This is a genomic window from Limosilactobacillus sp., from assembly GCF_022482365.1.
Lineage (GTDB): Bacteria > Bacillota > Bacilli > Lactobacillales > Lactobacillaceae > Limosilactobacillus.
The window spans coordinates 1,552,939-1,668,281 of the sequence record NZ_JAKVPE010000001.1; the positions used below are offsets into that span (position 1 = coordinate 1,552,939).

At 54.4% G+C, this 115,343-nt stretch carries 96 protein-coding genes, 3 tRNA genes, 2 rRNA genes and 1 pseudogene (2 of these 102 only partly in view); 83 read left to right on the forward strand and 19 right to left on the reverse strand.

Features of this window, described 5'->3' with window-relative positions; genetic code table 11:
- The 5 genes from LKE23_RS07305 to LKE23_RS07325 form a co-directional block, all read left to right on the forward strand.
- A protein-coding gene (locus tag LKE23_RS07305) for a S1C family serine protease (protein WP_291976705.1) crosses the window boundary here: on the forward strand, positions 1 to 440 show its 3' portion. Its footprint begins 847 nt before the window's first position; the window shows 440 of its 1,287 coding nt (coding positions 848–1,287); the start codon falls outside the window, past its left edge; its stop codon occupies positions 438 to 440.
- Between the two features lie 94 nt (positions 441 to 534).
- Positions 535 to 1,032 carry a phosphatidylglycerophosphatase A family protein gene (locus LKE23_RS07310; RefSeq protein ID WP_267201166.1) on the forward strand — a complete coding sequence of 166 codons (498 nt, stop codon included), beginning with the start codon at positions 535 to 537 and terminating at the stop codon, positions 1,030 to 1,032.
- 481 nt (positions 1,033 to 1,513) lie between these two features.
- Entirely contained in the window at positions 1,514 to 1,993 is a 480-nt protein-coding gene (rlmH, locus tag LKE23_RS07315; protein WP_291976706.1) for a 23S rRNA (pseudouridine(1915)-N(3))-methyltransferase RlmH, read from the forward strand.
- Positions 1,994 to 2,221: 228 nt separating this feature from the next.
- On the forward strand, positions 2,222 to 3,394 hold the full coding sequence (locus tag LKE23_RS07320; RefSeq protein WP_291976707.1) for an iron-containing alcohol dehydrogenase: 1,173 nt from the start codon (positions 2,222 to 2,224) through the stop codon (positions 3,392 to 3,394).
- Positions 3,395 to 3,523: 129 nt separating this feature from the next.
- Positions 3,524 to 4,498, forward strand: a complete 975-nt coding sequence (locus LKE23_RS07325) for a DNA-methyltransferase (protein WP_291976708.1) — start codon at positions 3,524 to 3,526, stop codon at positions 4,496 to 4,498.
- A 53-nt stretch (positions 4,499 to 4,551) separates the two neighbouring features.
- Here the strand turns inward: LKE23_RS07325 and LKE23_RS07330 are convergent, their stop codons facing one another.
- From LKE23_RS07330 to LKE23_RS07340, 3 genes are all read right to left on the reverse strand, one after another.
- Positions 4,552 to 4,977 (reverse strand): OsmC family protein, encoded by a 426-nt coding sequence (locus LKE23_RS07330; RefSeq protein WP_291976709.1) that lies wholly within the window; start codon positions 4,975 to 4,977, stop codon positions 4,552 to 4,554.
- Between the two features lie 73 nt (positions 4,978 to 5,050).
- Positions 5,051 to 5,476 (reverse strand): OsmC family protein, encoded by a 426-nt coding sequence (locus tag LKE23_RS07335; RefSeq protein WP_291976710.1) that lies wholly within the window; start codon positions 5,474 to 5,476, stop codon positions 5,051 to 5,053.
- 20 nt (positions 5,477 to 5,496) lie between these two features.
- Positions 5,497 to 5,934, reverse strand: a complete 438-nt coding sequence (locus LKE23_RS07340; RefSeq protein WP_291976711.1) for an OsmC family protein — start codon at positions 5,932 to 5,934, stop codon at positions 5,497 to 5,499.
- 148 nt (positions 5,935 to 6,082) lie between these two features.
- Here LKE23_RS07340 and LKE23_RS07345 point away from each other — a divergent pair, with 148 nt between their 5' ends.
- Positions 6,083 to 6,529, forward strand: a complete 447-nt coding sequence (locus tag LKE23_RS07345; protein WP_291976712.1) for a MarR family winged helix-turn-helix transcriptional regulator — start codon at positions 6,083 to 6,085, stop codon at positions 6,527 to 6,529.
- Between the two features lie 60 nt (positions 6,530 to 6,589).
- Here the strand turns inward: LKE23_RS07345 and LKE23_RS07350 are convergent, their stop codons facing one another.
- On the reverse strand, positions 6,590 to 7,582 hold the full coding sequence (locus LKE23_RS07350; protein WP_291976713.1) for a D-2-hydroxyacid dehydrogenase: 993 nt from the start codon (positions 7,580 to 7,582) through the stop codon (positions 6,590 to 6,592).
- Positions 7,583 to 7,588: 6 nt separating this feature from the next.
- Complete coding sequence (locus tag LKE23_RS07355; protein ID WP_291976714.1) at positions 7,589 to 8,770, reverse strand: aminotransferase class I/II-fold pyridoxal phosphate-dependent enzyme; 1,182 nt, start codon at positions 8,768 to 8,770, stop codon at positions 7,589 to 7,591.
- Between the two features lie 417 nt (positions 8,771 to 9,187).
- Between LKE23_RS07355 and LKE23_RS07360 the strand changes: the two genes are divergently transcribed.
- Both LKE23_RS07360 and LKE23_RS07365 read left to right on the forward strand, forming a co-directional pair.
- Positions 9,188 to 9,430, forward strand: a complete 243-nt coding sequence (locus tag LKE23_RS07360) for a transcriptional regulator (protein ID WP_267201176.1) — start codon at positions 9,188 to 9,190, stop codon at positions 9,428 to 9,430.
- Positions 9,431 to 9,480: 50 nt separating this feature from the next.
- Positions 9,481 to 11,652, forward strand: coding sequence for an ATP-dependent Clp protease ATP-binding subunit (locus tag LKE23_RS07365; RefSeq protein WP_291976715.1), 2,172 nt, complete (start codon positions 9,481 to 9,483; stop codon positions 11,650 to 11,652).
- A 179-nt stretch (positions 11,653 to 11,831) separates the two neighbouring features.
- Here the strand turns inward: LKE23_RS07365 and LKE23_RS07370 are convergent, their stop codons facing one another.
- Positions 11,832 to 12,425: a GNAT family N-acetyltransferase gene (locus tag LKE23_RS07370; protein WP_291976717.1), complete on the reverse strand. Its 594-nt coding sequence runs from the start codon at positions 12,423 to 12,425 to the stop codon at positions 11,832 to 11,834.
- Between the two features lie 122 nt (positions 12,426 to 12,547).
- Between LKE23_RS07370 and cls the strand changes: the two genes are divergently transcribed.
- The 10 genes from cls (at position 12,548) to LKE23_RS07420 (ending at position 31,718) form a co-directional block, all read left to right on the forward strand.
- Positions 12,548 to 14,014 carry a cardiolipin synthase gene (gene cls, locus LKE23_RS07375; RefSeq protein WP_291976718.1) on the forward strand — a complete coding sequence of 489 codons (1,467 nt, stop codon included), beginning with the start codon at positions 12,548 to 12,550 and terminating at the stop codon, positions 14,012 to 14,014.
- Between the two features lie 99 nt (positions 14,015 to 14,113).
- A complete protein-coding gene (locus LKE23_RS07380; RefSeq protein ID WP_291976719.1) occupies positions 14,114 to 17,878 on the forward strand; it encodes a PD-(D/E)XK nuclease family protein in 3,765 nt (1,254 codons plus the stop codon).
- Positions 17,878 to 22,128: a helicase-exonuclease AddAB subunit AddA gene (addA, locus tag LKE23_RS07385; RefSeq protein WP_291976720.1), complete on the forward strand. Its 4,251-nt coding sequence runs from the start codon at positions 17,878 to 17,880 to the stop codon at positions 22,126 to 22,128. Before LKE23_RS07380 ends, addA begins: the two co-directional genes overlap by 1 nt.
- On the forward strand, positions 22,115 to 23,050 hold the full coding sequence (locus tag LKE23_RS07390) for a LacI family DNA-binding transcriptional regulator (protein ID WP_291976721.1): 936 nt from the start codon (positions 22,115 to 22,117) through the stop codon (positions 23,048 to 23,050). Before addA ends, LKE23_RS07390 begins: the two co-directional genes overlap by 14 nt.
- Before the next feature lie 103 nt (positions 23,051 to 23,153).
- Positions 23,154 to 24,332 carry a thiolase family protein gene (locus tag LKE23_RS07395; protein WP_291976722.1) on the forward strand — a complete coding sequence of 393 codons (1,179 nt, stop codon included), beginning with the start codon at positions 23,154 to 23,156 and terminating at the stop codon, positions 24,330 to 24,332.
- A gap of 197 nt (positions 24,333 to 24,529) precedes the next feature.
- Positions 24,530 to 25,873, forward strand: coding sequence for an SLC45 family MFS transporter (locus tag LKE23_RS07400; RefSeq protein WP_291976723.1), 1,344 nt, complete (start codon positions 24,530 to 24,532; stop codon positions 25,871 to 25,873).
- Positions 25,874 to 25,949: 76 nt separating this feature from the next.
- Complete coding sequence (locus tag LKE23_RS07405; RefSeq protein WP_291976724.1) at positions 25,950 to 28,202, forward strand: glycoside hydrolase family 65 protein; 2,253 nt, start codon at positions 25,950 to 25,952, stop codon at positions 28,200 to 28,202.
- 19 nt (positions 28,203 to 28,221) lie between these two features.
- Complete coding sequence (gene pgmB / locus LKE23_RS07410) at positions 28,222 to 28,887, forward strand: beta-phosphoglucomutase (RefSeq protein ID WP_291976725.1); 666 nt, start codon at positions 28,222 to 28,224, stop codon at positions 28,885 to 28,887.
- Positions 28,888 to 29,128: 241 nt separating this feature from the next.
- Positions 29,129 to 30,259: an IS30 family transposase gene (locus LKE23_RS07415; RefSeq protein ID WP_291976173.1), complete on the forward strand. Its 1,131-nt coding sequence runs from the start codon at positions 29,129 to 29,131 to the stop codon at positions 30,257 to 30,259.
- A 100-nt stretch (positions 30,260 to 30,359) separates the two neighbouring features.
- Positions 30,360 to 31,718: a glutamate--cysteine ligase gene (locus tag LKE23_RS07420; RefSeq protein ID WP_291976726.1), complete on the forward strand. Its 1,359-nt coding sequence runs from the start codon at positions 30,360 to 30,362 to the stop codon at positions 31,716 to 31,718.
- 58 nt (positions 31,719 to 31,776) lie between these two features.
- Here LKE23_RS07420 and LKE23_RS07425 read toward each other — a convergent pair whose 3' ends face one another.
- On the reverse strand, positions 31,777 to 32,502 hold the full coding sequence (locus tag LKE23_RS07425; protein ID WP_291976727.1) for a gamma-glutamyl-gamma-aminobutyrate hydrolase family protein: 726 nt from the start codon (positions 32,500 to 32,502) through the stop codon (positions 31,777 to 31,779).
- A gap of 152 nt (positions 32,503 to 32,654) precedes the next feature.
- Between LKE23_RS07425 and LKE23_RS07430 the strand changes: the two genes are divergently transcribed.
- From LKE23_RS07430 to LKE23_RS07450, 5 genes are all read left to right on the forward strand, one after another.
- Positions 32,655 to 33,122, forward strand: coding sequence for an Lreu_0056 family protein (locus LKE23_RS07430; RefSeq protein ID WP_291976728.1), 468 nt, complete (start codon positions 32,655 to 32,657; stop codon positions 33,120 to 33,122).
- Between the two features lie 55 nt (positions 33,123 to 33,177).
- The gene (locus tag LKE23_RS07435; RefSeq protein ID WP_291976729.1) at positions 33,178 to 34,044 is read left to right on the forward strand and encodes an aldo/keto reductase; all 867 of its coding nucleotides are present in this window, start codon (positions 33,178 to 33,180) and stop codon (positions 34,042 to 34,044) included.
- Positions 34,045 to 34,163: 119 nt separating this feature from the next.
- Complete coding sequence (locus LKE23_RS07440) at positions 34,164 to 34,493, forward strand: carboxymuconolactone decarboxylase family protein (RefSeq protein ID WP_291976730.1); 330 nt, start codon at positions 34,164 to 34,166, stop codon at positions 34,491 to 34,493.
- 2 nt (positions 34,494 to 34,495) lie between these two features.
- Positions 34,496 to 34,879 carry a carboxymuconolactone decarboxylase family protein gene (locus LKE23_RS07445; RefSeq protein ID WP_291976731.1) on the forward strand — a complete coding sequence of 128 codons (384 nt, stop codon included), beginning with the start codon at positions 34,496 to 34,498 and terminating at the stop codon, positions 34,877 to 34,879.
- Between the two features lie 137 nt (positions 34,880 to 35,016).
- The gene (locus LKE23_RS07450) at positions 35,017 to 36,798 is read left to right on the forward strand and encodes a glycerophosphodiester phosphodiesterase (RefSeq protein WP_291976732.1); all 1,782 of its coding nucleotides are present in this window, start codon (positions 35,017 to 35,019) and stop codon (positions 36,796 to 36,798) included.
- Positions 36,799 to 36,897: 99 nt separating this feature from the next.
- Here the strand turns inward: LKE23_RS07450 and LKE23_RS07455 are convergent, their stop codons facing one another.
- A complete protein-coding gene (locus LKE23_RS07455) occupies positions 36,898 to 37,872 on the reverse strand; it encodes a GMP reductase (protein ID WP_291976733.1) in 975 nt (324 codons plus the stop codon).
- Between the two features lie 198 nt (positions 37,873 to 38,070).
- On the opposite strand from LKE23_RS07455, the gene LKE23_RS07460 reads away from it, so the two are divergent.
- The 3 genes from LKE23_RS07460 to pyrR all read left to right on the forward strand — a co-directional run bounded on the left by LKE23_RS07460 (position 38,071) and on the right by pyrR (position 40,943).
- The gene (locus LKE23_RS07460; RefSeq protein WP_291976734.1) at positions 38,071 to 39,360 is read left to right on the forward strand and encodes an adenylosuccinate synthase; all 1,290 of its coding nucleotides are present in this window, start codon (positions 38,071 to 38,073) and stop codon (positions 39,358 to 39,360) included.
- Between the two features lie 94 nt (positions 39,361 to 39,454).
- The gene (locus LKE23_RS07465; RefSeq protein WP_291976735.1) at positions 39,455 to 40,249 is read left to right on the forward strand and encodes a hypothetical protein; all 795 of its coding nucleotides are present in this window, start codon (positions 39,455 to 39,457) and stop codon (positions 40,247 to 40,249) included.
- Between the two features lie 157 nt (positions 40,250 to 40,406).
- Positions 40,407 to 40,943 (forward strand): bifunctional pyr operon transcriptional regulator/uracil phosphoribosyltransferase PyrR, encoded by a 537-nt coding sequence (gene pyrR / locus LKE23_RS07470; protein ID WP_291976737.1) that lies wholly within the window; start codon positions 40,407 to 40,409, stop codon positions 40,941 to 40,943.
- Between the two features lie 159 nt (positions 40,944 to 41,102).
- Here pyrR and LKE23_RS07475 read toward each other — a convergent pair whose 3' ends face one another.
- Positions 41,103 to 41,507, reverse strand: coding sequence for a hypothetical protein (locus LKE23_RS07475; protein WP_291976738.1), 405 nt, complete (start codon positions 41,505 to 41,507; stop codon positions 41,103 to 41,105).
- 133 nt (positions 41,508 to 41,640) lie between these two features.
- On the opposite strand from LKE23_RS07475, the gene LKE23_RS07480 reads away from it, so the two are divergent.
- Genes LKE23_RS07480 through LKE23_RS07490 form a run of 3 tightly spaced genes read left to right on the forward strand, consistent with a single transcriptional unit; the run spans position 41,641 to position 46,430 of the window.
- Positions 41,641 to 43,185 (forward strand): glycosyltransferase, encoded by a 1,545-nt coding sequence (locus LKE23_RS07480; RefSeq protein WP_291976739.1) that lies wholly within the window; start codon positions 41,641 to 41,643, stop codon positions 43,183 to 43,185.
- Positions 43,185 to 44,687: an accessory Sec system glycosyltransferase Asp1 gene (gene asp1, locus LKE23_RS07485; RefSeq protein WP_291976740.1), complete on the forward strand. Its 1,503-nt coding sequence runs from the start codon at positions 43,185 to 43,187 to the stop codon at positions 44,685 to 44,687. Before LKE23_RS07480 ends, asp1 begins: the two co-directional genes overlap by 1 nt.
- A 60-nt stretch (positions 44,688 to 44,747) precedes the next feature.
- Positions 44,748 to 46,430 carry an alpha-glucosidase gene (locus LKE23_RS07490; RefSeq protein WP_291976741.1) on the forward strand — a complete coding sequence of 561 codons (1,683 nt, stop codon included), beginning with the start codon at positions 44,748 to 44,750 and terminating at the stop codon, positions 46,428 to 46,430.
- A gap of 47 nt (positions 46,431 to 46,477) precedes the next feature.
- Here the strand turns inward: LKE23_RS07490 and LKE23_RS07495 are convergent, their stop codons facing one another.
- Positions 46,478 to 46,849, reverse strand: a complete 372-nt coding sequence (locus tag LKE23_RS07495) for a HesB/YadR/YfhF family protein (RefSeq protein ID WP_291976743.1) — start codon at positions 46,847 to 46,849, stop codon at positions 46,478 to 46,480.
- A gap of 34 nt (positions 46,850 to 46,883) precedes the next feature.
- Entirely contained in the window at positions 46,884 to 48,287 is a 1,404-nt protein-coding gene (rlmD, locus tag LKE23_RS07500) for a 23S rRNA (uracil(1939)-C(5))-methyltransferase RlmD (protein WP_291976744.1), read from the reverse strand.
- A gap of 206 nt (positions 48,288 to 48,493) precedes the next feature.
- Here rlmD and LKE23_RS07505 point away from each other — a divergent pair, with 206 nt between their 5' ends.
- Genes LKE23_RS07505 through LKE23_RS07515 form a run of 3 tightly spaced genes read left to right on the forward strand, consistent with a single transcriptional unit; the run spans position 48,494 to position 51,275 of the window.
- The gene (locus tag LKE23_RS07505; protein ID WP_291976745.1) at positions 48,494 to 49,096 is read left to right on the forward strand and encodes an NADPH-dependent FMN reductase; all 603 of its coding nucleotides are present in this window, start codon (positions 48,494 to 48,496) and stop codon (positions 49,094 to 49,096) included.
- Complete coding sequence (locus tag LKE23_RS07510) at positions 49,096 to 50,340, forward strand: NAD(P)H-dependent oxidoreductase (RefSeq protein WP_366512173.1); 1,245 nt, start codon at positions 49,096 to 49,098, stop codon at positions 50,338 to 50,340. Before LKE23_RS07505 ends, LKE23_RS07510 begins: the two co-directional genes overlap by 1 nt.
- Positions 50,341 to 50,345: 5 nt before the next feature.
- Positions 50,346 to 51,275, forward strand: a complete 930-nt coding sequence (locus LKE23_RS07515) for an FAD:protein FMN transferase (RefSeq protein WP_434737593.1) — start codon at positions 50,346 to 50,348, stop codon at positions 51,273 to 51,275.
- A 60-nt stretch (positions 51,276 to 51,335) separates the two neighbouring features.
- On the opposite strand, the gene LKE23_RS07520 is transcribed toward LKE23_RS07515, so the two are convergent.
- Entirely contained in the window at positions 51,336 to 52,103 is a 768-nt protein-coding gene (locus LKE23_RS07520) for an NADPH-dependent oxidoreductase (RefSeq protein WP_291976747.1), read from the reverse strand.
- Positions 52,104 to 52,450: 347 nt separating this feature from the next.
- Between LKE23_RS07520 and serS the strand changes: the two genes are divergently transcribed.
- The 4 genes from serS to LKE23_RS07540 all read left to right on the forward strand — a co-directional run bounded on the left by serS (position 52,451) and on the right by LKE23_RS07540 (position 58,003).
- Positions 52,451 to 53,767 carry a serine--tRNA ligase gene (gene serS / locus LKE23_RS07525; protein ID WP_291976748.1) on the forward strand — a complete coding sequence of 439 codons (1,317 nt, stop codon included), beginning with the start codon at positions 52,451 to 52,453 and terminating at the stop codon, positions 53,765 to 53,767.
- Positions 53,768 to 54,152: 385 nt separating this feature from the next.
- Entirely contained in the window at positions 54,153 to 55,613 is a 1,461-nt protein-coding gene (locus LKE23_RS07530; RefSeq protein WP_291976749.1) for an ABC transporter substrate-binding protein/permease, read from the forward strand.
- A gap of 1 nt (position 55,614) precedes the next feature.
- Positions 55,615 to 56,358, forward strand: coding sequence for an amino acid ABC transporter ATP-binding protein (locus LKE23_RS07535; RefSeq protein ID WP_291976750.1), 744 nt, complete (start codon positions 55,615 to 55,617; stop codon positions 56,356 to 56,358).
- A gap of 292 nt (positions 56,359 to 56,650) precedes the next feature.
- Positions 56,651 to 58,003, forward strand: coding sequence for an amino acid permease (locus LKE23_RS07540; protein WP_291976751.1), 1,353 nt, complete (start codon positions 56,651 to 56,653; stop codon positions 58,001 to 58,003).
- A 550-nt stretch (positions 58,004 to 58,553) separates the two neighbouring features.
- Here LKE23_RS07540 and LKE23_RS07545 read toward each other — a convergent pair.
- A complete protein-coding gene (locus tag LKE23_RS07545) occupies positions 58,554 to 59,543 on the reverse strand; it encodes an aldo/keto reductase (RefSeq protein ID WP_291976752.1) in 990 nt (329 codons plus the stop codon).
- A gap of 475 nt (positions 59,544 to 60,018) precedes the next feature.
- On the opposite strand from LKE23_RS07545, the gene LKE23_RS07550 reads away from it, so the two are divergent.
- Both LKE23_RS07550 and rihC read left to right on the forward strand, forming a co-directional pair.
- Positions 60,019 to 61,221: a NupC/NupG family nucleoside CNT transporter gene (locus LKE23_RS07550; RefSeq protein WP_291976753.1), complete on the forward strand. Its 1,203-nt coding sequence runs from the start codon at positions 60,019 to 60,021 to the stop codon at positions 61,219 to 61,221.
- Between the two features lie 80 nt (positions 61,222 to 61,301).
- Positions 61,302 to 62,210 carry a ribonucleoside hydrolase RihC gene (gene rihC / locus LKE23_RS07555; RefSeq protein WP_291976754.1) on the forward strand — a complete coding sequence of 303 codons (909 nt, stop codon included), beginning with the start codon at positions 61,302 to 61,304 and terminating at the stop codon, positions 62,208 to 62,210.
- Positions 62,211 to 62,316: 106 nt separating this feature from the next.
- On the opposite strand, the gene LKE23_RS07560 is transcribed toward rihC, so the two are convergent.
- Positions 62,317 to 62,404: transfer RNA gene (locus LKE23_RS07560), tRNA-Ser, on the reverse strand.
- A 235-nt stretch (positions 62,405 to 62,639) separates the two neighbouring features.
- Here LKE23_RS07560 and rsmG point away from each other — a divergent pair.
- From rsmG to pyrE, 24 genes are all read left to right on the forward strand, one after another.
- On the forward strand, positions 62,640 to 63,365 hold the full coding sequence (rsmG, locus tag LKE23_RS07565; protein WP_291976755.1) for a 16S rRNA (guanine(527)-N(7))-methyltransferase RsmG: 726 nt from the start codon (positions 62,640 to 62,642) through the stop codon (positions 63,363 to 63,365).
- Positions 63,366 to 63,381: 16 nt separating this feature from the next.
- Positions 63,382 to 64,338: a nucleoid occlusion protein gene (locus LKE23_RS07570; protein ID WP_291976757.1), complete on the forward strand. Its 957-nt coding sequence runs from the start codon at positions 63,382 to 63,384 to the stop codon at positions 64,336 to 64,338.
- Positions 64,339 to 64,349: 11 nt separating this feature from the next.
- Complete coding sequence (locus tag LKE23_RS07575) at positions 64,350 to 65,120, forward strand: ParA family protein (protein ID WP_291976758.1); 771 nt, start codon at positions 64,350 to 64,352, stop codon at positions 65,118 to 65,120.
- Positions 65,107 to 65,994 carry a ParB/RepB/Spo0J family partition protein gene (locus LKE23_RS07580; RefSeq protein ID WP_291976759.1) on the forward strand — a complete coding sequence of 296 codons (888 nt, stop codon included), beginning with the start codon at positions 65,107 to 65,109 and terminating at the stop codon, positions 65,992 to 65,994. Before LKE23_RS07575 ends, LKE23_RS07580 begins: the two co-directional genes overlap by 14 nt.
- 11 nt (positions 65,995 to 66,005) lie before the next feature.
- A complete protein-coding gene (locus LKE23_RS07585; protein WP_291976760.1) occupies positions 66,006 to 66,206 on the forward strand; it encodes a DUF951 domain-containing protein in 201 nt (66 codons plus the stop codon).
- A gap of 82 nt (positions 66,207 to 66,288) precedes the next feature.
- Positions 66,289 to 67,386, forward strand: coding sequence for a redox-regulated ATPase YchF (ychF, locus tag LKE23_RS07590; RefSeq protein ID WP_267202364.1), 1,098 nt, complete (start codon positions 66,289 to 66,291; stop codon positions 67,384 to 67,386).
- A 37-nt stretch (positions 67,387 to 67,423) separates the two neighbouring features.
- Entirely contained in the window at positions 67,424 to 68,188 is a 765-nt protein-coding gene (locus tag LKE23_RS07595; RefSeq protein ID WP_291976761.1) for a DUF1129 domain-containing protein, read from the forward strand.
- Positions 68,189 to 68,427: 239 nt separating this feature from the next.
- Positions 68,428 to 69,105, forward strand: coding sequence for a deoxyribose-phosphate aldolase (gene deoC / locus LKE23_RS07600; protein ID WP_267202366.1), 678 nt, complete (start codon positions 68,428 to 68,430; stop codon positions 69,103 to 69,105).
- Between the two features lie 49 nt (positions 69,106 to 69,154).
- Positions 69,155 to 70,348, forward strand: a complete 1,194-nt coding sequence (locus tag LKE23_RS07605) for a phosphopentomutase (protein WP_291976762.1) — start codon at positions 69,155 to 69,157, stop codon at positions 70,346 to 70,348.
- Between the two features lie 19 nt (positions 70,349 to 70,367).
- Positions 70,368 to 71,666, forward strand: coding sequence for a pyrimidine-nucleoside phosphorylase (locus LKE23_RS07610; protein ID WP_291976763.1), 1,299 nt, complete (start codon positions 70,368 to 70,370; stop codon positions 71,664 to 71,666).
- Between the two features lie 18 nt (positions 71,667 to 71,684).
- Positions 71,685 to 72,395: a purine-nucleoside phosphorylase gene (gene deoD, locus LKE23_RS07615; protein ID WP_267202369.1), complete on the forward strand. Its 711-nt coding sequence runs from the start codon at positions 71,685 to 71,687 to the stop codon at positions 72,393 to 72,395.
- A 105-nt stretch (positions 72,396 to 72,500) separates the two neighbouring features.
- Positions 72,501 to 73,442: a sugar-binding transcriptional regulator gene (locus LKE23_RS07620; protein ID WP_291976764.1), complete on the forward strand. Its 942-nt coding sequence runs from the start codon at positions 72,501 to 72,503 to the stop codon at positions 73,440 to 73,442.
- A gap of 80 nt (positions 73,443 to 73,522) precedes the next feature.
- Positions 73,523 to 74,665, forward strand: coding sequence for an IMP dehydrogenase (gene guaB / locus LKE23_RS07625; RefSeq protein ID WP_291976765.1), 1,143 nt, complete (start codon positions 73,523 to 73,525; stop codon positions 74,663 to 74,665).
- 149 nt (positions 74,666 to 74,814) lie between these two features.
- Positions 74,815 to 75,405 carry a hypothetical protein gene (locus LKE23_RS07630; RefSeq protein ID WP_291976766.1) on the forward strand — a complete coding sequence of 197 codons (591 nt, stop codon included), beginning with the start codon at positions 74,815 to 74,817 and terminating at the stop codon, positions 75,403 to 75,405.
- Positions 75,406 to 75,501: 96 nt separating this feature from the next.
- Positions 75,502 to 76,191: a response regulator transcription factor gene (locus LKE23_RS07635; RefSeq protein WP_267202373.1), complete on the forward strand. Its 690-nt coding sequence runs from the start codon at positions 75,502 to 75,504 to the stop codon at positions 76,189 to 76,191.
- A gap of 18 nt (positions 76,192 to 76,209) precedes the next feature.
- Complete coding sequence (locus tag LKE23_RS07640) at positions 76,210 to 77,349, forward strand: sensor histidine kinase (protein WP_291976767.1); 1,140 nt, start codon at positions 76,210 to 76,212, stop codon at positions 77,347 to 77,349.
- Between the two features lie 137 nt (positions 77,350 to 77,486).
- Positions 77,487 to 78,350, forward strand: a complete 864-nt coding sequence (locus LKE23_RS07645) for an AzlC family ABC transporter permease (RefSeq protein ID WP_291976769.1) — start codon at positions 77,487 to 77,489, stop codon at positions 78,348 to 78,350.
- 13 nt (positions 78,351 to 78,363) lie between these two features.
- Positions 78,364 to 78,744, forward strand: a complete 381-nt coding sequence (locus LKE23_RS07650; RefSeq protein WP_267202376.1) for an AzlD domain-containing protein — start codon at positions 78,364 to 78,366, stop codon at positions 78,742 to 78,744.
- Between the two features lie 244 nt (positions 78,745 to 78,988).
- A complete protein-coding gene (gene ribB / locus LKE23_RS07655; protein WP_291976770.1) occupies positions 78,989 to 79,654 on the forward strand; it encodes a 3,4-dihydroxy-2-butanone-4-phosphate synthase in 666 nt (221 codons plus the stop codon).
- 390 nt (positions 79,655 to 80,044) lie between these two features.
- On the forward strand, positions 80,045 to 80,974 hold the full coding sequence (locus LKE23_RS07660; RefSeq protein WP_291976771.1) for an aspartate carbamoyltransferase catalytic subunit: 930 nt from the start codon (positions 80,045 to 80,047) through the stop codon (positions 80,972 to 80,974).
- Between the two features lie 15 nt (positions 80,975 to 80,989).
- Positions 80,990 to 82,279 (forward strand): dihydroorotase, encoded by a 1,290-nt coding sequence (locus LKE23_RS07665; RefSeq protein WP_291976772.1) that lies wholly within the window; start codon positions 80,990 to 80,992, stop codon positions 82,277 to 82,279.
- Positions 82,276 to 83,202, forward strand: a complete 927-nt coding sequence (locus tag LKE23_RS07670; RefSeq protein WP_267202444.1) for a dihydroorotate dehydrogenase — start codon at positions 82,276 to 82,278, stop codon at positions 83,200 to 83,202. Before LKE23_RS07665 ends, LKE23_RS07670 begins: the two co-directional genes overlap by 4 nt.
- Positions 83,199 to 83,921: an orotidine-5'-phosphate decarboxylase gene (pyrF, locus tag LKE23_RS07675; RefSeq protein WP_291976773.1), complete on the forward strand. Its 723-nt coding sequence runs from the start codon at positions 83,199 to 83,201 to the stop codon at positions 83,919 to 83,921. Before LKE23_RS07670 ends, pyrF begins: the two co-directional genes overlap by 4 nt.
- Positions 83,922 to 83,934: 13 nt before the next feature.
- Positions 83,935 to 84,576 carry an orotate phosphoribosyltransferase gene (gene pyrE, locus LKE23_RS07680; RefSeq protein WP_267202442.1) on the forward strand — a complete coding sequence of 214 codons (642 nt, stop codon included), beginning with the start codon at positions 83,935 to 83,937 and terminating at the stop codon, positions 84,574 to 84,576.
- 727 nt (positions 84,577 to 85,303) lie between these two features.
- Here pyrE and LKE23_RS07685 read toward each other — a convergent pair.
- Entirely contained in the window at positions 85,304 to 86,479 is a 1,176-nt protein-coding gene (locus tag LKE23_RS07685) for an SAM-dependent methyltransferase (protein WP_291976774.1), read from the reverse strand.
- Positions 86,480 to 86,651: 172 nt separating this feature from the next.
- Here LKE23_RS07685 and LKE23_RS07690 point away from each other — a divergent pair, with 172 nt between their 5' ends.
- The 5 genes from LKE23_RS07690 to purB all read left to right on the forward strand — a co-directional run bounded on the left by LKE23_RS07690 (position 86,652) and on the right by purB (position 92,623).
- Positions 86,652 to 87,701: an AI-2E family transporter gene (locus tag LKE23_RS07690; RefSeq protein WP_291976775.1), complete on the forward strand. Its 1,050-nt coding sequence runs from the start codon at positions 86,652 to 86,654 to the stop codon at positions 87,699 to 87,701.
- Between the two features lie 122 nt (positions 87,702 to 87,823).
- On the forward strand, positions 87,824 to 89,485 hold the full coding sequence (locus LKE23_RS07695; RefSeq protein WP_291976776.1) for a formate--tetrahydrofolate ligase: 1,662 nt from the start codon (positions 87,824 to 87,826) through the stop codon (positions 89,483 to 89,485).
- A 165-nt stretch (positions 89,486 to 89,650) separates the two neighbouring features.
- The gene (gene purE, locus LKE23_RS07700) at positions 89,651 to 90,136 is read left to right on the forward strand and encodes a 5-(carboxyamino)imidazole ribonucleotide mutase (RefSeq protein ID WP_291976777.1); all 486 of its coding nucleotides are present in this window, start codon (positions 89,651 to 89,653) and stop codon (positions 90,134 to 90,136) included.
- Between the two features lies 1 nt (position 90,137).
- Positions 90,138 to 91,253, forward strand: a complete 1,116-nt coding sequence (gene purK / locus LKE23_RS07705; RefSeq protein WP_291978280.1) for a 5-(carboxyamino)imidazole ribonucleotide synthase — start codon at positions 90,138 to 90,140, stop codon at positions 91,251 to 91,253.
- 74 nt (positions 91,254 to 91,327) lie between these two features.
- Entirely contained in the window at positions 91,328 to 92,623 is a 1,296-nt protein-coding gene (gene purB / locus LKE23_RS07710) for an adenylosuccinate lyase (RefSeq protein WP_291976778.1), read from the forward strand.
- A gap of 63 nt (positions 92,624 to 92,686) precedes the next feature.
- Here the strand turns inward: purB and LKE23_RS07715 are convergent, their stop codons facing one another.
- The 4 genes and pseudogenes from LKE23_RS07715 to LKE23_RS07730 form a co-directional block, all read right to left on the reverse strand.
- Complete coding sequence (locus LKE23_RS07715) at positions 92,687 to 93,205, reverse strand: GNAT family N-acetyltransferase (RefSeq protein WP_291976779.1); 519 nt, start codon at positions 93,203 to 93,205, stop codon at positions 92,687 to 92,689.
- 82 nt (positions 93,206 to 93,287) lie between these two features.
- Entirely contained in the window at positions 93,288 to 94,568 is a 1,281-nt protein-coding gene (locus tag LKE23_RS07720; RefSeq protein WP_291976780.1) for a homoserine dehydrogenase, read from the reverse strand.
- 15 nt (positions 94,569 to 94,583) lie between these two features.
- Positions 94,584 to 95,862: pseudogene (locus tag LKE23_RS07725) on the reverse strand (O-acetylhomoserine aminocarboxypropyltransferase/cysteine synthase family protein).
- Positions 95,859 to 96,731, reverse strand: a complete 873-nt coding sequence (locus LKE23_RS07730) for a homoserine O-acetyltransferase/O-succinyltransferase family protein (protein WP_291976781.1) — start codon at positions 96,729 to 96,731, stop codon at positions 95,859 to 95,861. The pseudogene LKE23_RS07725 and the gene LKE23_RS07730 overlap by 4 nt, the downstream one beginning before the upstream one ends.
- A 610-nt stretch (positions 96,732 to 97,341) precedes the next feature.
- Here LKE23_RS07730 and purC point away from each other — a divergent pair.
- The 16 genes from purC to LKE23_RS07810 all read left to right on the forward strand — a co-directional run.
- A complete protein-coding gene (purC, locus tag LKE23_RS07735) occupies positions 97,342 to 98,061 on the forward strand; it encodes a phosphoribosylaminoimidazolesuccinocarboxamide synthase (protein WP_291976782.1) in 720 nt (239 codons plus the stop codon).
- A gap of 2 nt (positions 98,062 to 98,063) precedes the next feature.
- Positions 98,064 to 98,312: a phosphoribosylformylglycinamidine synthase subunit PurS gene (gene purS / locus LKE23_RS07740; RefSeq protein WP_267202355.1), complete on the forward strand. Its 249-nt coding sequence runs from the start codon at positions 98,064 to 98,066 to the stop codon at positions 98,310 to 98,312.
- The gene (gene purQ, locus LKE23_RS07745; RefSeq protein WP_291976783.1) at positions 98,312 to 98,992 is read left to right on the forward strand and encodes a phosphoribosylformylglycinamidine synthase subunit PurQ; all 681 of its coding nucleotides are present in this window, start codon (positions 98,312 to 98,314) and stop codon (positions 98,990 to 98,992) included. The genes purS and purQ overlap by 1 nt, the downstream gene beginning before the upstream one ends.
- Position 98,993: 1 nt before the next feature.
- Positions 98,994 to 101,222: a phosphoribosylformylglycinamidine synthase subunit PurL gene (gene purL, locus LKE23_RS07750; RefSeq protein WP_291976784.1), complete on the forward strand. Its 2,229-nt coding sequence runs from the start codon at positions 98,994 to 98,996 to the stop codon at positions 101,220 to 101,222.
- The gene (gene purF, locus LKE23_RS07755) at positions 101,198 to 102,661 is read left to right on the forward strand and encodes an amidophosphoribosyltransferase (protein ID WP_291976785.1); all 1,464 of its coding nucleotides are present in this window, start codon (positions 101,198 to 101,200) and stop codon (positions 102,659 to 102,661) included. The genes purL and purF overlap by 25 nt, the downstream gene beginning before the upstream one ends.
- Entirely contained in the window at positions 102,658 to 103,695 is a 1,038-nt protein-coding gene (purM, locus tag LKE23_RS07760; protein WP_291976786.1) for a phosphoribosylformylglycinamidine cyclo-ligase, read from the forward strand. Before purF ends, purM begins: the two co-directional genes overlap by 4 nt.
- Before the next feature lie 11 nt (positions 103,696 to 103,706).
- Positions 103,707 to 104,288 (forward strand): phosphoribosylglycinamide formyltransferase, encoded by a 582-nt coding sequence (purN, locus tag LKE23_RS07765; RefSeq protein ID WP_291976787.1) that lies wholly within the window; start codon positions 103,707 to 103,709, stop codon positions 104,286 to 104,288.
- A gap of 3 nt (positions 104,289 to 104,291) precedes the next feature.
- Positions 104,292 to 105,830: a bifunctional phosphoribosylaminoimidazolecarboxamide formyltransferase/IMP cyclohydrolase gene (gene purH / locus LKE23_RS07770; protein ID WP_291976788.1), complete on the forward strand. Its 1,539-nt coding sequence runs from the start codon at positions 104,292 to 104,294 to the stop codon at positions 105,828 to 105,830.
- Positions 105,831 to 105,889: 59 nt separating this feature from the next.
- Entirely contained in the window at positions 105,890 to 107,146 is a 1,257-nt protein-coding gene (gene purD / locus LKE23_RS07775) for a phosphoribosylamine--glycine ligase (protein WP_291976789.1), read from the forward strand.
- A 199-nt stretch (positions 107,147 to 107,345) separates the two neighbouring features.
- Positions 107,346 to 108,032 (forward strand): 2,3-diphosphoglycerate-dependent phosphoglycerate mutase, encoded by a 687-nt coding sequence (locus LKE23_RS07780; RefSeq protein WP_267202347.1) that lies wholly within the window; start codon positions 107,346 to 107,348, stop codon positions 108,030 to 108,032.
- 189 nt (positions 108,033 to 108,221) lie between these two features.
- A complete protein-coding gene (locus tag LKE23_RS07785; RefSeq protein ID WP_291976790.1) occupies positions 108,222 to 109,265 on the forward strand; it encodes a hypothetical protein in 1,044 nt (347 codons plus the stop codon).
- 358 nt (positions 109,266 to 109,623) lie between these two features.
- A complete protein-coding gene (gene tyrS / locus LKE23_RS07790) occupies positions 109,624 to 110,874 on the forward strand; it encodes a tyrosine--tRNA ligase (RefSeq protein ID WP_291976791.1) in 1,251 nt (416 codons plus the stop codon).
- Between the two features lie 512 nt (positions 110,875 to 111,386).
- Positions 111,387 to 112,962, forward strand: a 16S ribosomal RNA gene (locus LKE23_RS07795).
- Positions 112,963 to 113,049: 87 nt separating this feature from the next.
- Positions 113,050 to 113,124 (forward strand) — tRNA-Ile (locus tag LKE23_RS07800).
- Positions 113,125 to 113,128: 4 nt separating this feature from the next.
- Positions 113,129 to 113,201 (forward strand) — tRNA-Ala (locus LKE23_RS07805).
- Between the two features lie 167 nt (positions 113,202 to 113,368).
- Positions 113,369 to 115,343: ribosomal RNA gene (locus tag LKE23_RS07810) — 23S ribosomal RNA — on the forward strand (it continues 948 nt past the right edge of the window).
- Together the 16S and 23S rRNA genes with 2 tRNA genes alongside form the textbook arrangement of a ribosomal RNA operon.

Here is a 115,343-nt window from a genome sequence, read left to right on the forward strand (position 1 = left end):
CCTCGGTCGAGGGGATGGGCTTTGCCATTCCAAGCAACGAGGTCGTTTCGATCATCAACCAGCTGATCAAGAACGGGAAGATTGAACGGCCCGCCCTGGGGATCGGCATGGTCGATCTGAGCAACGTCACCACCGACCAGCAGCAGTCCGTTCTGAAACTGCCGTCAAGCGTCACCAAAGGGGTGGTGGTGATGCAGGTCAGCAGCGGGTCGGCAGCCGACAGCGCCGGTCTCAAGCAGTATGACGTGATCACCCAGCTGGGCGACAAGAAGGTTACCAACGCCAGCACGCTGAAGGCGGCCCTGTACAAGTACAAGGTCGGCGACAGCACCAAGATCACTTACTACCGCGATGGTAAGCAGCAAACCACTACCATCCACCTGACTAAGGCGGCGACGGACAGCGATAGCCAGTCCAGCCAGCAGGATGATGGCCAATAAAACAAAACTAGTCTGGGATTTTCGTCCCGGGCTTTTTTATTGGCCGGGTGGTAGAATGAATGCAATTACTGTGAAAATGAAGGGGCGATAGGAAATGAATAATCCGCAATTTAAGTATCCAGATACCAAGGCCTATGAGTTCGTGGTAAACCGTCTTCAGGAGCGCGGCGTTCAGCTATCCGACCTGGTCGACATCATCTATCAGAGTCAGAAGGCCTTTGAACCGACGCTGACGGTAGAGCGCTGTCAGGAATACCTGACGGATGCCCTCCACAAGCGGGAGCTGCTCAATAACGCCATGGTGATGCTGGAGCTGGACCGACTGACGGAGGCCGGTCAGGTTGCCGAGCCGTTGTCGAGCATCATCAAAAACGACGTGGGTGTCTTTGGGGTCGACGAAACCTTGGCCTTGCAGATCGCCAACATCTACGGCACGATCGGCACTACTAACTTTGGCTACTTTGATCGAGTCAAAAAGGGGATCATAGCACGTTACGACACCGCCGATAATCACGTCAACACCTTCATCGACGACCTCTTGGCGGCGATTGTTGCGGCAGTTTGTGGGAAGATTGCCCACCAGTATGCCTGAGTAAAAGGTCTTATCGGGAGAATAATCCGAACAATTTTAGGAGAGAATATCGAGAAAGTTTATCAAGCCACGGGACGTTGCCTAATTAGCACGTTTCGTGGTATTTTTGGTTGGAATTTGATGAAAAATTGCCTAAAATGGTGGTTGTGGATAAGTCCGTGGATAAATAGCGGATTGAATGAGCCTTTTCAGAGAATGCCGATATAAAGGCAAAAAGTTAGGTTGAAAAGTTATCCACAGGAGCGCTGAGATTGTGTTGATAAGTGGAATTTTGACAATTTTAGTCAATTGAATCCCTTGGGCGAGAAGCGATTGGCCGTGAACGCCCCGAACGGTTGTTTTTGTGGAAAACTGTGGATAACCCCTTTTTCAGAAAGGGCTTTCGCCCGAATTTTTTGACCGAACATTCCGGTGTTGTGAATCAAAAGTTATACACCTGTGGATAAGTATGTGGATAAAGTGTGGAAAGTGGTGGATTAGTGTGAATATCAAGATTATTGGTGTTGGAAAACTCAAGGAAAAGTATTTTAAGGCCGGAATTGCCGAGTATGGCAAACGCCTCGGCCGTTTCTGCAAATTTCAGGTTGTGGAGGTTCCGGATGAGAAGGCGCCCGAGTCGCTGAGCCAGGCCGAAATGGATGAGGTGATGGCCAAGGAGGGAGAGCGAATTCTGGCCAAGATCAAGGACCGGGAGTACGTTTTTGCCCTGGCAATCAAGGGGAAGGAACGGACCTCCGAGGAATTCGCTAAGGAGATCAACCGCCTGGCAACCTATGGCCACAGCGACATTACCTTTGTCATTGGCGGCTCGCTAGGCCTCAGCCCGGCCGTCCTGAAACGGGCCGACACCCAAATTTCGTTCGGTCGCTTCACCCTGCCCCACCAATTGATGCGGCTGGTCTTGTCCGAGCAGATTTACCGGGCCTTCACGATCATCAACGGGCTGCCTTATCACAAGTAAAGCGTTTGAATAAAATGAGAAAATGTTTGTGAAATTTGTGACGAGCATCCCCATTTGCCTAGTCGTTCTTTCATTGATGGGAGCGGTTACGCGATGATTGTGAAGATCTAGTGACACAAATGATAAAAATTGTTCAATTATGTACAGAATTATGCAATTTGACTTGCAAACCTGGGCAAATTATGCAAATATGGAAACGTATTCAAATGCCAAGAGGAGGCTATTTTTATGAATAGACAATTTGATTTCTTAATGCCAAGCGTGAACTTCTTTGGACCTGGTGTTATCGCAAAGATCGGTGACCGTGCTAAGATGCTTAACATGCACAAGCCACTGATCGTTACCCAGGAAAGCTTGGAGAAGATTGAGAACGGTCCAGTTGCTCAAACCCGCCAATCACTGGAAAAGGCTGGCGTTGACTACGCCATCTTTACCGGGGTTGAACCAAACCCAAAGATTCGTAACATCAAGGCCGGTAAGAAGATGTACGAAGAAGAAAAGTGTGACTCCATCATCACTGTCGGTGGGGGTTCCGCTCACGACTGTGGTAAGGGTATCGGGATTATTCTGACCAACGGTGACGACATCACTAAACTGGCCGGAATCGAAACGCTGGACAATCCGCTGCCACCTCTGATGGCCGTTAACACGACTGCCGGGACCGGTTCCGAACTGACCCGTCACGCCGTTATCACGAACGAGGAAGACCACCTCAAGTTCGTTGTTGTTTCTTGGCGGAACATTCCATTGGTATCATTCAACGACCCAATGCTGATGCTCGGTGTTCCACAATCAGTTACTGCTGCTACTGGTTGCGATGCCTTCGTTCAGGCCATCGAACCATACGTTTCCGTTGACCACAACCCAATCACGGACAGTCAATGTAAGGAAGCTATCCAACTGATTCAGGAAGCTCTGCCAGAAGTCGTTGCCAATGGTCAAAACGTTGAAGCCCGGACCAAGATGGTTGAAGCTGAAATGCTTGCCGGCATGGCCTTTAACAACGCTAACCTGGGTTACGTTCATGCCATGGCTCACCAGCTGGGTGGTCAATACGACGCTCCTCACGGTGTCTGCTGTGCACTCCTGCTGACCACGGTTGAAGAGTACAACCTGATCGCTTGCCCAGACCGGTTCGCTGAACTGGCTGAAATCATGGGCTACGACACGACTGGCCTGACGACGATGCAGGCTGCTCGCAAGTCCATCGAAGGCATGCGTGAAATGTGCAAGGCCGTTGGTATTCCAGCTTCCATCAAGGAAATTGGTGCTAAGCCAGAAGACTTCCCATTGATGGCTGAAAATGCCCTCAAGGACGGGAACGCCTTCTCCAACCCACGGAAGGGTACGAAGCAAGAAATCATCGACCTTTACCAAAAGGCATACGACGGTATCTACTAAAATTAAATTAAGTGTGGGCGAGGCTAAGGCAGCTTAGCCAAAAGAACGGCCGATCAAAATGAGCGATTCATTTTGACCGGCCGTTTGCTATAATGGGGATATTAAACTTTGTGAAAGAGGGAAATGCCAGTGGCCAAGTCCGCCCGGAATAAAACAATTGATTTTTCACTAACCGAAGCACCGGCCGGGGTCTTAGAACAGCTTCGAACGGCCGCTGACGATCTCGGAACGCTTGCCTTGGCCGGTGACCAGACGATTGTCGGGGACTCCTTTAAGGTCCTGCCCAAGCTGCCGGAGCACTGCGCTGACTTGGCCCTAGTCGACCCGCCCTACAACCTTAATAAGCGCTATGATGGCCTGACCTTTAAAAAGATGAATTCGGCCAGCTACCAGGAGTTCACCCAGCACTGGATTGACTGCCTCCTGCCTAAACTGGCACCAGACGCCACCGTCTACGTCTTCGCCGATTGGGTGACCAGCATGGCCCTGGCCCCAATCCTGGCGCAAAACTTTACGATTAAGAACCGAATTACCTGGCAGCGCGAGAAGGGCCGGGGGTCGAAGCACAACTGGAAGAACGGAATGGAAGACATCTGGTACCTGGTCGTCGATCCCAAGCACTACACCTTCAACGTCGATGCCGTCAAACAGCGGCGCCAGGTGATTGCCCCCTACCGGGAAAACGGCCGGGCCAAGGACTGGCAGGAGACCGCCCAGGGACGCTTTCGGGACACGATGCCGTCGAATTTTTGGGACGATATCTCGATTCCCTACTGGTCGATGCCGGAGAATACCGGCCACCCGACCCAGAAGCCAGAAAAACTGCTGGCCAAGCTAATCCTGGCGAGCTCTAACCCCGGCGACCTGGTCCTCGATCCCTTCGCCGGTTCCGGTTCCAGCCTGGTGACCGCTAAGAAACTGGGCCGTCACTACCTCGGGGTTGAGCAGAGCAAGCTCTATGCGGCCTGGGGGGCGTACCGGCTCCTGCAGGCGGATGGTGACAAGCGCATTCAGGGCTATACCGACGGCGTTTTCTGGGAACGCAATACCTGGCAAAGACAGCAAAAGAAGAAAAAATCTCGTGAGACGAAAAAAGAGCCTTAGCGTGCTTGGCTAGCCAATTCTGGCCTGACCAATAGTGCGCGGGCTCTTTTTAACTATTCCTTGACGAAGCCATCCGCCACGAATTTGGTGCCGAATGCCAGGGTATTTTCAACCGGGCACTTGCGGGCGACGTCGGCGAGGAATTGCTTGATGTCTTCATCGGATTCGGAACTACGCAGGTGTGGCTGGTAGCGAATCTCGGTGAACTTGTAACGGTTGTCGCCATCTGCCACGTCCTCGCGTCCAAGGTCGCCTTCGATGTCAACCCAGAAGGACTGGAGGTCGAAGTGCCGTTTGCGAGCCAGTTCCGTTGCCGTGATGGCCTGGCAGGCGCCGAACGAGGTCAGCAGGATCTCGACCGGGTTCATCCCCGTGTTGGTGCTGCCGGGCTCGTCGAAGGTGACTTCAAAGCCGCGGGCGGTTCCGGAAACCTGCATCCCCGTAGTGGTCTTGGTGGCCTTTACTTTATAGGTACTCATAGAAAACGCTCCCTTGTTTTTTCTTCAGTGTAGCCGAAGGGGCAGGGGAGCGTCAATTTTAATGCCTAGGTGGCTATTCGGTTTTGATCTCTTTGAAGACCACCGGAACCTTATTAGCCAGGTTATCGCGAACCGGGCAAGTGTTTTCCATGAACTCAACGAACTTCTTGGCTTCGGCCTTGGAGTTCGGCGTCCGAAAATGAACCGTCATGTGAATGGCGTCCAGCCCCGGCCGCGAAGAATCTGTTTCCTTTTGTCCTTCGAGGGTGATGTAGAAGGAGCTGTAGTCGAAGTGCTGCTTGCGCTTGAAGGTCCCGGCGACGATTGATTCACAGGCGCCAAGGGAAGCCAGAATTGCCTCCTCTGGCTTCATCCCCAGCTCGTAGCCGTTGTCACGATCCGTCAGATCAAAATTGATCGTAAAGTCACGCACCTGGGCCTGGTAGATGTTTGGTGTGTCCGTGCTGGTGACCGTTGCTTGATACGTTGTTATTGCCATAATTGATTAACCCCCGTTCGTTAATCCAAAACCACGCCGTCAACGACGATGCTAATGCCGTTGGTTAGGTTGTCGAGAATTGGTGATTCCTGCTTGACCGCTTCAACGAATTGCTGGCAAGCGTCCTGTGACGCAGCGGTCTTAAAAGTCATTGCCACACGGATTTCCTGGAAGCCGTTCCGAATGTCGGGATCGCCCATGAAGCCACGGGGATCCATGTCGCCTTCAAGCTTAATCGTCAACTGATCGTAGTGAAAGTTCTTTTCCGGAGCCAGCTTGGCTGCGGTGGCCTCTAGGGATGCTCCCAGCGTGCTCAGTTCAAGCTCGACTGGATTCATTCCGGTGTTAGCGCCACCGGCATTTTTGGGTTCATCAATTGTGTAGTGGTTGCCGCGGGAGTGGGCATCGACCTGGAGCTTTGTCGCGGTCTTGCGGGTAGTCGTCTGATATCTCTTCATCGTATTATTTCCCCTTTATTTAGAACCTATAAGCGCTTACACCATCATTATATGAAATCAGTCTTTAAAGTCAATAGTTAACTAACTAATTATTATATCGGGTGGTATAATTCTAATTAAGAACAATCGCAGAAGGGAGGAGAAAACGATGCAAAAGGTATTTGACCTGGAGGCCTGCATCATGTGCATTACAAGCCAGAGCAGTCGAATGTTTGGCGATGCTCTGGACAAGGAGCTGCAGAAGACCAATATTAATCGTAACATTTGGTTGGCACTGTACTACATTGACCACCATGGATCAATTAACCAAAAGGCGCTGGCGGATCAAATCGGGATTACCGGGGCCAGCATGACCAAAATCATCCAGAAAATGACGGCAGACAATTTTGTGACGGTTCAACAGAGTAAGGAGGACAAACGTCAAAAGGACGTCAGTCTGACCGCGACGGGGCAAAAGCAGCTGATGGCGATCATTCCCCTGGTACAAAAATTTCAGGCGGAGATGACCGCGGGAATTAGCCAGCAGGAGCTCGACACGGTCGCCACGGTCATGGCAAAAATGCGGCAGAATGCCCAAAAAATTCAGGAAAATTAAAATAATCCGCAGAAGACTTGTTATTTCTGCGGATTATTTTTATTGATTGCTAGTTAGTAATTATTTCACCTCGTGCGGCGACTGCTTGCCGGCCAGGACCAGCAGGACGTCGTTGAGGGAGATGTCGACCATGTTCTTAACGGCCAGGTTGGTGAAGAAGGCGATGTGCGGGGTCAAAATGACATTGTCCATGTCGTGGAGCGCCTGAATTTGGGGCACGTCGGCCAGGCCGGTTTTGCTGCGGTCGGTTTGGATAACCGCCGTTTCACCCTCAAAGGTGTCCAGCGCGGCGGCCGCGATAGTGCCGGACTTCAGCGCCGCAATCAGGTCAGCCGTCTTGACGACCGGACCCCGGCTGGCGTTGACCAGGCCCGCCGTTGGTTTCATCAATTGAAAGTCGGCGGCCGTCATCAGCCCGATGGAGGTCGGGTTGAGGTCGACGTGGAGGCTAACCGCGTCGGCGCGCTTAAGGAGGTCTTCCTTGGTGGTGTATTCCACAACCTCCTTCATCTCGTCCCGGGGCTTGGTGTCATAGCCGAGGACGGTCGCCCCGAGGGACTTGAGCAGCCGCGCCAGGGTGCCACCGATCCGGCCAACCCCGATGATGCCGATCGTGGCGGTGTGAATCTCGAGTGCCTGCTCGTCACTGAACCAGCGGAAGTCGCCCCGGGCAACCTGGGCGTCGAAGCGGTAGGACTTGCGCAGGAGCCGGAAGATCTGCATCAGGGCGTGCTCGGCAACACTGCGGGGCGAGTAGGCCGGGACGTTGGTGACGGTCAGCCCATGCTCGTGGGCAGCTTCGATATCGACCATGTCAAAGCCGGCGGTCCGGGTAGCAATCTGCTTGAGGCCGTTGGCAGCCAGCTTAGCGTAGACGCTCGGGTCAACCTTGCTGCGCTGCTGGATTACCAACCCGTCGACGCCCGCGGTCAGGTCAACCGCGTCGTCAATCAGCTTGGGGGTGGTTTCAATCTCGATCCCGTGTTCCTTGGCAAATTCCTTAATCGCCGGTTGCTCATCGTCCCGGACGCTGGTCATTAAAATCTTGGTCATGCTTGCTTACGCCTCCACAAAGTTCTTGATTCGTTCAACCGCCGTCTTGATATTATCCAGGCTGGTGGCGTAACTGATCCGCAGGTGTCCCTGACCGCCGGCACCGAAGTAGGAACCGGGGATGACGGCTACCTTACCTTCGTTGGCGAGGTCGGTTGCAAACTTGATGTCGTCTGCTCCGAACTTCTCCGGCAGCTTGGCGAAGACGTAGAAGGCCCCGTTTGGCGTGGTGATGGTGAAGCCGAGCTTGCGCAGGGCGTCCACCAGGAAGTCCCGCCGCTTTTTGTAGGCAGCCTTCATCTTGAGGGTTGCCTCCTTACCAGCCTCCGTGGCAAAGGCAGCCGTGGCGGCGGCCATGGCCGGGTCGGAAGCGGCGGTCACCATCATCGCGTGGGTAGCGCTGACCGGACCCATCAATTCCTTCGGGCCGGCGATGAAGCCGATCCGGTAGCCGGTCATGGCGTGGGACTTGGAAGCCCCGTTGAGGACCAGCGTCTGGTCGGGGATGAATTCGGCAATCGAGGTGTGGGTGCCGTCGTAGACCAGTTCGGAGTAGATTTCGTCGGCGATCACGACCAGGTTGGTATCCTTGACGGTGTCGGCAAGTGCCTTAACCTGGTCGCGGGTGTAGGTAACGCCGGTCGGGTTGGACGGGTAGTTGAGAACTAGGGCCTTGGCAGCTGGATGGTCAGCGAGTGCCTGCTTGAGTCGGTCCGGGGTCAGGACGAAATCGTCCGCGCTGGTGTCGATCTCGATGGCGTTGCTGCCGAGTAGGGTGGTGATGGCGCTGTAGAGCGGGAAGGTCGGGGTGGCGATCAGAACATCGTCGCCGGGATTGGTGACCGTTGCTAGGCTGGCGTAGATCCCCTCGGTGGCCCCGATTGTGACGGCAATTTCACTGTCGGGGTCGTAGTCCAGGCCGTAGCGGTCCTTCATGAAGTGGGCGATCGCCTTCCGCAGTTCGACCGTCCCGTTGCCAGGCGCGTAATGGGAGTCGTTATCCTCAATGCTCTTGATGGCGGCTTCCTTCATGGGCTCGGGGACGTTGAAGTCGGGTTCGCCGAGGGTCAGCTTGACGATCCCCGGGATAGTGCTGGCTTTGTAGTCAAATGCCCGGATGCCGACCGGCTTGAGGCGGGCGAAGTTCTTGTTGATGTTTTTCATAATTGCGGGTTTGGTAGTTGGCATAATTTAATTCCTCCTTAAAGATAAAAGGGCCCGAACGCTGAATCGCTTCAGTATCCGGACCCTTCATCAGATTGGAATGAGTATATAAAGAAGGCTTCCGGATACTTGGGGCTTATCCGGAAGGCACAATGATAGATCACTGCTGGCTAGCGGATAAGGACTTGCTAAACCAGTAGTCATACGCATGCTTCAGTTGGTGCAGTGCGTTCTCCATCATTGGCGACCTCCTTTGATTAACTGATTGGCTCTTATTTTAATCGTTTTCTAATAAAAGTCAACCACTAAATTAAAAAACACTGAGCAATTGTCAAAGAAGGCCGCCGAAAAAGTCAAAAAATATTTCACTTTTTTCGTATATTACACTTGTGTTATACCACCGATGTGTTATAATAATAACTGTAAAGGAAGTGAATAGCGATGCGGATCGATATCAAGCGTTACTTGGAGGTGCACAATCTGACAATCTACCAGGTATCGAAACGTTCCGGCTATGGCTACACGACTTTACACAAATCCTTTAACAAACCGCAATCGAGTTCCACATCGCTTAATTTGCGCGATCTGGATGCACTGGCCCGTGCCCAACACATGGCCATGTGGGAGGTGTTGCGTGAACTTGAGACGCACTATCTGGAACAAGATCGTGATGAGTCGTTGTAGCCACGGCTTTTAATTCTGACTACAAAAAAATTATGGGGAGGTACTGCATAATGGCTCAAAATCCAATGGATCCATTTAACAGCGATATGAATGACATCTTTAACCAATTAATGGGTGGCATGAACGGTTACAATTCCGAGAACCGCCGCTACATGATTAACGGACGCGAAGTTACACCAGAAGAGTTCGCCCAGTATCGGCGGACCGGTCAGCTGCCTGGTGGTGCAGCACCACAGGCGCACCAACCAGGTCAACAGGCGGGTAATGGCAAGGACAGCGTTTTACAAAAGCTCGGCCGGAACCTGACTGAAGAGGCTCGGCAAGGCAAGCTTGACCCAGTAATTGGTCGGAACAAGGAAATTCAAGAAACCGCCGAAATTTTAAGTCGGCGGACGAAGAACAACCCCGTTCTAGTTGGGGACGCCGGTGTTGGTAAGACGGCCGTTGTCGAAGGCCTGGCTCAGGCAATCGTTAACGGTGACGTCCCGGCACCAATTAAGGACAAGGAAATCATCAGTATTGATATTTCCGGTCTGGAAGCCGGCACCCAATATCGGGGCAGCTTCGAAGAAAACATGCAAAAACTGATCGATGAAGTCAAGAAGGCCGGGAACGTCATCCTGTTCTTCGACGAAATTCACCAGATCATCGGTGCCGGGTCAACCGGCTCCGACAGTGGCTCCAAGGGGATGGCCGACATCATCAAGCCAGCCCTGTCACGGGGTGAAATTACCGTGATCGGTGCCACGACTCAGGACGAGTACAGAAACACCATCATGAAGGATGCTGCTTTGGCACGGCGGTTCAACCCGGTAACGGTTAACGCTCCAAGCAAGGCTGACACGCTGGAAATTCTGAAGGGCATTCGGAGCCTGTACGAACGTCACCACAACGTCAAGTTGCCGGATGACGTTTTGAAGGCGGCTGTGGACTACTCCGTTCAGTACATGCCGCAGCGGTCCCTGCCGGACAAGGCGATTGACCTGGTCGACATGACGGCTGCGCACCTGGCAGCTAAGCACCCGGCTCACGATGCAAAGCAGATTGAAGCCGAAATCGAATCCGAGTCGAAGAAGCAAAAGGAAGCAGCTAAGAAGGAAGACTACAAGGCTGCCCAGGCTGCCAAGGACAAGATTGCTGACTTAAAGAAGCAGCTGAGCCAGAACTCCGAGGACGAGAAGGTCACTGCAACGCCAGCCGATGTTGCCAATGCCGTTGAACAGATGACGGGCATTCCGGTTTCCAAGATCGGGGCCTCCGACGTTGAATGGCTGAAGGACATGGACAAGCGGCTGGAAGGCAAGGTTATCGGTCAAGACGAAGCCGTTGAGGCCGTTGCCCGGGCCATCCGGCGGAACCGGGCCGGCTTTGACGAGGGCGACCAGCCAATTGGCTCCTTCCTCTTCGTTGGCCCAACCGGTGTCGGGAAGACCGAATTGGCTAAGCAACTGGCCCTCGATATGTTTGGCTCCAAGAACGACCTGATCCGGCTCGACATGTCCGAATACTCAGACCGGACCGCCGTTTCCAAGTTGATCGGTGCTACTGCTGGTTACGTTGGCTACGATGATAACTCCAACACTCTGACGGAAAAGGTACGTCGGCACCCATACTCCATCATCTTGCTGGATGAAATCGAAAAGGCCAACCCGCAGGTCATCACGCTCCTGCTGCAAGTACTCGACGATGGTCGGCTGACTGACGGTCAGGGGAACACCATTGACTTCAAGAACACGATCATCATTGCTACTTCCAACGCGGGCTACTCCAATGACGCACCAATCAAGCTCGGGAACGAAAAGGACGAGGAAGACTTGATCAAGAAGTTGACCAATTACTTCCGTCCAGAATTCCTCAACCGGTTCAACGCCATCGTTGAGTTCCACAGCCTGACTAAGGAAGACCTGCAGAAGATCGTTGACCTGATGCTGGCTGACGTTAACAAGACCCTGGCCAAGAAGGACATGGACGTTAAGGTAACGCCAACGGCCAAGAAGTTCCTGATCGATTCGGGTTACGACAAGGCCATGGGTGCCCGTCCGCTTCGTCGGGTGATCGAGCGGGAAATTCGTGACAAGGTCACTGACTACTACCTGGATCACCTCGAAGCTAAGCACCTGGTTGCCCAGATGCAGGACGGCAAGCTGGTCGTGGTCGATGCTAAGGACGCCGTTGACGATGACAGCAAGGAATACACGCCAAAGGATGACAAGGAAGACTAATCATCTTTAAGTGGAGAAAAAGCTTTAAAGAGCTCCGTACAGCTAGCCTAGGACGGGAGTTGGCGCTGAAGGCGTCAGCTTTCGTTCGTAGCTAGATGCTAGGAGCTCGCTTTTTCTCCACGTTATCATCCGAAAAAAACAGCAAGAAGCTGGTCGATTGCGACCGGCTTTTTGCTGTTTTAAAGGCGATTATTATCGATGAGCGGCTTCATGAAGTCATTGGTGACGTGGGTGAGCCGCGGGGCTTTCTTTTCGAGGTTGAGTTCAAAGGCGATCCGGTGGGTGTCGATCTGATCGGGCACTTCAACACTTCCCCGGGCGACAAAGCCGAAACTCTTGGCCAGTCCCTGCATGGCCTGATTTTGCTCGTGGGTGTCGAGCCGGAAGTTGGTGATGCCCATGCTCAGCCCGATCGTCAGCAGGTTGGAAAACAGCAGCTTACCCAGGTGCTGCCCCCGGAAGCGATCGCTGAGGGCGACCCGGTGAAAGGTGGCGTAGGGTTGACTTGGCTGGGCCCAACTACCGTTTTTGATAACCCGGTAGCTCGGTTCCGGAGTGGTTAACATGGCGGTGTAGCCGGCCAGTTTCTGGTTGATGACTAGAACCCAGCCAATTTCCCGGGAAATATCCTCGGTGATCATCGTCAGATTGGGGTGACCGTCCTGCCATTGGTGACCACCGGCCCGCTTAATAGCGGCCTTGGCCTCGGTGATGATTTGCATGATGGCGGGGCGATCGGCCAGAGTGGCGCGGCGGAGATAGACTTGCTGCATAATTCAGGGCTCCTTTGCATTTTTATGTCTAAAATAACACAATTTGCCGGTCTTGCTGCTACTAGATTGTAGGCTCGTGCGTTAAAATAGAATCATGACTACTGGAAAAGGAGGGGACTGCGATGGCGTTAACCTGGGCGATTGTGCGCTGGATCTTGCTATTAATCATCGTCCTAAACGAGGTTTTGGCAATCTATACCGTCTTTCGTGAAAAACGAGACATTGCCGCCACTTGGGCCTGGCTGTTGGTGCTGACCCTGATCCCGGTGCTGGGCTTTATCCTTTACGCCTTCCTCGGTCGAAAGCTGCCCCACCGGCGGCTGAATTTGATGAAGACGCAGACCCAGCTGAAGCTGCAGGAGGCGATTGACCGCCAAAAGCAGCAATTTATCAATATGCCCAAGCCGCGTCACCAGGTCACCCAGATCTACCGGCGAACGATCATGCTCTTTCAAAACATTGATGATTCGTTCCTGAGTCGTCATAACCACGTCGAGATTTTCACGACGGGGAACGATCTTTTTCACCGGATGTTTGACGAAATCGCCGCCGCCACGAAGAGTATCCACATCGAGTTCTACTCCATTTACAACGACCGGATCGGCAACCAATTGCGGACCCTTTTGGAGCGAAAGGCCAGCGAAGGCGTCGAGGTTCGGGTGCTGTACGATTCCTGGGGGTCAATGGGGGTCCACCCGAGCTTCTATGACGGCCTGCGGGAACAGGGCGGCTTTGCGGAGCCGTTCCTATTATCGCGCAGCAACCTCTTTGACTTTCGGCTGAACTACCGGGATCACCGGAAAATCGTGGTGCTGGATGGCAAAATTGGCTACGTCGGTGGATTCAACGTTGGTGACCAGTACCTGGGGCGTTTTGAGAAGTTTGGCAACTGGCGTGATACCCACCTGCGCATCGTTGGTGGCGGGGTTTATGGCCTGCAGCGGCGGTTCATCAGCGACTGGAACGCCTCGGCTGCCAAACCGGAAGAAAAGCTGGAACACTACCGCAGCTACTTTCCGGAGATCAAGGTGCGCCACGGCAGCACAGCCCTGCAGGTAGTTACCAACGGACCTGAGTCGGAAATGGAAAAGATCAAGTTGGGCTACCTGCGGCTAATCAATGCCGCCCAGGACCACATCTGGATTCAGACACCCTACCTGATCCCGGACGACAGCGTCCTTGATGCCTTGCGGGTCGCCGCCCATTCCGGCGTTGATGTTCGGATCATGATTCCCTGCAAGCCGGACCACCCCTTTGTTTACCGGGCCACGCAGTACTACGCGCATGCCCTGGCGGGGGAAGGGGTGACCATCTATACCTACCAGAACGGCTTCCTGCATGCGAAGACGATGACGGTAGACGGCCGGATGGCTTCCGTCGGTTCGGCCAACATGGACATTCGCAGCTTCAAGCTTAACTTCGAAATCAACACCTTCATCTATGACGCCGTGACTACCGACCAGCTCGAACAGATCTTTGTCAACGACATCCGAGACTGCCGAGTGATGACGAGCGAACGCTTTGACCAGCAGTCGCGCTGGCTGCACTTTAAGCAGCGCTTTTCGCGACTGTTGTCACCGATTTTATAAGGCTGGAGAGAATGCTCCAGCTTTTTTTGTTCGATTGCTAGAACATGTGTTCGTATGGTAGAATTAGACTATCAATCACCAGTGAAAGGACGCGACGAAATGGGGAGCCTAGGATTTGTTTTGGGAACGGCAGCCGTTGATCACCAGCAGGTCTTGATCGATCAGCTGGTTGATCAATTGCGGATCGCACCGGCAGAGGATACTTTTTTCTATATTGTGCCGAACCACATTAAATTTGAAACCGAAATCCACGTCTTGGAGGGGTTGCGCGCACGCCAGGGGAAAACGGACCAGGAACGGTTTGCGGCCAATCGGGTCCAGGTTCTGTCCTTCAGTCGGCTGGCCTGGTACCTCCTCCGCGACACGCCGCTTTTTCGCCGCACCCGCCTGTCCAAGGTCGGTATGGCGATGTTGACGACCAAGATTCTGCAGGAGCACCGGGACGAACTGAGCCTTTACGCCAGCGAAATTCGTCAGGCCGGCTTTGTCCAAAAGCTGACGGACCAGTTGGAAGAACTGCAGGCCGCCAACATTACGGCGGATGATTTTGCCACGATTGTCCAGCGGGCCGGGGCAGATCCGGCAATCAAGGCCAACCCCGCCTGGCTGGCCAAGATGCATGACGTGGCCCTGATCTACCGCACCTATGAGGAGCGCCTGCAGAAACATTTCCTGGGAAATAATGAACTCTACCAGCAGCTGGCCCAGTACTTCTATCAGGAGCCGGCCAGCCATCACATGCACTTTTTCATCGATCGCTTTGCCCAGTTCACGGCCGGGGAGCAGCAGATCGTTGATGCCATTGTGCTCAACGCCGCGACGACCACCGTTTCACTGACTCTGGACCGGGGCTATCCCGACCAGCGCCACCCGTCTCCTTCCGAACTGCCGGGGAAAAACGATCTTTTCTATAATTCGGCGATGCAGTACCACCGCTTATGGAAGTTTGCCCAGTCCCACCCGCAGGAGGTTTGCCTGCTGGATAACGTGGTTTATGCGCAGCGCCCGCGGGTGAGTGCGGACCTGCAGGAGTTTGACCACTTTTTCCGTCGGTACGCCGCCGAGCCGATCGACCTCAGTGCTGGCCACCCGCTCGCCGTGGCCGACAGCATCCAAGTCCAATCGGTTCCCAATCGGCTGGCCGAATTGGAGAACGTGGCGACCCAGATCCACCAGCTCGTTGCCACCGGCCGCTATCGCTACCGGGACTTCCTGGTGCTCAGTCGGCACTTGGATGGCTACCAGACGATGATTGCCCCCGTCTTTCATGCTCATCAGATTCCGTTTTTTAACGATCACGAGCGGCGGATGGATAATCACCCGCTGGTCGTGTTGCTAGCGACCCTGCTCAAGATCCCACTTCACGGCTACAAGACGGCCGACATTATCCAGCTGCTCAAGACCTGGCTGCTCTTGCCGCCGGCTGTCGACCAGTCCCAGCTGACCGAAGCGGTGTTTACGACCGAGAATTGGTGCCTGAAGCAGGCAATTGAGGGTAAGCACGCCTGGACGACACGGGACCCGCAGGAGATTGCTGAATTGTGGCAGGTCAAGGGGACCGACACGACGGCGCCAAACTACCAAAATTCCCGCCAAAAACGGGTCAATGACCAACTGAAACTGATTCGCAATTTTGTGGGCCAGACACTGGTCCCGTTCTTCGATGACTTGAAGCAGGTCCAGACCGGTCGGGAATTGGCGACCAAGCTCTACCAATTCTTGGCGGACAACGGCGTGACCGACCGCCTTCACGATTGGCAGCAATACCAGGTCGACCAGACCGGCGACCTCGACCTTGCCCGCCAGCCGCAGCAGGTCTGGGCAACCTTCTGTCAGATCCTGCAGGAATACGTGACTATCCTCGGTGATGCCCAGGTGGGGGACTACAGTCGCGAGGAATTGCTGACGAACTTCAACGACCTTCTCCAGGCCGGGTTTGCCGCAGCTCAATACTCCCAGATTCCCGCCACCCTGGACCAGGTTGTGGTTTCGGAAACCGGGATCGTCCAAAGTCAGGGCCACCGCCTGGCCTTCGTGATCGGGGCTACGGACGACGTTATGCCGGAGGTTCACGATGACGAGGGCCTGCTGACGGATAGCGACAAGGACATTCTAAGCCAGTACCTCGACCAGGACTACCAGTACCTGCCCGCCACCAGCAGTGATCAGTTGGCCGACGAGCCGTTTCTTCACTACCAGGGCTTCATGTCGGCACAGGAGCGGTTGGTCCTTTCCGCACCGCAATTTGGTAACGAGGATAAGGAACTGCAGATGTCACCGTATCTCCGGGATCTTGCAACCTACTTCCAAATGCAGATTGATACAGTTCCGCTGGTCACCAGTCCGGCCGGTCAGCAGTCCGCCACGCGCTTTGTCAGCACGCCACTGGCTACTACCAGCCAGTTGATTCAGGTGATGCGTCAGCTCGATGATGACCAGGGGATCCAAGGCGGGCACCGGCCGACCTTGCCGCGTGGCTGGCGCCAAGTTGCGGCAGTCTTAAATCAGCTTGCTAAGCAGGATCAAGGCCTGGCGGAGCGTTTCGCGGTGATCCACCGCGGCTTTGCCTACCGTAACCAGACAAAGAACATTAGCACCGAGATGGCGCAGGTGCTCTACTTGCACACGGCTGAAGACAGCGATGAACAGGTCCTCTACGCCTCAATTTCGCAGCTCCAGGATTTCTACATCAACCAGTACGAGTACTTCCTGAAGTACGGTCTGCGGTTGAAGAAGCGGGACGAATTGGCGATGTCCACCGACCGGATCGGGACCTACTTCCACCGGGCGATGGAGGTCTTCGTTAACCTGGTTCGGCAATCTGACCTTAGTTTTGCGGATCTCAGCCGGGCTGACCACCAGGACGCCCTGAATCGCTTTATCGGGCAGGCGCTGGACGCTGCCGACCAGCTTCAGCCAGAATTGCTGCGGCTGGTGGGGGCCTCGGCCCAGGCGCGCTTCCAGTACCAGCAGCTTACCACGATTGTCAAAACGATGCTGAAGACGCTCTGTCAGCAGGCGGCCAGCGCTCACTTTGTTCCCCGGGCGACCGAGGTTCAGTTCGGTCGGATTGGCGGTCAGGACAAGGCGGAATTTGCGGCGCTTGACTACCCGCTCGACTCCCGGAACCACATCCATCTGCGGGGCCGGATCGACCGGGTGGACCAGATTGACATCGGGGATGCTAAATACCTGACAGTGGTGGATTACAAGTCCGGAGACCGCACCTTTGACCTCACGGCGGCCTATTACGGGATCTCCCTCCAGCTTTTGACCTACCTGAGCGGGCTTTCGGCCAACCTCCAGAAACTCGGCTTGGAGTCGGCCGACCTTGCCGGCGCGCTTTACCTGCACCTGAATAATCCAACGATTAAGGCGAGCGAGCTGGCGAACGTAGCGCCGTTACACGTGAAACAACGGTTGACGGAGCTGCGGATGAAAGCTCACAAGTACAAGGGAATTCTGCTAAACGATCCCGACCTGCTGGCCAACCTGGCCGAAAAGGGCAAGGCGGATCTGGTCTACCCACTCAGCCGGGACCTGAAACCGGGCAAGGGCGCCCTATTGGCAACACCGGAACAGCTTCACTGGCTGCAGGACAATAACCGCCGCCTGATTGTTGAAGCCGGCCAGGCCATCCTCAGCGGTCAGCTGAAGCTCAATCCGTATCGCTTGATCGACGGCAGTACCCGCCAGACCGGTCTGGATTATTCCGACTATCTCGACATTTACCAATTTGACAACATGCTGGACCAGGGCCTTTACCACGCCCTGGATGCCCGGATTGCCAAGGAAAAGTTTGATGCCGTTTCTCACCCGGCTGAAGACCACAAAGACGAAAATGAAAAGGGGGACCAGCACTAATGGCAACATTTAAACCCACCGCTGCCCAGGCCCGGGCGATTGATGACCGGGGCAAGAACATCCTGGTTTCGGCCTCGGCCGGATCCGGCAAGACCGCCGTCCTGGTTAACCGGGTGATTAAATTGCTGAAGGAAGGGCAGAGCATTGACCGGATGCTGCTGGTAACCTTTACCGATGCGGCGGCTAAAAACATGCGGGACAAGATTCGCCAGGCCCTGCAGAAAATCGCCCAGGATCCTAGTCAGCCCAAGGCACTGCGGGACCGAATGGTTAAGCAGCTAAATCTCTTGGCCGCTGCTGACATCAGCACGATCCACGCCTTTTGCCTGCGCCTCATCAAGCGCTACTATTACCTAATCGATCTTGACCCGCAGTTTCGCCTGTTGACCGACGATACCGAACGGCTGCTGTTGGAAGAGGAGGTTTGGCAAGAAGTCAGCGAGCGTTTCTACGCCGATGCGGACGCGGTCAGTGACGATACGGCCTCGTTTCGTCAGTTGGTGTTGAACTTTTCCAGTGACCGGGACGACCAGGGACTCGACGACCTGGTTCTGCGCCTATATGACGTTGCCAATGCCCAGGCCCAGCCGGAAGAATGGTTGGCAAAGTTGCCGGAGAGCTATGACCTCGGTGATTCTGCCCTGCTGGAATCCAAGTTTTACCAGCAGCAGTTGAAACCGGTGCTGGTGGAACACTTGCAGCAGTTTCAACGTGATGACGATGAGGCGATTCGCCGCGCCCGGGACACCGGCCTGGACAAGGATGCGACAACACTGGGCCTTGATCGGGCCGCCTTTCAGCAGCTGATTGATTCCCTGAATGGCGAGCGGGCCGGCAATGTCGCCGTGGCCCTTCAGCAGGTGCAGTTTGGCGCCTTCCGCGGCAAGCCCAAGGACGATGCCGACCAGCTGGCGGTTTACAACGAGCTGAAGGATCAACGAACTGCACTGAAGAAGGAGTGGACGAGTCTGGTAAAGGACTACCTCGGTGAACCGCTGGCGGCTGACCAGCTGGTTGACCGGGTTAGTGAGATTCAAACCCGGTTTGGTGAATTGACGGCCCGGGCTGAAGAGGCAGGCTTGTCCACGACCCAGCAGACCCTGACCACCGATCAACGACAGCTGCAGCTGGTTCTTAACCTCTTTGAACCGATAACCTGGAACTCGCTGCGGCTAGCCTTTCAGAACCTGCGCTTTGAGACGATGCCCCGCCTGCCCAAGGCGGCGGCCGATTCCAAACAGGACCACGCTGCGATCAAAGCCAGCCGGGACACGGTCAAGAAGCAGTTTGCCAAACTCACCGAGCAGTTCTTTGCCTATGACGAACAGCAGCTGCGGGACATTTCCGGCCATGCTCAGGCACTGCTAAAGAAGCTCAGCCTGGTTACCCGGGATTTTCTTCACCAGTACCAGCAGATCAAGCTTAATCGCCACGTCCTCGAGTTCAGTGACCTGGAGCACTACGCCTACCAGATTCTGACCCCGGCCAAGGATGACGCGGACTGGCAGGCCCTGGTACAGAGTCTCCAGCAGCACTACCAGGCGATCATGATCGACGAGTACCAGGATACCAATCAGCTGCAGGAAAGCATCCTGATGCACCTGGCCCGGCCCGGGGCTCACAATCTTTTCATGGTGGGGGATGTTAAACAGTCCATCTACCGCTTCCGGGAGGCCGATCCCTCGCTCTTCCTCGGCAAGTATCGCCGCTACCGGCAGTCGGCGGGGGACGAGGCGATTGTTCTGGGCGAAAATTTCCGCTCGATGAAAAACGTCACCGACTTTACTAACCTGCTCTTTGGCCAATTGATGGATCCGGAGGTTGGGGAGATCGCCTATGATCAGGACGCGGAGCTCAAGTACGCGGCCCACTACTATGATGATCCGCAAAACGCGGCCCAGCCGGTCGAGGTCCTGCTCTACGATGCCAACGCTACCAGTCAAAAGAAACAGGCCAAAAGCCAACCGGAAGACCAATCGGCCGTCCACGAAGACGACAAGCTGGTTGGTGAATTTCGAATGGTGGGGGCCAAGATTCAGCAGCTGGTCGAAGGACACCAGCAGATTTACGATCCGGATCACCAGCGGATGCGTGACATCCAATATGGTGATATCGTCCTGCTGGAGCGGACCAAGAACAATAACAACACCCTGATGGAGGAATTTAGCAAGCTCGGTATCCCGCTGACCGTTCACGATGTCGAGAGCTATTTCCAGGCCACCGAGGTCCGGGTGATGCTGTCCCTGCTGAAGATCATCGACAATCCCCACCAGGATATTCCACTGGTGGCGGTCCTGCGCTCGCCAATTGTCGGCCTGAACAATCAGGAGCTGGCCTTCATCCGCCTGCAGAACCGGGCGGCGGATTACTATACTGCTCTTCGGACCTTTATGGCGACCTATGCCGCCCATCACAAAATGCGCCCGTATAAAAAGGCCGACCAGTTGCTGGCCCCGGCGGATCAAAAGAAGCTTTATCAGAAAATGACGCGTTTCCTGCACCAGCTTGAGGAGTTTCGTCAAACGTCCCGGCAGCAGACCCTGGTGGATTTGATCTGGCAGGTCTATGAGGAGACCGGCTACCTGGACTACGTGGGTGCCATGCGCGGAGGCCAGCAGCGCCAGGCCAACCTGCACGCCCTCTACCAGCGGGCCCACGACTACGAGCAGACCAGTTTCAAGGGCCTTTACCAGTTCATCCGCTTCATCGAAAAGATGCAGGAGCACGACAAAGATCTGGGGGTGGCCCCAACGCAGTTAACCGCCAACACGGTCAACGTGATGACGATCCACGGTAGCAAGGGGCTCCAGTTCCCGATCGTCTTTCTGATTGACGCCACCCACGGCTTTAACAACGGAATCAAGCGGGTCAATGCGGTCGTCGACGCCAAGGCGGGGATGGGTATTCGCTGGATGGACGCCGACCGGGTCGTCTACGATACTCCCCAGCGTCAGGTCGCCCTGGACACGATCGAACGCAGCGAACGGGCCGAGGATCTGCGGGTGCTCTACGTGGCCCTGACCCGGGCGGAACAGCGCCTTTACATCACCGGTTCCTTCAATGAGGAGCTCAAAAATAAGAGCCTGACTAGCTCCTGGCAGCGGTGGCAAAAGGCCTTCCAGAGCAATGGCCAGGTTTTGAGCCCGCAGCCCCGGATCGGCGCTCAGTCGTTTATGGACTGGATTGGCTTGGCCCTGACCCGTTACGCCAACCCAACCAACGGTTTTACCGCTAAGCAAATTTCCACGGGTGCGACCGAGCTGGATGACAGCAGTCTCGCTGGCTCCGGCCGGGTTGCGCCAACGACCGCCCAGTTTCGGGTGCACAGCTTTGCCGCAACCGACCTGGAAAAGTTGCGCCACGCCACTCAGCCAGCGAACGAGTCCGCGCCAACCCCGGCGCCGTCCGCTAGCGACCAGCCCCAGAGTAGTGAGCACCCCCTGGATATCACGGCGACACTGACCTACCAGTATCCACACCAGGCCGCCACGGTCACCACGGCCTACCAGTCGGTGACCGACGTCAAGCGGGTCTTCGAGGACGACGATCCGCGCCTGGGCCAGCCGGATTACTCAACGCCGGCAGTCGATGAGCAAGGTACGAATAAGGCGCGGCGCCGGCAAACGGGGATCTACATTAATCCCGATTTTGCCGTGCCCGACTTTATCCAACAGGACACCACTAAGCCTCGAGCAACTCAGGTGGGGACGGCGACCCACCTGGTCTTTCAGAAGCTGCCACTGACGGGCGGGGTGGTGACGGCCGCGGACGTTCAAGCAGAGATTGATCGCCTGACTAAGGCAGGATTGATTACCCCCGCAGTGGCGGACCAAATTGACCGCGAGGGAATCGTTGGCTTCTTTGGGACCGCTGTCGGTAAGCAAATTCTGGATCATCCGGAAAACTACCACCGGGAGGAGCCCTTTGCGATGATCATGAACGGTCACGAACCCTTCAGTGAGATTGCGGCCGAAGACGATGACACCGTCCTGATTCACGGGATCATCGACGGCTACCTGGTCACGGATCAGGGCATCATCCTGGTGGACTACAAGACCGACCACGTGGCGGCGCCCGAAGAGAAAAATAAAAAGAAAATTATCCAGAAGTATAGCGGCCAGTTAAAGCTTTATGCCGAGGCGTTGAATATTATGCAGCCACGACCAGTTGTCCAAATGGGGCTCTACCTGTTAGAATTGAATGAGTTTATTTCAATTCAAGGTAGAGGTGAAAATCGTGGCGACCATTAAGGACATTGCACGAGAAGCGGAGGTTTCAGTCTCCACTGCTTCCCGCGCCCTAAATGATAATCCACGGATTAGTCAGGCCACGCGGCGCAAGGTGAAACGGGTTGCGGCAAAGCTGGGCTACCAGCCGAATTACAACGCCCAGAACCTCACGCGTGGTGAATCAAACATGGTGGGACTCGTTTTCCCGGTGACCGGTGACACGGCCCCGGCCAACCCTTTCCACATCGATCTGATGCGGGGGATCAGCAGCGCACTCAAGCCCCTCCACTACGAGATGGTGGTGGCGATTGCGCCCAACACGACGGAACTATTGGAGAGCGTTAAGTCGATGGTCACCCAATCCAAGGTGCATAACTTCCTGGTCTTCTACACGATGATCAACGACCCGGTGACCGCCTACCTGCGGGACCACAACTTAAATTTCGTAGTGATTGGTCGGCCGACGGACAGTCATCCGGACCGCTACGTCGATAACGACAACGTGGCCGCGGGGATTGCGGCGACCGCCCATCTGATCGATCACTACGGAGTCAAGCAGCCGCTTTTCTTGGATTCCGGAACGAATTGGCCCTACGAGGTTGACCGGCGGGCCGGTTACCGGCAGTGCATGCAGGCACGTCACCTGCCGGCGATCACCTGGTCGGAGAACCAGCAGGTGGGGATTGATACCTTTCTTGAAAAACATCCAGAAATCGACGGGATTATCTGTTATGACGATCTTCTCTTTGGCCGGTTGAACCGCCAGCTCCAGGCCTTTGATCTGCCGGTTGCCTGCTTTAATAACAGCCGACTGATGGGGATGCTGCTCAGACGCAGTGAGCGAATCGACCTACAGCCACGTCAGCTGGGCAAGGCGGCGGTGGAACTCCTGTTCAACTCTCGCAAGCACCACCAGCTCGTGGACTTTAAAATTTATGACTAACCAAAGGTGGGTGCTCGATCGGGGCCCCGCCTTCTTTATTTGCGAAATTAAACGCAAACCGCTACACTTATCTGGTCAAGTCTCATTTTTGGGGGAATAATTCATGGAAAAAGTTTATCTTGTCGCTGCCCAGCGGACACCGATTGGTAAATTCAGTGGGGAATTGGCACCCCTCAGCGCGGTTCAGCTTGGCGCCGCGGTGATTAAGGACGTGGTCGCCAAGGCCGGACTTATTGCCGACCAAGTGGATCAGGTCCTGATGGGCAACGTGATTCAGGCGGGAAGCGGCCAAAACCCGGCCCGCCAAGCGTCAATGGAGGCCGGGCTCGGTAAGGAGGTGCCGGCGATCACCATCAACGACGTTTGTGCTTCCGGACTTTCCAGCGTTAACCTAGCGGCTAGCCTGATCCAGTCCGGCCAGGCCCGGGTAGTCATTGCCGGGGGGATGGAAAGTATGACCAACGCCCCGTACATTCTCAAGCGTGCTCGCCACGGTTACGGTTTCGGCGATGATACCCTGGTTGACGCCATGCAGGAGGACGCCCTCAAGGATGTGTGGGGCGGCTATCCGATGGGCATCACGGCTGAAAACATCAATGAGCGTTACCAGATCAGCCGGGAGCAGCAGGACGAATTTGCGCTGGCTAGCCATCAAAAGGCCGTCGCGGCCCAGGAGCGGGGCGACTTCAATGCGGAGATCACCCCGATCGCAGTCGAGGATCGGCACGGCAGCCGGGTGGTGACCAGTGATGAGGCCCCACGACCAGACACGTCACTGGCGGCCCTGAGCAAGCTGCGCCCTGCCTTTAAGCAGGACGGATCGGTGACGGCCGGCAACGCTTCGGGAATCAATGACGGTGCCGCGGCGGTAGCCCTGGCTTCGGCGAGTGCGGTAGAACAGTACCACCTGACCCCGCTGGCGGAGTGGAAGGCGGCCTCCCTGGTGGGGGTTGACCCCGCGGTGATGGGACTCGGTCCTTACTACGCCATCAAGAAGCTTTTCAAGGCGACCGGAATGACGGCCGAAGATATCGACCTCTTTGAGATCAACGAGGCCTTCGCCACCCAGGCCCTGGTCTGTCAGGACTGGCTGGGATTAGACCCGCAGCGGGTTAACCCGCGGGGCGGGGCGATTGCCCTGGGCCACCCGGTTGGCTGTTCCGGCGCCCGGATCCTGGTGACCCTGGTGCATGAATTAATTGATACGAAGAAAACGTGGGGCCTGGCCTCCCTCTGTGTTGGGGGCGGCATGGGGATTGCTACCACAATTAAGCGTGTTTAAAATTTTTTTAAGTCGTCCTGGCGCCCGCCACGGCGGCTTTTTTCTTAAAAATCGTTGCAACCGTTTGCACAAATTTTGCGCAAACGGTTGCGCAATCAAATAAACTTTGGTATATTATTATGCGTAAAGTTTATGAAGCGCTTACAAGTCGTTTTCATAAGAGAGCAATTATTGTTGTATTAAGGAGTTGTTTGTCAATGAGTCAAGAAAAGACTGCTGGTGCTGGACTGCCAACACTTCCGAAGTCAACAATCTGGATGATGAACTTCGGATTCCTTGGTGTTCAGACCGCATTCACCTTGCAAAGTTCACAAATGAGTCGGATCTTCCAAACCATTGGTGCTGACCCGAACAATCTGGGATGGTTCTTCATCCTGCCACCACTGGCTGGGTTAATCGTTCAGCCAATCGTTGGTTACTACTCTGACCGGACTTGGATTCCAAAGCTCGGTCGGCGGTTGCCTTACCTCCTGTTGGGGGCTGCCGTTGCTGTTATCGTGATGTGCCTGCTGCCAAACTCCGGGAGCTTCGGCTTTGGTTATGCTTCCTTAGCTGCCCTCTGGTTTGGTGCCATCACGGTTGCCCTCTTGGACCTGTCATCAAACGTTGCCATGCAGCCATTCAAGATGATGGTTGGGGACATGGTCAACGATGACCAGAAGAGTTATGCTTACGGGATTCAGAGTCTGCTGAACAACATCGGTTCTGTTCTGGCTGCCATCTTCCCATTCATCTTAACTTGGTTCGGTCTTCACAACACGGCTGCCAAGGGTGTCGTTCCACAATCTGTTCGCTGGGCCTTCTACCTCGGTGCCATCATCCTGGTTCTGACCACCATCCTGACGGTTACCCGGGTTCACGAATACGATCCAGCAACCTACGCTAAGTACCACGGTATTTCCGAAGAGGATAACACGACCGGTGGTAACTGGATCGAACTGCTGAAGCACGCACCAAAGGCCTTCTGGACTGTTGGTCTGGTTCAGCTCTTCTGCTGGTTCGCCTTCCAGTACCTGTGGACTTACTCTGCCGGTGCTATTGCCCAGAACGTTTGGCACACGACCAACGCTTCCTCCGCTGGTTACCAGGCTGCCGGTAACTGGTACGGTGTTTTAGCCGCCGTTCAGTCCATTGCCGCCGTTGTTTGGTCCTATGTTCTGGCCAAGGTTCCTAACAAGTACCACAAGGTCGGCTACGCTGGTAGTTTGTTCTTAGGTGCTTGCGGATTTATTTCAATCGCCTTCATTCACTCACAATACGCTTTGATCTTCTCCTACATCCTTGTCGGGATTGCTTGGGCTGGTATCAACACCTACCCACTGACGATCGTTACCAACGCCCTCTCCGGGAAGCACATGGGTACTTACCTGGGTCTGTTCAACGGGACGATTTGTCTGCCACAGATCATCGCTTCCCTGTTGAGTTTCGCCCTCTACCCAATGATGGGTGGTTCCCAGGTCAACATGTTCTTTGTTGCAGCCATTGTGCTTGCCTGCGGTGCCTTAGCAGTTGGCGGAATCAAGGAAACCTTTGCTGAATAGTTAATAGTTGAATATTAGATTTATAATAAGGGCGTAGTTGATACACCCTTATTTTACGAAAGGAATTGAGAATCCAATGAAACGGACATTTGATATCGCTCCATGGCACGTTGCTACGAAAACCTGGGATCCAGAAGACAAGCGCCTCCAAGAATCAATGACCAGCCTGGCCAACGAAAACCTGGGGATGCGGGGCTTCTTTGAAGAAGGTTACTCTGGTGATCACATGCAGGGTCTCTACCTCGGTGGTGTTTGGTTCCCTGACAAGACCCGTGTTGGTTGGTGGAAGAACGGTTACCCGAAGTACTTCGGGAAGATGATCAACGCCGTTAACTTCATGAAGTTGGTCATCAAGGTCAACGAAGAACAGTTGGACCTGGCAAAGCAGACACCAAAGGACTTCAACCTCGACCTTGATATGAAGCGCGGTGTCCTCACCCGTGAATTCACCGTTGAAATTGGTGGGACGACGATGTTCTTCCACTTCGAGCGGTTCGTTTCCGCCGTTCAAAAGGAACTGGTTGGCCAGCGCCTGCACATCGAAAACCGCGGCAACAGTGACGCCAAGGTTGAAATCACCAGCATGATCGATGCCGACGTCTACAACGAAGATTCCAACTACGACGAACAGTTCTGGAACGTTCTGGCCAAGAGCGCCCAGGGCGACCACGCCGAACTGACTTCTATGACCAAGAAGAACGACTTCGGCACGCCACAATTCATTGTTGGCATGCAGACGACTTCCAAGACCGACCTGGACCACACCGGTGACGGCACCGACGAAAAGGACGCCTACAACACCTTTGCGGGCACGGTTGCTGCCGGTGCCAGCGCCGACTTTGAAAAGCGGAGCCTGACGGTTACTTCCCGGGACTTTGACACCGAAGAAGCAATCGAAAAGCACCTGAACGAATTAAGTGCCAAGCTCGATGGCGTAAGCTTTGACGAGCTGCTCAGCGCCCACGTGGACGAATGGGCCGACCGTTGGAACAAGTCCGACGTTGAAATTGCCGGTGACGAAGGGGCCCAACAGGGGATTCGGTTCAACCTGTTCCAGCTCTTCTCCACCTACTACGGCAAGGACTACCGTCTGAACATTTCACCAAAGGGCTTCACTGGTGAAAAGTACGGTGGTGCTACTTACTGGGACACCGAAGCTTACTGTATCCCAGTTTACCTGGGGGTTGCCAACCCAGAGATTTCCCGGAACCTGCTGATGTACCGTTACAAGCAGCTTGATGGCGCCTTCGTCAACGCCAAGGAACAGGGCTTAAAGGGTGCCCTCTTCCCGATGGTGACCTTCAACGGGATTGAATGCCACAACGAATGGGAAATCACCTTTGAAGAAATCCACCGGAACGGTGACATTGCCTATGCCATCTACCTCTACACGAAGTACACCGGCGACAAGTCCTACGTTCTGCACGAAGGGGCCGAAGTACTGACCGAGATTTCTCGCTTCTGGGCCGACCGGGTTCACTACTCACAACGCAAGAACAAGTACATGCTGCACGGCGTTACCGGTCCTGACGAATACGACAACAACGTTAACAACGACTGGTACACCAACCTGCTGTGCCAGTGGACGTTGAAGTACACCCTGCAGATTCTGCAAGAAGTCGACAGTGACGTTGCCAAGAAGCTGAACGTTTCCGAAGACGAAAAGCGGCAATGGCAAGCAATCGTCGACAACATGTACCTGCCATACGACAAGGAACGCGACATCTTCCCAGAAAACGATGGCTTCATGGACAAGGATCTGAAGCCGGTTGCCGACATTCCAAGCGACCAATTGCCAATCAACCAGCACTGGTCATGGGATAAGATCCTGCGGTCACCATACGTTAAGCAGGGTGACGTTATCCAGGGTCTCTGGGACTTCATCGACGACTTTAGTCAGGAACAAAAGAAGCACAACTTCGACTTCTATGAACAATACACGGTTCACGAATCTAGTCTGTCCGCTTCCGTTTACTCCATCATCGCTGCCGACCTCGGCTACGAAGACAAGGCCGTTGAAATGTACGAACGTTCCGCACGGCTGGACCTGGACAACTACAACAACGATACCGTTGACGGTCTGCACATCACTTCCATGACTGGTTCATGGCTCGACATCGTGCAAGGGTTTGCCGGCATGCGGGTTCGTGACGGCCAGCTCCACTACGCACCATTCCTGCCAAAGAAGTGGGACTCCTACCAATTCCGTCAAATGTTCCGTGGCCGCATCCTGAAGGTCAAGGTTGACAAGAACGGAACCCAGATTGAACTGGTTTCCGGTGACCCAATCACCATCGACCTGGACGGCAAGAAGCTCGAATTAAAGTAATTACGGAGGCAGAGTGAGAATGAAGTTTGAAGATCTGAAGGGTTTTGCTTTCGACCTTGACGGGGTCATCGCCGACACCGCGCGGTTCCACGGTCAGGCCTGGCACCAACTCGCCGACAAGGTGGGCACCGAATGGACACCTGAACTGGCCGATTCCTTGAAGGGGGTCAGCCGGATGGACTCCCTCGAGCTGATCTTGAAGGCCGGTGGTCACGAAAACGACTACAGCCAGGATGAAAAGGTCGCTCTGGCAACCGAGAAGAACGACAACTACATCAAGCTGGTCGAAACTCTGACGCCAGCAGACATCCTGCCGGGGATGAAGAACCTGCTGGATGAGCTGAAGCAGGGTGGCTACCACATCGTGCTGGCCTCCGCTTCCAAGAACGCCCCGAAGGTTTTGAAGTACCTGCAAATCACCGACTACTTCGAAGCCATCGTGGACCCTGCCAAGCTGACGCACGGGAAGCCAGATCCTGAAATTTACAGCGAGGCTGCTAAGCTGATGAACCTGCCGGCCAACCAGGTCGCAGGGTTGGAAGACGCCCAGGCCGGGATCGAATCGATCAACCGTGCCGGCGAAACCTCAATCGGCTTTGGGGCGACGCTGACGGATGCCGATGTAAAGTTCGCTCACACTGGTGATGTTTCATTGGCAGCCATTAAGGAACAAATGGACAACTAATTAATCACAAATGACTCTCATACTACAACCTATCAATCTTTAGCCATTTGTTTCTTAGTAAAAACGCGTTACCGTAACTGGTAGCGCGTTTTTTATTTTGCTTTCTTTCTTGTATATTTTGGATCGGTAGATTATAGAATGAAGTTAGCCACCCAGTTGGTGGTAAATAAAAAACGCCATTCGGCGTGACATCAGGTATCATATTAAGTGAACCAAACCTATATGAAAGGATGTCCGTCAAATGACGCACTTAAATGATACCATGTCTACTATTTTATTGACTACTCATAAAAAGAATGCTCATCTTACTAAAGAAGAACGTGTGATGATTGCGACTTTAAAGTCGCAAGGACTTTCCAATCGCGCAATTGGTCGCCAATTAGGAGTTAATCATCAAACAATTAATAACGAGCTCAACCGTGGTACGGTCCGCCAACTTCGTCGTCAAAAATCTAATGGTAAGATTTACGAATATTCTTACTACATCTATAGTTATGAAGCTGGTCAGGCCACATATCTTGAACATCACCGCCATTCTGGTCGTCGTCGCTTATATTATTCTTCAAAGCAATTTTTACGATTAGCTGATCAGCTAATGCTTGGTGAGTTTGACGACCACCATTACTCCCCACAAGCGGTTATTTATAAGGCTCGAGATTTAATGAATGATGGCACCCTGATCCCAAAGTCGGTTGTAACTTTATATCAATGGATTAATGAGGGTGTGCTTCGTACGTCCAATTTAGACCTCTTTGAAAAACCTAAACGTAAGCATCATCAAACTCATCCGCAAGCTAAAAGGTGCTTAGGGCCTAATATTGCTCAACGACCTCAAACTGCGGACCAACGGTCCGAAATTGGCCATTGGGAACTGGATACAGTTCAGGGACAGAAAAACGGTAATGACAGTGTTGTACTAGTAATGACTGATCGCCTTTCACGAGTTAATATCACGAGTAAAATTGCTGGTAAAACTGCGCATGCAGTAAATCAGTTCTTTATAAATTTGCGCCAGAAAATGGGCACAGATGCTTACTATCGCATTTTTAAGACAATAACCTCTGACAACGGTTCAGAATTTAGTGAGTTAACACAAGTTCACGATCATGTTTTCTATGCTGATCCGTATTCCCCTTGGGAACGTGGATCCAATGAGATCAATAACCGGTTTCTCCGCAAGGAGATTACCAAAGGTGAAGCTATAAATAACTATAGTAGTGCTCAGATCATAGCGACTAATGATTGGATGAATCACTATCCACGAGCTATGTTTAATGGACATTCGTCAATGGATATCTATCGTAAGGCCTTCTACCAAGAGATATCACAGCTCCATCAACCAATAATCAATTGGTCAGTATTATTTATTTGAGTCCAGTGGCTAACTTATTCTTGAAATTTAGGGTATATTTTGGATCATCGCGGTATATTACTAGAAATATTAGAAAATTCTAATTAAAGGAGGAAGCAGAATGTTTAGCAGGATTGGTCAATTAATTTTTGATAGTGAAGCAGTTGCCAAGACATCCGATTTTACGATGGGCTTGGAGATTGAAATGCAACGGGTGGATGAAACAGGCCACATTAGCAAGGAACCATATCCTGCTGGTATTGGTGACGAGAAAACGAATCCGTGGCTGACGAATGATTATTTAGAAACAATGTCTGAGATGGTCACCCCATCCGCCGAGCACGCGCTGGATGCAATGCACTACCTCTACGTCATTAACAATACCTTGCGCTCGGCACTGGCGCCGGGTGAGCTGCTGTGGCCACTATCGATGCCGCCAGCGCTGCCAAAAGATAAGACCCAGCTGCAGCTTGCCAAGATGGGACCAAAGAAGGAGGCCTACCTAAAGGAGTGGACCAAACGGCATGGTTACTCGAAAGGTACGCCGTGTGGAGCCCATATTAACCTCAGCATTGACCAGCATGTCATCCAGCTGGTCCTGGAAAACTGTCACGATCAGTATCCAGATGAAACGGCGGTACGCAACCACCTTTATACTGTGCTCGCCCAGGGCTTTGTCCGCTATCGCTGGTTTATTACCTATCTCTTTGGTGCAAGTCCAATCGCCGAGGAAAATTATTTTGAACCTGGACAGGAATTACCGCATCCCATTCGGAGCATTCGCCAAAGCAGCCATGGCTTCGGCACCAAATTTTCTGGGGACTATACTAATGTTCAGCGCTATGTTGACAGAATTGAGGATGGGGTTAAGCAGGGCATCCTGACCTCAGACTATGAATTTCACGACTCGGTGCGCTTTAAGGGAACCCGTAATCTGCCCGAATTGCCCCAAAAGGGAGTTGAGTATTTAGAGCTACGGATGTTGGACCTGGACCCGAGCAGCTCGGTTGGTGTCCGCACGGGAACGCTGCGCTTTATTCGCTTGTTAGCGAGCTATTTCATCATGCATCCGGCGTTAAAGGACGATGATGTGGAAAATGTCTTGGAGACGGCCAATCGAATGAATGAGGAGGTTGCTGAAGAGCTGCCGACTGACACGTGCCGCTACCAGGCCAAGGCACTGGCCGTAATCAAGAGCTTGGAGCGCTACGCTAACCAGATCCAGCTAGGGCCGGAATATTCGGAAATTTTAGAGGATTTGGAAGATCGGATCATCACGCCGTCCACCACGCCAAGTGCCAAGCTGCTTAATTACGTCAAGGATGGATCACTGACCGCTTATGCATTGCGGCGAGCAAAACGCTACCAGGAAGCGGCGCTCGAAACGATCCAGCCCTTCAAAGGCTTTGAAGATGGCAAGACCTATACGGCCGATGAGCTGCGCCAGGAATTGGATGAGATCGGTGGGCGCTTACGGTAAGCTTGATTAAAAGACAGGCCCCTTGCAACTAGCTTAAGAGCTGCAAGGGGCTTGTTAGTTATTTATTTTCTTTTGCTCGCTGGATTAGGTCCGCGAAGATTGCTTGCGAATACTGATAATGCTTAAACATGTTTTCTGGATGCCACTGAACCGCGAGGACCCAGTCATTGGCAATCGATTCGACCGCTTCAGGAATTTGGTCGTCGGCCGTGGCGGTAACTTGAAGACTCGGTGCAATCTTGTGCAGCGCCTGGTGATGGCGAGAATTGACATAAGCCCGCTGACCGATGAGCTTAAAAATCCGGCTATCCGCAGCGACGCTAACGTGGTGGGACGGCAAATTACCCGGGGCATCCTGGGAGTGCTTCAAAGTAGGGTGTGGGTATTCGGACAGATCCTGGTAGACGGAGCCACCCAGCGCAATATTAATCAGCTGCATTCCCCGGCAAATACCCATGAGCGCCTTGCCGGCATCCAACGCTTCCTTGACGAGGGCGATTTCAAAGAGGTCCCGTTTTCGATACGTCATTCCCAGCTTGAGGTGAGGCTCTTCATTGAAGAATGTCGGATCAACGTCTGCCCCACCCGCAAAGATGACTCCATCAAAAAGGGGGAGGTAGTTGACAGCCAGCTGGGGATCGACGCTCGGTAAAATGATTGGCAAGCCACCAGACTTCACGACGGCTTCAATCAATGGGCGTGGGGCAAAGGCGGCGTTCCGCTCGTTAATGATGTTGGTTGCCTCTGTAAGGGTATCAGCAGGAATTGCAATTCGTGGACGCATATGGAACCTCCTTATTGTTGTGTTGCTAATAAAATAGCATAAAGCGAAGCGAAAGTCATGACCATTGTGGTTATTCCTAGTTAATTGTACAATTAATGCGATCGAGTTTTTCTCGGCTTAAAACTATTGGGAAACTTTGATTGGAGAAAACGATGAAAAGAAGAACTATCCCCCTTATTGTCCTGGTGGCGCTGGTAATTGGCGTTAGCGGCCCGTTAAACTGGACCAGTACAAACTGGCAAGAAGGGAGCGTTCAGGCTAGCAGCCAGGTTGCCCAATTGACGGACCAACAAATTGCCGTTTTGGTGGGCCTGGCCATTTATCCAGACTGGGTTAACCAGGCGACGCGGTCCGGCCAGTTGATCTATGGTTACGTTCAGCCGGCCGATAAAGTGCCCGCTGGCGTCCAGGGATACAGCTACCTGGTGGAAGACGCCGGTCCCCAGTTCTTCTTTAAGGTTCGAGCCAATCGCACGGTGACGGTGAAGTATGCCAGCAATGGGGCGGCACGGCTCAAAAAGAAAAAGTTCACGGTCCACCAATTGATCAGGAAAAACTATCGCACCGCTCGCCAGCAAAAGCGAGTTAATCAGGATGTCAGCCGGTTGCGGACGGAATGATGGAGCTGCTTACTATTAAGCAGTATAATTAGGAGTATAAAAAGGGGCGATTACAATGGTTGAATTAAAAAATATTAACTCACTTTATCACTTAAACAACGGGGTCACGATCCCCTGCGTCGGTTATGGGACTTTCCGCACCCCCGCTGACGTGGCCGAGCAGGCGGTTGCCGACGCAATCGAGGTCGGTTACCGATTGATCGATACGGCGGCCGTTTACGGCAACGAAGAAGCGGTCGGCCGGGGGATCAAGGATTCCGGCATTAACCGGCACCGGCTCTTCGTCACCAGCAAGCTCTGGAATACCGAGCGGGGTTATGCGACCACGAAGAAGGCCCTGGACGAGACGCTGCGTAAGCTCCAGATGGACTACCTCGATCTCTACCTGATCCACTGGCCGGCCAACCAGAAGCAGTTCGGTGACCGGGCTGCTGAGATCAATGCCGAAACCTGGCGGGCAATGGAAGACGCCTACCACGAGGGTAAGGTGCGGGCAATTGGGTTGAGCAACTTCATGCCCCACCACGTCATTGACCTGATGGAGACGGCCAAGGTTGCGCCGGCGGTTGACCAGATCGAGATTCACCCCGGCTGGCCGCACACCCAGGAGATTAAGTATCTCCAGGCACACAACATCCTGGTTGAGGCTTGGGGCCCGCTCGGTGGCCAGGGGGCCAAGGTCCTGACCAACCCGACGATGCTGAAGCTGGCGGAGAAGTACGATAAGACACCGGCCCAGATCAGTCTGCGCTGGATCATCCAGCAGGGAGTTCTCCCGCTGCCAAAGTCGGTTCACCCGGAGCGGATGGTGCAGAACACCCAACTCTTTGACTTTGAGTTGAGCGATGAGGACATGCAGACGATCAGCCAGCTGCCAAACCTGGGCGGGCAGTGTGCCGATCCAGATACGGTGGAATTCTAAATTAAGTGAAGAAGGGACGGGAAGCGACACAGATTCTCGTCTCTTTTTTACTAAGCGCATATATTTGTATAATTATGAAGCTGATGTTAGACTGGAAGCGTTATCAGGAGGTGTTGATTATGGGAGAGCCGAATACGGCATTTGTTGATTTTAAGGCGACCCTTGTGGACGTTCAGGCGGCCCGGCAAAAATTTCAAAAAGAATTTGGCACTGCTCAGCCTGAGGCACAGAACAAGAAGCTGGCAGCGCTGATGCGGGTAGCGATCGCGGTTCACGAGCGCAGCGACGAATATATTGCCTGGGAAGTTAAGCAGGCAATAGACGCTGGGGTAACCCGTGACGAGGTTAAGGATGCAGTCGGAACCGCCCTGGAGATGAGCGGTGGTCCGGCATTTGAATACGGGATGCACGCCCTGCATGCTTTTGATACGTTTACGAAGGGGGACTAATAATGGCTAAAAAAGATTATGCCAAGGAATTGATGGGCTACTTAGACGACAACGATAAGTACAAGGAAGAAATTCCTGGTCCCGGCAAGGGCTTCGACGTGATGTACTGGGCGATCAACAACACCGGTGCCTGTTCTTCCAAGGAAAAGGAATTGATGGCCCTGGCAATCGCCATCACGATGCGGTGCGAAGGCTGCATGGTTCAGCACACGGCCGGGTGCCTGATGGCTGGTGCTTCCCGTGAGGAGATTAAGGATGCTATCAGCGTGGCCACTGAAATGAGCGGCGGCCCATCCTTTGTCTTCGGTGCCCAGGTTCTGGACATCGTGGATCAGTTGCTGGCCAACGATCAGTTCCAACAAATGATGAAGCAAAAGCAGGGCTAAGACAGCTCGGCTCCAAAAAGACAGCGGCGGTTGAGAAAATTCTCACCGCCCTATTTTTTTGCTTTTAACGGCTGAAATTACCGGTTCGCTCAGTATAATGGTTAGTGAAGCTTAAGTGAAGGAAGAGCGGATTTTTTATGAAGAGTATCTACAATGAAATCCGGGCCGGCAGCCGGGAATTTCTCAAAAATTGGTGGCAATACCTGACCCTCTTCGTCAGCGTTGACCTGGTAATTCAGCTGGTGGTGATCCCCGTCTTTCGGTTCATCACCACCTTTGTCCTCCAGGAAGGGGAGATTCCCTTTGTCTCCTATCAAAACGTGGTGACGATTGTCAGCGAGCATCCGCTGGTGGTGGTTTGTCTGCTCCTGGAATTGCTGGCCCTGCTGCTGGTGATTTACTGGCAGTTCGCGATCGTTCTCCTGGGGGTTCGCGACATTCGCCAAGGAAAAGGCGGGGTGCGCCAGCTGTTGCTGGAAAGTGGTCGGTCCCTGCGTCAGCTGCGCTTTGCCTCGCTGGCGATTCTTCTAGGCTACTTTGTCCTGGTGATTCCCTTTGCCGATCTGGTCTTTCGGACGCCACTCCTATCCAAGGTCCAGATCCCGGCCTTTATCCTCGACTACATGACGCGCAGCAGTCTCCTGCTGACGATCCTGATCGTCTTCTACACCGTGATGCTTGTCCTGGGCGTTCGGTTTCTCCTGGCCCTGCCGCTGATGGTGTACCGGGAGCAGCGTCCTAAATTGGCCCTGCCGAATAGCTGGCGCCTGACCCGTGGCGGCCGGTGGTGGCCGTTATTGCTGCGCTTGATCATTATCGGCCTGTTGTCCGGTGCCGTGATGGTGGTCAGCTACGGCGTAATGGTCGGTTTTCAGCTGATTTTGGACATGCTTCCTGGCAAATTAGCCCTGGCAAGTGCGATCCTCAACCTTTCGCTGGTCCAATTGCTCAGTGAATTTTTCTCGGTTTGGACCGGGGTCCTGGCAATTGGCATCCTAACTCGTCCGGTGGCAACCTTTACCAGCCAGCCGGGGCCAGGGCGTGTTTCACGTGGAACCAAACGGGCACTGGTGATTGCCGTCAGCCTAGTCAGCCTGGTGACCCTGTTCAATAACGGCCTCTACCTGACGGAGGAGCTGCGCCGGCCGGTCACCATTTCGCACCGCGGGGTGGCCGAGGAAAACGGGGTCCAAAACACGATCCCGGCGCTGAAAAAGACGCACCAACTGCACCCGGATTACGTTGAGATGGACGTCCACGAGACCAAGGACCACCAGTTTGTCGTGATGCACGACGAAAATCTCAAGGAGCTGGCGGGAGTCAACAAGGCACCCTACCAGCTGACCTTAAAGCAGCTGACTCACTTGACGGCCCACGAAAATGGCTACCGGGCCAAGATTGCCAGCTTTGATGACTATTTGCGGACCGCAGACCGGCTCCACCAGAAGCTCCTGATCGAGGTCAAAACCACCCCGCACGATTCCTCAGGGATGCTAAAAAACTTTGACCGGCGCTACGGGACCACCATCCTGCGGCACCACGATCAGGTCCAGTCCCTGGATTACAGTGTGGTAAAGGGCTTGAAGAAACTGGACCCGCAATTAACCGTGCTCTATATCCAGCCCTACAACTTTACCTACCCGAACACCGCAGCGGATGGCTACTCGATGGAGTATTCGACCCTGACCCACGACTTCATCAACCTGGCGCACCTCCAGCACAAGCAGGTGGCGGCCTGGACCGTCAACGACACGGACGTGATGCAGCAGATGATGTACAACCACGTTGACGGCATCATCACCGACAACCTGGCGGACCTCAATGATGCCATCAAGACCTACGAAAGCCGCCAGTCCTATGCCCAGCGGATCCTGAACTACATTATGGTGATCCCATCCAATCAGGAATTTGAACCGTAAGTCTAATTATCGTTGGAAGGTCACCGATTTCTTGAATAATATAAAAACACCCGTTGCAGCAGAAACGTTGCAACGGGTGTTGAATTTTGAAGTTAAATTTTAGTAGTCCCCATTCAAAATGGAGTTCTTGACGATCACGTAGTCAACCTTGCGAATTGACTCGAGGTCACGACCACCGGCGTAGGAGATCGATGACTGGAGGTCTTCCTGCATTTCCCGCAGCGTGTCCTTGATGGAGCCGCGGAACGGAACCAGCATTTGCTTCCCCTCGACGTTGCGGTAGGCGCCCTTTTGGACTTCGGAGGCCGAGCCCCAGTACTGCTTGTAGCGCTTGCCGTCAATCGTGATGATGTGGCCTGGCGACTCGAGGTGCCCGGCCAGCATGGAGCCGATCATGACCATTGAGGCCCCGAAACGCACCGACTTGGCGATGTCGCCGTTGTGACGGATCCCCCCGTCGGCGATGATTGGCTTCCGGGCCGCCTTGGCGCAGAGCCGGATGGCGGCCAGCTGCCAGCCCCCGGTCCCAAAGCCGGTCTTCAGCTTGGTGATGCAGGCCTTGCCGGGGCCCACGCCGACCTTGGTAGCATCGGCGCCGGCGTTTTCCAGGTCCCGGACCGCTTCCGGCGTGGCAACGTTGCCGGCCGTGACGAAACTGTTGGGGAGATTCTTCTTGATGTACTGGATCATCTTGATGACAAAATCCGAATGACCGTGGGCGACATCAATCGTGATGTATTCTGGTTCCAAATGTTCGGCTTTTAGCTGGTCGATGAAGTCGTATTCGGCGTCCTTGATCCCCACGGAGATGGAGGCAAAGAGCTTCCGGTCGTGCATCCGCTTCACGAAGCCGGCCCGATCTGCGGGTTGGAAACGGTGCATGACATAGTAGTAGCCGTTTTGGGCCAGCCAGCCGGCCAGGTCCTCATTGATTACACTTTCCATGTTGGCCGGGACGACCGGGATCTTGAAGGTCCGGGGACCAAACTTAACGCTGGTGTCGGCATCGCGCCGGCTCTTAATGATGCACTTGTTTGGGACAAGCTGAATATCATCATAATCGAACGTTTGCACAAGAATTGCTCCTTTTTATTATAAAATTACCAGATGCTATTATGCGCTTTCTGCCCGCAATCGTCAATAAAAAGGTCGTACTATTTGAAAAATGGGCCAAAAAATCGTTCGGAAAGCTATTGACGGCGGAACCCTTTTTCGGTAGGATAGGGAAGTAAAAACGTCTTTTACGAAAATAAACGATGAGGTGAAAAGATAATGTCATCAGTTGTTATTGTTGGTAGTCAATGGGGCGACGAAGGAAAGGGGAAAATGACCGATTACCTGAGTCAAGACGCGGACGTCGTTGTTCGTTCCCAAGGTGGGAACAACGCCGGCCACACGATTGCTTTTGATGGTAAGAAGTTTGCCCTGCGCCTGGTCCCATCTGGGATTTTCGGCAAGGACAAGCTGGCCGTAATTGGTAACGGCGTTGTAATCAACCCACCGGCACTGCTGAAGGAACTGCACTACCTTCAGGACAACGGTATCGACATTTCCGGTCTGCGGATCTCCAGCCGTTCCCACATTACCTTCCCTTACCACATCCTGCTCGACAAGTGCCAGGAAGAGGCCAAGGGTGACCACAAGGTTGGAACTACCAAGAACGGGATCGGTCCAACTTACATGGACAAGGTTTCCCGGGTCGGCATTCGGATGTGCGACCTCTTGGAAAAGGATACCTTCAAGATTAAGCTGGAACGGAACCTGGCGGAGAAGAACGAACTCTTCACCAAGCTCTACCACGTTGACCCAATCAACTTCGACGACATTTTCGAAAGCTACTATGAATATGGTCAGGAACTGAAGAAGTACGTGACCGACACTTCCCGGATCGTCAACGACGCCTTAGACCAGGGCAAGAAGGTCCTCTTCGAAGGGGCTCAGGGTGTCATGCTGGACGTTGACCACGGGACCTACCCATACGTCACTGCTTCGAACCCAATCGCCGGGGGTGTCTGCACCGGTGTCGGCGTTGGTCCGAACAAGATCAACACGGTTGTCGGCATCTGCAAGGCCTACTCCACCCGGGTTGGTGCTGGTCCATTCCCAACCGAACTGACCGACGAGATTGGTGACCGGATTCGGGAAACTGGCCACGAATACGGGACGGTTACCGGACGGCCACGCCGGGTTGGCTGGTTCGACAGCGTTGCCATGAGGCATGCACGCCGGGTTTCCGGCCTTTCCTGCCTCAGCCTGAACCTGTTGGACGTGCTGACCGGTTTGAAGACCGTCAAGATCTGCACCTCCTACAAGCTCGACGGCAAGCAGATTGACTACTACCCAGCCAGCCTGAAGGAACTGGATCGCTGCGAACCAGTTTACGAAGAGCTGCCGGGCTGGGACGAAGACATCACCGGTGTAAAGAAGTTTGAAGACCTGCCGATCAACGCGCAGAACTATCTGAAGCGGGTCAGCGAACTGTCCGACACGCCGCTGGCAACCGTTTCCGTTGGTGCTGACCGGATCCAGACGATCATCATCAAGAACCCGTGGGAACTGTAAAATAGCTGAATAATAAAAGCGGATCACGTCAAGTGGTCCGCTTTTGCTATCCGGGGTGGTACAATTAAAGAAAAGATAATTGGAGTGGGACATAATGGCAGCATTGACGATCACGACTGTCCGCCAGTACCTTGACTGGCCATTGGGGCAGACCATTAACCAGGAAGACTTAAAGCAGCAGCTCGGCGTTCACGCCACCGCCAGCGACGGGACAGACCTGACCAGTCAGGTTGTATTTAACCTGACCCAGGTCAACATTAACCAAGAAGGGGAGTACCCGGTCCTAGTCAGCGTGATGGACGCGACCGGCCAGACCGCCCAGGAGAGCGTGACTTTAAACGTCCGGCCAATGCGCAATCAAGCTAACCAGCAGACGACAACGACCCCGGCCGCCCCGGTGCAGCGCAAGCACCGTGGCTGGTTGTGGAGCCTGCTGGCAGTCGTCGTGGTTCTCTGCGTCATTTGGGCCCTGGTCAGCCACCACAATCAGCAGGCCGAGCAGGCGGCCAACAACAGCCAGCAGAGCAGCCAGATCGAGAAGAATTCCAGCAGTATCGACAAGCTCAGCGGCGATAACCAAAAGCTGGCCAACCAGGTGGCGGAGCTGAAAGGCGCGGCCAAGCAGTACCAAAAGGATCAGGATCAGGCGGCCCTCAACCAGCGGCTGAACCAGATTGAAAACAAGAACCAGCAGCTGGCCAACCAGACCAGCAGCTCGACCACCCAGAACCAGCTCAATCAGGTCAACAACACGATTGAACAGGTACGGCAGGATCCGGACAACGGGACGCAGATTGTCAACGAATTGAGGCACCAGGACGGCTTCAAGGAGATCTGGGCCAACATTACCAGCATGGTTCAAAATTGGATGGACAAGTTTGCGGAATAACAGAATTGACAGGGTTGCCGTGGCACCTTAAAATAGTCTTAATTACCTTTAAAATGGTCCTGCGAGGTCATGAAGGCACGGCAGAAAGTTGCGCTCTTCTTTTGGTGTTCGACCGGGAGAAGGGCTTTTTGATTAAAGAAAGAAGGAGTTGGCGAAGATGGCACACGAAGTTGTTGATGGATCAAGCATGCAGCGGGCTCTGACCCGAATCACCTACGAAATTATCGAGCAGAACAAAGGGGTTGAAAACCTGGTCTTTGTTGGGATCAAGACCCGCGGTGTCTACCTGGCCAAACGTTTGGCCAAGCGGCTCAACCAGCTTGAAAACGTTGATGTGCCGGTGGCGGCGCTGGACGTCTCCCTCTACCGGGATGACCGCCACGTTCCTGACCATCACCGGGAACCGACCGTTAAGACCGATCAGCTTGACGTGGACATCACCGACAAGCACGTGATCTTAGTCGATGACGTGCTTTTCACCGGTCGGACGGTGCGGGCCGCCTTAGATGCCTTGATGGACATGGGTCGGCCAAAGCGAATTTCCCTGGCCGTCCTGGTTGACCGGGGTCACCGGGAATTGCCAATTCGGCCGGACTTCGTGGGCAAGAACATCCCAACGGCCATGAACGAGACGGTGCACGTGGCGGTTGAGGAATACGATGGCCACGAAGACGTAACAATTGAACATGCTTAAATAAAGTGAGTGGGAAATAATCATCAAGTGGGGCGTATGGCTAGCCTAGGACGGGAGTCGGCGCTGAAGGCGTCGGCTTTCGTCCGTAGCTAGACACTAGCCCCACGGTTATTTTCCACGTTATTAAAAAAGTGATCGAGAATTTCTCGATCACTTTTTTCATTTTTCCCGCCAATAACGGGTCCTAGTCAGCAGTTCACGGGAACGCTGGTCGGCCGGGCGGTAACCTCGGTTAAAGAGGTGCTTGAAGTACATCATGTTGTAGAAAAAGCCAAAGAAAATTGACGGCCACGGGAACTGGATCATCCAGGTCCAACCGAAGAAAAGGGCCACGAGGGCGTAGTCCATGTCGAGGACGATCATCAAGATGAAGTTGTAGTAGTCCCCACGGAAGAGTGCCGGTAGGGGACCAAACCAAAGGGTCGTCCAGGAAAAGCCGACTTTGGCGATTCGGATGTCCCCCTGATCATTGACGATCTTCGCGTAGTTTGGTGGGAGGGGGAGATTATTTAGGTTAAACGGGTTTTGGTCATTATCATTATTGTTGCCAAATGGGTTTTGCATATCTCTTCCACTTCTTTCCTATTAGACTTTAATCATAACACAAACGGACGTTTTCTCCTACAATATCGGGTGTCGTCAGTATTGGTAAAATATGGTAAACTCAACTTGTGAAACAAGAAAAGGGGATCGACAAATGCTATTCTTTCTAAATGACGGCATTCAAGAAAACAAGTCCGGAATTGAACACACGCAGATACAGCGTTTGAACCTGTTCAATCACTTTAAGCAACCGGCGATGATCGTCACTCGGCAGTATTCCAACGAATTGCACCAAGTAACGAAGCACGCTGGAATTGCCGATGAAGACTTCGTCAACTTATTTGACTACTTCCAGAATGCCCGGATCGTTAAGCCAAAGGACGTGACTATCAAGGACGTCCAGATCGATGCGGACTGGCAGCGCAAGAGTGACGGCAATAACTACGTCTACACGCGCAACGGCCACCAGATTTTGTACGTTCGGCGGCGCAATGATGCTAAAAAGCACATTATTAACCTGCAGTACTTTGACCACTTTGGCAAGCTGCTCAACGTAAAGTGGTATGACATCCGTGGTTTTATTTCCGTGGAACAAGTTTACGACTGGCAAGGCAACATTGCCACCGAAAACTACTTCCAGCCGAATGGTAAGCTGGCCCTTCAGCTGGCCCACTTGAAGGATAAGCGGGGACAAGAGGTCAAGACCTACCACCTGTTTGACTACCACGGTCAGGATTACCAATTCACGGGTCTGGACGAATTATCAGCCTTCTTCTTAGACCAGCTGGTCACCGACAAAGAAATCTGCGGTGACGGGCCGGTCGGGATCATCGTCGACCGGGTCTACGAGAACGGTTGGTCCGTCCTCCACATGAAGAATCGGGTGGCCCGCTACATGCAGCTGCACAACGACCACGTTAACCACAACGAGGACATGCTGCATTCCACTTTGAACTACAACTACGAATGGGGCCTGCGCCACATCAAGGACTGGGACGGGGTCATTGCCCTGACGCCGCAGCAGCAGGATGACGTTCGGGATCGGTTCGGCAAGTACGGCACCCCAATTTTCCGGGTACCGAGCGCGATTGTTTCCAACGAAACCATCAATGCCGAGCACGTGCCGTTTGAAAAGCGGAAGCTCCACCACGTTGTAACGGTGGCGCGGCTCTCACCAGAAAAGCAGCAGGAGCACATCATCGCGGCCTGGCCACAAATCCTGAAGGCCGTTCCTGACGCCACCCTGGATCTGTGGGGATACGCCAACGACAACTACGACGAGAAGCTCAAGAAACAGGTAAAGGATCTGGGCCTGGAGAAGTCAGTTCACTTCCGTGGCTACACGACCAACGTTGGTCAGGTTGATGACGAGGCCCAGCTGATGGTCCTGCCGACCCGGGTCGAGGGGCTGTCGATTGCCCTGGTTGAGGCTGGTGCCCACGGGCTGCCGGCCATTGCCAACGACGTTAAGTACGGCCCGAGCGACGTTATCATCGACGGTCAGGACGGCCTGTTGACGCAAAACGGTGACATTGATGGCTTGGCAAAGGCGGTCATCAGCCTGCTGACGGATCAGAAGCGTCTGGCCCAGATGAGTCAAAACGCCTACAAGGACAGCTATCGCTACTCGGAGCCGAGCGTGATGAAGCTCTGGCAGAAGATTATCGATGACATGAACGAAAAGGAGGCCAATAAATAGTGTTTTTCTTTGTCAATCAATACCTACTGAGTAGCAACTCCAGCGTTGAACACGCGGAGATCAAGCGCCTCAAGCTGTTCAAGGCCAACCACACCGCGGCTAAGCTGGTCACCCGGGACTTTGACCCGATTATCCACGCCACCCTGCGACGCTTTGGCCTGGATGACAGCCAGCTGGTCAACATGTTTGACTTCTTTGCCGGAACAATTGACTACCAGGGACAAATGATGCACACGGAAGATCTGCACCTGCCGTTTGACTACCAGGTTGGGACGGGGAACAACTCCCGTGACGTGATGGACGGTCAGCGGCTGGTGGCCCAGGTATTCTTCGTCGGCGGAACAGTCGGCCAGGTCGATCGTGTCGACTGGTATGATCCGGCCGGCAACATGACCTTGCGGGAACGCTATGACCTGCGGGGCTACAAGGCGGTGGATCAATTCTTCGGCCAAAACGGCCAGACCCACTTTGAACGTTACTACCGTCCGGATGGCACCTGCTACATGGAGCGCTACTACGTTCAATCCGTCCAGAACACCCCAATCAACTCGCTGAACGTTTTGCGGGATTACCAGGGGAAGGACTACTACTTCGATACCATTGACGACCTTTACGTCTTCTTCTTAAACGAGCTCAACAAGTCGACCGACGGCACCAACACCTTTATCGCTGATCGGCCGGCCATGGCTATCCAACCGGTCCTGAAGGTTGACGATGCCAGAAGATACTTGTGGCTGCCAATCAACCACGTCAACGACGGTCAGGATCTGTTGAACGGCCCAATGAACGGGATGCTGCAGGATCCGTTCACCACGAACCTGAAGAAGTGGGATGGCATCATCGTGATGACCGAACAGCAGGCACACAACCTGCGGAAGCGGCTTGGCAAGAAGGCCCCGATCTTGGCGATCAACGGGGTTCCGGTCAAGCAGCCACTGAAGCGGATCAATATGAACAAGCGGACGCCTGGCCAGCTGATTTACGTTGGCCGGCTGGGTGAAGACAAGCAGATCAGTCAGCTGATCAGCATCTTCGCTGGCGTTCACCAGCAGACGCCAACGGCTCGGTTGACGCTTTACGGTTACGGGGCACCCGCCGATGTTCAGCGTTACAAGGATCAGGTCAAGCAGGCCGGCTTGGATGATGCGGTGACCTTCGCCGGCTACCAGGTCAATCTGCAGCAGGCTTACGACCAGGCCCAGCTGTTCGTTGACACCAGCCGGATCGACGCCCAGCCACTGGCCATGGGCGAGGCCCTGAGTCACGGGGTTCCGGTGGTTAGCTACAACTACCTTTACGGTCCGGCCGGGATGGTTGAGTCCGGAGTCAACGGGGAATTAATTCCGTTGAACAATCAGGAAAAGTTTATTGCCACCCTGGTTTCCCTGCTGAAGGATCCAAAACAGCTGCAGAGCCTGAGCAACGGGGCTTATGCTCACTTGGACGCCATCAGCAACGAAGCAACCTGGCGGCAATGGGCACCAGTTGTGGAAAATAAATAATGAATTTGAAAATGGGGCACCAGCACGGGAGCCCCATTTTTCGAAAGGACGATTAAAATCATGAAGAATACGCATTGGTGGAAGAACGCGGTTGTCTATCAGATCTATCCAAAGTCGTTTCAGGACAGCAATGGCGATGGGATCGGTGACCTTCGGGGGATCATCAACCGACTGGATTACTTGCAAAAGCTCGGCGTCGACATCGTCTGGCTGAACCCAATCTACGAGTCGCCCCAGGTGGACAACGGCTACGACATCAGCAACTACCAGGCGATCAACCCGACTCTGGGATCGATGGCTGACTTCACCGCACTGTTGGACGGCCTGCACCAGCGGGGGATGAAGCTGGTCATGGACCTGGTCGTCAACCACACCTCCGATCAGCATCCCTGGTTTTTGGAGTCGCGCAAGAGCAAGGACAATCCTTACCGTGACTTTTACATTTGGCGCGATGGTCGGGATGGCCAGGCACCGAATAACTGGGGCTCCTACTTCTCCGGCCCGGCCTGGAAGTATGATTCAAAGACTAACCAGTACTATCTGCACCTCTTTGCGCCCGAGCAGCCGGATTTGAACTGGGAAAATCCGCAAGTTCGCCAGCGTGTTTTTGACATGATGAACTGGTGGGCTGACAAGGGTGTCGACGGCTTCCGGATGGACGTCATCAACTTGATTTCAAAGCCGGCGGGCCTGCCGGATGGGCCGCAGCGCACTGACGAGAAGTATGCCAACGTGGAGGGCTTTGTTCCCAACGGTCCCCGGGTTCACGAATACCTGCGGGAGATGAATCGGCAGGTCATGAGCAAGCACAAGATGGTCACGGTGGGCGAGACGCCCAACGTGACGCCCGCCGATGCGAAGAAGTACGCCGACCTGCACAACCAGGAGCTCAACATGGTGTTCCAGTTTGAGCACATGAACCTCGATGCCAACCCGAACCCGGCCCTCACCAAGTGGAACGACCAGAAGCCCCGCCTGGCCGATCTGCGGGCCAACCTGACCAAGTGGCAGGCGGAATTGGCTGGTCAGGCCTGGAACGCCCTTTACTGGAACAATCACGACCAGCCCCGGGTGGTTTCCCGCTTTGGGGATGACTCGACTGAGGATTACCGGGTCAAGTCGGCCAAGATGCTGGCGACGATGACCCACTTCATGCAGGGGACCCCCTACATTTACGAGGGGGAGGAAATCGGCATGACCAACGCCGGTTTCACCAAGCTTGATGATTATGTCGACCTGGAATCACGCAATGCCTACCGCCAGCTGGTCGAGGAGCAGCACCTGCTTGACGGTCCGACGATGTTGAAGTACCTGGCAATGCACTCACGGGATAATGCCCGGACACCGATGCAGTGGAACGACCAGCGCTACGCCGGCTTTTCCACCCATCAGCCCTGGGAGAAGCTGGCTGGCAACTATCGGCAGATCAACGTGGCCCAGGCCCTGGCCGACCCGAACTCGGTCTTTTACTACTACCAAAAGCTGATCAAGCTCCGCCACGCCCTGCCGGTGATTACCGACGGCCGTTATGCGCTGGTAGCGGGTAATGATTCTGACGAGCAGGTCTTTGCCTATACCCGGCAGGACAAGGAAACTACCCTGCTGGTCATTCTGAACTACACGGCCCAAACCGTCAGTCGTCATTATGCCGTGCCGGACACGGCCAAATTGCTGATCAGCAACTACGCTGACGACCAGGGGGACACAATCCGGCCGTACGAGGCGAAGGTTTACCAATATTAAGATGCAAAAAAACGTTCTGACGCAGGCAATCAGAACGTTTTTGTATTTCATTCCCAATAATCCTCAAACTTGCTCGAGGCACCGGTGACCGCGTCCACATCCTGGGTGCTTGACGGGTCCTGACCCTCGTAGCGGAAGCGGAAGACGATTTTCTGAGCGGCCGGGTCCAGGTCGACCGTGGTCGTCAGGCCGGAGAAGAACCAGCCATCGCTGAAATTGATGTGGTAGTTGACGCCATCTCTTTTCACCGTCAGTGCTGAATTTGTCAGGTCATCTTCCCGGGCAAATCCCTGGTGTGGACCGTGCTGAACGTGGTGGGGCTGGGTCGTCTTGCCGAAGAACCTGACCCCAGCACCTGCTTGGAGATTAAAGTGTTGCCGAAACCACTGGTCGGCGGCAGCGGTGATGATTAGCTGCACGGGTGCTCCCTCCTTTCTAAGTCAAGGCATGACCTTACTTTTGGGCTTCCCGCAGTGAGAGCTTGACGACGGCCTCGCACCGGGCGGTCTGCGGCATCATATCGATCGGTTGGATATAGTCCACGTGGTAGACGCTGGTCAGCCGGCGCAGGTTGCGGGCCAAGGAAGCCATCCCGCAGGAAACGTAGACGAACTTCTTTGGCTTGGCGGCGAGGATTGCCTTGATTAATCCCTCGTCGAGCCCGGCCCGTGGCGGATCGACGACCAACGCGTCAAAGTGCAGGCCATCATGTTCCCACTGGGGCATCAGGTCTTCCGCCTTGCCGACCTCATAGTGAGCGTTGGTAATCCCGTTGCGCTCGGCATTGGCGTTGGCATCGGCGACCGCCTCGGGGATGATTTCCATCCCCCGGACCGTCTTGACCCGGGAGGCCAGGGAAAGCCCAATCGTCCCGATCCCGGCGTAGGCGTCGATCAGGGTGTCGTCGGGCGACAGTTCCAGGGCCGTGGCCGCCTCCTCATAGAGGGTTTCGGTCTGTTCCGGGTTGAGCTGCAAGAAGGAGCGGGCGGACAGGTTAAAGTCCAGGCCCATCAGGCTCTCGGTGATCGTTTCCTTGCCGGCCAGGTGAATCATCTGGTCACCCCAGACCAGCGGGGTATCGCCGGGGTTGACGTTTTGCATGACTGAGACCACCTCGGGCAGCTGATCATGGATGGCCTCCAGGAGCTGGCGCTTGTGGATTAGCTTCGGGGTATTGGTGATGAAGGTCAGCTGGAGTTCTCCAGTGGCCCAGGATTCGCGCACGACCAGGGTCTTGATGATCCCACTGTTGGCCTTTTCGTCATAAACGGGGATTTGGAGCTGTTCAATCAGCTGCACGACGGTCCGGATAACCTTCATGGTGTGGGGCATCTGGACGGCGCACTCTTCCATGTCAACCAGGTCGTGGCTGTCGGGCTTGTAGAGCCCAGCGGCAACGTGGCCGTCAATCATTCGCACTTGGAACTGGGCCTTGTTGCGGTAGCCATACTCGGCCGGTGCCGGAATCGTCGGCCGGACGTCGTAATTGCGATAACCGTAGGGCTGGAACTTGGCCAGGCTATCGATTACCACCTGGCGCTTGAACTTTAATTGTTCCGAGTAGGCCAAATTTTCGAGTTCAAACCCGCCGGCCACGTCGGCATAGGCATCCCGGGGCTGGACCCGGTGCCGGCTGGCCTTGCGAAGACGATGGATCTTAGCCTCCAGGTAGCGGGGCATGACCTTCGTGACCTCGGCAACGACGATCTCGCCGGGCAGGGCGCCGGGGACGAAGCAGACCTTGTGCTTAAAGTAGCCGATCCCGTGACCGTTGACGCCGAGCCGCTTAATGCTCAGCGGGAAGCGGTCGCCAACGCTGACGGCGACGGAAGTAGTTGTTTGACTGTGTTTGTTCATGGTATTTCTCCGTTCTCTTGATGATGTGCCCCTATTTTAGCACAGACCGTTCACCATCCTCATTCTCACAGCTGCTTTTATAACCAAATACTTGCAAAATGCTTAATAAACCAAATATTTACTAATAATCCGTGTTGCTAACCGGCAAAATATAGTAGAATGGACCTGTGAAATGCTGCATAAATAATTGAAGGAAGTGACAGATCTTGAAGATTGCTGCAATTGCCGGTTCCAATGCCAACCATTCCTACAACCGGATGCTGCTGGAATTTATCGCCGACCAGTACCGGGACACGGATGAGGTCGACGTCATTGACATTCGCAAGGTACCGATGTTTAACGAAAACTACAAGGGGAAGGCGCCGGAAATCATCGCCGACCTGGATCAACGGGTCAACGCGGCTGACGCGGTCATTATCGCTAGCCCCGAATACAACCACTCGATCACCTCAGCCCTAAAGAGCGTGGTGGAATGGATGTCATACGAGGTACACCCGCTGGAAAACAAGCCGGTCCTAATCGTGGGTGCATCCACCCATGAGCAGGGCTCGTCCCGTTCCCAGGTTCAGCTCCGGGACATCCTGATTTCACCGGGAGTGAACGCCCAGGTTTACCAGGGAAATGAGTTTTTCATGAGTGACGCGGCCAATGTCATCGATGAGGATGGCAAGATCAACGATGAGATGACGGTCAAGTTCCTCGACAAGTGCATTGACGACTTTAAGGTTTACGCCCGGGCAATCAACAAGATGGTTGCGGACCAGGCAACGGCCGCAGAGGACCAGAAGGAGGCGGCAAAGGACAAATGATGAAGATCTTAGCGTTAGTTGGGACGAATGCCAACTTTTCTTACAACCGTTTACTGCTGAAGTTCATGAAGAAGCACTTCAAGCAGATGGCGGACATCGAGCTCTACGAAATCAGCAAGCTGCCACCGTTTGGGGTTGACGTGCCGCTAGAAGAGCAAACCGAGGTTTGGAAGCTCAAGCAGAAAGTCAAGGCGGCCGACGGGGTGATCTTCTCCACGCCGGAATACGACCACGGCATTCCGGCCGCCCTGAAGAGTGCCGTTGAATGGCTGTCCTACCACACCAAGGTGCTTGACCGCAAGCCAGTGATGGTCGTGGGAGTTTCCTACGGTCGCCAGGCTTCGGCGCGCTCCCAAGTGCAGATGCGCCAGATCCTGATTTCCCCAGACTGCAACACCAACCTGCTCCCCGGCAACGAGGTGCTGATCGGTGGCGCCACCCACGTCTTTTCCGAGGACGGTCGGCTGATCGATCCGGGAATGCGGGACAACCTGGAAAAATGCTTTACCAATTTTATTGAATACATTCAAGTCTTTCAACACGTGGACGAGGAGGAAGTAACGATGCCGATCAAGCAACCAAGTATTAGCGATGCCTATATCAAGTTTCCAACCGGACGGCTGTCCTTAAAGGAGGTCCAGCAGATCTTCAGTACGATTCCGTTCGAGATTGACCTCATCGACAGCTCCGACAACTTCAGCTGGTTCTCGGACAAGCCAAACCGGGAGCACGTTCGGGACGTGGCTTCGCTGAACGAACCGGTAACGGAATGCCACCCACCGAAGGCCGTTCCGGGGGTCATGAGCATCATCAACAGCTTCCGGGATGGCAAGCGCGACGTTGTGACCCGGCCGCTGTGGATGCACGGTCACCGCTCCCTGATCCAATACTACGCCCTGCGTGACGTTGATGGTCACTACCTCGGTACCATCGAATTCACCGGGAACGTGGAATACATCCTCAACCTCTTTGAAAATGGGGCTTGGGACAAGGGTGCCGATGCCACGACCGGTGCTTCTAAGCACGAAGCTTCCGCGGAGACCGCTGCCGCTCCGGTCACCGAAACCGCGGATGCCACGACCGGTGCCTCCGAATCCAGCGACGAGGGTGCCGATGAAACGGCAACTGACCCGGACGTGGCCGCGGATGATGACGCCGACGCCTCCACCGGCGCTTCCGAATCCGGTAGCGTGGACGCCGACGATGAAGCCGCGGACGCCACGACCGGTGCTTCCGAAAACTAAGCACCATGGCTGTGAATGAGCAATTGGCCAGCCAGGTCCATTCGCTGACCCACCACGCTCTGGGGACGCGGATCGTGCTGACGGTCTTTGGGGACCAGTTTTGCGACCTGCTCCAGTCATCGATGGACCTGATCGACGGCTTTGAGGACCGACTGACGGTCAACCGGGACCAGTCGGAGGTGATGGACGTCAACCACGCCGCCGGACAGGGAGCCCGGGTGGTGTCGCCTTCGACCTATGACCTGATTAAAATGGCGGTGCACTACAGCCGGGAGAATTTCGGCTTTAACGCCCTGATCGGCCCCCTGGTGAAGCTTTGGAAGATCGGCTTTCAAGGTGCCAACGTGCCGGCGGACCGGGACATTCAGGAACGCCTGCAGTTAATTGACCCCTTCCAGGTTGAACTCGACGACACCCGTCGGTCCGTTTACCTTAGGCAGGCGGGGATGGAACTGGACCTCGGCGGGATTGCCAAGGGTTACATTGCCGATCAGGTCCGCGCCTTTTGGGAAGCCCATGGGGTGACGGCAGGGATCATCAACCTCGGGGGCAACCTGGTCATGGTTGGTTCCTCTCCCCGGCGTGCGGACGGTCAGTGGAACATTGGCGTCCAGGACCCGCAGCTGCACCGCGGCGAAAACATGGAGATTGTCCGTCAGCCGGCCTGCTCGGCGGTGACGTCGGGCATCTACGAACGGTTCCTAATTAAAGATGGGCACCGCTACCACCACCTGATTGATCCGCGGACGGGTTACCCGCTGAAAACCGACCTCAGCAGCGTGACCGTCTTTACCGACCAGTCGGTGCTGGGGGAGATCGAGGCCAAGCGTCTCTTCTTCAACGGCCGGCCAATTCCCGGCTGGCTGCACCGCCCCGGCAACCGGGCAGCGGTCTTCATTCATAATGACGAACACGTGGAAAACGTGGGAATTTAACGACAAAACGGGGCACTGAATCCATTTGACTGGTTCAGTGCCCCGTTTTTAATGATTGAATTATTCTTCTTCGTTCCAATCCAGGGCGAGTCCCTGCTGTTGAAGAGCAACTGGCAGCTTGTCCCGACTGCTTTCCTGACGGTCCAGCTTTGGTCCGCAGATTTGATGGGTAAAGGAGTCGATCCGCCGATTAGCGTCACGCAGGTCGTAGTACTGGGTCACCTCAGCATCATAGTCCTTGAGGTCGCTGGCGTGAAAGTCGCGATTGTAGTCATTTTCAAAGACCAGCTGGTCGAGTGGCAGCCGAGGCTTTAATTGCGGCTCCTGATCCGGAATGCCGACCTGGAGGCCCAGCAGCGGGAAGACCATCTTCGGCAGGTCGAGGATCTTAACCAGCTCGACCGGATCATTCTTGATTGAACCAAGGATCACGCCGCCCAGTCCCATGCTTTCGGCGGCGACCAGGGTGTTTTGGACGGCCAATACGGTGTCTTCGACGGCCTGCTGGAAGACGTCGGCGGTGTGCAGGCGGCCGTCGTCCTTCCCGTTGTCCTGGCGAATTCGTTGGTTGCGGAAAATGTCGACCAGGAAGATCAGGAGGTCGCCGTTCTTGCCGATGTAGGGTTGCTTGCCCAGCTGGCGAATCGCGGCCCTTTTCTTTTCATCGGTCACGTGAAGGATGCTGAACTCCTGCCAGTAGTTGCTGGTCGAAGTGTGGCGGGCAACCTCGTACAGGGTGGTCAGCTGCTCTTGGCTGAGCGCTTGTGGCTTGAACGCCCGAATTGAGCGGTGGTTGAGTTGGTGGTCAATGGTGGAATTATGAATCATAAAAAGGCCTCCTTACTAGATTTAACTTTATTATGGGCAGTATTTCCCGGGAAATGCAAATTTGGTTTCCCCTTGTTGCTAAAATGAACAGGATGTAATATGATAGTGGCAATAAGAAACACGAATGCATTTCAAGTAGATCGTCCAGAGAGGCCGCGGCTGGTGTGAGCGGTTGATCGAAACTCCGGTGCAGGTAAATGTGGGCGGGTAATGCCGCACGGTTGGTAGCCGTTATCTACCACGAGGGTGACAATTTTGTCAAACTTGGGTGGTACCGCGGAACTAAGAGCCATTTCGTCCCAAAATATTGGAGACGAAATGGCTCTTTTTATTGGAGGTTTTTAACAATGTTAGACATTAAGAAGATTCGCAAAGACCCCGACTTTTTCAAGCAAAAATTAGCAACCCGGGGCGTTAAGGCCGAAGAAATTGACGAGGTCCTGGAATTGGACCAAAAGCGACGCGATCTGTTGCAGGAAGTGGAAACGATGAAGGCCCAGCGTAACGCCGCTTCCAAGAAGATCGGTGAAGCCAAGCGCAACGGTGAGTCCGCCGACGAGGCCATCAAGGAAACCCGGGAACTTGGGGACAAGATCAAGGGCCTTGATGACCAGGTTGAAGCTAACGATGCCGAACTGCATGACAAGATGGCCCACCTGCCAAACGTGCCACACGACGGCGTTCCAGTCAGCCTGACCGAGGAAGGCTCCGTGGAACTGCGCAAGGTCGGCACGATTCGGGACTTTGACTTCGAACCAAAGCACCACTGGGATGTTGGTGAGAACCTGGGGATCCTCGACTTCGACCGGGCGCGGAAGGTTTCCGGTGCGCGTTTTGTCTACTACCTTGGCCTGGGTGCCCAGCTGGAACGGGCCGTCTATAACTTCATGCTCGACGAACACATGAAGGACGGCTACACCGAAGTTCTGCCGCCGTACATTGTTAATGCCCAGTCAATGTACGGGACTGGTCAGTTCCCGAAGTTCAAGGAAGGGGTCTACCAGGTTAACGGTGAGGACATGACCCTGATCCCAACCGCCGAAGTGCCGTTGACTAACTACTACCGCGGCGACATCATTCCAGAATCCGAACTGCCGGTCTACGTGACTGCGCTGACGCCGTGCTTCCGGTCCGAAGCCGGGGCCGCTGGTCGGGACACCCGGGGGCTGATCCGGATGCACCAGTTTAACAAGGTTGAAATGGTGAAGTACACCAAGCCCGAGGACTCATGGGACGAACTCGAAAAGATGACCGCCAACGCCGAGAACATCTTAAAGAAACTGGGCCTGCCGTACCACGTCATCACGCTGACCACCAGTGACATGAGCTTTACGGCCTCAATGACCCACGACCTCGAACTCTGGATGCCTGCCCAGAACAAGTACCGGGAAGTATCATCCTGCTCCAACTGTCTGGACTTCCAGGCGCGGCGGATGCACACCCAGTACCGGGATGCGGACGGTAAGCTTCACTACGTCCACACCCTGAACGGTTCCGGCCTGGCTGTCGGCCGGACCGTGGCTGCCATCCTGGAAAACTACCAGAATGAAGACGGCTCCGTCACGATTCCGGAGGTCCTGGTACCGTACATGCACGGCGTTACCAAGATTACGAAGGAAAATGCGGTTCCGTTCCGGAATAAGAAAAAAAGTGAGTGGGAATAACCATCAAAGTGGGGCGTATGGCTAGCCTAGGACGGGAGTCGGCGCTGAAGGCGTCGGCTTTCGTCCGTAGCTAGACACTAGCCCCACGGTTATTTCCACGTTATCTTTTTATATTAGTATTCAAAATAAAAGGAAGATTTCCGTTTTACTACGGGAATCTTCTTTTTAAATCGTAAAGATTAAAAATAAATAAGAGTGATTATTTTCACTAAATGAACTGCTTAATTTAAATAAGAAAATTATGCTTCCTGCTTCTTAAATCATCATTTAAACCGGTTTCATCTTGGATTATTACGGATATGGCTTAAAAGTCTTCACTTCTTTTTTTGCAGATGATAAGGTATTATCAACGTTAAAATTTGATTAGAAAAAAGGAGTCGGTAGTATGCGGAAGAAGAGTTGGAAAAAATTCATTGCCAGCTTGATTGCAGTTGTGGCAATCGTGGTCGGGTGGCTGATTGTCGAACCGCAATCCGCCTCCGCTGATCAGACCTACACCTTTGCCACCAACGGAACCTTTGCCCCGTTCGAAATGCAGGACAGCAAGGGCGGCTATTCTGGGAAGAACCCCGGGATCGAAATTGAAATGCTTCAGCAGATTGCTAAGCACGAACACTTCAAGTACCAGTTCAAGTCAATGAGCTTCAACGGGGACCTGCAAGCCTTGGAAGGTGGCCAGGTTGATGCCGTCATGGCCGGGATGAGTGTCACTAACGAGCGGAAGCAAAAGTACGATTTCTCCAAGGCGTACTACACCGATGGGGTCATGATGGCCGTTGCCAAGAACAGCAAGATCAAGTCATTGAAGCAGCTGCGTGGCAAGACCGTTTCCGCCAAGTCCGGAACCAGTGCCGCCCTCTTCTTGAAGAAGAACCAGAAGAAATACGGTTACAAGATTAAGTACTTCGATTCCTCAAACACGATGTGGAACGATGTCAAGAACGGGAACGCCGCGGCAACCTTCGATGATGGTCCAGTTCTTCAATACGGGATCCGGCAGGGGGTTGACCTCAAGATCGTTACCAAGAAGCCAATCGACGCCCAGCCGGTTGCCATTGGTTTCCAGAAGGGTCAAAACAAGGAACTGCAGGCCAAGATCAACGACGGGATTACCTGGATGAAGAAGACTGGCCGGATGCAGAAGATCATCAACAAGTACACGAAGAGCAAGGCTACCACGAAGAATTCAACTCAGGCCCACACGATTATGGGGCTCCTGAAGGCTAACAAGAGTGCCCTGCTGTCCGGACTGTGGATGACGCTGAAGCTGACGATTGTCGGGATCATCTTCGCCATGATCTTCGGGATTATCCTCGGGGTCCTCGGGGTTGTCGAAAACAAGTTCGCTAACGGTCTCTCCAGTACCCTGATCTACATCTTCCGGGGGATTCCAATGATCGTGCTGGCATTCTTCATCTACATGGGGTTGCCAAACGTGATTGGCCACAAGGTGCCACTCTTCCTTGCCGGGATCTTAACCCTGACCTTTGACGAAGGGGCCTACATCGGTGCGATCGTTAAGGGTGGATTTGAATCCGTCAACGTCGGCCAGTGGGAAGCGGCCCGGAGTCTGGGGCTGCCTTACAGCAAGGCTCTGATCAAGGTTATCGCGCCGCAAGGATTCAAGCTGATGGTGCCATCACTGGTTAACCAGTTCATCATCACCCTGAAGGATACCTCGATTCTTTCCGCGATCGGGCTGATGGAATTAACCCAGACCGGGACCGTCATCATTTCCCAGAACATGGAAGGGTTCCGGATGTGGACGATCATTGCGGTAATCTACATCATCATCATTACCTTACTGACCTGGTTATCGAATTACGTACAGAAGAGGATGGATTAATATGGATGCGCAATACAAAGTTCAAATTAAAGATCTGCACAAGAGTTACGGGGCCAACGATGTCTTGCAAGGAGTGAGTCTGAACGTTAAGCCGAGCGAAGTGGTCTGCATGATCGGTCCGTCCGGTTCCGGGAAGTCGACCTTCCTGCGCTGCATTAACAAGCTGGAAGAACCAAACAGTGGGCACGTCTACGTTGACGGTTACGATATTGCCGATCCGAAGGTGGACATCAACAAGGTGCGGCAGAATATCGGGATGGTTTTCCAGCACTTCAACCTCTTTCCAAACATGTCGGTCCTGGAAAACATCACTCTGGCGCCAACCCAATTGGGTAAGGCCACCAAGGAAGAGGCCGAAAAGGAAGCCATGCACTACCTCGACCTGGTTGGCTTAAAGGAAAAGGCCAACGTCAACCCGCAGACCCTCTCCGGTGGGCAAAAGCAGCGGGTGGCGATTGCCCGGGCCCTGGCGATGAAGCCAGACGTGATGCTCTTCGATGAACCAACCAGTGCCCTCGACCCCGAAATGGTCGGTGACGTGCTGGGCGTAATGAAGACCCTGGCTAAGCAGGGGATGACGATGATCGTCGTTACCCACGAAATGGGTTTTGCCAAGCAGGTGGCGGACCGGGTTGTCTTCTTCCACGACGGCAACATTCGGGAACAAGGGACGCCGGACCAGATCTTCGAGCATCCGCAGCACCCCGACACCAAGAACTTCCTGGACAAGGTCCTGAATGTTTAAGAGTAAAAGCAGAACTAATTTTCCTGATTGTCACAAATTGTTTGACTTTGGTGGGAAAATCATTATAATTATGAGTAACTTCTAATAAAGGTTGGCAAACAGAGAACCCGGTATTAGCTGAGAGCCGGGGCCAGCCAAATGGCAGAAACGGTGAATGGGTGGTTCCACTATCGACTGAAGAGGCGGTCAGATGACCGTGAAGATGGGTGGAACCGCGTGTAAAAACGTCCCTGGTACTTAGATGTACCAGGGACGTTTTTTCGTTTCAGAAAATTTGAGAGGAGAGAAGACAATGGACAAAGAACAGCAGCAAAAACTTGAACGCTCACTGAAGAGCCGCCACGTGACAATGATTGCCATCGGTGGGGCGATCGGGACCGGGTTATTCCTGGGATCCGGTTCGGCGATTCATAAGGCCGGCCCATCGATCATTCTCTCGTACCTGATCGTCGGCATCTTTTGCTTCTTCATGATGCGGGCCCTCGGGGAATTAATTTTGGCCGACATGACCAAGCACTCCTTCATCGATTCGGTCAAGGAATACCTGGGTGACCGGATGGAATTCGTTGCCGGTTGGATGTATTGGGCCTGCTGGCTGACGCTGGCGATGGCCGACCTGACCGCGACGGGGATCTACCTCAAGTACTGGTTCCCAAGCCTGCCGCAGTGGGTGGGCCCGCTTGTGATCGTGGTGTTGTTGATGCTGGTCAACATGGTCAACGTCGGCCTGTTCGGGGAGCTAGAGAGTTGGTTCTCGATGATTAAGGTGCTGGCGATCCTGGCCCTGATTGCAGTCGGTATTATCCTGATCGTCCTGCATAGTTCGGTGGCAGGGCGGCCGGTTTCACTGGCGAATCTGGTCAACCACGGAGGCTTCTTCCCAACCGGACCGCGGGGCTTTCTGATGTCCTTTCAGATGGTCGTCTTTGCCTTTGTCGGCATTGAAATGGTTGGTTTGACGGCCGGTGAAACCAAGAACCCGAACAAGGATATTCCCAAGGCCATCAACACCCTGCCGGTTCGGATCGGCCTGTTCTACATCGGTTCCATGATTGCCCTGATGGCGATTTACCCGTGGAACCAGATCAAGACGACCTCCAGTCCCTTTGTCCAGGTCTTTGCGGCCATCGGGGTGCCGGGTGCGGCGGCCATTTTGAACTTCGTTGTGCTGACGGCGGCTATGTCGGCCACTAACAGTGCCATCTTTAGTACCAGCCGGTCCCTCTACTCACTGGCCCGGGGCGGAAATGCTCCCCGGCGGTTCGGTGAGCTGAGTGCCAAGGCGGTGCCGAACAATGCGCTGACTTTTTCGTCCCTGATCCTGTTCATCACGGTAATCCTGAACTACATCATGCCGGCGGGAATCTTTGACATGATCGCCAGCATCTCGACGATTACCTTTATCTTTACCTGGTTGATCATCCTCTGGGCCCATATCCAGTTTCGCCGCCAGCACCCGGCCGGGGTCAGTTTCTTCAAGATGCCGGGCTACCCGCTGACCAGCTGGCTGACGATCGCCTTTTTCCTGGCGATTCTGGTAATTCTGCTGTTTATCGACTCGACCCGGGTGCCGCTGCTGATCACGACCGCCATTTTTATTATCCTGGCGGTAGGTTACGGATTCTTTACCAAAAAAGAAAAATAAATTTTTGGATAATATAGTAAGCAAAATTAGCTAAAACAGTTCAAAATTGATTTAATAAACCGGTAAAGCACTGAAAAATGTCTAGATTATGAAACCGCAACCATCACCGGTACGACGCGGTTTGTTTGAACTTTTTGGACTGATCTACTATACTAAAGATGTGGAAAGGTGATTGGCCCTTTTGATACGAACATCTTCTCATAATAAACTACTTTGAAGCTAGTTAATTAAAATGGCTTTACATGATAATTAACAACACCCCACTCCACATGAAACGCTTTAGTTTCCTTGAAAAGTATGTTAGCTAAAATTAGTGGCCATATCTACAACCTAAATGATTATAAGCTGTAAGGGTTCTTCACATAGGCGAAAGAACTGCAGATAAAGACACAATAACGGATCTTGATACATTAACAGGTGGCCGACATCTTTCCATTCGGAAGCACGGAGACATTCGATTGTCTCCGTTTTTTTGTGGATAAAAACAACCGCGAGCTAAGTCCTAGCCCGCGGTTGTTTTTGATAATAATTTATTTCCCGGGAAATACCCTTAGTCTGGATCGGCCAATGACTTGCCACTCGTCGTGTTCTTGAAGCCCTCGAAGGCCTTTTCGATGATTTGGTATTCCTCTTCGGTCAGCTTTACGTCCATGGCCTTGGCGTTGGCCTTGACCTGATCGGCGTGCTTGGCCCCCGGAATTACAACGGAGATCAGTGGATTCTGCATGTACCAAGCCAGGACGGTTTGGGCAACCGTTGCCTGGTGGGCAGCGGCAATTGGCCGGATAACGTCGACGGCCTGGAGAACCTTGCTGAACCGTGGCTCACTGAAGTCGGCAATCTGACTCCGGATATCATCGGCTGGGAAGTCGATGTGGTGGTCATATTTACCGGTCAAAAGGCCTGATGCCAGTGGGAAGTATGGAACAAAGCTGATTTGGTGCTCGTGCAGGTAGTCAAGCATTCCCTCGGTCAGGTGGTCCTGGTGGAGGAGACTAAACTCGTCCTCGACGACGTCAACGTAACCATCGGCATTGGCTTCCTTGATTTGGTCCAGGCTGAAGTTGGAGATCCCAATGGCCCGGATCTTGCCGGCTTCCTTGAGCTTTTGCAGGGCACCGACCGCTTCGGCCTTCGGAGTGTCGTGGTCTGGGAAGTGGATGTAGTAGATGTCGATGTAGTCGGTCTGCAGCCGTTCCAGACTCTTGTTGACCTGGTCCGTCAAGAATTCAGGACTGTTGTCAATAACCTGTTCGCCGGTAGAGAAGTCTTGGGCCCCCTTGGTAGCGAGGACAATCTTGCTCCGGTCGTATTCCTTCAAAACCTGACCGACCAACTCTTCGGAATGGCCGAGCCCGTAAACAAAGGCGGTGTCCAGCAGAGTGATGCCACTGTCGAGACCGGCACGGACGAGCTCCCGACCGTCTTCATCCTTGAGGTTCGGGAAGAGGTTGTAGCCGCCGACCGCGTTGGTTCCGAGGCCCAGTGGGGTTGCATAAACGTCAGAGTGACCAATTTGTACTAATTTTGACTTATCCATCTTTTAGTCTCCTTTCGTAAGCGCTTTCTTGCCATATCTCTATTATATCGTAGTCAGGGGAATGGGCGAAGCAATCTGGCCGATTCTTAAGAAATTTATTGATCCTGGCCGGTAGAGTTACTATAATGAGGTTCCTTGGCAGGGGCGGAGAAATTACTACCAACTTGGCGGCAATTTCTCTTCTTTTTTGTTAACGACTGACACCGCTTACAAAAACTTTTTGGCTTTTGTGAAATAGGACTTTTACTAGGATTAGTGCCAAAAAGTGCCGTAAGTAAAACGTTACAGCGATTTCAATTGCCTTGTAAACGATCTCATTTCACAAATGACGTTATAATTTCTTCTTTACAGGGGGGAGTATTTAAGATATTCTAAAGATGTCGCAAATGTTGACCCGCAAAACAAAGCAATTATTTTTCAATTCTGAGGAGCGGGATCAACAAAATTCTCTATCTTTTTTATAAGGGGTGTAAACATGTATCTCGCAATCAATATTCTGGGACTGATTGTGTTCCTCGCGATTGGCTGGCTCTTCTCCAAGGACCGCAAAGCCATCAACTGGAAGACGGTTGGTATTATGATTGTTATTAACCTTATCCTGGCATGGTTCCTGACTGGTTCTGCCGCAGGACGTGCCGGTGTTAAGGCTGCCGCTGACGGTTTCGTTTGGATCGTTGACGTATCCGCAAAGGGGACCGTCTTTGCACTGGGTGCTTGGTACAACACTAAGAACCTGAACTTCATCTGTTCGGCACTGATGCCAATTCTGATGATTGTTCCATTGTTCGATATCTTGACTTACATTGGCTTCTTGCCATGGATCATCAAGTGGATCGGACGGGGACTTTCATTCATTACTGGTCAACCAAAGTTCGAATCATTCTTTGCCGTTGAAATGATGTTCTTAGGGAACACTGAAGTGCTGGCCGTTTCTGGTATGCAGATTCGGAAGATGAGCAAGGAACGTAACCTGACTCTGGCCATGATGTCAATGTCTTGTGTTACCGCCTCAATCCTTGGTTCATACATTCTGATGATGCCTGGTCAATACATTCTGACCGCCGTTCCAATCAACATCATGAACTCGCTGATTGCTACTAGTATGCTGAACCCAGTTAAGGTTGCTCCAGAAGACGACACCATCGAAAAGGTTGGTGCTACCGACAACGGTAAGAAGGAACCATTCTTCAGCTTCTTGGGTGACTCCATCCTGGGCGCTGGTAAGCTGATTCTGATCATCATCGCCAACGTTATTGCCTTCGTTGCCCTGGCTGCCCTGATCGACAAGATCCTGGGTCTGTTCTGGAAGCCACTGTCCCTGGAAAGCATCCTGGGTGTCATCATGTTCCCATTCTCCTGGCTGCTGGGTCTGCCAGTACACCAGGCATGGATGCTGTCTCAGGACATGGGGATGAAGCTGGTTACCAACGAATTCGTTGTTATGGGTAAGGTTACCGGTGCGATCAACCACTACCCAGAACACTTGAAGGCCGTTCTGACCGTCTTCGTTACCTCCTTCGCCAACTTCGGTACTCTTGGTATGATCATCGGTGCCTTCAAGGGTCTGGCAAACAAGGAAGATAACGACTACATCGCTACTAACATTGGTTACCTCTTACTTTCCGGTATCCTGGTATCCCTGTTATCAGCAGCCTTTGTTGGTCTGTTCGTTTGGTAAAAACTAAAAAGCAGCTATTAGGGCTGCTTTTTTTAACCAGCAATTCGTAAACGCTTGCATTTTCTAAGGAGGAAATAATTATGGCTACGAAGATTATTATGGATACTGACCCGGGAATTGATGACGCTGCCGCACTGACGATGGCCATCAATGATCCCGCAATCGACTTGAAGCTGATCACCGCCGTTGCGGGGAACGTGACCGTCGACAAGACGACCGCTAACGCCTTAAAGATCGTTCACTTCTTTGGCAAGGACATTCCGGTGGCCGCTGGTGCCGAGCAGCCACTGATCAAGCCGTTTGAGGACGCCGCCCGGATTCACGGTGAATCAGGGATGCCCGGCTACGACTTCGGCGACGATTACGGTAAGCCGCTCGACAAGACGGCCGTTGAAGCCCTGCACGACGCCATCATGGCCGAAGATGAGGTCATCCTGGTGCCAACCGGCTCCTACACCAACATTGCCCTGCTGTTCAGCCAGTACCCAGAAGTAAAGAGCCACATTAAGAAGATCGTGGCCATGGGTGGCTCCCTGTCCGGCGGAAACATGACCAGCGTTGCCGAATTTAACGTCTTCACTGACCCGGATGCTGCGCGGATCATGTACAATGCCGGCATTCCAATCGTTACGGTTGGCCTGGACGTGACCCTGAAGGCCCTGCTGACCAAGGACTCAATTGACAAGCTGGCCACGCTGAACAAGACCGGTGAAATGCTGCACGCTCTGATCACCCACTACAACGATGGGACGGAAGCAGGACGGCCAATGCACGACGTTAACACCATCTTCTACCTGCTTCACCCAGAAGCCTTCACGACCAAGAAGATGTGGGTCGACGTTCAGACTGAGGGCCCAGCCATCGGTGCCCTGGTCGGTGACATCCGTGGTGCCTACCACGATGGCAAGACCAACGCCGAAGTTTGCGTAGACATTGACGCCGACTACTTCAACAAGTGGTTCTTAGAAGAAGTCAGCAAGATGAACTAAATTATTAAAGAGGAAATTTACTAATAGGTAGATTTCCTCTTTTTGAATGCATTTATTAGACAAATAAAAAAGGGACTGCAATCAAATTGCAATCCCTTTTTATCAACGGAGAATGAGAGATTCGAACCCTCGCGCCGCTTTCGCGACCTACACCCTTAGCAGGGGCGCCTCTTCAGCCACTTGAGTAATTCTCCAAAAGTATTGGCAGGCACTTGCTCGCCTCAACATTTATAGTATAACGCATTTGTCATAAAAATACTAATTTTTTAAATATGTATTGAAAGAACGGAAAAATAGCCAGCGCTTGCTCAATTTAAGATGAAGAAAAACGCCTTCCCGCCCGGCATGGAGGTTGAAACGGGGACCAATTTACGGTACAGTAGTGGGGTACGTGAAACAATCGTTGTTTCACGAAAGGAGCAAAGATTAATGAACCCTGAACAATTTCAGCACCGACTGGCGGATCACGGGATTGAGCTAACTGCTAAGCAAATGGAGCAGTTCGCTACCTATTACCGGATGCTGGTCGAGAGCAATCAACACGTTAACCTAACGCGGATCACCGCCGAAAATGATGTCTACCTTAAGCACTTTTACGACTCCATCATTGGTGCCCTGGCTGAACCACGCCTGCAGACCGAATCACTGACGCTGTGCGACATTGGCGCCGGCGCCGGCTTTCCGTCACTGCCGTTGAAAATCGCCTTTCCACAACTGAAGGTCACCATTGTTGATTCGCTAAATAAGCGGATTAACTTCTTGGATGACCTGGTGACAACCCTGGGACTGACCGAGGTCCAGCTGATTCACGATCGCGCGGAGACCTTCAGCGCCAAGAAGAGCCCGCACCGGGAGCAGTTCGACCTGGTGACGGCCCGGGCGGTGGCTCGTTTAGCGGTCCTCAGTGAGCTCTGTCTACCGGCAGTCAAGGTTGGTGGGGAGTTCGTAGCCTACAAGGCCCTGGCGGCACCAGAGGAGTTGGCTCAGGCCCAAGCGGCGATCAAGAAGCTGGGTGGTCAGGTGCGGCAGACGGTTAAGCTGACCCTGCCGGAGATTGACGAGGAACGCAACGTGATCCTGATCGACAAGGTTGCACCGACGCCGGGCAAGTACCCGCGGCGTCCAGGGCTGCCGAACAAAAAGCCAATTCAATAGGTGAGGGGGAGAAAATATGGCATTTTCGCTGTTTAACTTTGGTAAGAATGAATCGACTAACGGAAAAAACAAGGTAGTGGACATCAAGCTGGACCAGATCGTGCCCAACCGCTACCAGCCCCGGAAGGTCTTTGACCAGGAGGACCTGCAGGAACTGGCCCACACGATTGACGAGCACGGGCTCCTGCAGCCGATTGTTCTCCGGGAGTATGAACCGGCAAAGTACGAAATCATCGCGGGTGAGCGGCGCTACCGGGCAATGAAGCTCTTAAACTGGGACACCGCTCCAGCAATCATCAAGAAGATGACGGATGAGGAGTCCGCTTCCCTGGCCCTGGTGGAAAATCTGCAACGGGCGCAGCTGAGCTCGGTTGAAGAGGCCCAGGCCTACCGTCAATTGATGGATCTCAACCACCTGACCCAGGCGGCCCTCGCCAAGGGGATGGGCAAGAGCCAGTCTTTCGTGGCCAACAAACTCCGGCTCCTGAAGCTGATCACTCCGGTTCAGACCGCCATTTTGGACCACCGGATTTCCGAACGCCACGGTCGGGCCCTGCTGGACTTGGATGAGGATCAGCAACGGACGATGCTGATGCGGATCGTCAACGAACGCCTGACCGTCCGGCAAACCGAGGACGAGGTGGCCAAGGTACTGGGCCGGCCCCTGCCATCCGTGGTGGCCAAACAAAAGGCCGCGGCCCGGGAGGAAGCTCAACAGCAGGCCACCGCTCCGGCACTAACCGAACCAGCACCGGAACCGAAAGCAACCAAGCCGGCCAAGAAGGCTCACCGCAAGCGAACCAGCAAAAAGCCAGCCAAGACCACCCCGAAGGCCAGCGACGGTCGGATTGCCTTGAATACGATCAAGAAATCCATTAAGATGGCCACCGAAAACGGCTTTACGGTCACTACCCACGAGAGCAGCACCAAGGATAGCTACCGGATTACCATTGAGATTCCAAAGGAGCAGTAAGGAGGAGTAGTATGGCTGCAGTAATTGCCTTAGCCAACCAAAAAGGTGGCGTCGGGAAGACTACCACGAGTATTAACCTGGGGGCGTGCCTGGCCGATCTCAAGCAGCGGGTCTTATTGATTGACCTGGATCCGCAGGGAAACGCCACCAGTGGTTTAGGAATTGAAAAGCGTGACATTGAAAAAAGTGTCTACGATGTGCTGATTAATGAGGTCCCGTTGAAGGAGGTCATTCAGCCGTCTAGTCATCCGGGGCTCGACATTGCGCCGACCACGATTGCCCTCTCGGGGGCCGAGGTGGAATTGACCAATCTGATGGCCCGCGAAACGCGGCTGAAGGATGCCTTTGGCGACGTGCGTGATCAGTATGACTTTATCCTTATTGACTGCCCGCCATCGTTAGGATTATTGACAATCAACGCCTTCACGGCGGCCGACTCGATCCTGATTCCGGTTCAAAGCGAGTACTACGCGCTGGAAGGCTTGAGCCAGCTGCAAAACACGATTAACCTGGTAAGGAAGCACTTCAACCCGAACATGAAGATCGAAGGGGTGCTGCTGACCATGTACGACAAGCGGACCAACCTGGGTCAGCAAGTTAACGCCGAGGTGCGCAAGGCCTTTGGCGACCGGGTCTACCAAACGGTGATTCCGCGCAACGTCCGCCTGTCCGAAGCCCCCAGTCACGGCATGGCAATCGTTGATTACGACAAGCGGTCGACCGGAGCCACAGTCTATAAAGAGTTAGCAAAGGAAGTGTTGGCAAAACATGGCAAAGCGTAAAACAAGTGCCCTCGGCCGGGGAATCGAGGCCCTCTTTGAAGAAAATTCCGTTGACGAGTCTAATGCCAGTGAAAGCGTCCAGGACGTTTCCCTGAGTGCAATCCGGGCCAATCCCTACCAGCCACGGCGGACCTTTGATCAGGCCGGTCTTAAGGAACTGGCGGACTCAATCAAGAAGTCAGGGGTCTTCCAGCCAATCATCCTGCGCCAACCGGATCCCCAGGTGGAGCGTTACGAGCTGGTAGCCGGTGAACGGCGCTTCCGGGCGTCCAAGCTGGCTAAGCAGAAGACGATCCCGGCGATTGTCCGGGTGATGAGCGACGAGCAGATGATGGAAATCGCCGTCCTGGAAAACCTTCAGCGTGAGGACCTGACGCCACTGGAAGAGGCCCAGGCCTACCAGACGCTCATGACCAAGCTCTCCCTGACTCAGGCCCAGGTGGCCACCAAGCTGGGGAAGAGCCGTCCCTACATTGCTAACTACCTGCGGCTGCTGGGTTTGCCGGAGCCAATCAAGAAGGCCCTAAACGCCGGCGACCTTTCCATGGGTCAGGCCCGGACGATTCTGGGACTCAAGGACAAGCGCCAGTTGACCAAGCTTGCCAAGCGTGCCGTCGATCAAAATCTGACGGTTCGCCAGTTGGAGAAATTGGTTGCCGAGATGAACGGGACGGCGGTGAAAAAGAGCCGCCACAAGAGTCAGCGCAAGCCGGTCTACATTCGGGAGGCCGAAAGCCAGCTGCAGAGCAAGTTTGGCACCAAGGTGGCCCTTGCCCAGAGCCGGAAGAAGGGCAGCGGCAAGATTGAAATTCCATACTCATCGACGGACGACTTGACGCGGATCCTCGAATTGCTGAACATTTCATTGGACTAGGAGGGATTACTATGGCAACTTACGATAAGGGTGACATTGTGATGATGAAGAAGCCCCACCCGTGCGGCACCAACCGTTGGCAGATTACCCGGGTTGGCGCGGACATTAAGATTCAATGCACGGGCTGCGGCCACCTGGTAATGATGACCCGCCAGAAGTTCGATAAGGGCCTCAAGAAGGTTTTGGAGCACGCTGATTCGGCGGACGAATAAATTTCAAATTGGTGCCCACAAAACCGTTGAGATAGCTTAAAATAAAAATTATTGATTAATTGAAAAGGAAAGTGAATTATTCATGTCATTAACTGCAGGAATCGTCGGCTTGCCAAACGTCGGTAAGTCAACGCTGTTTAACGCAATTACCAAGGCGGGAGCCGAGATGGCCAACTACCCGTTCGCAACCATCGACCCGAACGTGGGGATGGTGGAAGTGCCTGATTCCCGGCTGGACCGGATTCAGGAGCTGATTCCCGCCAAGAAGATTGTGCCAACCACCTTTGAATTTACCGACATTGCCGGGATTGTTAAGGGTGCCAGCAAGGGTGAAGGGCTTGGTAACAAGTTCCTGGAAAATATTCGGCAGACTGACGCGATTGTCCACGTGGTCCGGGCCTTCGATGACGACGACATCACCACGGTTTCCGGCAAGGTGGACCCGATCGAAGACATTGACACGATCAACCTGGAACTGATCATGGCTGACCTGGACGCCGTAAACAAGCGCCTGAGCAAGGTTCAGCGGGCTGCCAAGGGCCGGGACAAGGACGCCCTGGCCGAATTAGCGGTCTTAAACAAGATCAAACCGGTCTTGGAAGACGGCAAGAGCGTCCGGTCAATTGACTTCTCCGACGACGAAAAGAAGATCGTCAAGGGGCTCTTCCTGCTGACCAGCAAGCCGGTCCTCTACGTTGCCAACATTTCCGAGGATGACATGGCCGATCCCGACAACAGCAAGTACATGGCAGCCATCAAGGAACACGTCAAGGGTGACGGCGAGGTCATCGGGATTGCTGCCGCTGCCGAAGAACAGATCGCCGAGATGGACGACGCCGACAAGGCCGACTTCCTGGAAATGGAAGGGGTCAAGGAACCCGGCTTGAACCGGCTGATTCGGGCCGCTTACAAGCTGCTCGGCCTGGAAACCTTCTTCACGGCTGGTGGACCGGAAACCCGGGCCTGGACCTTCAAGAAGGGCACCAAGGCTCCACAGGCCGCCGGGATCATTCACTCCGACTTTGAACGGGGCTTCATCCGGGCCGAAGTCATGAGCTTCGACGACCTGGACAAGCTGGGTTCCGCGGCCGCCGTGAAGGAAGCCGGGAAGCTGCGCCTGGAAGGTAAGGACTACGTAATGCAGGACGGCGATATCGTCGAATTCCGCTTCAACGTCTGATTTTGAACGCGACTAAGGGAACGAGAGGAGTTTATTTGTGAGCGAAGAGAAAGCACGCAATGCTGCGGCCGGCCAACGGCAAAAGCAGCATGTTAAGGCTCAACGTCAGGCCCAGGACAATGCCTACAGCAAGTACCACCTGACGCGCAAGAACGAGGAATTTATGTACCAGCTGAATAAACAACTGGATCGGATCGGAGTGGCCAGCGCCGACAAGCCGGCCATGCTGGAGGAGACCGCTCAGCAGCTGGTTGCGGGGCAAAAGCAGGGGAAGACTGCCAAGGCCCTCTTCGGTACCCCGACAGAACAGGCTAAGGAACTGAAGAACCCTAAGAAGACTCCGGAGCACATCTCGAAGGAGTCAATCTGGCTGATGGCAATTGACAATATGCTGATTTTCCTGAGCATCTTCACCTTCATGTTCGGACTGATGTACTGGATGACTCCGGCGGCAATGCACAGTCAGCGGGCCGGGAGCAGTGGTATCACTGCCATCCTGCTGGTCGCCGGACTCGGTGGCCTCCTGTTCGTCTACGTGGCTCGGCAATTGCAGCCAACCAAGAACAAGGAGGGCAAGTGGGTTCAGACCAAGCCAATGTGGTTCCGGGTGCTGACCGTTGCCTTCGGGTTAGTGGTTTGGCTGGCGGTCTACATGCTGGCCTCCCTGCTGCCAAACGTGGTTAACCCACGGCTGAACCAGTGGGCTTACCTGATCATTGCTGTTGTGACCTTTGTCGGCGACATTGTCTACCGGCGCCGCTACCACATTACCGGTGGCTTCTATGGCAACCGGCGGAAGTAAAATTATTAAGGAACAGTTCATTGCAGAACATGCGATGAGCTGTTTTTTTAATATGCTAAATTCAGGAATTCACAATCTTCCGGGCTTTGACTATTAAAAAATTAGTTAAATTGATTAGCAAAAAGTAACCGTTCCTAACAAATGTAAAAATGTTCAAGAAAACTGTGGACAATTGTTCAAAGAATTGTTACACTGTAAACGTAATCAAATGAAAGCGTATTCAAAAAGGAGACATCACGATGAAGTTAACACAAGCACAATTAGCTAAGTACATGGACCACACGATGCTGAAGCCAGAGGCCACCGCCGAAATGATCGACAAGACCGTTGCCGAGGCACGCAAGTACAACACCGCCTCCGTCTGCATCAACCCGTACTGGGTTAAGCGGGTTCACGAAGGACTTGCCGGAACCGACATCAACACCTGCACCGTCATCGGTTTCCCTCTGGGGGCAACTTCCACGGCCAGCAAGGTCTTTGAGACCAAGCAGGCAATTGAAGACGGTGCCGACGAGATTGACATGGTTATCAATATCGGTGAACTGAAGGGCGGCCACGACCAAGCGGTTGAGGACGACATCCGGGCCGTTGCCGAAGCAACTCACGAAAAGGGCAAGCTCCTCAAGGTCATCATCGAGAACTGCCTGCTGACGGACGACGAGAAGAAGCGGGCCTGCGAATTAACCGTCAAGGGCGGGGCCGACTTCGTTAAGACTTCCACCGGCTTCTCCACTTCCGGTGCCAAGGTCGAAGACGTCAAATTAATGCGGGAAACCGTTGGCCCAGACTTCAAGATCAAGGCTGCCGGTGGTATCCACAGCCTGGCCGAAGCTTACGGCATGATCGAAGCCGGCGCCAACCGGCTCGGGGTCTCCGCTTCCGTTCAAATTCTTGAAGAGGCTGCCAAGCAGGACTAGTTCGCCACTAATTTTTTAGCTAACAAGTATTCCAGATGGAGGGGTAAAAATGGCTTATAAACGTGTATTTGTAATTGTAATGGATTCCGTTGGGACGGGTGCCGCTGCCGACGCCGCCAAGTTCGATGATGTTGGTTCCGACACCCTGGGCCACGTTGGTGAATTCTACAAGGGCGACCTGAAATTGCCAAACCTGGGCAAGATGGGGATCAGCAACCTGCGTGATACCCCAATCGAAGGGGTTCCGCTGGCTGACCCGGCTATCGGTGACTACGGCAAAATGGAAGAAATCTCCGCTGGTAAGGACAGCATGGACGGTCACTGGGAAATGATGGGCCTGCCGGTAATGAAACCACTGTCGACCTTCCCAAACGGCTTCCCGCAGGAAATCGTTGACAAGCTGGAGAAGTTCTCCGGCCGCAAGGTGATCGTTAACAAGCCATACTCCGGAACCGAGGTCATTCACGACTACGGTGAGCGCCAGATGAAGACCGGCGAGCTGATTCTCTACACGTCCGGTGACTCCGTAATGCAGATTGCGGCTCACGAAGACGTAATTCCGGTCAAGGAACTCTACAAGATCTGTGAATACGCCCGGACTCTGGTCAACGGTCCTGAATACACGGTTGGTCGGATCATCGCCCGGCCATACGTTGGTCCTGACAAGGATCACTTCACCCGGACCGCCAACCGGCACGACTTCAGCCTGAAGCCAATCGGCACGACCGACATGGACCGGCTGCGTGAGGCCGGCTACGAAGTGATCGGTGTCGGCAAGATCAACGACATCTTCTCCGGCCAGGGGATTGATCGTGGCTACCACAACGAAAGCAACATGGACGGGATGGACCACGTGGACGAAGTAATGAAGCAGGACTTCACGGGCTTCTGCTTCACCAACCTGGTTGACTTTGACGCCATGTACGGTCACCGCCGGAATCCTAAGGGCTTCGGTCAGGCCCTGATGGACTTTGACCGGCGCCTGGGCACCGTCTTAGACGAGATGAAGCCGGACGACCTGCTGATGATCACCGCCGACCACGGAAACGACCCTGGCTTCCGCGGCACCGACCACACCCGGGAAAATGTTCCACTGCTGGTTTACTCACCATCAATGAAGAAGTCCAACCAGTCATTGGGACTGCGGAAGACCTTCTCCGACCTCGGGGCCACGATTCTGGAAAACTTCAACGTGGACTCCGTTCGGGGAACCAGCTTCTACAAGGAAATCAGCAACGACTAATTAGAGAGGAGCAGTTGCAATGCGAATGGTCGACATCATCGACGCCAAGCGGAACGGTAAGACGCTGACGGACGAGCAACTCCAATTCTTTATCGACGGGGTAGTGAACGGGACGATTCCCGACTACCAGACCAGTGCCCTCTTGATGGCCATCTTCTTCCAGGGGATGACTAGCGAAGAGCAGACCAGCCTGACGATGAAGATGATGCATTCCGGCGAACGGCTGGACCTGAGCAAAATTCCTGGAATTAAGGTTGACAAGCACTCGACCGGGGGTGTCGGGGACAAGGTCAGCCTGCCACTGGCGGCCATGGTCGCAGCTACCGGCATTCCGGTTCCGATGATCTCGGGCCGGGGCCTCGGCCACACCGGCGGCACCCTGGACAAGCTGGAAGCCATTCCGGGCTTCAAAGTCGAACTGTCCGAGGAAGACTTCATCGCCCAGGTAGCCAAGGAAGGTCTGGCAATCGTTGGGGCCACTGGGGAGGTGGCCCCGGCCGACAAGAAGATTTATGGCCTGCGTGACGTCACCGACACTGTGGACTCGATTCCACTGATCGCCAGCTCGATCATGAGCAAGAAGATTGCCTCGGGGACCGACGCCCTGGTGATCGACGTCAAGACCGGAGCTGGGGCCTTCATGAAGACCCTCGACCAGTCCCGGGCGCTGGCCCATGCCCTGGTCGACATCGGCAAGCAGGCCGGCCTGCAGTGCATGGCGGTGATTTCCGACATGAACCAGCCGCTAGGCAACAAAATTGGTAACTCCCTGGAAATCGAAGAATCGATCGATGTCCTCAAGGGGAAGGGCCCAGCCGATCTGACCGAACTGGTCCTGACGCTGGGCAGCTACATGGTGGTCATGGGTGGCAAGGCCGCTTCACCTGAGGAGGCCCGTCAGCTGCTGGAACAGACAATCACCGACGGCAGCGCCTACGACCGCTTCAAAGCGATGGTAATTGCTCAGGGCGGCGACCCGCGGGTCATGGACGACTACACGGTCATGCCCCAGGCCAAGTACAAGCTGCCGTACCGGGCCAAGCAGGATGGTGTCCTGACCAAGCTGACCGCTGACGAGATTGGGACCGCCAGCATGCTGCTCGGTGGTGGCCGGCAAAAGGCCGACGACCAGCTGGACTACAGCGTGGGGATCGAGCTCCACCACAAGCTGGGCGACCGGGTCGCGGCCGGTGATGAACTGCTGACCATTTACAGCAACCGCGAAGATGTTTCAGATGTAGAAAAGCTCTTAGACGAAAGCATTGAAATCGGTGCGCAGGGTGAAAAGCCAACGCTGATTCATGAAATTATTGAATAATTTGAGGAGGAACAGATTATGAGTACACACATTGGCGCCAAGATGGGCGATTACGCAGACGTTGTTTTACTGCCAGGGGACCCGCTGCGGGCAAAGTACATTGCCGAAAACTTCCTGGAGAACGTTAAGCAGGTTAACTCCGTGCGGAACGCCTTTGGTTACACCGGTGAATACAAGGGACACCGGGTATCCGTTCAGGGCTCCGGAATGGGGATCCCATCAATGTCCATCTACATCAACGAACTGGTGAAATTCTTTGGTGTTAAGACGATCATCCGGGTGGGATCCTGTGGGGGAATCGCTCCAGATGTTCACCTGCGTGACGTCATCCTGGCCCAAGGTTCCTCAACGGACTCAGCCGTGACGATGAATACCTTCGGCGCCGGCTTCCATTACGCACCGCTGGCCGACTTCAAGCTGCTGGACACGGCCTACCACGTTGCAGAAAAGCTCGGCATCGATACCAAGGTAGGGGACATCTTCGCCGCCGATCGTTTCTACAACGACGAGTTGGACATGAAGAAGCTGCGTGACTATGGCATCCTCGGCACCGAGATGGAATCTGCCGGTCTGTACCTGCTGGGGGCTAAGCTTCACTTCCGCGCCCTGTCCGTGCTGACCGTCAGTGACCTGATCTTCGGTGAAGAAAAGACCACCGCTGAGGAGCGGGAACGGACCTTCAACGACATGATCAACATCTCACTGGAGACCGCCATTGCCGGGAAGTAACAGTTGAATATTGATTCCCCGTTCGCTATATTGAATGGGGAAAGTGAACAAGGGCCTGCTGTTTTGCTTTACAGCTCCCTTGTTTTTGTTTAGGAGGAGATCAAAATGGATGGTGAGGATAAAAAAATTGCCCTGGCGTTGAAGGTTGCCACGCTTTACTACCGGGACGGCTTTAACCAGCAGGATATCGCGGCGGAACTCAATATTTCCCGGGCGACGGTCTCGCGCCTGCTCCAGTACGGTCGGGATCAGGGCCTGGTGACCTTCAAGATTCATAACCCCCTGGCCCCCCTTCACCAGCTGGAGACGGGCCTACTCGAAAAGTACCCGAGCCTTAAAAAGGCCATCATTGTGCCGGGCAAGGACAACCCACTGGAGGAGGTTGGGATTGCCGGGGCCCACTACCTCGAACAGATCGTCAAGGACAATGATATTCTCGGCCTCGGCTGGGGGAAGACGGTCTATCAGGTGGCGCTTCACATCGATGCCAAGGACGTCTCCGGAGTCAAGGTGGTCCAGATGAAGGGCAGCATGGCCAACACTGAGACCCGCAACTACGCCTTCGAAACGGTCAATGCCTTCGCTAGCGCCTTTCACACCCTTCCGCAATACCTGCCCGTCCCGGTCATCTTCGACCACGCTAAGACCAAGGAGCTGGTGGCCAACGATACCCACATCAAGTACATCCTGAAGCTGGGGCAGGAGGCCGACATTGCCATGTTCACGGTGGGAACCGTTCGGGATTCGGCCCTGCTCTTTCGGATGGGCTACTTCACCGCCGCCGAGCAAAAGGCCCTGCAGCAGGAGGCCGTCGGGGATATCTTCTCCCGCTTCATCGATGCCAGGGGCCACATCGTCAATCACGACATCAATGAGCGGACGATCGGGATTCGCCTGGACGAACTGAAAAAGAAGAAACACAGCATCCTGGTGGCGGCCAACGTAGCCAAGGTGCCGGCCATCCACGGTTCACTGGTGGCCGGATACGCCAATACCTTGGTGATTGACCAGGAAAGTGCGAACAATTTATTAGAGTATTCTAATTAATTTTCGGTATTTTATCCTTGACCTCGGGCGAGATTCCTAGTAAAGTTGACCTAATCAAAATTAAGGAGCGTGTTTGAGCGATGTCAAATTGGGACACAAAGTTTGCCAAGAAAGGCTTAACTTTTGATGATGTATTGCTGATTCCGGCGGAGAGCCACGTATTACCAAACCAAGTCGACCTGAGTACCACCCTGGCCGACAACCTGCACCTGAAGATTCCGATTATTTCTGCGGGGATGGATACCGTTACTGAAGGATCAATGGCGATTGCCATGGCCCTCCAGGGTGGACTCGGGGTTGTCCACAAGAACATGTCCATTCAGGCCCAGGCTGGTGAAGTGGCCAACGTCAAGAGCGTCACGGTTCCAGCCACTGCTACTAAGGCAGCGGTTGACGACCAGAACCGCCTGCTCTGTGCCGCTGCCGTTGGTGTAACCAGCGATACCTTTGAACGGGCTCAAGCATTACTGGATGCCGGTGCCGACGCCATCGTTATCGACACGGCCCACGGTCACTCAGCCGGTGTGCTGCGCAAGATCAAGGAATTCCGTGACCACTTCCCAGACCAGACGCTGATCGCCGGGAACGTTGCCACTGGTGCTGCCACCAAGGCCCTCTTTGATGCCGGGGTTGACGTTGTGAAGGTCGGCATCGGCCCTGGTTCGATCTGTACTACCCGGGTGGTTGCCGGGGTTGGTGTTCCACAGATCACCGCAATTTACGACGCCGCCGAAGTTGCCCGTGAATACCACAAGCCGATCATTGCCGACGGTGGGATCAAGTACTCCGGGGACGTTGTGAAGGCCCTGGCTGCCGGTGGTAACGCCGTCATGCTTGGTGGAATGCTTTCCGGGACGACCGAAGCACCTGGCGAAGTCTTTGAAGACAACGGCAAGAAGTTCAAGGCCTACCGGGGGATGGGTTCCGTTGGTGCCATGGCTCAGGCCCACGGTTCCTCCGACCGTTATTTCCAGGGTGGTGTCAACGAAGCCAACAAGCTGGTTCCAGAAGGGATTGAAGCCCGGGTTGCCTACAAGGGTGACGTTGCCGACGTCCTCTTCCAAATCGACGGTGGCCTGCGTTCCGGAATGGGCTACTGTGGTGCCCCAGACATTCCAAGCCTGATCGAAAATGCTCAATTCGTTCAAATTACGAACGCCGGTCTGCGTGAATCACACCCTCACGATGTGCAGATCACGAAGGCCGCTCCAAACTACAAATAATCGTTAATCATCATTGATGTTTAAGCTGACCGTGACTTTGCCGTCCGGTCGGCTTTTTTTGTTCGCTTTGCTTGAGAACCTGGTACAATTAAGATTAGAATCCAAAACTATGGAAATCTTTACCCATTCGGGGGAGGGGGAATAATCCAATGAGTGGTCACCAAACAATCCTAATCGGCGTCCTGCTGATCAGCATCCTCTTGTTTATTGTTCAGTGGTTTCGTCAATCACGCCACATCTTCCGGGGCGGACGGCAGCCCCTGGCCGTGACGAACGTCTTCATTAACTGGGGCCTGTTGATTTTGGCCATCTTTGCTGGAGTGAGCCTTTCGACTTCCGGTTTCCATGCTGAAGCCGAATCGGGGACGGGTCAGCAGCAGACGGCATCTTCGCAGAAGAAGATTGTTAAAAAGACGTCTGCGGCGAGTGCCAAGGCCAGCAGCAGTTCCGCCAGCAGCACGACTACGCAGCAGGGGAAACAGCTGGCGGCCGATCAGGCGGCGCCAGCTAAGCAGATTGTTAGCCTGGATGACGGAAAGGCCGCAATGAACTTTAACGTTCCAGCCCAGACCCAGTTCCAAATTGTGGACGCCGGGACCGGCAACGTTTTACATACCTTTGCTCCGCAGCAAGGGGTCACAACGGTCAGCTACACCTTTACCAAAGCAGGGAACTACTACCTGATCGTTACCAAAGGCCAGCAGGCGAAGACAATGACCGTCACGGTTAACAACCAGTAGGTTAAGTCTTTTTAAAAGTCGTTCCGGGAAAACAGTCGAACGTGGTGGATTCGTTATAATGATGCAAGAAGAGATCGATGCAAAGGAGTGCCGGGTATGAAGATTTTAGTTGTTGATGACGACAAGGAAATCGTCCAATTGTTGGAAATTTACATTCGAAACGAGGGCTATGAGCCAGTCGCGGCCTATAACGGCAAGGAGGCCCTTACGAAACTGAATACCAACCCCGATATCGCCTTGATCATCCTGGACCTGATGATGCCCGAGATGGACGGGATGGAGGTCATTAAGCAGGTACGCAAGGATTCCGACATTCCGATCCTGGTCCTGTCCGCCAAGACCGCGGACATGGATAAGATCCAAGGCCTGATTACCGGGGCCGACGATTACGTCACCAAGCCGTTTAACCCGCTGGAAGTTATGGCCCGGGTCAAGTCCCTCTTGCGGCGGAGCCAGGGTGAAGTCACCAACGACCAGCCTGACGTCTTAAACGTAGGTCCACTGATCATCAATAAGGATTCCCACGAGGTCAAGACCATCCAAGGCGACAAGATTCAATTGACCGCCCTGGAATTCGGGATTCTCTACCTGCTGGCCAGCCACCCGAACCGGGTCTTCTCCGCGGACGACATCTTCGAACGGGTTTGGCAACAGGAGAGCGTCGTCTCGGCCAAGACCGTCATGGTCCACGTCAGCCACCTGCGGGACAAGATCGAAGAAGCCACCAATGGTGAAAAAGTCATTCAGACCGTCTGGGGCGTTGGCTACAAGATTGAGAATCATTAATAATTAGGAGGATCACGCGTGAAGCTAACTGGCCGTGAAAAAAGTTCACTGATTTTTGAAGGGGTCCTAACCGTCATTCTATTGGTCCTCTTGAATATCGCCATCTTAGACATCATCCAGGACGTTATCCAGTCCAACCCGGGGGTCAACAACGGCATCTTCATGATCAAACAGTCAATGAAGATTGGCCCGATGCAGGCGCAGATCTGGAGCTACCAGCGCATCCTGATTGCCATCTTTGTCATGATTGACGTCTGGGTCGTCTGGTGGCGGCTCAGGCGCCGGTACCGCCTTTACCAGATGGATCACATCATCGGCGAACTTCACTACATTGCCCAGGGACACCTTGATCACCGGATTCCCTTCCGTCTCAAGGGCAACGAGCAGCACGTGATCACCAGTGTCAACGCCCTGGTGGACAGCGTGGTCCAGTCGATGAATGACGAGCGCAAGATTGAGAAGTCCAAGGATGAGCTGATCACTAACGTCAGCCACGACCTGCGGACCCCACTGACCAGCATCATCGGCTACCTCGGGCTGGTCGAAGATAAGCAGTACCGGAGCGAGGAGGACATCCTCAAGTACACCCACATCGCTTACGAGAAGGCCAAGCAGATGAAGAACCTGGTGGAGGACCTCTTCGAATACACCAAGGTTCAGCAGCATGGTGCGCCGGTCAACATCATGCGGGTCGATCTCAACCAGCTGCTGGAGCAATTGACCGCCAGCTTCGCCCTGGAGGCCGAGAAGCGGGGAATCGAGATCTCCTCGAAGGTCGTGCCGAACCCGCTGATGATTGAGGCCGATCCGGAAAAGCTGGGCCGGGTCTTCAACAACCTGGTTACCAACGCCTTCAAGTACGGCAACGGGGCCAGCTATGTTCGGATCAATGCCCACCAGGAAAATACCAACGTGGTCGTCACGGTGGCTAATGACGGGACACCGATTCCGGAAAAGTCGCTCAACCACCTCTTTGAGCGGTTCTACCGCGCGGAGGCCTCCCGTTCCCGGGCAACCGGGGGAACCGGATTGGGGCTGGCGATCGTCAAGAGCATTGTCGACCTGCACCATGGCCAGGTCAGCGTTACCTCAGATGAGAACGAAACGGCCTTTCGGGTGACCCTGCCGCTGAAGCAGGAGAACCAGGGTACCAAGTAAAAGAATGGCGAATTTCAAACGAAATTCGCCATTCTTTTTTGCTCTGCTATATTCAACAAATTTAGAGTGTGTTAAACTGTAAGGGCATTGTGTCACCTTAAAATTTGAATAAGATGATAATAATTGGAGGAAATTCTGTGGCTAAAGCGCAAATAAATCCAGAAAAAGCACGATGGCTTGAAGTTTTGGGCATTGCCATGCCGCTCTGCCTTAGCTATATTCCAATCGGATTAGCTTGTGGAATTTTATTACACGCAGCGGGCTTTAATTTTATAATGACCCTCGTGGTGTCGATCGTGGTTTTCTCTGGCGGGGCCCAGTTTATTTTAGCCTCGTTATTGACTATTCACGCACCCCTGTCGTCAATTTTTATGACCCTGTTCTTCCTGGAACTGCGGTACGCACTTCTGGGCTCGAGTCTTTCAAAGTACATTAAAAATGAATCCCAGCACTTCATCTGGCTCTTTGCCGTTTCGATGAACGACGAAAACTACGCGGTCAACTACCTCAAGTTTGCGACCGACAAGAAATGGTCACCCCAAGATGGGCTGCTGGTGGAACACTATTCACTAATTTCATGGTCGGTGGCCAACATGGTCGGTGGCCTGATCGGCAGTGCGGTCTCAATCGACCTGGAAGTCGTGGACTTTGCCCTGACGGCGCTTTTCCTGTACATGATTGTCATGCAGGTGCGGAGTCACTTGACCCTGCTCATCTGCTTGCTGTCGGCGGTCTTAGCGGTCTGCTTCCTGGTCCTGACTAAGAACACCCTGGGGATCGTGATTGCGACCCTGATCGCGTCCTTTGTTGGTTTCATGATCGAAAACGCGGTTCGCAAGCACAGCAAGAATCCAGAGGAGAATTGGTTCTTGACCAAGGTCTTCCGGCCGATTGCGACCCGGACAACGATCGAGGACCAAAAGGAGAAGAAGGAACTCAAAAAAGCTGAGGAAGAGTTGGTTGCCGAAAAGAGCAGTAACCCACCGAAGCGGGATAATTAGTGGAGACTAGCTTATGGCACATCTATTTAGTAATTTACCCTTATTAATTTCTGACACGGGCAACAACAAGATTTTGTACCACATTATCGTGATTATCTTTGCGGGTTTTGCGGCCTTCATTCCGCGCTACTTCCCAATCCTCTTCTTCTCCACCCGGAAGATCCCGGAATGGTTCAATGAGTGGATGAAGTACGTTCCGGTCAGCCTGTTTACCGCCCTGGTGGTTAAAAACATGTTTGTCACTACCGCCGGCTACCACTTCGTTCCGTTCGGCCACGTCGATCAGATCATCGCGGCTCTGATCGTGATGGTGATTGCCTACTTCACCCGGTCGATGTCGATCTCCGTGGTGACGGGGCTGATTGCCGTCTGGCTGTTAAGTTTAGTTCTCTAACCAAAAAGCACTCCAGCAGTGGGGTGCTTTTAATTTTTTATCAAAAACTGGAATTTTTTCATCGGCTGCTCACGGGGACTTTGTTCGTATTTAAATAATATTTAAAATTATGTAACCGTTATTGTTCGTGTTTTAAAGAATATAACCCGTTGACATCAGGAATAATGTTCAGTAAGATAGAGCCACGTTCGAACGAGAGATTGATTAGTAACTTCAGGCATGAGAAGAAAGAGGAATTCGAATAATGGCAATTCAATTCGCAACGGTCGAAGAAGCTTTGGAACAATTACGCAAGGGTGGCTTTATCATCCTGGCCGATAACGAGGATCGGGAAAACGAGGGGGATCTGGTGGCGCTGGGCGAAAACATCCAGCCGGCCACGGTCCACACGATGCTCAAGGAGGCCAATGGACTGATGTGCGTTCCGGTCAGCGAGGAGATCGCGGCCCAACTGAACTTCAAGCCGATGGTCAAGCACAGTACTGACCCGAACCAGACGCCCTTCATGGTAACGGTTGACGGGACTAAGGCGGCTACCGGGGTCACCACCGGGGTTTCCGCCTACGACCGGGCAGCCACGATTCACCAGATCGCCAAACCGGAAGCCACGGCCAGCGACTTTAACCATCCGGGCCACATTCAGCCGCTTTACTCCCAGGCGCGTGGGCTGCGCGACCGGATCGGCCACACCGAAGCCTCCGTTGACCTGGCCTACCTGGCGGGTGCCCGGCCCGTTTCGGTAATCATTGAAGTGCTCAAGGATGACGGCAAGATGGCCCGGCGTGACGATTTAGCGGCGCTGGCCGACCGCTTAACCGTACCGTTTTTGACCATCCAGGAAATCATTGATTACATGGATAAGAACGACATTGAATACGCGGCCCAGCTGGAAGAGACTGTCCACGCCTAAGTAATTTTTCAAAATAGTGTTGACATTCACGAGGGAACCGACTAGTATTATTGACAAGCAAAATACCTTTAACTTAGTCCAGCGAGGCTAGGAAGGATTTATCTGAGCGTTAGAATATCTCGACCTTCTTAGCCTAGTGCTGAGGAGGTCTTTTTTAACAGAATTTCCTCGACCCCCAGTGCTAGGCAAGATGAACGCCCACCTCGATCAAATAGGTATTTTCGAAGAACTGAGCCTTTTAATTGCGTCCTGTGAGAGCAAAAACGGTGCAGTGTTTTCGGCCTATCCTTTAACATAAGCAAAAAACACCCAAGCAGCGCAAACTCGACCAGAACCAGGCCAAGTTCCCGCTGCTTTTGTTGTATCTAGGTTAAAAAGGAGATCTATTTGATGATTAGTACTGAACGCATTCAACCAAACGTTGTCACTGTTGCCGACATGGACGCTGCCGATGCCCTCGACCTGATTAGCGAGGCCGAAGACTACAAGCACGGCAAGCAGCCGCACTTGAACCGGCCGGCCTTCGCAGCCAACCTCTTCTTCGAAAACTCCACCCGGACCAAGACCAGTTTCCAAATGGCCGAAATGAAGCTCGGCATGCACGTGATGCAGTTTGAAGCGGGCACCAGTTCCGTTAAGAAGGGTGAGAGCCTCTACGACACCGTTAAGACGATGGAATCCATCGGGGTTAACATCGCGGTAATCCGCCACCCCGAAAACGAATACTACAAGTCCTTGATTGCCCACCCCGGTCTGAAGATTGGGATTGCCAACGGTGGGGACGGTTCCGGCCAGCACCCATCCCAGTGCCTGCTGGACATGATGACCATCCACGAAGAATTCAACGACTTCAACGGCCTCAAGGTACTGATTATCGGCGACCTGTCGCACTCCCGGGTTGCCCACTCCAACGCCATGATGCTCAACCGCCTCGGTGCTAAGGTTTACTTCGCCGGCCCACAGGAATGGTACGATGAAGAACTGGCCAAGTACGGAACCTTTGGCGACTTCGACGAACTGCTGCCGGAGATGGACGTCGTTAACCTCTTACGGGTCCAAAACGAACGGCTGTCCGGTGCCGAAAACGGGGCCTTTGACGCCGAAGCATACCACCAGCAATACGGTCTGACCCGCGAACGCTACAACAAGATGAAGAAGGGTGCCATCATCATGCACCCGGCACCGGTTAACCGCGGTGTCGAAATCGACAGCGACCTGGTTGAAGCACCAAACGCCCGGATCTTCCGTCAGATGCAAAACGGGGTCTTCGTGCGGATGGCCATCTTAAGCCGGATCCTCCGTTACCAAGGCATTATGTAATCGCGGGTGAGTGCAATGACACAAACCCTATTAAAACACGGCCGGCACCTGGTCGGTTCGGAACTGGTTCCCTGCGACGTTTTGATCGAGGACGGCAAGATTAAGGCAATCGGCGCCGATCTGAACGCAGCAGAAGACGCCACGGTGATCGACCTCAATAACAACCTGATCACTCCCGGCCTGATCGACATCCACGTTCACCTACGCGAGCCGGGCTACACCAACAAGGAAACGATCGTCACTGGCAGCCGGGCCGCAGCCCACGGTGGCTTTACCACCATCGCCGCCATGGCCAACCTCAAGCCAACCTGCGACACGCCGGAACGCTTCAAGAAGCAGGTGGAACGCAACGAAAAGGACGGCGCCATCAAGATCATCCAGTACTCGCCGGTTACCAAGGACCGGGCGGGGAAGGAACCGGTCGACGTGGCCGCCCAATACGCGGCGGGCGCCCGGCTCTTCAGTGATGATGGTGCCGGCATTCAGGACGCCGGGGTGGTCTACCGGGCCATGCAGCAATTAGCGGCTCACGACCTGGTAATGTGTGACCACGCCCAGGACAACCAGCTGGCTAACGGCGGGGTCATCAACGACGGTCCCGTGGCCCAAAAGCTGGGACTGCCGGGGATGCCGAAGATCAGCGAAACGGCGCAGATCGCCCGCAACATCGTGATCGCCCAGGCCACCGGTGCCCACTACCACGTTTGCCACGTTTCGACCAAGGAAAGCATCGAGCTGGTCCGCCACGCCAAGCAACTGGGGATCAACGTGACCTGCGAAGTGACGCCGCACCACCTGCTGCTCGCGGACGCCGACATTCCGGGCGACGACGCCGAGTTCAAGATGAACCCGCCGCTGCGGAGCCGGCAGGACCAGGAGGCTTGCCTGGCCGGCCTCTTGGACGGGACGATCGACTGCATTGCCACCGACCACGCGCCGCACACCGACGCCGAAAAGCACCAAGGCTTCTTGGCCTCGCCAAACGGCATCGTCGGCAGCGAGACCGCCTTTGCCCTGCTCTACACCCGCTACGTCAAGAACGGGATCTTCACCCTCGGCCAGCTGATCAACTGGCTGACCGGGAACGTCAAGAAGGTCTTCAAGCTGGACAACGTCGGCCTGCTCAAGGTTGGCGACCCAGCGGACATCGCGGTCTTTGACATCGACCATCAGGACACGGTCAAGGCCGATCAGTTCTTCTCAAAGGGTCACAACACGCCCTTCATTGGTGACCAGGTTTACGGCATGACCGATAAGACCTTTGTTGATGGCAAGCTCGTCTACGATCGGGAGGAAGAGAAATGAAGAAGGAAGAACGACTCCACGTGGAGCTGCCCGGCCTGTCACTGAAAAACCCGGTGATCGCGGCCAGCGGCACCTGCGGCTACGGCCAAGAGATCGCCAAAAACTATGACATCAACCAGCTGGGCTCGCTGGTCCTAAAGTCCACCACCAAGAACCCGCGCTCGGGCAATCCCCGGCCCCGGGTCTGCCAGACCACGGCCGGCTGGCTGAACGCCAACGGCCTGCAAAACGTCGGCGTTCAACGGGTGGTTGACGAAAAGCTGCCCTGGCTCCAGGTCAACTACCCGAAGCTGCCGGTGATCGCCAGCGCGGCCGGTTTCTCCACCAGCGAATACGTTGAGGTGGTCGACCGCTTGACGAACGCGGCCGGGGTGAACGCCCTGGAACTAAACGTTTCCTGCCCAAACGTCAAGCATGGCGGCCTGGCGATGGGGACCGATCCCGCAGTCTTGGAGGACCTGGTCCACAAGGTGGTCAAGGTGGCCCATGGGGTGCCGGTTTACGTCAAGCTGACGCCTAACGTCACCAACATTGTGCCCCTGGCCCAGGCGGCCGAGCGCGGCGGGGCCAACGGTCTGACGATGATCAACACCCTGACCGGGCTCAGCATTAACCTCAAGACGCGCCGGCCGGTCCTGGCCAACGTCACCGGCGGACTGTCCGGCCCGGCCCTGAAGCCAATGGCCCTGCGGATGATTCACCAGGTCCGCAGCGTCTCGAAGATTCCAATCATCGGTGTGGGCGGCATTGAAAGTGCCGAGGATGTTTTGGAATTCATGATGGCCGGGGCCAATGCGGTGGAGGTTGGCGCGGCCAGCTTCCACGACTCCTTGGCACTGCCAAAGATTGTGGCAGAACTACCAATGACGATGGATAAATACGGAATTGAAAAATTAACGGATCTCTGGGAGGTGAAGTTTTGAAACGCTACGTACCAATGGTGGCAATTGATGTTGCCACGAAGGCCGAGGCCGTCGAACTGTTTGACGAACTCGTCGACGTAACTCCGAAGCCGATTGTTAAGATCGGAATGGAAATGTACTACGGCCTGGGTCAGGAAATCGTTAAGGAAGCCCAGAAACGCGGCTTCAAGATTTTCCTCGACCTCAAGCTCTACGACATTCCCAACACGGTGCACCGGGCAATGGCTGCGATCGGCCGGCTCGGCATCGACTTCACGACCATCCACGCGGCTGGCGGCACTGAGATGCTGACGGCCGGGCTGGCGGGCCTGGAAGAAGGGGCCGTCGAGGCGGGGGTGCGGCCAGCCAAATTGCTGGCGATCACCCAGCTGACCTCGATTGACGACCAGATCCTGCACGAACAGCAGCACGTCGACCTCTCCCTGATTGAGTCCGTTCAAAACTACGCTCAATTGGCCGAGGGTGTCGGCCTGGCCGGGGTAATTTGCTCGGCCCGGGAACTGCCGGCCATCCGGCAGGTTACCCGTCCAGATTTTCTCTGCATCACTCCCGGTATCCGGCCATCCTTGAAGGTTCATGATGACCAGAAGCGGGTTGTGACCCCAGCCCAAGCCCGGGAGCTGGGCAGCAACGGGATCGTTGTTGGGCGACCAATCACCCAGAGCGACGATCCGGTCGCAGCCTACCAGCAGATTCAGCAAGCATTTTTAGCAGATTAGGAGGAAGATTACTATGACTTATTCACAAAGAGTTGCTAAGGCATTGTTAGACATTCACGCGGTTACCCTGTCCCCAGAAAAGCCTTACACCTGGGCTAGTGGCCTCAAGGCACCGATCTACACGGACAACCGCCTGACCATTTCCTATCCTGACGTTCGGCAGGCCATTTACAACGGCATGGAAGAACAGATCAACCTCCACTTTGCGGATGCTGATGTGATTGCCGGGACCGCCACTGCCGGGATTCCGCACGCAGCCTGGGTTGCGCAGGAAATGGGCTTGCCAATGGTTTACGTCCGGACTAAGCCGAAGGACCATGGCCAGGGACACCAAGTCGAGGGTGTTCTCAAGCCGGGTCAAAAGGTCGTAGTGATCGATGACCTGATCTCCACTGGCGGCAGTGTCCTGAACGCTGTCCGGGCAATCAACAACACCGGTGCCCAGGTAATTGGCGTCGTGGCCGTCTTCACCTACCAACTCCAGGCGGCGGAACAGAACTTCCTGGCTAATGACCTGAAGTACTACGCCGTTACGGACTACACGACCCTGATCAAGGAGGCCGAAGCAACCGACCAAATCAGTGCCGACCACCTGAAGTCTCTCCAACAGTGGCGTGAAGACCCAATCAAGTGGAGCAACGACCACAAGGATTAAGCAGCGGCTGAAAATACCGCAACCAATCTAGATCTCCAAAAAGAGGCATGCAGAAATTTGCATGCCTCTTTTGTGGTTTGTTGACTGTTAAGAAAATTGCATGTGATATGTTACTTGTGATAAATCACATGTAACATATCACATTATTCATTATGTATTATGAATATAACACTTTCGGGGACTTTTAATTTTTGTAATGCAAATATTGCTGATTAGGCATATTGTGCAAGTAATGCCAATATTGCTAATAATGCTAATAATGCAGTGCATACTAATAATACAGATAATACAATGCATACTGATATTACACGTTGACTAGTAATACGGATAATACATGTATACAGATTCATACATTGATACATACACATACACTAATACTAATGAGTTGATTGCTGCCGAAAACCTTATTTTTGCTTATAAAAAGGCCCTCAACAGATAGAATTTCTGCTGAGGGCCTTTAATGTGCTGATCGTTAATTGCACTCGGATTGATAACGTGGAAACAAGCGAGTCCCTAGCATCTAGCTACGGACGAGAGCCGGCGCCTTCAGCGCCAACTCCCGCCCTAGGCTAGCTGTACGGGACTCCGAGGAGCTTGTTTCCACTCACTAGATAACGTGCAATTAACTGCGGGCCTAGTGTCTAACTACTGACGAAAGCCGACGCCTTCAGCGCCAACTTCCGTCCGCAGTTAGCCATACGGCCCGCTGATCGTTAATTGCACTCACTTATTTAATCATATAATCCCGCGTCATCGGCAGGTTCTTGCCGGATGCACCCTTGGTGATCAGGTATTGAATAACGTCGATGTTGCCGGACTCAAACGATGCGGCGCAGGCCTGCAGGTAGAGGTCCCACATCCGGGTGAAGCGTTCGCCCATCATGTCCTGGATCTGAGTGCGATGGGCGTTGAAGTTGGCGTCCCAGATCTCCAGGGTCCGTTGGTAGTGCCGCCGCAGCATTTCGATGTCGGCGATCTGCATTTGGTTTTCCTCGATGTGCTGGATCATTTCGACCAGGCCGGGAACGTAGCCACCCGGGAAGATGTACTTGTTGATCCAACCGTTGTAGGCACCGCCCTGTTGCCGGGTGATTCCGTGGATCAGGGCGACCCCGTCATCCTTTAAGTAGCGGTAGATGTCCTTGAAGTAGAGGCCAAGGTTTTCCTTGCCGACGTGTTCGAACATGCCGACGGAGGTGATGTAGTCCCACTGCTGGTTGCCCAGTTCCCGGTAGTCAATCAGCTTGACTTCGGCAACGTCTTCTAAGCCGTCCTTCTTGATCTGATCTTGGACGAAGCGGTATTGCTCCTCGCTCAGGGTCACCCCGGTTACCTTAAGCTTGTACTCCTTGGCCGCCGTCAGCATCAGGGTTCCCCAGCCGCAGCCGATGTCTAAGAAGGTCTTGCCGGGCTGTGGGTCGAGCTTCTTTAAGATGTGGTGGACCTTATCCTCCTGGGCCTTGGTCAGATCATCGCGGTTACCACCGGTGAAGTAGGCACAGGAGTAGGTCATCGTGTCGTCCAGCCAGAGCCGGTAGAAGTCGTTGCCGACGTCGTAGTGGCTCTGCACGTCCGATTCGCTTTCCTTTTCGGAGTGTCCCTGCTTGGGCATGAATTTACGGAACTTGGAATTGCGCATGAAGCTGCCGGCACTCTCGTAGGCGGATTCAATCAATGCTTGGATGCTGCCCTGAATTTCGATCTTACCATCCATGTATGCTTCCCCAAGTGCAATTGAGGCGTTCTTGGTGACGTCACGAATCGGAATCTTCTCCTTGAACGTGATGGTAACCTCTGGTTCGCCGTCGCCGTAAACCACGCTGGAACCGTCCCAGAAGATGATCTTCACGGGAATGTTGAAAGAGTGGCTTAAGAGTGACTTGTAGAACGTCTTTTCTAACATTTAAAAGCATCCTTCTTTCTCCAAATAATGACATTATTATAACACTCTGGCCTTGAATGACTAGGAAGAAGGCGTCCGATGGGACAAACACTGGCAATTGTTGCCGGAATGTGGGACCGGTATTAAAATTAGATTAGTATCTTTTTAAACTATTCGAAAGGTGATGGTTAACGTGACGGATGCCTGGCACCGTTTTATCAAAAATGTCGAGCTGCGCCGCTTTGTTGTCTTATTTCTCGTAATCTTCTTGTTGTGGCTGATGCGGTCGATGATGAACATGATCCTCTTTACCTTTATCCTGACCTTCATCGTGGTCACCTGGGTCAACTTCGTCCGCCGCTGGCTGCCGAAGCTCTCGATTAAGCTGCTGGTGGTTCTGACCTACCTGGTCTTAGTCTTGTTGCTCTACTTCGGGATTACCAAGTACCTGCCCGTCCTGGTGCACCAGGTCATCAAGATGGTCAACTCGGTCATCAAGTTCTACAGCAGCCGGGACGCGACGGCACTTTACCACTACGTCAGCCGCTACGTCAGCTGGTCGACGATCATGGCCCAGGTCAAGCACGGCCTGACCTTTGCCGTCAGCACCCTGACGAGCATCGGGGCGATCACCGTGACCTTCTTCCTCTCCCTCATCCTGAGCTTTTTCTTCGCCCTCGACCTGCAGGAGACGGCCGCCTTCTCCAAGCTGTTTTTAAACAGCACCTTTGGCTGGTTCTTCCAGGACCTGGCCTACTTTGGCAAGAAGTTCGTCAATACCTTCGGGGTGGTGCTGGAGGCCCAATTCTTCATCGCCATCTGCAACACCGCGATCACGACGGTGTGCCTGCTCTTCATGAAGATGCCGCAGATCCTCGCCTTGGCCCTGATCGTCTTCGTCTTTTCCTTGGTCCCGGTGGCCGGGGTGATCATCTCGACGATCCCGCTCAGCCTGGTGGCCTACTCGGTCGGCGGGATTCGAGACGTCATCTACATCATCATCATGGTGATCGTCATCCACGCCCTCGAAGCCTACGTTCTCAATCCAAAGTTTATGTCGAGCCAGACCGACCTGCCGATCTTCTACACCTTCATTATCCTGCTGGTCAGCGAGCATTTCTGGGGCACCTGGGGCCTGATCGTCGGCGTGCCGATCTTTACCTTCCTGCTCGACATCCTCGGGGTGAAATCAATTCGCCAGAAGAAAAAGAAGGGTCGGGCGGATCGGGCCGTCAAAGGCTGAAAATTGATTAAATTCATAATTTACCCTTTACGATTAGCTGATTAGCGAGTATTGTTATGATATAAGTTAACTATATTTCTTTTCTACGCATAATCGTTCGTATTTTATGGAGGGAAACCATTATGATGACTGACATTGAAATCGCAGACCAAGCGGAAATGAAACCGATCAAGGAAATCGCCGAACAGATCGGCCTGGGCGAGGACGACATCGAGCAGTACGGCAAGTACAAGGCCAAGATCAGCCTGCCCGTCGCTGCCCACCCGGACAAGAAGCACAAGCTGGTTCTAGTCACCTCGATCAACCCGACGCCGGCCGGCGAAGGGAAGTCCACCATCCTGGTCGGCCTGGGGGATGCAATGAACCAACTCGGTCACCAGACGATCATCGCGATGCGTGAACCATCCATGGGTCCCGTCTTCGGGATCAAGGGTGGCGCGACTGGCGGTGGCTACAGCCAGGTGGTTCCAATGGAAGACATCAACCTCCACTTCACCGGCGACCTCCACGCCCTGACCAGTGCCAATAACACCCTGGCAGCCCTGATTGACAATTACATCATGCGGGGCAACGAACTGGGGCTCGACCCACGCCGGGTGATCTGGAAGCGGGTCGAGGACGTCAACGACCGCGCACTGCGGAACGTGGTCACCGGACTGGGCGGCCTGATGCAGGGAGTCCCACGCCAAACCGGCTTTGACATCACGGCGGCCTCCGAACTGATGGCGATCCTCTGCCTGTCCACCGACCTGATGGACTTAAAAAAGCGGGTTGGCCAGATTGTGGTCGGCTACACCTACGACAAGCAGCCGGTCACGGTCAAGGAGCTGCACTTCGCCGACGCGATCACGATCCTGCTCAAGGACGCGATCAAGCCGAACCTGGTTCAGACCTTGGACCACACCCCAACGATCATTCACGGGGGCCCATTTGCCAACATCGCCCACGGCTGCAACAGTGTCCTGGCAACCAAGACCGCGCTGCAGCTGGCTGACTACACAGTCACGGAATCCGGCTTCGGTGCCGATCTCGGAGCGGAGAAGTTCATGGACATCAAGCGCCGCGTCCTGGGCAAGAACCCCGATGCTGTCGTAATCGTCGCCACCGTGCGGGCCCTGGAATACAACGGGGGCGCCAAACTGGCTGACTTGAAGGGTGAAAACCTGCCGGAACTGAAGAAGGGGATGGCCAACCTCAACCGCCACATCAAGAACATGCAGCGCTACGGGGTTCCGCTGGTTGTGGCAATCAACCACTTCGCCACCGACACTGAGGCTGAGATCAAGATGATCGCGGACAACTGCAAGCAGCTTGGGGTCAACGTTGTCGAGGCCGATGCCTGGGCCAAGGGCGGCGCCGGGACGCATGCGCTGGCCGAAGAGGTGGTCCGCCTGACCGAACAGCCGAGCGACTTCCACGAGCTCTACAGCCTGGACGCCACGCCGGAGGAAAAGGTCCGGACCGTCGCCACGAAGATCTACGGTGCCAAGGACGTTGAGTTCAGCCGCAAGGCTCAGCGCCAGCTTAAGCAATACGCTGAATTGGGCTGGAACAAGCTGCCGGTCTGCATCGCCAAGACCCAGTACTCCTTCACCGATGACCAGACCCAGCTGGGGGCACCGGAAGGCTTTACCTTCCACATCCGGGGCTTCGTGCCAAAGCTGGGGGCCGGCTTCATTGTCGCCCTCGCCGGCAACATGATGACCATGCCGGGCCTGTCCAAGGTGCCAGCGGCCGTTAACATGACGATTGATAAGGATGGCAAGATTACTGGATTGTTCTAAAAAGATTATTTAAGCTGGGGAAAGCCATTCGTCCTTCCCCGGCTTTTTTAACTCCAGCAAATAATCCGAACATTAAAATTTAATATAAGAAGAAAGTTCGATAAAACCATTGAATTTACCTGGCGGTTTTGTTATCTTTAAAGCAGATTTAAGGAGGGACCAATGATGAGTGAAATCAGTGTTGTGATGGGTAGTAAGTCCGACTGGCCAACGGTTAAGGAGGCCTGCATGATCCTGGATCAGTTCGGGGTCGACTACAGTAAGCAGGTTATTTCCGCCCACCGGATGCCAGATGAAATGTTCGCCTTTGCCAAGGGTGCCGTTGCCAACGGGACGAAGGTCATCATCGCCTGTGCCGGTGGGGCCGCCCACCTGCCGGGGATGATTGCGGCGAACACGCCCCTGCCGGTGATCGGGATTCCGGGCCAAACCCACGCCCTCGGTGGGATGGATTCACTGCTGTCGATCGTTCAGATGCCGGCCGGGATTCCGGTTGCCACCACGGCGATCGGGGTGGCCGGGGCCAAGAACGCAGCCCTGTTGGCCCTCCAGATTCTCGGCATTAATGATGCCAAGATCCAGCAGCAGATTGTCGACTACCGCAAGCAGATGCACGACCAAGCCGCAGAAAGCAGTGCGCACCTTGACTAAGATGATTCAACAGGGACAGACAATCGGTATTATCGGCGGTGGCCAGCTCGGCCAAATGATGGCCCTGGACGCCAAACAGACGGGGATGAAGGTCATCGTCCTCGATCCAACCCCGGCGTGCCCGGCCGGCCAGGTGGCGGACAACCAGATCGTGGCGCCCTATGCCGACGTCAAGGCAATTGAGGAACTCGCCCGCCGTTCGGACGTTTTGACCTACGAATTTGAAAATGTTGACCTGAAGGCCCTGGAAGACGTTGCCGACAAGGTCTACGTGCCCCAAGGAACCCACCTGCTTTACACCACCAAGAACCGGATCCGCGAGAAGACCTTCCTGCGCGATGCCGGGCTGAAGACGGCGCCGTTCATGGCCGTCAAGAATGTCGCTGACCTGAAGGCAGCTGTTGAAAAGATTGGCTACCCCTGCGTCCTTAAGACCTGCGAGGGCGGCTACGATGGACACGGTCAGGAGGTCCTGCACAGCGATGCCGACCTAGCCAAGTGTGACGGGATCCTGTCGACCAAAGACGCCATCCTGGAAGGTTGGGTACCGTTTGAGCTGGAATGTTCGGTAATGGTGGGCCGCAACGAAAATGGCGAAGTAACGGTCTTCCCCGTTTCTGAAAACATCCACCACGATGAGATCCTGCACCTGAGCATCGTCCCGGCGCGGATTTCCCCGGCCCTTCAGGAAAAGGCTCAGCAGATGGCGGTCAAGATTGCCCACGCCATTGACCTCCGGGGGATCCTGGGCGTCGAAATGTTCGTTGGCAAGGATGGCCAAATCTACATCAACGAACTGGCGCCACGGCCGCACAACTCCGGTCACTACACGATCGAGGCCTGCAACTTCTCCCAGTTTGCGATCCACAACCGGGCGATCTGCAACTGGCCGCTGCCCAAGATTGAGCTCTTAAAGCCGGTCGTAATGGTCAACGTCCTTGGCCAGCACGTCGCCGGGGTCCGGGAACAAATCGCCCACAAGCCGAACTGGCACTTCCACGACTACGGCAAGGCGGAAATTCGTCACAACCGGAAGATGGGCCACGTCACGATCTTAACCGACGACATTGAACAAACACTGAAAGAAATTGACGAAACCGGCATCTGGGAGAAGTAAAGTTCGGCTTTACGGCAAAGCGGTGCCTGTGCGATAATGATGGCAGAACGAAGAATAGAGAGGAATTTTAACTGATGATTGATCGCTATACTAGTCCTGAAATGAAGAAGATTTGGAGCCTGGAAACCCAGTACCAGTGCTGGCTGGAGGTTGAAATTGCCGCCGACGAAGCCTGGAGCAAGCTCGGTCACATCCCGGCCGAAGACGTTGAAAAGATCCGCAAGAATGCCAAGTTCAGCGTCGAAGGGATTGCCGAAATCGAAGCCGTCACCCACCATGACGTGATCGCCTTCACCCGTGACGTCTCCAAGTCCCTCGGTCCCGAACGGAAGTGGGTCCACTACGGAATGACCAGTACCGACGTTGTTGATACCGCCCAGGGCCTGCGGCTGAAGCACGCCAACGACATCATTCGCAAGGACATCGACGACTTCATGGAGGTCTTGAAGAACCTGGCCGAAAAGTACAAGTACACGGTCTGCATGGGCCGGACCCACGGGATCCACGCGGAACCAACCACCTTTGGCCTCAAGGCGGCTCGCTGGTACTCCGAGATGAAGCGGAACAAGGAACGCTTCGAACACGCGGCCCGCGGCGTTGAAGCCGGTAAGATCTCCGGTGCGGTAGGGACCTTCGCCGAAATCGATCCCTTCGTTGAAAAGTACGTTTGCGACAAGCTCGGTCTGCGGGCTCAGGAAATCTCCACGCAGGTGCTGCCACGGGATCTGCACGCCGAGTACATCGCATCGATTGCCCTGATCGGGACCAGTATGGAAGAGATGGCAACCGAAATTCGTTCCCTTCAGCGGACGGAAATCCACGAAGTCGAGGAGCACTTCGCCAAGGGGCAAAAGGGTTCCTCCGCGATGCCACACAAGCGGAACCCAATTGGCTCAGAAAACATCTGCGGCTGTGCCCGGGTTCTGCGGGGCTTCATGGTTCCGGCCTACGAGGACGTTCCGCTCTGGCACGAACGGGACATCTCCCACTCCAGTGCTGAACGGATGATCCTGCCGGACGCCACCTCGCTGATCGACTACATGCTGAAGCGCTTCGGTCGGATCCTGAAGAACCTCGACGTCTTCCCAGAGACGATGAAGAAGAACATGGACAAGACGCTGGGCCTGATCTACTCCGGCCGGGTTCTGCTCAAGCTGGTCAACTCCGGCATGACCCGGGAAGCGGCTTACGACCTGATCCAGCCATACACCGCCAAGTGCTGGGCCGAACAGATTCCGTTCCGGCCACTGCTGGAGGATGATCCAACCATCCAAAAGCAACTGAGCAAGGAAGACCTGGACGATGCCTTCGATTACCACTGGCACCTCCGCAATGTCGACACGATCTTTAAGCGGGTCGGCCTGGACTAATTGAATTAAAATGACAAACGCCACCCGATAAATTTGCAGATTTATCGGGTGGCGTTTTTGTCTTTATGGGTGATTGGGAAAATTCTTGCCATAGATCTTAAGCTCGCGGTACCGACCGCCGACCTTGGAAATGTCTGGCAGCTGGCCCCAGTGTTCGTAGCCGCAGCTGGTGAAGAGCCCCTGGCTCGGCAGGTTTTCGGCGTAGATGTAGGCAATCACGGTCTTGAAGTGGAGATGTTCACGAATCTGCTGGTCGGCAAAGTTCAATAGCATCCGGCCAAGTCCGTGTCGGTGGGCCTGTCGATGAACGTAGATGGCGATCTCCGCCGAATCGGCGTAGGCGGGGTGGGGGTAAAAGTGCTCGAGGGCACACCATCCACGGACCGTGCCGTCGACCGTGACGACCCAAAGTGGGTGGCGGGCGTCAAACTGGGCGAACCAGTCCGCACGCTCCGCCACCGTGATGGGCATGCTTTCGTCGGTTGCGATCCCGCTGGCGACGGCTTCGTTGAAGATCGCGATGATTGCCTGCCGGTCGGTGGGCTGAGCGCGGCGAATTTTGATGGTGCTCTTGCACGTCATTTGAATCAACTCCATAAATGAAATTACTATTATTATTGTAACCGAAAAACGCGTCTCCCCAAATCAGGAAGGCGCGTTTCTTTTATACGGTCACCGGAGCCGGCGTGGTCTGCCAGCTATTCGCCAGTGGCAAGGCCGCCACTTGCTGGTGACTCTTTTGGAGTTTCTTCATTAAAGCAGTTAATTGTGCTTGCGTGATTACAGGGGTCAGGCCGCTCCAGTAGTGGTTGCCGGTTACCTGGCGCTTCCACTGCGCGGTGGGAACGCTGGAAGCGATGGAAAGCAGGTTGCCCGTTCCCGCGATCGTGATGAGGTAACGCTGGGGCACTGCCGCCAGCGACCGGGCACGGGCCGGCCGCCGGTAGCTGTTGAACTCGCGGCCGCAGTTACCCTTGACGATGTCGTCACCGGTGGCCAGCAGGTCGCTGAGAATGCTGTTGGCGGTTGGGGCGGCCCCGGCACCCGGCCCGGTATAGGTTGTTTCGCCCAGTGCATCGCTTTGGATGGCAATCGCGTTTTGAACACCGTTGACGTGGGCCAAGGGTTCAGCCGCGGGAAGTGCCGCCGGACCGACGAAGGAGAAGAGCTGGTGGTTAAACTCCTTGGCAACAGCCAGGAGTTTGATCTTCAATCCCAGTTGGTCGGCGCTCTGGAGCTGGGCCGGTGTGATGGTAGTGATTCCCTGGGAAGGAACGTCAGCGCAGCGTAGCGACTGCCCGAAGGCAAAACGGCTCAGGATGATCAGCTTGTAGGTGGCGTCGATCCCCTGAACGTCGTTGGTCGGGTCGGCCTCGGCATAGCCCAGCTTTTGGGCCGCCTGGAGTGCCGTGGCGTAATCCTGCTTTTCCCGGTCCATGGCGGTCAGGACGTAGTTGGCGGTGCCGTTGATGATGCCCGTGATCTGGGTGATCTGGTCCGTTTCAAGACTGCTGGAGAGAATCCGCAAGATCGGGATGCCCCCGGCGACGCTGGCCTCGTAGAAGAAGTCCACCTTGGCCGTCTTTGCCAGGTCCAGCAGTTCCGGTCCCGCCGTGGCCAGCAAGTCCTTGTTGGCGCTGATGATCGACTTGCCGTTTAGGATCGCCTGGCAGATGGCGACCTTAGCCGGTTCAATCGTACCCATGGCTTCAATCACGATCTGGATTTCCGGGTCATCGACCACCGTGGCGACCTTGTCCGTTAAAATCGTGCCCGCGGGCAGGTCGTCATTTTGGTGCCGGGCGAGGTTGTGCACCGCCACGCTCTTGAGCTTAAATTGAAAATCCTGCGTCCGCGAGATCTTCGGGGCTTGTTTTTGCAGGAGGGCAACGACGCCCTTGCCGACGGTGCCGAGGCCTAATAATCCAATCGTGATTGTTCTCATTGTGGGTACTCCTTTCTAAATTTTGGCGAGTGCTTGGTCGAGGTCGGCGATCAGGTCGTCGGCGTTTTCAATCCCCACGGAAACCCGGATCAGGTCGGGCGTAACCCCGGCGGCCTTGAGCTGTTCATCGTTCAGCTGGGCGTGGGTCGTTGAAGCCGGGTGGATAATCAGTGACTTGGCGTCCGCCACGTTGGCCAGCAGGGAGAAAAGCTTCAGGTTGGCAATTAGTTGCTTACCAGCTTCCTCGCCACCCTTGAGGCCAAGGGTGAAGATGGAGCCGACACCTTTCGGGAAGTACTTATCCGCCAGTGGTTTGTAGGGACTGTCCGGCAACTCAGGGTAGTTGATCCAGGCGACTTTCGGGTGGTTGCTCAGGAACTTGACGATCTTGCGGGTATTGGCCACGTGCCGTTCAACCCGCAGCGACAGGGATTCCAGTCCCTGCAAGAGGAGGAAGGAGTTGAACGGGCTGATCGTGGCGCCGAGGTCCCGCAGCGTCTCGGCCCGGACCTTGGTGGTGAAGGCGGCACCCGGCAGGTCCGCGAAGACGATCCCGTCGTACTGATCGTTCGGTTCGGTGAAGCCGGGGTAGCGACCGCTGGCCCGGTAGTCGAACTTGCCGTTTTCGACGATTACCCCGCCCATCGTGGTTCCGTGGCCGCCAATGAACTTGGTTGCCGAGTGGACCACCACGTCAGCACCGTGGTCCAGCGGCTTTACCAGGTAGGGTGTCCCGAAGGTGTTGTCGACGATCAGGAGGATGCCGTGCTGGTGGGCAATTGCGGCGATCTTTTCAAAGTCCACCAGGTTGATCCGCGGGTTACCGATGCTTTCGACGTAGAGGGCCTTGGTGTGGTCGTTGATCTCCTTAGCAAAGTTTTCGGGATCGTCCGGATTGACGAAGTGGGTGGTGATGCCGAGCTTTGGCAGGGTGACGGCAAAGAGGTCGTAGGTCCCACCGTACAGCGTGCTAGCGGCCACGATCTCGTCACCCTCCGCGGCAATATTCAGGATGGCGGCGGTAATGGCGGCCGAGCCGGTGGCCAGGGTGACCCCAGCCGTCCCGTTTTCCAGGGCGGCAACCCGCTTGTCGACAACGTCGGTGGTTGGGTTGGTCAGCCGGGTGTAGATGTTGCCGGGGGACTTGAAAGCGGTCGGCGGCCTCTTTGGCATCCTTAAAGACGTAGGAGGTGGTTTGATAAATTGGTACCGCGCGGGAACCGGTTTCGTCAACGTGCTGGCCGGCGTGGACTTGGAGGGTTTCAAAATGGTAGTTGTGCTTGTTTTCTGTCATATTAATAACCTGCTTTCTTGTTTGATGATCGTGAACCAGTTTTGGTAAATAAGCTGGGCGGAGTCTTGCCAGGAATAATTGACTGGCCCGCCCGTTCCATTAATGAAGTAGTTCTGCGGGGCGTGGATGGCGCGCCGCTTTTTTTGATCCCGGTAGTATTCTTTTGCCAGTGTGTCGCGGTCGTATTCCGGATGGCCGGTAATGTAGGTGTGGCGGCGTTGATGGGACCGCAAGATCAGCGGTCCGGCTCCCTTACTGGCGGCGATGATTGCAAGATCGCCGGGCAGGTGGTGGGGATCCAGGACGCTGGCGCTATGCCGGGACTGTGGCATCTTGATCAGCCCCCCGGCACCGAAATCGCGAGCGAGGCGGGAGCGAGAGTTGACCTGATTGGCCGCGTAAACGCCGAATAACTTGCTGGCCAGCTGCCGCTTTTGGATCGCAAAGTCGATGAAGAGTCCCGCCTGGGCGGCCCAGCATTCAAAGAGGGTTTCGCAGACGTGGTGCTGGGCCCAAGTGAGGATCTGGCGAAATTCCTGCCAGTAGTCGACGGCTTCAAAGGGAAGCTGCTCGACCGGCGCCCCGGTGACCACCAGGCCGTCAAAGTAGTTGTCCTGAACCTGGGCGAGGCTGAGATAATGCTTCTTGATGACGGCGGGGGCGATTCCCTTGAAGTGATGGCTGGCCGGGTAGAGGAAGCTGACCGTAACGTCGGTGGCCAGGTTATCAAAGCGCTTGAGGAACTGGAGCTCGGTCGTCAGCTTGGTCGGCATCAGATTGAGCACCGCCACCTGGAGCGTTCCCTGCTGCGGTCGGTTCCGCCACTGACCATTTGCCAGTGCCAGACCGTTACGTGCGTTTGCTGTCATTTGAATCAACCCCTTTCTGAAAAATAAAAAGCCTTCGTCGCCGGTCCTATTGCTAGGATTCCGGGACGAAGGCTTTCGCGGTACCACCCTGATTCGCTGTCGGCTCACACCGACAGCCTTAATAAGTACTCACCCAATGATATTGAGTGAAGACCCGACATGATACCGGTTGTCAACCGTTTCCCCAGCCCTGCGACCGGGAGAAAAAACTCGGAGCTCATCTTCGTGCGGCTGACAATTACCCTTCTCATCATTCGGGATTCTCTGTGAAAAGTCATTGGCACTACTCTTCTCTTCAACGTCTAATCATTTTCTAATTGTTTTGTAGTTTAACACCACTTTTGTGAAAGTCAAGAAAATATTTCGGGCGATGATGCCTATCAGCTGGGCTCTATATGGTAAGGAAATTAATCAAAAAGATTTTTTGACGATCGGCCAGCAATCCATTTCTTGCAGCAAACGCGAACTTTATAGCTGGATTTGCGCAACTATGTTTGTAAATAGTGTTGACATCATCAGATGCAAATAGTATATTGATGGCATAAAGAGCGAATAAACGTCGCTTACTAACTGATATAGTTCGTGTTTTATAAAAGGAGCCAGCAAGACAATGGATAAGTTACTGTATACCGGAAAAGCTAAGCAGATGTGGCAGACGGATGATCCCGAGGTGCTGCGGGTCGTCTACATGGACCAGGCAACCGCGCTGAACGGCAAGAAGAAGGACCACTTCGCCGGTAAGGGGGCCGCTGCCAAGGCCATCTCTGATCTGGTATTTAACTACCTGATTGAACACGGGATTCCGACCCACTTCATCAAGCAGCTTTCCGCCACCGAGGACCTGGTCAAGAAGTGCCAGATGTTCCCACTGGAATTCGTTACCCGCAACGTCATTGCTGGCCACTTCGCCAGCCGCTACGGCCTCGACGAAGGAAAGGTGCTGCCGGAACCGGTTGAGGAAACCTTCTTCAAGAGCGACAAGCTGGACGACCCGTTCATCAACGAATCGGCCGCCATTGCCCTCGGCATTGCCAGCCATGAGGACCTCGAAAAGATGTGGGGCCTCTGCCGCGAAGTCAACGGCCTGCTCAAGCCACTCTTTGAAAAGGCGGGGATGCAGCTTGTCGACTTCAAGCTGGAATTTGGTCGCCTGACGAACGGCGACATTGTCCTGGCCGACGAATTCTCACCTGACAACTGCCGGCTGTGGGACCTCAAGACCGACGAACACCTGGACAAGGATGTTTACCGGCGCAAGCTTGCGAATCTCACCCAAACCTATGACGAAGTATTATCACGCCTGCAAAACGTATTAGCGGAGGAGAACTAATCATGACTAATGTTCGGATTTTCGTAACCTACAAGCAATCAGTTTTTGACCCCCAGGGTGACACGATCAAGGAAGCCATCCACACCTTGGGCCACGACGAAGTAACGGACGTTCACGTCGGCAAGTTCTTCGACGTCACGATCAAGGGCACCGGGGATGCAGTTGACAAGGCCGTCAAGGAAATCGCCGACCAGCTGCTGGTGAACTTCAACATGGAGACTTATCACTACCAGGTATTGGAGGAAGCATAATGAAGATTGCGGTAATTGTTTTCCCAGGCTCCAACTGTGATGTTGACCTGTACGAAGCCCTGGGCACCGTCTGCGGGGCGGATGTCGACTACGTTTCCCACCACGAGAGCAGCCTGGACGGCTACGACGCCGTCATGCTGCCGGGGGGCTTTTCCTACGGTGACTACCTGCGCGCGGGTGCGATTGCCCGCTTCACCAACATCATGCCGGCAATCATCAAGATGGCCAACGAAGGCAAGCCCGTCTTCGGGACCTGCAACGGTTTCCAGATCCTGACGGAGGCCGGTCTCTTGCCGGGGGCCCTCAAGCGGAATGACTCCCAGAAGTTCGTCTGCAAGACCGTGCCGCTGGAAGTCGTCAACAACCAGACCCTCTTTACCACCCAGTATCAGGAGCACGAGCGGATCGCCCTGCCGATCGCTCACGCCGACGGCAGCTTTTACGCTGACGAAGAAACACTGAACGAACTCGAAGCCAATCACCAGGTCGTCTTTCGGTACGCAGAGGAGAATCCAAATGGTAGTTTGCGAAATATTGCTGGAATTACTAACAAGCGTGGCAACGTTTTGGGAATGATGCCCCATCCGGAACGGGCAGTCGAAGCCATCCTCGGTAACACGGACGGCTTACGGTTATTCAAGTCCCTGTTGGCGAACGGACGCGTGAAAGTGGGGGAATAAAATGGAACAAGCAATGACGCCGGAAGAGATCAAAGAAAAGAAGCCCTACCTGGACTGGAGCCTGAGTGAGGACGAGTACAACTACATCAGCGAAAAGCTCCTGGGCAGACTGCCAAACTACACGGAAACCGGCCTCTTCTCCGCAATGTGGAGTGAGCACTGCTCCTACAAGAAGTCCAAGCCCGTCCTGCGGCTCTTCCCGAACAAGAACAGCCGCGTGCTGCAGGGTCCCGGTGAAGGTGCCGGGGTCGTTGACATTGACGATGGCCAGGCGGTCGTCTTCAAGGCCGAAAGCCACAACCACCCAACGACGGTTGAACCTTACCAGGGGGCTGCAACTGGGGTCGGCGGCATCCTGCGGGACATCTTCAGCATGGGTGCCCGCCCGGTTGCTTCCCTCGACTCCCTGCACTTCGGCGAGCTCGACAACGCGACGACCCGGATGAAGGTCGACGGCACGGTGCGCGGGATCGGTGACTACGGCAACTGCATGGGGATCCCAACCATTGCCGGTGAAACCACCTTTGATCCCTGCTACCAGGGGAACGTCCTTTGCAACGCCATGAGCGTCGGGCTGATGGACCAAAAGGACATTCAAAAAGGGAAGGCCGCCGGGATCGGCAATGCCGTCATGTACGTCGGTGCCAAGACCGGTCGTGACGGGATTCACGGTGCCACCTTTGCCTCCGCTGACTTCAGCGACGAAAACGCCACCCAGCGTTCCGCCGTCCAGGTCGGCAACCCATTCATGGAAAAGCTTTTGCTGGAGGCCTGCCTGGAACTGATTACCAAGCACCCCGACTGGCTGGTCGGCATCCAGGACATGGGGGCCGCCGGAATCGTCTCCTCCAGTGCCGAAATGGCTTCGGAAGGGAAGTCCGGCATGGACCTCGACCTCGACCTGGTTCCACAGCGGGAAACCAACATGTCCGCTTACGAGATCATGCTGAGTGAATCCCAGGAACGGATGCTTCTCTGTGTCAACAAGGGCCACGAGGAAGACGTCAAGAAGATCTTTGACTTCTACGACCTCGATGCCGTCACGATCGGCCGGATCACGGAAGGTCACCAGTACGTCCTGCACCACGATGGTCAGGTCGTCTGCGACATTCCGGTTTCCACCCTGACCGATGACGTCTTGGAAGAAGCCAGCGACGAAAAAAAGCCAGCTCGAATCACTGCGGCTGAGCAGGAAGCAGCATGGCAGCCAGAAATTAAGGATGCCGAACAAACGCTCCGTGACCTGCTGGCCCAGTCGACGATTGCCGACAAGAGCAGCTTCTACCAGCAATACGATTCCCAGGTGCGGACCTCGACGGTTGTCGGCCCCGGCAGTGATGCCGGCGTGCTTCGCGTTCGCGGGACGCACAAGGGCCTGTCGATGACGACGGACGGCAACGGTCGCTTCGTCTACCTCAGTCCCGAGGTTGGGGGCCAAATTGCCCTGACCGAGGCCGCCGCCAACATCATTGCCAGCGGCGCCGAACCACTGGCGATCACCGACTGCCTGAACTACGGTGATCCGAACGATCCCGAGATTTTCTGGGAACTCCACCAGTCCGTCAAGGGGATGGCGGATGCCTGCCGGGTCTTTGATACGCCGGTAATCTCCGGGAACGTTTCCCTTTACAACGAAAATAACGGCCAGGCCATTCACCCGACGCCGATGGTCGGCATGGTGGGCCTGGTTAAGAACATTGACCGCGTCGTGCCAAGTTTTGTCCAGCACGCTGGCGACCGGGTCTACCTGGTCGGCTCGACCCGCGACGACTACGCCGGTTCCGAATTGCAGAAGATGCTGACCGGCGACATCAGCGGGGTTGTCCAGGAATTTGACCTCGACCACGTTCACGACTACATGCAGCGCCTGCTTCACACGATGGAGAACGGCCACGTCCAGAGCGCCCACGACCTGAGCGAGGGTGGCCTGGGGGTTGCCCTGGCCGAAACCCTCTTCAAGACCGACCGGGGGCTGAACCTGGACCTCCGCCACCTGACGAGTGCCCAGCTCTTCAGTGAAACGCCGGGCCGCTTCGTCGTCACCGTTGCGCCGGACCACGTTGCCGCCTTTGAACAGGACCTGGGGGATGACGCCCAATTTGTCGGGACGGTTACCAACACCCACTGGCTGGAAGCCCACCTGGCCGACGCCGAGATTAACCAAAACGTAACGGAACTACAAAAGATTTGGGAGGAGGCAATTCCGTGCCAAATGAAATCAAAGGATTAAATGAAGAATGTGGAGTCTTCGGGGTCTTTGGCGCACCTGACGCCGCCCAGCTGACCTACTTCGGCCTCCACACCCTCCAGCACCGTGGCCAGGAGGGGGCCGGGATCGTCTCCAGCGACGGCACCACCCTCTACCAGCACCGCGACCGGGGACTGCTGGCCCACGTCTTCGCCGATCCGGCCGAGCTCAAGCGGCTGGTCGGGGATTCGGCCATCGGTCACGTTCGCTACGGGACCAGCGGCCACAATTCGATTGCCAACGTCCAGCCGTTCCTCTTCCGCTTCCACGACGGTGACATTGCCCTCGCCCACAACGGGAACCTGACCAATGCGGTCACCTTGCGGCGGGAGCTGGAGGATGACGGGGCGGTCTTCCAATCCGATTCTGACACCGAGATCCTGATCCACCTGATCCGCAAGCACATCAAGGAGGGCTTTATCCCCGCCCTGAAGAAGAGCCTCAACCAGGTTCACGGCGGCTTTGCCTTCCTGCTCCTCCAAAAGGACCGGCTGGTTGCAGCCCTCGACCCAAACGGAATTCGCCCGCTGTGCATCGGTCAGTTGGACAACGGCGCCTACGTGGTGGCCAGTGAAACCTGTGCCCTCGATATCGTTAACGCCCAGTTCGTCCGTGACGTCCAGCCGGGTGAATTGATCGTGATCGACCGCGATGGCCTGCACATTGATCACTACACCACCGACACCCAGCTGGCGATCTGCTCGATGGAATACATCTACTTTGCCCGGCCGGATTCGATCATCCACGGGGTGACCGTCCACAACGCCCGCAAACAGATGGGCCGCCTGCTGGCCCGCGAGCACCCGGTCGACGCTGACATGGTGATCGGGGTGCCGAACTCCTCCCTGTCCGCCGCCAGTGGCTACGCCGAGGAATCAGGCCTACCGTACGAAATGGGGCTGATCAAGAGCCAGTACATTGCCCGGACCTTTATCCAGCCAACCCAGGCCCTGCGTGAACAGGGCGTCCACATGAAGCTCTCCGCCGTGCGCGGGGTGGTCAACGGCAAGAAGGTCGCGGTCGTCGACGACTCGATCGTGCGGGGGACGACCTCCAAGCAGATTGTCCAGATGCTGAAGGACGCCGGGGCCAAGGAGGTCCACCTCCTGATTTCCTCGCCACCGTTCCGCTTCCCGTGCTTCTACGGGATCGACGTTTCGACCCGGTCCGAACTGATGGCCGCGCACTACTCCGTTGAGGAAATGCGCCAGCTGATCGGGGCCGACACCCTGGGCTTCTTGAGCGTTGACAGCCTGGTCAAGGCGATCAGCGTTCCCAATGCCGGGGATGCCCCGTACGGCGGACTGACGGTGGCCTACTTCAACGGTGACTACCCGACGCCGCTCTACGACTATGAGGCCGGCTACCTGAAGTCACTGAATGAACAGGAACGACGCGCACGAAAGGAACGATTATCATGAACCGATACCAAGAAGCCGGCGTTGACGTCAACGCGGGGTACGAACTCGTTCGCCGAATCAAAAACGCCGTCAAGTCCACCGACCGGCCCGGCGTCATGTCCGGGATCGGCAGTTTCGGCGGGATGTTCGACCTGGGTGAATTAAAGGTCAAGCACCCGATCCTGGTTTCCGGGACCGATGGCGTAGGGACCAAGCTCCTGATCGCCCAGAAGATGAACAAGCACGACACGATCGGGATCGACGTCGTGGCAATGTGCGTCAACGACGTCCTGGCCCAGGGTGCCGAGCCGCTCTTCTTCCTTGACTACATCGCCACCGGTCACAACGAACCAGCAAAGATGGCCGACATCGTTTCCGGCGTGGCAGCTGGCTGCCGGGACGCTCACACGGCCCTGGTCGGCGGGGAGACCGCCGAGATGCCGGACATGTACGCCAAGGAAGAATACGACCTGGCCGGGACCGTCACCGGGGTCGTCGAGAAGGATCAATTGCTGACCGCGGATCTGCCCCAGGAGGGCGACGTCCTGCTGGGCCTGCCGTCCAGCGGCCTTCACTCCAACGGCTTTTCCCTGGTTCGGCAGATCCTCTTCAAGGACCACGACGTTCAGCTGACCGACAAGCCGGAGCTGCTGCAAGGACAGACGGTTGGTGAAGCCCTGCTGACGCCGACCCGGATTTATGTCCGCCAGCTCCTGCCACTGATTCGTGCCGGCCTGCTCCACGGGATCAGCCATATCACCGGTGGCGGATTGATTGAGAACGTGCCGCGGATGTTTAGCGATGAGCTCCAGGCCGTGATTGACCACACCGCCTGGCCGACCCTACCGATCTTCGACTACCTAAAGGAACTGGGTCAGCTGCCGACTGCCGACTGCTTCCAGACCTTCAACATGGGGATCGGGATCGTCCTGGCGGTGGCACCAGCTCAGGTGGCCGCGGTTCAAGAACGGCTGCAGGACGCGGGGATGGTCAGCTACCAGCTCGGCCAGCTACAATCCCGGCCGGCGGATGAAGAAAAGATTGTAATTAAGTGAGGCGTAATCAAATGAAAACCGCAATTTTGGCTTCGGGAAACGGAACGAACTTCGAAGTCCTGGCTAAGCACTTTCAAGCCGGTGACCTGCCAGGCGAACTGGCGCTGCTGTTTTGCAACCACCCGGACGCACCGGTGATGGATCGTGCAAAGCGACTCGGCATCCCGGCGGTCAGTTTTACCGTCAAGTCCTGTGGTGGCAAGGAGGCCTACGAAGAGAAGCTCCTGGGCGTCCTGCAGGAATACGGGATTGACTTCATCGCCCTGGCCGGCTACCTGCGGGTGGTCGGGCCAACGATCCTGAACCACTACGACCACCGGATCATCAACTTGCATCCGGCCTGGCTGCCCGAATACCCCGGCCTGCACTCCATCGAGCGGGCCTTTGCCGACCATCGCTCCCAAACCGGGGTCACGGTCCACTACATTGATGCCGGCCTGGATTCCGGCCCCATCATCGCCCAGTGCCATGTGCCGATCCTGACCACGGACACCGAAGAGACGCTGGAGACCCGGGTCCACGCAACCGAGCACCAGCTTTACCCATTAGCATTGAAGCAAGCATTAACCGCATTGAATGAAAAGGAGAATTAATCCATGAAACGTGCATTGGTAAGTGTATCTGATAAGAACGACCTGGTTCCTTTCGTTAAGGGCCTGGAAGAAAACGGCTACGAAATTGTTTCCACCGGTGGTACCAAGAAGGTCCTCGATGAAGCAGGGGTCAAGACGATCAGCATCGAAGACGTTACCCACTTTCCAGAAATCCTGGACGGCCGGGTCAAGACCCTGAACCCATACGTCCACGGCGGGCTGCTGGCCCGGCGTGAGCTGCCAGAACATATGGCAACGCTGAAGAAGCTCAACATCACGCCAATCGACCTGGTGTGCGTCAACCTCTACCCGTTCAAGGAAACGATCGAGAAGCCGGACGTTAAGCTTGCCGATGCAATCGAAAACATTGATATTGGTGGCCCATCAATGGTCCGGTCCGCTGCCAAAAACTACCGCGACGTCACGATCGTCGTGGACAAGGCGGACTACAATCAGGTATTGGATGAAATTAAGGAAAACGGCGACACCACCCTGGACACCCGGGCCAAGTTGGCTGCCAAGGCCTTCCGCCACACTGCCGCTTACGACGCCCTGATTTCCCAGTACCTGACCAAGCAGACCGGCCTGGAAGACCCAGAACAGCTGACCCTGACCTGGAACCTGAAAGAAACGATGCGCTACGGCGAAAACTCCCACCAGAAGGCATGGCTGTACGAAGACGCCCTGCCAAAGGACTTCTCGATTCTCCAGGCCAAGCAATTGCACGGTAAGAAGCTGTCCTACAACAACATCAAGGACGCCGACGAAGCCCTGCGTTGCATCCGCGAATTCGACGAACCAACCGTTGTTGCCATGAAGCACATGAACCCGTGTGGCATTGGCCGCGGTGAAACTCTGGAACAGGCCTGGGACCGCGCCTACACCGCCGACTCCGTTTCGATTTTCGGTGGGGTGATTGCCCTCAACCGGAAAGTCGACCTGGCCACCGCCGAAAAGATGCACAAGATCTTCCTGGAAATCGTCATCGCCCCCGGCTTTGACGACGATGCCTACGCCGTTTTGGCCAAGAAGAAAAACATCCGGCTGCTCAGCTTGGACTTCTCCAAGAAGGACGAACCAACCAAGCACGAGGTTGTCTCCGTCATGGGTGGGATGCTGATGCAGGAACAAGACACTTTGCAGGAAGACTACCACGACTGGAAGTGCGTCACTGACGTTCAGCCAACCGAACAACAGCTCAAGAACCTGATGTTTGCCTGGAAGGCCGTTAAGCACGCCAAGTCCAACGCCATCGTCCTGGCTAACGACGAGCGGACCCTGGGTGTCGGCGAAGGTCAGCCGAACCGGATCGACTCCCTGAAGATCGCCGTCAAGCATGCCGGCGACGACATCGACGACCGGACCGTGATGGCCTCCGACGCCTTCTTCCCGTTTGGCGACTGCGTGGAATACGCCGGCCAACACGGCATCAAGGCCGTTGTTCAACCGGGTGGCTCCATCCGTGACCAGGAATCCATCGACATGGCCAACAAGTACGGCATCGCCATGGTCACCACCGGCATCCGCCACTTCCGGCACTAAAATCGTAGCTGCCGATCGTATCGTTGCGGTCAGATTTCAAGAAAAAGGGGAAAGCATCGATGACTGAACAAGTGAACGTATTAGTAGTTGGTGAAGGGGGCCGCGAATTCGCGATCGCCCATAAACTCCAGCAGAGCCCTAAGGTCAAGCAGGTTTACTGCGCACCCGGCAACGTGGGGATGAAGACGGTCGGCGTCGTGCCGGTTGCCATTCCGGAAACCGACTTTGCGGGCCTGATCCGCTTTGCCAAGGAGCACCAGGTGGCTTGGACCTTCGTGGGCCCCGAGGACTGCCTGGTCGACGGGATCGTGGACGACTTCCGTGCGGCGGGGCTAAAGGCCTTTGGACCGAGTGCCCGGGCCGCCCAGCTGGAAGGATCGAAGGACTACGCCTTGAACTTCATGAACAACTATGGCGTTCCCACTGCGCGTCACGCCTCCTACCGCGACCAGACGGCGGCAATTCGCGACGTTGACCAGTTTGGCTTCCCGGTCGTGATTAAGGAAAACGGCCTGGCCGGCGGGAAGGGGGTTGTGATTGCCCCCGACCGTGACACCGCGGTCCAGACGATCAAAGAGATGTTTGGCCAGGGTCAGGCCCGGCTGGTGCTGGAGGAATGCCTGCAGGGGCAGGAGTACTCCATGTTCGTTCTCCTGAGCAACGACCACTACCGGATCCTGCCGATGGCCCAAGACCACAAGCGGGCCTACGACGGTGACAAGGGCCCCAACACCGGTGGCATGGGCGCCTACAGCCCGCTGCCGCAGTTGAGTACGGCTGACTACCAGCGGATGGTCGACGAGGTAGTGACGCCAACCGTCAACGGTTTGGTGGCCGGTGACTACGACTACCACGGCATTCTCTACATCGGGCTGATCCTGACCGCGGACGGGCCCAAGGTAATCGAATACAACGTGCGGCTTGGGGATCCGGAGACCCAGGTGATCCTGCCGCGGCTTGCGACCGACCTCTTTGACCTGGTCGACGCTGCCCTAAACGACCAGCCGCTGCCGGAGGTCAAAGAGGATCCGGCGGCCTGTCTGGGGGTTGTCCTGGCTTCAAAGGGCTACCCGACTAAGCCGGTCCACGGTCAGTCCCTGGGTGAATTTCCCCAGGAGGACGGTATTGAGATCGCCTATGCCAACGTCGCCGGTGACCTGGGTGATCTGCGCGGGAATGGTGGCCGCCTGCTGATGGTCCTGGCCAAGGACGCCAGTCTGAAGCAGGCCCACGACCGGGTCTACCGCTACCTGGACGGCCTGGATGAGCCGGAATGCTTCTACCGTCACGACATCGGTGCCAAGGCCGGTTTATAGTAATTAATATAGAAAAAGCGTCTCCCACAATTGGTGAGGCGCTTTTGTAATGGGAATCCCGTTAGCAAGGCCGTGTGACGAGCTTCACAAAAAGCCGACATTTTAAGAGGCTTGCTATTGGAATTTATCCGGGATTGGATTAAAATGGTATGGAAATGCAACTGCATGGTATTTTAAGAAGAAAGAGGTCAAAAACAATATGGCTAAATTAGTACTGATTCGTCACGGCCAAAGTGAATGGAACCTTGCCAACAAGTTCACCGGCTGGATCGATGTTGACTTGAGCGAAAAGGGTGTTGAACAAGCTAAGGAAGCTGGTAAGGCCCTGAAGGAACACGGCATTGAATTCGACTATGCCTACACTTCCGTTCTGAAGCGTGCCATCAAGACGCTGCACTACGCTCTGGAAGAATGCGACCAGCTCTGGATCCCAGAATTCAAGACTTGGCGCTTGAACGAACGTCACTACGGCGCTCTGCAGGGCCTGAACAAGAAGGCTACTGCTGAAAAGTACGGGGACGAACAGGTTCACATCTGGCGTCGTTCATACGACGTTCTGCCACCACTGCTGAAGGCCAGCGACGAAGGTTCTGCTCTGCACGACCGTCGTTACGCAAACCTGGACCCACGGACTGTTCCGGGTGGTGAAAACCTGAAGGTCACCCTGGAACGGGTTATTCCGCTTTGGCAAGACGAAATCGCACCAAAGTTGCTGGATGGCAAGAACGTTATCATTGCTGCCCACGGTAACTCCCTGCGTGCCCTTTCCAAGTACATCGAAAACATCTCTGACGAAGACATCATGAACCTGGAAATGGCTACTGGCCAGCCAGTTGTTTACGACTTCGATGACAAGCTGAACGTTCTCAGCAAGGAAAAGTACTAAAATAATTGATTGGTGGTTTGTTTGCCCAACCCGCAGCCACCGGTTAAGCAAAAATTCCCGGTCGCACCTGATCGGGAATTTTTAATTTTTTTGAAAAATACTGGAAGAATTGGGCGAATGAATTGTGACCACCATCAGTTGTGTTATGATGGACAATAAATCAATTTTAGATGGAGTCGAGTATCGAATATGAAAAAACAACACAAGCTATCATTAAAGGACTTTATCAAGGACTTGAAGGCCCTGGTAAAGCCTAATTATCTGAAGGCAATGTGGCCGGTCGGTGGGATCACCATCATCTTCATTGCCCTGACCTGCATCCTGGCCTTTTTGGCAACCAGCGTGATGTCATCAATGATGATGAGCGTCATGATGATCATGTACGGGATGGCCTCAGCATCTGCCCTGGGGATGGGCCTGCTGGAGATCCTGGCAGCGGCCGGCATCGCCATTGCCCTCTCGTTCTTCTTCAACTTCTACACGGTGGCGGTCCAGTACACCTACCAGGATCGCCTGAAGCATCCTGAACAGCCGGTCAGCGCCGGCTCCATCTGGATGCACTTCAAGCACCTGCGGAAGAACCAGGTTTGGCGGATCATCCTCTACATCGGCCTCTTCACCTTCTTGTGGAGCCTGCCATTGGACATTGTTGGTGGCCTGGTCGGCGGCATGACCAAGAACGCGGTTTGGCCACTGTTGATCCGGATCGCAAACGACGTGGTAATCCTGTGGAAGTCAATTGAATATTCCCAATCTTACTTCCTGTACCGGGAAAAGCAGCCCCAGTTCCTCGGCCAGTCGATGCGGCACGCCTTGACTGCCAGCCGGCGGTTCATGGGTGGTCGCAAGTGGAACTACTTGCTGATCAACATCGTGGTGGAAGTTCTGCCAATCCTGGTTTGGACGCTGATCTTCGGTGGCCTGGCATACTACGGCAATTACACCGCCACCTACGTGCTGACCTACGTCGGGATTGCCCTGGTTATCATTGGGATTGCCTGCTTCCTGCCGGTTGTCTTGGCTGCCGGGACCCTCTACTTCACGAAGAGCAAGGAAGAACCGGACGGGGTTGACCTGGATGAAATCTTCAAGGATACCTTCAAGCCGGTTGCTGAACTGACGGGTGAGGCTTACGTTCACGAAATTTACGTGCCAAAGAAACCTAAGAAACAGCCGGAACCGGTTGCCAAGAAGGAAGAAAAGCCGAAGCGCGAGGCAAAGAAAGACGAATAATTTGAATGAGGATGGGGCATTGGACGGTGCCTCATTTTTTTTGCACTCTTAAGAACCTTGACAGTGTGGCCCGGCAGCGGGTACAATAACGGCAATAATCAAAGGCAATTCGCCAGGCAGAGTAGCTGGCGGGGTGGACATGCAGAGAGCTCGCGGCAATTGAGAGCGGACCAATCCCCGTGGCAAATTACACTTGGCGGGCCTTTCAAACTTGAACGGATCGTCCCGTTATCGACGAAGAGCGGTAGCCCACGCGTGGGTTGCAATTCAAGGTGGTAACGCGGTAAATCGTCCCTGACTTCAGTTGAAGTCGGGGTCTTTTTTGTATCCGGGACCTTTTAGGATGGAGGAATAGCAGATGAACATTATTGATGATTTGAAGTGGCGGGGTGCAATCAACCAGGCCACGGACCTCGACGGCTTGAAGAAGCTGACCGAAGACAAGCAGATTGCCCTCTACTGTGGGACCGACCCGACTGGCGATAGCCTGCACATCGGTCACCTGATCCCATTCATGATTCTGAAGAGATTCCAGCTGGCGGGCCACCACCCAGTGATCATTATCGGTGGTGGGACCGGCGCGATCGGTGACCCGTCCGGCCGGAAGACTGAACGGACGCTGAAGACCGAATCCCAGCTGGAGCACAACACCACGGCCCTGACCAACCAGATGAAGAAGCTCTTCGGGACCGAGAACTTCACGATCGTCAACAACTACGACTGGCTGAGCAAGCTCAACATGATCGAGTTCCTGCGTGACTACGGGAAGCTGTTCAACCTGAACACGATGCTGAACAAGGAGGTTGTGGCTAGCCGTCTGGAAGCCGGGATCTCCTTTACCGAGTTTACCTACCAGATTCTGCAGGCGATCGACTTCCTGCACCTCTACCGCAACAACGACGTTCAGCTGCAAATCGGTGGCTCCGACCAGTGGGGGAACATCACGTCTGGAATCGACCTGATCCATAAGATCGAAGGTTCCGACACCGAGGTTTACGGTCTGACGATCCCACTGATGCTCAAGTCTGACGGAACCAAGTTCGGGAAGACTGCCGGCGGGGCGGTTTGGCTCGACCCGAAGAAGACCTCACCGTACGAGTTCTACCAATTCTGGATTAACCAGGATGACCGTGACGTGGTGAAATACCTCAAGTACTTCACCTTCCTTTCCAAGGACGAGATTGACGATCTGGCAGAAAAGGTCAAGACCGAACCGTGGAAGCGGGAAGCACAGCGCCGCCTGGCCGAAGAAGTGACGAAGTTCGTTCACGGCGAAGAAGCCGTCAAGGAAGCGGAACGGATCAGTAAGGCCCTCTTCTCCGGGGATGTTGCTGACCTGTCCGTTGATGAAATTGAACAGGGCTTCAAGAACATGCCATCGGTTGACGTAGAAAATAAGAAGGAAAACATCGTGATCTGGCTAACGGACAATGGGATCGAACCATCCCGTCGGCAGGCACGCCAGGATGTTTCCAACGGTGCCATCCGGATTAACGGTGAAAAGGTTGACGATGTTGACGCGGAGATCGACCCAAGCAGTCACTTTGACGGCAAGTTTGTCATCGTCCGGAAAGGAAAGAAGCACTACTTCCTGGCCCGGGTAAAATAATTTGAAATTTAATTGTTAGTAAACGGCTATTTTGAGCGGCGCATTCCGCTTGAAATAGCCGTTTTATTTTCGCAATTCCTAACATTTGAATTTATGAACATCGGTAAAATACAGGAATGACAAAAAAGTCCAGTCTGTCTATAAAATGGTGGTTGACGTCGGGGGAGTTTCACGGTATAGTAATTAACGTTGTCAAAGGGAACAGCAATGTTTCCTCAAACTTGTCAAATTAATTGTTGACAGTGATTTGGTGACATGATATATTATTTAAGTCGCTTGCGTTAAACAAGTTTGATTGATAAAATTAGTTCTTGACATTTAACCGCAATGTGATATAATTAGTTCGTTAACTGTTTGCGGTTAACGAACGGTAGACCTTTGAAAACTGAACAAAGTTTCGACGAATCAAATGTGTAGGGTCTTCAATCACTTCGGTGATTTGAAGCAAAACATTTGCGAAGTCAATTCGCTTAATAACTTTTAATTTGAGAGCTATCTCAAATTCTTATATTTTATATGAGAGTTTGATCCTGGCTCAGGATGAACGCCGGCGGTGTGCCTAATACATGCAAGTCGAGCGCACTGGCCCAACTGATCTGACGTGCTTGCACTGAAGTGACGATGGATTACCAGTGAGCGGCGGACGGGTGAGTAACACGTGGGCAACCTGCCCTGAAGCGGGGGATAACATTTGGAAACAGGTGCTAATACCGCATAACAACGAAAACCACATGGTTTTCGTTTCAAAGATGGTTTCGGCTATCACTTCAGGATGGGCCCGCGGTGCATTAGCTTGTTGGTAGGGTAACGGCCTACCAAGGCAATGATGCATAGCCGAGTTGAGAGACTGATCGGCCACAATGGAACTGAGACACGGTCCATACTCCTACGGGAGGCAGCAGTAGGGAATCTTCCACAATGGGCGCAAGCCTGATGGAGCGACACCGCGTGAGTGAAGAAGGGTTTCGGCTCGTAAAGCTCTGTTGTTGAAGAAGAACGTGCGTGAGAGCAACTGTTCACGCAGTGACGGTATTCAACCAGAAAGTCACGGCTAACTACGTGCCAGCAGCCGCGGTAATACGTAGGTGGCAAGCGTTATCCGGATTTATTGGGCGTAAAGCGAGCGCAGGCGGTTGCTTAAGTCTGATGTGAAAGCCTTCGGCTTAACCGAAGAAGTGCATCGGAAACTGAGCGACTTGAGTGCAGAAGAGGACAGTGGAACTCCATGTGTAGCGGTGGAATGCGTAGATATATGGAAGAACACCAGTGGCGAAGGCGGCTGTCTGGTCTGCAACTGACGCTGAGGCTCGAAAGCATGGGTAGCGAACAGGATTAGATACCCTGGTAGTCCATGCCGTAAACGATGAGTGCTAGGTGTTGGAGGGTTTCCGCCCTTCAGTGCCGCAGCTAACGCATTAAGCACTCCGCCTGGGGAGTACGACCGCAAGGTTGAAACTCAAAGGAATTGACGGGGGCCCGCACAAGCGGTGGAGCATGTGGTTTAATTCGAAGCTACGCGAAGAACCTTACCAGGTCTTGACATCTTGCGCTAACCTAAGAGATTAGGCGTTCCCTTCGGGGACGCAATGACAGGTGGTGCATGGTCGTCGTCAGCTCGTGTCGTGAGATGTTGGGTTAAGTCCCGCAACGAGCGCAACCCTTGTTACTAGTTGCCAGCATTCAGTTGGGCACTCTAGTGAGACTGCCGGTGACAAACCGGAGGAAGGTGGGGACGACGTCAGATCATCATGCCCCTTATGACCTGGGCTACACACGTGCTACAATGGTCGGTACAACGAGTCGCTAACCCGCGAGGGCAAGCTAATCTCTTAAAGCCGATCTCAGTTCGGACTGTAGGCTGCAACTCGCCTACACGAAGTCGGAATCGCTAGTAATCGCGGATCAGCATGCCGCGGTGAATACGTTCCCGGGCCTTGTACACACCGCCCGTCACACCATGGAAGTTTGTAACGCCCAAAGTCGGTGGCCTAACCATTTTGGAGGGAGCCGCCTAAGGCGGGATAGATGACTGGGGTGAAGTCGTAACAAGGTAGCCGTAGGAGAACCTGCGGCTGGATCACCTCCTTTCTAAGGAATAAAACGGAACCTACACATAGTTGAAACTTTGTTTAGTTTTGAGGGGTTTACCTTCAAAACTTACTGAGACGCTTATTTGGGCCTATAGCTCAGCTGGTTTAGAGCGCACGCCTGATAAGCGTGAGGTCGATGGTTCAAGTCCATTTAGGCCCATTATGGGGAATTAGCTCAGCTGGGAGAGCACCTGCTTTGCAAGCAGGAGGTCATCGGTTCGATTCCGTTATTCTCCATTGCTAACCGTGAGGTTGGCACGAGTTTGTACTTTGAAAACTAAATAATATCTATTTTCTTATTTATTAACTTAAAACAATAAACCGAGAACACCGCGTTATTTGAGTTTTATTAACGAAATAATCGCTAACTCAATTAATCAAGGTGATCACGACGTGATCATCAAGGTTAAGTTATGAAGGGCGCATGGTGAATGCCTTGGTACTAGGAGCCGATGAAGGACGGGACAAACACCGATATGCTTCGGGGAGTGGTAAGTACACTTTGATCCGGAGATTTCCGAATGGGGAAACCCAAGCACCTTAGTCGGTGCTTGCTTGACCAGTGAATCTATAGCTGGCAAGCGGTAAACGCAGTGAACTGAAACATCTCAGTAGCTGCAGGAAGAGAAAGAAAATTCGATTCCCTGAGTAGCGGCGAGCGAAAGGGGAAGAGCCCAAACCAGTGAGCTTGCTCACTGGGGTTGTAGGACTGAACATTTGAGTTACCAAAGTGCGACGTAGTCGAAACAGTTGGGAAGCTGTGCCAGAGATGGTGAAAGCCCAGTAGACGAAACGTCACACCCTCAGTTCAGGATCCTGAGTACGGCGGGACACGTGAAACCCCGTCGGAAGCTGCGAGGACCATCTCGCAAGGCTAAATACTACCTAGTGACCGATAGTGAACCAGTACCGTGAGGGAAAGGTGAAAAGCACCCCGGAAGGGGAGTGAAATAGTTCCTGAAACCATGTGCCTACAAGCTGTCGGAGCCCGTTAATGGGTGACGGCGTGCCTCTTGCAGAATGAACCGGCGAGTTATGATTGCATGCAAGGTTAAGGTGGAAAAACCGGAGCCGCAGCGAAAGCGAGTCTTAAATGGGCGTATGAAGTATGTAGTTATAGACCCGAAACCAGGTGACCTACCCATGTCCAGGTTGAAGGTGCGGTAAAGCGCACTGGAGGACCGAACCCGTGTCAGTTGAAAATGGCTGGGATGAGGTGTGGGTAGCGGTGAAATTCCAAACGAACTTGGAGATAGCTGGTTCTCTCCGAAATCTCTTTAGGGGGAGCCTTGAGGTAAGAATCGTGGAGGTAGAGCTACTGTTTGGACAAGGGGCCCGTCATGGGTTACCAACTTCAGATAAACTCCGAATGCCATTGATTTATCCTCAGGAGTCAGACGATGAGTGATAAGATCCACCGTCGAAAGGGGAACAGCCCAGATCACCAGTTAAGGTCCCTAAATATATGCTAAGTGGAAAAGGATGTGGAGTTGCATAGACAACTAGGATGTTGGCTCAGAAGCAGCCATCATTTAAAGAGTGCGTAATAGCTCACTAGTCGAGTGATCCTGCGCCGAAAATGTACCGGGGCTAAGCATATTACCGAAACTGTGGATGTGCACTATGTGCACGTGGTAGGAGAGCGTTCTAAGGGCGGCGAAGTCAGACCGTGAGGACTGGTGGAGCGCTTAGAAGTGAGAATGCCGGTATGAGTAGCGAAAGACAGGTGAGAATCCTGTCCACCGAATGACTAAGGTTTCCTGGGGAAGGCTCGTCCTCCCAGGGTAAGTCGGGACCTAAGCCGAGGCCGAAAGGCGTAAGCGATGGATAACAGGTTGAGATTCCTGTACCAGTTAACTGCGTTTGAGCAATGGAGGGACGCAGGAGGCTAAGCGATCCGCACGATTGGAAGAGTGCGGTCAAGCAGTAAGTCAGGAGTTGAGTCAAATGCTTAACTTCGGGTTGACAAGCTGTGATGAGGAGTGAACTTTTAGTAACGAAGTCGCTGATGTCACACTGCCGAGAAAAGCTTCTAGCAAGTAGTTAACTGCCCGTACCGCAAACCGACACAGGTAGTCGAGGAGAGAATCCTAAGGTGAGCGAGAGAACTCTCGTTAAGGAACTCGGCAAAATGACCCCGTAACTTCGGAAGAAGGGGTGCTGGCCGCAAGGCCAGCCGCAGTGAATAGGCCCAGGCGACTGTTTATCAAAAACACAGGTTTCTGCAAAATCGTAAGATGAAGTATAGGGGCTGACGCCTGCCCGGTGCTGGAAGGTTAAAAGGAAGGGTTAGCTTCGGCGAAGCTCTGAATTGAAGCCCCAGTAAACGGCGGCCGTAACTATAACGGTCCTAAGGTAGCGAAATTCCTTGTCGGGTAA

Excerpts from the sequence above, each read along its gene's own strand:
- LKE23_RS07365 (WP_291976715.1), top strand. The coding sequence starts at position 9,481 with ATGGCTCAAAATCCAATGGATCCATTTAACAGCGATATGAATGACATC.
- LKE23_RS07685 (WP_291976774.1), bottom strand. The coding sequence starts at position 86,479 with ATGTTAGAAAAGACGTTCTACAAGTCACTCTTAAGCCACTCTTTCAAC.
- LKE23_RS07310 (WP_267201166.1), top strand. The coding sequence starts at position 535 with ATGAATAATCCGCAATTTAAGTATCCAGATACCAAGGCCTATGAGTTC.
- LKE23_RS07665 (WP_291976772.1), top strand. The coding sequence starts at position 80,990 with ATGACACAAACCCTATTAAAACACGGCCGGCACCTGGTCGGTTCGGAA.
- LKE23_RS07360 (WP_267201176.1), top strand. The coding sequence starts at position 9,188 with ATGCGGATCGATATCAAGCGTTACTTGGAGGTGCACAATCTGACAATC.
- LKE23_RS07465 (WP_291976735.1), top strand. The coding sequence starts at position 39,455 with ATGGCAGCATTGACGATCACGACTGTCCGCCAGTACCTTGACTGGCCA.
- cls (WP_291976718.1), top strand. The coding sequence starts at position 12,548 with ATGGCGTTAACCTGGGCGATTGTGCGCTGGATCTTGCTATTAATCATC.
- LKE23_RS07540 (WP_291976751.1), top strand. The coding sequence starts at position 56,651 with ATGGACAAAGAACAGCAGCAAAAACTTGAACGCTCACTGAAGAGCCGC.
- LKE23_RS07730 (WP_291976781.1), bottom strand. The coding sequence starts at position 96,731 with ATGACAGCAAACGCACGTAACGGTCTGGCACTGGCAAATGGTCAGTGG.
- purQ (WP_291976783.1), top strand. The coding sequence starts at position 98,312 with ATGAAGATTGCGGTAATTGTTTTCCCAGGCTCCAACTGTGATGTTGAC.
- LKE23_RS07585 (WP_291976760.1), top strand. The coding sequence starts at position 66,006 with ATGGCAACTTACGATAAGGGTGACATTGTGATGATGAAGAAGCCCCAC.
- serS (WP_291976748.1), top strand. The coding sequence starts at position 52,451 with ATGTTAGACATTAAGAAGATTCGCAAAGACCCCGACTTTTTCAAGCAA.
- tyrS (WP_291976791.1), top strand. The coding sequence starts at position 109,624 with ATGAACATTATTGATGATTTGAAGTGGCGGGGTGCAATCAACCAGGCC.
- LKE23_RS07340 (WP_291976711.1), bottom strand. The coding sequence starts at position 5,934 with ATGAAGAGATATCAGACGACTACCCGCAAGACCGCGACAAAGCTCCAG.
- purN (WP_291976787.1), top strand. The coding sequence starts at position 103,707 with ATGAAAACCGCAATTTTGGCTTCGGGAAACGGAACGAACTTCGAAGTC.
- pyrR (WP_291976737.1), top strand. The coding sequence starts at position 40,407 with ATGGCACACGAAGTTGTTGATGGATCAAGCATGCAGCGGGCTCTGACC.
- LKE23_RS07435 (WP_291976729.1), top strand. The coding sequence starts at position 33,178 with ATGGTTGAATTAAAAAATATTAACTCACTTTATCACTTAAACAACGGG.
- LKE23_RS07535 (WP_291976750.1), top strand. The coding sequence starts at position 55,615 with ATGGATGCGCAATACAAAGTTCAAATTAAAGATCTGCACAAGAGTTAC.
- LKE23_RS07425 (WP_291976727.1), bottom strand. The coding sequence starts at position 32,502 with ATGCGTCCACGAATTGCAATTCCTGCTGATACCCTTACAGAGGCAACC.
- rihC (WP_291976754.1), top strand. The coding sequence starts at position 61,302 with ATGGCTACGAAGATTATTATGGATACTGACCCGGGAATTGATGACGCT.
- LKE23_RS07695 (WP_291976776.1), top strand. The coding sequence starts at position 87,824 with ATGATGACTGACATTGAAATCGCAGACCAAGCGGAAATGAAACCGATC.
- LKE23_RS07780 (WP_267202347.1), top strand. The coding sequence starts at position 107,346 with ATGGCTAAATTAGTACTGATTCGTCACGGCCAAAGTGAATGGAACCTT.
- LKE23_RS07630 (WP_291976766.1), top strand. The coding sequence starts at position 74,815 with ATGAGTGGTCACCAAACAATCCTAATCGGCGTCCTGCTGATCAGCATC.
- LKE23_RS07475 (WP_291976738.1), bottom strand. The coding sequence starts at position 41,507 with ATGCAAAACCCATTTGGCAACAATAATGATAATGACCAAAACCCGTTT.
- LKE23_RS07420 (WP_291976726.1), top strand. The coding sequence starts at position 30,360 with ATGTTTAGCAGGATTGGTCAATTAATTTTTGATAGTGAAGCAGTTGCC.
- LKE23_RS07620 (WP_291976764.1), top strand. The coding sequence starts at position 72,501 with ATGGATGGTGAGGATAAAAAAATTGCCCTGGCGTTGAAGGTTGCCACG.
- LKE23_RS07330 (WP_291976709.1), bottom strand. The coding sequence starts at position 4,977 with ATGAGTACCTATAAAGTAAAGGCCACCAAGACCACTACGGGGATGCAG.
- purM (WP_291976786.1), top strand. The coding sequence starts at position 102,658 with ATGAACCGATACCAAGAAGCCGGCGTTGACGTCAACGCGGGGTACGAA.
- LKE23_RS07320 (WP_291976707.1), top strand. The coding sequence starts at position 2,222 with ATGAATAGACAATTTGATTTCTTAATGCCAAGCGTGAACTTCTTTGGA.
- LKE23_RS07660 (WP_291976771.1), top strand. The coding sequence starts at position 80,045 with ATGATTAGTACTGAACGCATTCAACCAAACGTTGTCACTGTTGCCGAC.
- ribB (WP_291976770.1), top strand. The coding sequence starts at position 78,989 with ATGGCAATTCAATTCGCAACGGTCGAAGAAGCTTTGGAACAATTACGC.
- pyrE (WP_267202442.1), top strand. The coding sequence starts at position 83,935 with ATGACTTATTCACAAAGAGTTGCTAAGGCATTGTTAGACATTCACGCG.
- LKE23_RS07570 (WP_291976757.1), top strand. The coding sequence starts at position 63,382 with ATGGCATTTTCGCTGTTTAACTTTGGTAAGAATGAATCGACTAACGGA.
- LKE23_RS07635 (WP_267202373.1), top strand. The coding sequence starts at position 75,502 with ATGAAGATTTTAGTTGTTGATGACGACAAGGAAATCGTCCAATTGTTG.
- guaB (WP_291976765.1), top strand. The coding sequence starts at position 73,523 with ATGTCAAATTGGGACACAAAGTTTGCCAAGAAAGGCTTAACTTTTGAT.
- purS (WP_267202355.1), top strand. The coding sequence starts at position 98,064 with ATGACTAATGTTCGGATTTTCGTAACCTACAAGCAATCAGTTTTTGAC.
- LKE23_RS07530 (WP_291976749.1), top strand. The coding sequence starts at position 54,153 with ATGCGGAAGAAGAGTTGGAAAAAATTCATTGCCAGCTTGATTGCAGTT.
- LKE23_RS07515 (WP_434737593.1), top strand. The coding sequence starts at position 50,346 with ATGGCTGTGAATGAGCAATTGGCCAGCCAGGTCCATTCGCTGACCCAC.
- LKE23_RS07380 (WP_291976719.1), top strand. The coding sequence starts at position 14,114 with ATGGGGAGCCTAGGATTTGTTTTGGGAACGGCAGCCGTTGATCACCAG.
- LKE23_RS07490 (WP_291976741.1), top strand. The coding sequence starts at position 44,748 with ATGAAGAATACGCATTGGTGGAAGAACGCGGTTGTCTATCAGATCTAT.
- LKE23_RS07350 (WP_291976713.1), bottom strand. The coding sequence starts at position 7,582 with ATGACCAAGATTTTAATGACCAGCGTCCGGGACGATGAGCAACCGGCG.
- LKE23_RS07370 (WP_291976717.1), bottom strand. The coding sequence starts at position 12,425 with ATGCAGCAAGTCTATCTCCGCCGCGCCACTCTGGCCGATCGCCCCGCC.
- LKE23_RS07715 (WP_291976779.1), bottom strand. The coding sequence starts at position 93,205 with ATGACGTGCAAGAGCACCATCAAAATTCGCCGCGCTCAGCCCACCGAC.
- LKE23_RS07460 (WP_291976734.1), top strand. The coding sequence starts at position 38,071 with ATGTCATCAGTTGTTATTGTTGGTAGTCAATGGGGCGACGAAGGAAAG.
- LKE23_RS07415 (WP_291976173.1), top strand. The coding sequence starts at position 29,129 with ATGACGCACTTAAATGATACCATGTCTACTATTTTATTGACTACTCAT.
- purL (WP_291976784.1), top strand. The coding sequence starts at position 98,994 with ATGGAACAAGCAATGACGCCGGAAGAGATCAAAGAAAAGAAGCCCTAC.
- LKE23_RS07395 (WP_291976722.1), top strand. The coding sequence starts at position 23,154 with ATGGAAAAAGTTTATCTTGTCGCTGCCCAGCGGACACCGATTGGTAAA.
- LKE23_RS07785 (WP_291976790.1), top strand. The coding sequence starts at position 108,222 with ATGAAAAAACAACACAAGCTATCATTAAAGGACTTTATCAAGGACTTG.
- purK (WP_291978280.1), top strand. The coding sequence starts at position 90,138 with ATGATTCAACAGGGACAGACAATCGGTATTATCGGCGGTGGCCAGCTC.
- LKE23_RS07545 (WP_291976752.1), bottom strand. The coding sequence starts at position 59,543 with ATGGATAAGTCAAAATTAGTACAAATTGGTCACTCTGACGTTTATGCA.
- LKE23_RS07345 (WP_291976712.1), top strand. The coding sequence starts at position 6,083 with ATGCAAAAGGTATTTGACCTGGAGGCCTGCATCATGTGCATTACAAGC.
- LKE23_RS07430 (WP_291976728.1), top strand. The coding sequence starts at position 32,655 with ATGAAAAGAAGAACTATCCCCCTTATTGTCCTGGTGGCGCTGGTAATT.
- LKE23_RS07335 (WP_291976710.1), bottom strand. The coding sequence starts at position 5,476 with ATGGCAATAACAACGTATCAAGCAACGGTCACCAGCACGGACACACCA.
- LKE23_RS07610 (WP_291976763.1), top strand. The coding sequence starts at position 70,368 with ATGCGAATGGTCGACATCATCGACGCCAAGCGGAACGGTAAGACGCTG.
- LKE23_RS07355 (WP_291976714.1), bottom strand. The coding sequence starts at position 8,770 with ATGCCAACTACCAAACCCGCAATTATGAAAAACATCAACAAGAACTTC.
- LKE23_RS07440 (WP_291976730.1), top strand. The coding sequence starts at position 34,164 with ATGGGAGAGCCGAATACGGCATTTGTTGATTTTAAGGCGACCCTTGTG.
- LKE23_RS07580 (WP_291976759.1), top strand. The coding sequence starts at position 65,107 with ATGGCAAAGCGTAAAACAAGTGCCCTCGGCCGGGGAATCGAGGCCCTC.
- LKE23_RS07405 (WP_291976724.1), top strand. The coding sequence starts at position 25,950 with ATGAAACGGACATTTGATATCGCTCCATGGCACGTTGCTACGAAAACC.
- ychF (WP_267202364.1), top strand. The coding sequence starts at position 66,289 with ATGTCATTAACTGCAGGAATCGTCGGCTTGCCAAACGTCGGTAAGTCA.
- LKE23_RS07720 (WP_291976780.1), bottom strand. The coding sequence starts at position 94,568 with ATGAGAACAATCACGATTGGATTATTAGGCCTCGGCACCGTCGGCAAG.
- LKE23_RS07575 (WP_291976758.1), top strand. The coding sequence starts at position 64,350 with ATGGCTGCAGTAATTGCCTTAGCCAACCAAAAAGGTGGCGTCGGGAAG.
- LKE23_RS07450 (WP_291976732.1), top strand. The coding sequence starts at position 35,017 with ATGAAGAGTATCTACAATGAAATCCGGGCCGGCAGCCGGGAATTTCTC.
- pgmB (WP_291976725.1), top strand. The coding sequence starts at position 28,222 with ATGAAGTTTGAAGATCTGAAGGGTTTTGCTTTCGACCTTGACGGGGTC.
- LKE23_RS07650 (WP_267202376.1), top strand. The coding sequence starts at position 78,364 with ATGGCACATCTATTTAGTAATTTACCCTTATTAATTTCTGACACGGGC.
- deoC (WP_267202366.1), top strand. The coding sequence starts at position 68,428 with ATGAAGTTAACACAAGCACAATTAGCTAAGTACATGGACCACACGATG.
- deoD (WP_267202369.1), top strand. The coding sequence starts at position 71,685 with ATGAGTACACACATTGGCGCCAAGATGGGCGATTACGCAGACGTTGTT.
- LKE23_RS07550 (WP_291976753.1), top strand. The coding sequence starts at position 60,019 with ATGTATCTCGCAATCAATATTCTGGGACTGATTGTGTTCCTCGCGATT.
- LKE23_RS07480 (WP_291976739.1), top strand. The coding sequence starts at position 41,641 with ATGCTATTCTTTCTAAATGACGGCATTCAAGAAAACAAGTCCGGAATT.
- purB (WP_291976778.1), top strand. The coding sequence starts at position 91,328 with ATGATTGATCGCTATACTAGTCCTGAAATGAAGAAGATTTGGAGCCTG.
- rsmG (WP_291976755.1), top strand. The coding sequence starts at position 62,640 with ATGAACCCTGAACAATTTCAGCACCGACTGGCGGATCACGGGATTGAG.
- purE (WP_291976777.1), top strand. The coding sequence starts at position 89,651 with ATGAGTGAAATCAGTGTTGTGATGGGTAGTAAGTCCGACTGGCCAACG.
- LKE23_RS07445 (WP_291976731.1), top strand. The coding sequence starts at position 34,496 with ATGGCTAAAAAAGATTATGCCAAGGAATTGATGGGCTACTTAGACGAC.
- purC (WP_291976782.1), top strand. The coding sequence starts at position 97,342 with ATGGATAAGTTACTGTATACCGGAAAAGCTAAGCAGATGTGGCAGACG.
- LKE23_RS07605 (WP_291976762.1), top strand. The coding sequence starts at position 69,155 with ATGGCTTATAAACGTGTATTTGTAATTGTAATGGATTCCGTTGGGACG.
- LKE23_RS07670 (WP_267202444.1), top strand. The coding sequence starts at position 82,276 with ATGAAGAAGGAAGAACGACTCCACGTGGAGCTGCCCGGCCTGTCACTG.
- addA (WP_291976720.1), top strand. The coding sequence starts at position 17,878 with ATGGCAACATTTAAACCCACCGCTGCCCAGGCCCGGGCGATTGATGAC.
- LKE23_RS07400 (WP_291976723.1), top strand. The coding sequence starts at position 24,530 with ATGAGTCAAGAAAAGACTGCTGGTGCTGGACTGCCAACACTTCCGAAG.
- purH (WP_291976788.1), top strand. The coding sequence starts at position 104,292 with ATGAAACGTGCATTGGTAAGTGTATCTGATAAGAACGACCTGGTTCCT.
- LKE23_RS07520 (WP_291976747.1), bottom strand. The coding sequence starts at position 52,103 with ATGATTCATAATTCCACCATTGACCACCAACTCAACCACCGCTCAATT.
- purD (WP_291976789.1), top strand. The coding sequence starts at position 105,890 with ATGACTGAACAAGTGAACGTATTAGTAGTTGGTGAAGGGGGCCGCGAA.
- rlmD (WP_291976744.1), bottom strand. The coding sequence starts at position 48,287 with ATGAACAAACACAGTCAAACAACTACTTCCGTCGCCGTCAGCGTTGGC.
- LKE23_RS07510 (WP_366512173.1), top strand. The coding sequence starts at position 49,096 with ATGAAGATCTTAGCGTTAGTTGGGACGAATGCCAACTTTTCTTACAAC.